The 114,858-nt window shown below is 46.8% G+C and carries 128 protein-coding genes (1 of these 128 only partly in view); 56 read left to right on the plus strand and 72 right to left on the minus strand.

The features are described 5' to 3' along the window. The 14 genes from IEW11_RS19005 to IEW11_RS19070 all read left to right on the plus strand — a co-directional run. Positions 1-759 (plus strand): PKD domain-containing protein (locus IEW11_RS19005; RefSeq protein ID WP_229725467.1); only part of this gene is annotated, 759 nt, incomplete at its 5' end. 263 nt (positions 760-1,022) lie between these two features. Then, positions 1,023-2,087: a hypothetical protein gene (locus tag IEW11_RS19010; RefSeq protein ID WP_188532651.1), complete on the plus strand. Its 1,065-nt coding sequence runs from the start codon at positions 1,023-1,025 to the stop codon at positions 2,085-2,087. A 472-nt stretch (positions 2,088-2,559) separates the two neighbouring features. Continuing rightward, the gene (locus tag IEW11_RS19015) at positions 2,560-2,904 is read left to right on the plus strand and encodes a DUF4257 domain-containing protein (protein ID WP_188532652.1); all 345 of its coding nucleotides are present in this window, start codon (positions 2,560-2,562) and stop codon (positions 2,902-2,904) included. A 29-nt stretch (positions 2,905-2,933) separates the two neighbouring features. Beyond that, on the plus strand, positions 2,934-3,107 hold the full coding sequence (locus tag IEW11_RS19020; protein WP_188532653.1) for a hypothetical protein: 174 nt from the start codon (positions 2,934-2,936) through the stop codon (positions 3,105-3,107). A gap of 158 nt (positions 3,108-3,265) precedes the next feature. Beyond that, entirely contained in the window at positions 3,266-3,454 is a 189-nt protein-coding gene (locus IEW11_RS19025; protein WP_188532654.1) for a hypothetical protein, read from the plus strand. An 18-nt stretch (positions 3,455-3,472) separates the two neighbouring features. Then, on the plus strand, positions 3,473-3,706 hold the full coding sequence (locus IEW11_RS19030) for a hypothetical protein (protein ID WP_188532655.1): 234 nt from the start codon (positions 3,473-3,475) through the stop codon (positions 3,704-3,706). Next, positions 3,687-4,094, plus strand: a complete 408-nt coding sequence (locus tag IEW11_RS19035; protein ID WP_188532656.1) for a hypothetical protein — start codon at positions 3,687-3,689, stop codon at positions 4,092-4,094. The genes IEW11_RS19030 and IEW11_RS19035 overlap by 20 nt, the downstream gene beginning before the upstream one ends. Before the next feature lie 201 nt (positions 4,095-4,295). Further along, the gene (locus tag IEW11_RS19040; RefSeq protein WP_188532657.1) at positions 4,296-4,694 is read left to right on the plus strand and encodes a hypothetical protein; all 399 of its coding nucleotides are present in this window, start codon (positions 4,296-4,298) and stop codon (positions 4,692-4,694) included. 267 nt (positions 4,695-4,961) lie between these two features. Continuing rightward, the gene (locus IEW11_RS19045) at positions 4,962-6,899 is read left to right on the plus strand and encodes an ATP-dependent helicase (RefSeq protein WP_188532658.1); all 1,938 of its coding nucleotides are present in this window, start codon (positions 4,962-4,964) and stop codon (positions 6,897-6,899) included. A gap of 401 nt (positions 6,900-7,300) precedes the next feature. Further along, entirely contained in the window at positions 7,301-7,915 is a 615-nt protein-coding gene (locus IEW11_RS19050) for a PIN domain-containing protein (protein ID WP_188532659.1), read from the plus strand. A gap of 123 nt (positions 7,916-8,038) precedes the next feature. After that, positions 8,039-9,748 (plus strand): stalk domain-containing protein, encoded by a 1,710-nt coding sequence (locus IEW11_RS19055; RefSeq protein ID WP_229725469.1) that lies wholly within the window; start codon positions 8,039-8,041, stop codon positions 9,746-9,748. 22 nt (positions 9,749-9,770) lie between these two features. Then, positions 9,771-10,016, plus strand: a complete 246-nt coding sequence (locus IEW11_RS19060; protein WP_188532660.1) for a hypothetical protein — start codon at positions 9,771-9,773, stop codon at positions 10,014-10,016. Positions 10,017-10,057: 41 nt separating this feature from the next. Further along, positions 10,058-10,387, plus strand: coding sequence for a hypothetical protein (locus IEW11_RS19065; protein ID WP_188532661.1), 330 nt, complete (start codon positions 10,058-10,060; stop codon positions 10,385-10,387). 15 nt (positions 10,388-10,402) lie between these two features. Next, entirely contained in the window at positions 10,403-10,840 is a 438-nt protein-coding gene (locus tag IEW11_RS19070) for a hypothetical protein (RefSeq protein ID WP_188532662.1), read from the plus strand. A 209-nt stretch (positions 10,841-11,049) separates the two neighbouring features. Here the strand turns inward: IEW11_RS19070 and IEW11_RS19075 are convergent, their stop codons facing one another. Both IEW11_RS19075 and IEW11_RS19080 read right to left on the minus strand, forming a co-directional pair. Then, a complete protein-coding gene (locus IEW11_RS19075) occupies positions 11,050-11,910 on the minus strand; it encodes an ATP-dependent DNA ligase (protein WP_229725471.1) in 861 nt (286 codons plus the stop codon). Positions 11,911-12,106: 196 nt separating this feature from the next. Then, positions 12,107-13,600 (minus strand): DNA/RNA helicase domain-containing protein, encoded by a 1,494-nt coding sequence (locus IEW11_RS19080; RefSeq protein ID WP_188532663.1) that lies wholly within the window; start codon positions 13,598-13,600, stop codon positions 12,107-12,109. Positions 13,601-14,044: 444 nt separating this feature from the next. On the opposite strand from IEW11_RS19080, the gene IEW11_RS19085 reads away from it, so the two are divergent. Beyond that, complete coding sequence (locus IEW11_RS19085; RefSeq protein WP_188532664.1) at positions 14,045-15,322, plus strand: Y-family DNA polymerase; 1,278 nt, start codon at positions 14,045-14,047, stop codon at positions 15,320-15,322. Then, on the plus strand, positions 15,319-15,672 hold the full coding sequence (locus IEW11_RS19090) for a YolD-like family protein (RefSeq protein WP_188532665.1): 354 nt from the start codon (positions 15,319-15,321) through the stop codon (positions 15,670-15,672). Before IEW11_RS19085 ends, IEW11_RS19090 begins: the two co-directional genes overlap by 4 nt. 677 nt (positions 15,673-16,349) lie before the next feature. On the opposite strand, the gene IEW11_RS19095 is transcribed toward IEW11_RS19090, so the two are convergent. Then, entirely contained in the window at positions 16,350-16,547 is a 198-nt protein-coding gene (locus IEW11_RS19095; RefSeq protein ID WP_188532666.1) for a hypothetical protein, read from the minus strand. Positions 16,548-17,218: 671 nt separating this feature from the next. On the opposite strand from IEW11_RS19095, the gene IEW11_RS19100 reads away from it, so the two are divergent. Further along, positions 17,219-17,842 (plus strand): stalk domain-containing protein, encoded by a 624-nt coding sequence (locus IEW11_RS19100; RefSeq protein ID WP_188532667.1) that lies wholly within the window; start codon positions 17,219-17,221, stop codon positions 17,840-17,842. A gap of 1,294 nt (positions 17,843-19,136) precedes the next feature. Beyond that, on the plus strand, positions 19,137-19,298 hold the full coding sequence (locus IEW11_RS19105) for a hypothetical protein (protein ID WP_188532668.1): 162 nt from the start codon (positions 19,137-19,139) through the stop codon (positions 19,296-19,298). A gap of 75 nt (positions 19,299-19,373) precedes the next feature. Here IEW11_RS19105 and IEW11_RS19110 read toward each other — a convergent pair whose 3' ends face one another. Beyond that, positions 19,374-19,574, minus strand: coding sequence for a hypothetical protein (locus IEW11_RS19110; RefSeq protein WP_188532669.1), 201 nt, complete (start codon positions 19,572-19,574; stop codon positions 19,374-19,376). Positions 19,575-19,995: 421 nt separating this feature from the next. Between IEW11_RS19110 and IEW11_RS19115 the strand changes: the two genes are divergently transcribed. From IEW11_RS19115 to IEW11_RS19135, 5 genes are all read left to right on the plus strand, one after another. Then, complete coding sequence (locus IEW11_RS19115) at positions 19,996-20,583, plus strand: Holliday junction resolvase RecU (protein ID WP_188532670.1); 588 nt, start codon at positions 19,996-19,998, stop codon at positions 20,581-20,583. Between the two features lie 168 nt (positions 20,584-20,751). Further along, complete coding sequence (locus IEW11_RS19120) at positions 20,752-21,660, plus strand: 3'-5' exonuclease (RefSeq protein ID WP_188532671.1); 909 nt, start codon at positions 20,752-20,754, stop codon at positions 21,658-21,660. A gap of 75 nt (positions 21,661-21,735) precedes the next feature. Next, positions 21,736-22,080: a hypothetical protein gene (locus IEW11_RS19125; RefSeq protein ID WP_188532672.1), complete on the plus strand. Its 345-nt coding sequence runs from the start codon at positions 21,736-21,738 to the stop codon at positions 22,078-22,080. Between the two features lie 62 nt (positions 22,081-22,142). Next, positions 22,143-22,910 carry a helix-turn-helix transcriptional regulator gene (locus IEW11_RS19130; RefSeq protein ID WP_188532673.1) on the plus strand — a complete coding sequence of 256 codons (768 nt, stop codon included), beginning with the start codon at positions 22,143-22,145 and terminating at the stop codon, positions 22,908-22,910. Positions 22,911-23,195: 285 nt separating this feature from the next. Beyond that, positions 23,196-23,501 (plus strand): hypothetical protein, encoded by a 306-nt coding sequence (locus IEW11_RS19135; RefSeq protein ID WP_229725473.1) that lies wholly within the window; start codon positions 23,196-23,198, stop codon positions 23,499-23,501. Between the two features lie 38 nt (positions 23,502-23,539). On the opposite strand, the gene IEW11_RS19140 is transcribed toward IEW11_RS19135, so the two are convergent. Next, entirely contained in the window at positions 23,540-23,791 is a 252-nt protein-coding gene (locus tag IEW11_RS19140; protein ID WP_188532674.1) for a LuxR C-terminal-related transcriptional regulator, read from the minus strand. A gap of 260 nt (positions 23,792-24,051) precedes the next feature. Between IEW11_RS19140 and IEW11_RS19145 the strand changes: the two genes are divergently transcribed. The 3 genes from IEW11_RS19145 to IEW11_RS19155 all read left to right on the plus strand — a co-directional run bounded on the left by IEW11_RS19145 (position 24,052) and on the right by IEW11_RS19155 (position 29,515). Continuing rightward, positions 24,052-27,588 carry a DNA topoisomerase 3 gene (locus IEW11_RS19145; RefSeq protein WP_188532675.1) on the plus strand — a complete coding sequence of 1,179 codons (3,537 nt, stop codon included), beginning with the start codon at positions 24,052-24,054 and terminating at the stop codon, positions 27,586-27,588. 69 nt (positions 27,589-27,657) lie between these two features. Next, positions 27,658-27,993: a hypothetical protein gene (locus tag IEW11_RS19150; RefSeq protein WP_188532676.1), complete on the plus strand. Its 336-nt coding sequence runs from the start codon at positions 27,658-27,660 to the stop codon at positions 27,991-27,993. Positions 27,994-28,117: 124 nt separating this feature from the next. Continuing rightward, positions 28,118-29,515, plus strand: coding sequence for a helix-turn-helix domain-containing protein (locus IEW11_RS19155; RefSeq protein WP_188532677.1), 1,398 nt, complete (start codon positions 28,118-28,120; stop codon positions 29,513-29,515). A gap of 42 nt (positions 29,516-29,557) precedes the next feature. Here IEW11_RS19155 and IEW11_RS19160 read toward each other — a convergent pair whose 3' ends face one another. Next, positions 29,558-30,172, minus strand: a complete 615-nt coding sequence (locus tag IEW11_RS19160) for an HD-GYP domain-containing protein (RefSeq protein WP_188532678.1) — start codon at positions 30,170-30,172, stop codon at positions 29,558-29,560. A 22-nt stretch (positions 30,173-30,194) separates the two neighbouring features. Continuing rightward, positions 30,195-30,479 (minus strand): hypothetical protein, encoded by a 285-nt coding sequence (locus IEW11_RS19165; RefSeq protein WP_188532679.1) that lies wholly within the window; start codon positions 30,477-30,479, stop codon positions 30,195-30,197. 368 nt (positions 30,480-30,847) lie between these two features. Here IEW11_RS19165 and IEW11_RS19170 point away from each other — a divergent pair, with 368 nt between their 5' ends. The 11 genes from IEW11_RS19170 (at position 30,848) to IEW11_RS19220 (ending at position 38,567) form a co-directional block, all read left to right on the plus strand. Next, positions 30,848-31,291, plus strand: coding sequence for a hypothetical protein (locus IEW11_RS19170; protein ID WP_188532680.1), 444 nt, complete (start codon positions 30,848-30,850; stop codon positions 31,289-31,291). 62 nt (positions 31,292-31,353) lie between these two features. Beyond that, positions 31,354-32,076 (plus strand): hypothetical protein, encoded by a 723-nt coding sequence (locus IEW11_RS19175; protein WP_188532681.1) that lies wholly within the window; start codon positions 31,354-31,356, stop codon positions 32,074-32,076. Beyond that, positions 32,057-32,650: a hypothetical protein gene (locus IEW11_RS19180; protein ID WP_188532682.1), complete on the plus strand. Its 594-nt coding sequence runs from the start codon at positions 32,057-32,059 to the stop codon at positions 32,648-32,650. The genes IEW11_RS19175 and IEW11_RS19180 overlap by 20 nt, the downstream gene beginning before the upstream one ends. 92 nt (positions 32,651-32,742) lie before the next feature. Beyond that, entirely contained in the window at positions 32,743-33,327 is a 585-nt protein-coding gene (locus IEW11_RS19185) for a DUF4325 domain-containing protein (RefSeq protein WP_188532683.1), read from the plus strand. Positions 33,328-33,339: 12 nt separating this feature from the next. Further along, a complete protein-coding gene (locus IEW11_RS19190; protein WP_188532684.1) occupies positions 33,340-33,831 on the plus strand; it encodes a hypothetical protein in 492 nt (163 codons plus the stop codon). A 266-nt stretch (positions 33,832-34,097) separates the two neighbouring features. Continuing rightward, positions 34,098-34,316: a hypothetical protein gene (locus tag IEW11_RS19195; protein WP_188532685.1), complete on the plus strand. Its 219-nt coding sequence runs from the start codon at positions 34,098-34,100 to the stop codon at positions 34,314-34,316. Next, complete coding sequence (locus tag IEW11_RS19200) at positions 34,316-35,212, plus strand: DUF6884 domain-containing protein (RefSeq protein ID WP_188532686.1); 897 nt, start codon at positions 34,316-34,318, stop codon at positions 35,210-35,212. The genes IEW11_RS19195 and IEW11_RS19200 overlap by 1 nt, the downstream gene beginning before the upstream one ends. A gap of 26 nt (positions 35,213-35,238) precedes the next feature. Further along, the gene (locus IEW11_RS19205) at positions 35,239-35,442 is read left to right on the plus strand and encodes a hypothetical protein (protein ID WP_188532687.1); all 204 of its coding nucleotides are present in this window, start codon (positions 35,239-35,241) and stop codon (positions 35,440-35,442) included. Between the two features lie 311 nt (positions 35,443-35,753). Beyond that, entirely contained in the window at positions 35,754-36,584 is an 831-nt protein-coding gene (locus IEW11_RS19210; protein WP_188532688.1) for a DNA adenine methylase, read from the plus strand. 145 nt (positions 36,585-36,729) lie between these two features. Continuing rightward, entirely contained in the window at positions 36,730-37,551 is an 822-nt protein-coding gene (locus IEW11_RS19215) for a thermonuclease family protein (protein ID WP_188532689.1), read from the plus strand. 62 nt (positions 37,552-37,613) lie between these two features. Further along, on the plus strand, positions 37,614-38,567 hold the full coding sequence (locus tag IEW11_RS19220) for a hypothetical protein (protein WP_188532690.1): 954 nt from the start codon (positions 37,614-37,616) through the stop codon (positions 38,565-38,567). A gap of 40 nt (positions 38,568-38,607) precedes the next feature. Here IEW11_RS19220 and IEW11_RS19225 read toward each other — a convergent pair whose 3' ends face one another. Next, positions 38,608-39,699 (minus strand): tyrosine-type recombinase/integrase, encoded by a 1,092-nt coding sequence (locus IEW11_RS19225; RefSeq protein ID WP_188532691.1) that lies wholly within the window; start codon positions 39,697-39,699, stop codon positions 38,608-38,610. A gap of 367 nt (positions 39,700-40,066) precedes the next feature. Between IEW11_RS19225 and IEW11_RS19230 the strand changes: the two genes are divergently transcribed. The 7 genes from IEW11_RS19230 to IEW11_RS19255 all read left to right on the plus strand — a co-directional run bounded on the left by IEW11_RS19230 (position 40,067) and on the right by IEW11_RS19255 (position 45,164). Further along, the gene (locus tag IEW11_RS19230; protein ID WP_188532692.1) at positions 40,067-41,071 is read left to right on the plus strand and encodes a helix-turn-helix domain-containing protein; all 1,005 of its coding nucleotides are present in this window, start codon (positions 40,067-40,069) and stop codon (positions 41,069-41,071) included. Between the two features lie 23 nt (positions 41,072-41,094). Further along, on the plus strand, positions 41,095-41,217 hold the full coding sequence (locus IEW11_RS25165) for a hypothetical protein (RefSeq protein WP_268237421.1): 123 nt from the start codon (positions 41,095-41,097) through the stop codon (positions 41,215-41,217). 34 nt (positions 41,218-41,251) lie between these two features. Then, on the plus strand, positions 41,252-41,410 hold the full coding sequence (locus IEW11_RS19235; protein WP_188532693.1) for a hypothetical protein: 159 nt from the start codon (positions 41,252-41,254) through the stop codon (positions 41,408-41,410). Beyond that, a complete protein-coding gene (locus IEW11_RS19240) occupies positions 41,377-41,517 on the plus strand; it encodes a DUF1294 domain-containing protein (protein WP_188532802.1) in 141 nt (46 codons plus the stop codon). The genes IEW11_RS19235 and IEW11_RS19240 overlap by 34 nt, the downstream gene beginning before the upstream one ends. Before the next feature lie 113 nt (positions 41,518-41,630). Continuing rightward, positions 41,631-42,128 carry an AbrB/MazE/SpoVT family DNA-binding domain-containing protein gene (locus IEW11_RS19245; protein WP_188532694.1) on the plus strand — a complete coding sequence of 166 codons (498 nt, stop codon included), beginning with the start codon at positions 41,631-41,633 and terminating at the stop codon, positions 42,126-42,128. Next, the gene (locus IEW11_RS19250) at positions 42,128-43,321 is read left to right on the plus strand and encodes a hypothetical protein (RefSeq protein ID WP_188532695.1); all 1,194 of its coding nucleotides are present in this window, start codon (positions 42,128-42,130) and stop codon (positions 43,319-43,321) included. Before IEW11_RS19245 ends, IEW11_RS19250 begins: the two co-directional genes overlap by 1 nt. A 184-nt stretch (positions 43,322-43,505) precedes the next feature. Then, positions 43,506-45,164, plus strand: coding sequence for a competence protein CoiA (locus IEW11_RS19255; RefSeq protein ID WP_188532696.1), 1,659 nt, complete (start codon positions 43,506-43,508; stop codon positions 45,162-45,164). A 338-nt stretch (positions 45,165-45,502) separates the two neighbouring features. Here IEW11_RS19255 and IEW11_RS19260 read toward each other — a convergent pair whose 3' ends face one another. Continuing rightward, positions 45,503-46,285 (minus strand): hypothetical protein, encoded by a 783-nt coding sequence (locus IEW11_RS19260; protein WP_188532697.1) that lies wholly within the window; start codon positions 46,283-46,285, stop codon positions 45,503-45,505. A gap of 606 nt (positions 46,286-46,891) precedes the next feature. On the opposite strand from IEW11_RS19260, the gene IEW11_RS19265 reads away from it, so the two are divergent. Both IEW11_RS19265 and IEW11_RS19270 read left to right on the plus strand, forming a co-directional pair. After that, positions 46,892-48,523 (plus strand): hypothetical protein, encoded by a 1,632-nt coding sequence (locus IEW11_RS19265; RefSeq protein ID WP_188532698.1) that lies wholly within the window; start codon positions 46,892-46,894, stop codon positions 48,521-48,523. Positions 48,524-48,724: 201 nt separating this feature from the next. Next, a complete protein-coding gene (locus tag IEW11_RS19270; RefSeq protein ID WP_188532699.1) occupies positions 48,725-49,345 on the plus strand; it encodes a stalk domain-containing protein in 621 nt (206 codons plus the stop codon). A 322-nt stretch (positions 49,346-49,667) separates the two neighbouring features. Here the strand turns inward: IEW11_RS19270 and IEW11_RS19275 are convergent, their stop codons facing one another. From IEW11_RS19275 to IEW11_RS19290, 3 genes are all read right to left on the minus strand, one after another. Then, on the minus strand, positions 49,668-51,179 hold the full coding sequence (locus IEW11_RS19275) for a competence protein CoiA (protein WP_229725475.1): 1,512 nt from the start codon (positions 51,177-51,179) through the stop codon (positions 49,668-49,670). 807 nt (positions 51,180-51,986) lie between these two features. Then, entirely contained in the window at positions 51,987-52,424 is a 438-nt protein-coding gene (locus tag IEW11_RS19285; protein ID WP_188532702.1) for a hypothetical protein, read from the minus strand. Positions 52,425-52,436: 12 nt separating this feature from the next. Next, positions 52,437-52,808, minus strand: coding sequence for a hypothetical protein (locus IEW11_RS19290; RefSeq protein WP_188532703.1), 372 nt, complete (start codon positions 52,806-52,808; stop codon positions 52,437-52,439). Positions 52,809-53,048: 240 nt separating this feature from the next. Here IEW11_RS19290 and IEW11_RS19295 point away from each other — a divergent pair, with 240 nt between their 5' ends. After that, positions 53,049-53,702, plus strand: coding sequence for a hypothetical protein (locus tag IEW11_RS19295; protein WP_188532704.1), 654 nt, complete (start codon positions 53,049-53,051; stop codon positions 53,700-53,702). Between the two features lie 267 nt (positions 53,703-53,969). On the opposite strand, the gene IEW11_RS19300 is transcribed toward IEW11_RS19295, so the two are convergent. The 19 genes from IEW11_RS19300 to IEW11_RS19390 all read right to left on the minus strand — a co-directional run bounded on the left by IEW11_RS19300 (position 53,970) and on the right by IEW11_RS19390 (position 71,912). Next, positions 53,970-54,257: a hypothetical protein gene (locus IEW11_RS19300; protein ID WP_188532705.1), complete on the minus strand. Its 288-nt coding sequence runs from the start codon at positions 54,255-54,257 to the stop codon at positions 53,970-53,972. After that, the gene (locus IEW11_RS19305) at positions 54,251-54,820 is read right to left on the minus strand and encodes a hypothetical protein (RefSeq protein ID WP_188532706.1); all 570 of its coding nucleotides are present in this window, start codon (positions 54,818-54,820) and stop codon (positions 54,251-54,253) included. Before IEW11_RS19305 ends, IEW11_RS19300 begins: the two co-directional genes overlap by 7 nt. Continuing rightward, entirely contained in the window at positions 54,807-55,445 is a 639-nt protein-coding gene (locus IEW11_RS19310; RefSeq protein ID WP_188532707.1) for a hypothetical protein, read from the minus strand. The genes IEW11_RS19305 and IEW11_RS19310 overlap by 14 nt, the downstream gene beginning before the upstream one ends. Further along, positions 55,442-55,903, minus strand: coding sequence for a type II toxin-antitoxin system PrlF family antitoxin (locus tag IEW11_RS19315; protein WP_188532708.1), 462 nt, complete (start codon positions 55,901-55,903; stop codon positions 55,442-55,444). The genes IEW11_RS19310 and IEW11_RS19315 overlap by 4 nt, the downstream gene beginning before the upstream one ends. A 95-nt stretch (positions 55,904-55,998) precedes the next feature. Continuing rightward, complete coding sequence (locus IEW11_RS19320) at positions 55,999-56,484, minus strand: hypothetical protein (protein WP_188532709.1); 486 nt, start codon at positions 56,482-56,484, stop codon at positions 55,999-56,001. A 2-nt stretch (positions 56,485-56,486) separates the two neighbouring features. Beyond that, positions 56,487-58,043 carry a M23 family metallopeptidase gene (locus IEW11_RS19325; RefSeq protein WP_188532710.1) on the minus strand — a complete coding sequence of 519 codons (1,557 nt, stop codon included), beginning with the start codon at positions 58,041-58,043 and terminating at the stop codon, positions 56,487-56,489. Between the two features lie 21 nt (positions 58,044-58,064). Next, positions 58,065-60,230, minus strand: a complete 2,166-nt coding sequence (locus tag IEW11_RS19330; protein ID WP_188532711.1) for a hypothetical protein — start codon at positions 60,228-60,230, stop codon at positions 58,065-58,067. Beyond that, the gene (locus IEW11_RS19335; protein WP_188532712.1) at positions 60,227-62,242 is read right to left on the minus strand and encodes a VirB4 family type IV secretion system protein; all 2,016 of its coding nucleotides are present in this window, start codon (positions 62,240-62,242) and stop codon (positions 60,227-60,229) included. The genes IEW11_RS19330 and IEW11_RS19335 overlap by 4 nt, the downstream gene beginning before the upstream one ends. Further along, positions 62,166-63,101 carry a hypothetical protein gene (locus IEW11_RS19340; RefSeq protein WP_188532713.1) on the minus strand — a complete coding sequence of 312 codons (936 nt, stop codon included), beginning with the start codon at positions 63,099-63,101 and terminating at the stop codon, positions 62,166-62,168. Before IEW11_RS19340 ends, IEW11_RS19335 begins: the two co-directional genes overlap by 77 nt. Positions 63,102-63,117: 16 nt before the next feature. After that, complete coding sequence (locus tag IEW11_RS19345; protein WP_188532714.1) at positions 63,118-63,429, minus strand: PrgI family mobile element protein; 312 nt, start codon at positions 63,427-63,429, stop codon at positions 63,118-63,120. 106 nt (positions 63,430-63,535) lie between these two features. Continuing rightward, positions 63,536-63,883: a TrbC/VirB2 family protein gene (locus IEW11_RS19350; protein WP_188532715.1), complete on the minus strand. Its 348-nt coding sequence runs from the start codon at positions 63,881-63,883 to the stop codon at positions 63,536-63,538. Between the two features lie 213 nt (positions 63,884-64,096). Further along, positions 64,097-64,456, minus strand: coding sequence for a hypothetical protein (locus IEW11_RS19355; RefSeq protein ID WP_188532716.1), 360 nt, complete (start codon positions 64,454-64,456; stop codon positions 64,097-64,099). Between the two features lie 152 nt (positions 64,457-64,608). Next, complete coding sequence (locus IEW11_RS19360) at positions 64,609-64,995, minus strand: hypothetical protein (RefSeq protein WP_188532717.1); 387 nt, start codon at positions 64,993-64,995, stop codon at positions 64,609-64,611. Between the two features lie 218 nt (positions 64,996-65,213). After that, on the minus strand, positions 65,214-66,239 hold the full coding sequence (locus tag IEW11_RS19365; protein ID WP_188532718.1) for a hypothetical protein: 1,026 nt from the start codon (positions 66,237-66,239) through the stop codon (positions 65,214-65,216). Between the two features lie 4 nt (positions 66,240-66,243). Beyond that, positions 66,244-66,495, minus strand: coding sequence for a hypothetical protein (locus IEW11_RS19370; RefSeq protein ID WP_188532719.1), 252 nt, complete (start codon positions 66,493-66,495; stop codon positions 66,244-66,246). Between the two features lie 399 nt (positions 66,496-66,894). Next, positions 66,895-68,079 carry a hypothetical protein gene (locus tag IEW11_RS19375; RefSeq protein WP_188532720.1) on the minus strand — a complete coding sequence of 395 codons (1,185 nt, stop codon included), beginning with the start codon at positions 68,077-68,079 and terminating at the stop codon, positions 66,895-66,897. Between the two features lie 3 nt (positions 68,080-68,082). Then, positions 68,083-68,412, minus strand: a complete 330-nt coding sequence (locus IEW11_RS19380) for a hypothetical protein (RefSeq protein ID WP_188532721.1) — start codon at positions 68,410-68,412, stop codon at positions 68,083-68,085. Between the two features lie 19 nt (positions 68,413-68,431). Continuing rightward, the gene (locus IEW11_RS19385) at positions 68,432-70,657 is read right to left on the minus strand and encodes an SNF2-related protein (RefSeq protein ID WP_229725478.1); all 2,226 of its coding nucleotides are present in this window, start codon (positions 70,655-70,657) and stop codon (positions 68,432-68,434) included. Between the two features lie 67 nt (positions 70,658-70,724). Next, positions 70,725-71,912, minus strand: coding sequence for a hypothetical protein (locus IEW11_RS19390; protein WP_188532722.1), 1,188 nt, complete (start codon positions 71,910-71,912; stop codon positions 70,725-70,727). Between the two features lie 419 nt (positions 71,913-72,331). On the opposite strand from IEW11_RS19390, the gene IEW11_RS19395 reads away from it, so the two are divergent. The 7 genes from IEW11_RS19395 (at position 72,332) to IEW11_RS19425 (ending at position 76,834) form a co-directional block, all read left to right on the plus strand. After that, complete coding sequence (locus IEW11_RS19395) at positions 72,332-72,730, plus strand: DUF4262 domain-containing protein (RefSeq protein WP_188532723.1); 399 nt, start codon at positions 72,332-72,334, stop codon at positions 72,728-72,730. Continuing rightward, positions 72,727-73,299, plus strand: a complete 573-nt coding sequence (locus tag IEW11_RS19400) for a hypothetical protein (protein WP_188532724.1) — start codon at positions 72,727-72,729, stop codon at positions 73,297-73,299. Before IEW11_RS19395 ends, IEW11_RS19400 begins: the two co-directional genes overlap by 4 nt. Continuing rightward, positions 73,296-73,679, plus strand: a complete 384-nt coding sequence (locus IEW11_RS19405; RefSeq protein WP_188532725.1) for a L5-gp82 domain-containing phage-derived protein — start codon at positions 73,296-73,298, stop codon at positions 73,677-73,679. Before IEW11_RS19400 ends, IEW11_RS19405 begins: the two co-directional genes overlap by 4 nt. A gap of 96 nt (positions 73,680-73,775) precedes the next feature. Next, positions 73,776-74,528 carry a hypothetical protein gene (locus IEW11_RS19410; RefSeq protein ID WP_188532726.1) on the plus strand — a complete coding sequence of 251 codons (753 nt, stop codon included), beginning with the start codon at positions 73,776-73,778 and terminating at the stop codon, positions 74,526-74,528. Between the two features lie 13 nt (positions 74,529-74,541). After that, positions 74,542-75,906 carry a hypothetical protein gene (locus IEW11_RS19415; RefSeq protein ID WP_188532727.1) on the plus strand — a complete coding sequence of 455 codons (1,365 nt, stop codon included), beginning with the start codon at positions 74,542-74,544 and terminating at the stop codon, positions 75,904-75,906. A gap of 13 nt (positions 75,907-75,919) precedes the next feature. Beyond that, complete coding sequence (locus tag IEW11_RS19420) at positions 75,920-76,099, plus strand: hypothetical protein (protein ID WP_188532728.1); 180 nt, start codon at positions 75,920-75,922, stop codon at positions 76,097-76,099. A 15-nt stretch (positions 76,100-76,114) separates the two neighbouring features. Beyond that, positions 76,115-76,834 carry a stalk domain-containing protein gene (locus IEW11_RS19425; RefSeq protein ID WP_188532729.1) on the plus strand — a complete coding sequence of 240 codons (720 nt, stop codon included), beginning with the start codon at positions 76,115-76,117 and terminating at the stop codon, positions 76,832-76,834. A 34-nt stretch (positions 76,835-76,868) separates the two neighbouring features. Here the strand turns inward: IEW11_RS19425 and IEW11_RS19430 are convergent, their stop codons facing one another. The 5 genes from IEW11_RS19430 to IEW11_RS19450 form a co-directional block, all read right to left on the minus strand. Continuing rightward, a complete protein-coding gene (locus IEW11_RS19430; protein WP_188532730.1) occupies positions 76,869-77,753 on the minus strand; it encodes a coiled-coil domain-containing protein in 885 nt (294 codons plus the stop codon). 316 nt (positions 77,754-78,069) lie between these two features. Next, on the minus strand, positions 78,070-80,046 hold the full coding sequence (locus IEW11_RS19435; RefSeq protein ID WP_188532731.1) for a phosphoadenosine phosphosulfate reductase domain-containing protein: 1,977 nt from the start codon (positions 80,044-80,046) through the stop codon (positions 78,070-78,072). A gap of 144 nt (positions 80,047-80,190) precedes the next feature. Beyond that, positions 80,191-80,385, minus strand: a complete 195-nt coding sequence (locus IEW11_RS19440; protein WP_188532732.1) for a hypothetical protein — start codon at positions 80,383-80,385, stop codon at positions 80,191-80,193. A 45-nt stretch (positions 80,386-80,430) separates the two neighbouring features. Next, the gene (locus IEW11_RS19445; RefSeq protein WP_188532733.1) at positions 80,431-80,727 is read right to left on the minus strand and encodes a hypothetical protein; all 297 of its coding nucleotides are present in this window, start codon (positions 80,725-80,727) and stop codon (positions 80,431-80,433) included. A 334-nt stretch (positions 80,728-81,061) separates the two neighbouring features. Further along, positions 81,062-81,943 (minus strand): ubiquitin-activating E1 family protein, encoded by an 882-nt coding sequence (locus tag IEW11_RS19450; protein WP_188532734.1) that lies wholly within the window; start codon positions 81,941-81,943, stop codon positions 81,062-81,064. Positions 81,944-82,267: 324 nt separating this feature from the next. Here IEW11_RS19450 and IEW11_RS19455 point away from each other — a divergent pair, with 324 nt between their 5' ends. Continuing rightward, positions 82,268-84,133 (plus strand): phosphoadenosine phosphosulfate reductase domain-containing protein, encoded by a 1,866-nt coding sequence (locus IEW11_RS19455; RefSeq protein WP_188532735.1) that lies wholly within the window; start codon positions 82,268-82,270, stop codon positions 84,131-84,133. Positions 84,134-84,200: 67 nt separating this feature from the next. On the opposite strand, the gene IEW11_RS19460 is transcribed toward IEW11_RS19455, so the two are convergent. The 17 genes from IEW11_RS19460 to IEW11_RS19540 form a co-directional block, all read right to left on the minus strand. Further along, positions 84,201-84,494: a hypothetical protein gene (locus tag IEW11_RS19460; RefSeq protein WP_188532736.1), complete on the minus strand. Its 294-nt coding sequence runs from the start codon at positions 84,492-84,494 to the stop codon at positions 84,201-84,203. 80 nt (positions 84,495-84,574) lie between these two features. Further along, positions 84,575-85,447, minus strand: coding sequence for a hypothetical protein (locus IEW11_RS19465; RefSeq protein WP_188532737.1), 873 nt, complete (start codon positions 85,445-85,447; stop codon positions 84,575-84,577). Next, a complete protein-coding gene (locus tag IEW11_RS19470) occupies positions 85,448-85,960 on the minus strand; it encodes a hypothetical protein (protein WP_188532738.1) in 513 nt (170 codons plus the stop codon). It lies immediately after the preceding gene. Positions 85,961-85,993: 33 nt separating this feature from the next. Further along, complete coding sequence (locus IEW11_RS19475) at positions 85,994-87,139, minus strand: hypothetical protein (RefSeq protein ID WP_188532739.1); 1,146 nt, start codon at positions 87,137-87,139, stop codon at positions 85,994-85,996. Further along, complete coding sequence (locus IEW11_RS19480; protein WP_188532740.1) at positions 87,120-87,611, minus strand: hypothetical protein; 492 nt, start codon at positions 87,609-87,611, stop codon at positions 87,120-87,122. The genes IEW11_RS19475 and IEW11_RS19480 overlap by 20 nt, the downstream gene beginning before the upstream one ends. Positions 87,612-87,623: 12 nt before the next feature. Beyond that, on the minus strand, positions 87,624-87,908 hold the full coding sequence (locus IEW11_RS19485) for a hypothetical protein (RefSeq protein WP_188532741.1): 285 nt from the start codon (positions 87,906-87,908) through the stop codon (positions 87,624-87,626). Positions 87,909-87,924: 16 nt separating this feature from the next. After that, positions 87,925-88,242, minus strand: coding sequence for a hypothetical protein (locus tag IEW11_RS19490; RefSeq protein ID WP_188532742.1), 318 nt, complete (start codon positions 88,240-88,242; stop codon positions 87,925-87,927). A gap of 264 nt (positions 88,243-88,506) precedes the next feature. Further along, positions 88,507-88,740: a hypothetical protein gene (locus IEW11_RS19495; RefSeq protein ID WP_188532743.1), complete on the minus strand. Its 234-nt coding sequence runs from the start codon at positions 88,738-88,740 to the stop codon at positions 88,507-88,509. 11 nt (positions 88,741-88,751) lie between these two features. Continuing rightward, on the minus strand, positions 88,752-90,047 hold the full coding sequence (locus IEW11_RS19500; RefSeq protein WP_188532744.1) for a DNA cytosine methyltransferase: 1,296 nt from the start codon (positions 90,045-90,047) through the stop codon (positions 88,752-88,754). 153 nt (positions 90,048-90,200) lie between these two features. Then, on the minus strand, positions 90,201-91,115 hold the full coding sequence (locus IEW11_RS19505) for a hypothetical protein (RefSeq protein WP_229725480.1): 915 nt from the start codon (positions 91,113-91,115) through the stop codon (positions 90,201-90,203). Between the two features lie 79 nt (positions 91,116-91,194). Beyond that, positions 91,195-91,710, minus strand: coding sequence for a hypothetical protein (locus tag IEW11_RS19510; protein WP_188532745.1), 516 nt, complete (start codon positions 91,708-91,710; stop codon positions 91,195-91,197). 35 nt (positions 91,711-91,745) lie between these two features. After that, on the minus strand, positions 91,746-91,958 hold the full coding sequence (locus tag IEW11_RS19515; RefSeq protein WP_188532746.1) for a hypothetical protein: 213 nt from the start codon (positions 91,956-91,958) through the stop codon (positions 91,746-91,748). Positions 91,959-92,004: 46 nt separating this feature from the next. Next, complete coding sequence (locus IEW11_RS19520) at positions 92,005-92,145, minus strand: hypothetical protein (RefSeq protein WP_188532747.1); 141 nt, start codon at positions 92,143-92,145, stop codon at positions 92,005-92,007. A 357-nt stretch (positions 92,146-92,502) separates the two neighbouring features. Next, positions 92,503-93,135: a hypothetical protein gene (locus IEW11_RS19525; RefSeq protein WP_188532748.1), complete on the minus strand. Its 633-nt coding sequence runs from the start codon at positions 93,133-93,135 to the stop codon at positions 92,503-92,505. Positions 93,136-93,161: 26 nt separating this feature from the next. Continuing rightward, positions 93,162-93,575 (minus strand): hypothetical protein, encoded by a 414-nt coding sequence (locus tag IEW11_RS19530; protein WP_188532749.1) that lies wholly within the window; start codon positions 93,573-93,575, stop codon positions 93,162-93,164. A gap of 132 nt (positions 93,576-93,707) precedes the next feature. Next, positions 93,708-93,881, minus strand: coding sequence for a hypothetical protein (locus IEW11_RS19535; protein WP_188532750.1), 174 nt, complete (start codon positions 93,879-93,881; stop codon positions 93,708-93,710). Positions 93,882-94,094: 213 nt separating this feature from the next. Continuing rightward, entirely contained in the window at positions 94,095-94,313 is a 219-nt protein-coding gene (locus tag IEW11_RS19540) for a hypothetical protein (RefSeq protein ID WP_188532751.1), read from the minus strand. Between the two features lie 351 nt (positions 94,314-94,664). Here IEW11_RS19540 and IEW11_RS19545 point away from each other — a divergent pair, with 351 nt between their 5' ends. Beyond that, positions 94,665-95,753 carry a hypothetical protein gene (locus tag IEW11_RS19545; RefSeq protein ID WP_188532752.1) on the plus strand — a complete coding sequence of 363 codons (1,089 nt, stop codon included), beginning with the start codon at positions 94,665-94,667 and terminating at the stop codon, positions 95,751-95,753. 231 nt (positions 95,754-95,984) lie between these two features. On the opposite strand, the gene IEW11_RS19550 is transcribed toward IEW11_RS19545, so the two are convergent. The 19 genes from IEW11_RS19550 to IEW11_RS19640 all read right to left on the minus strand — a co-directional run. Beyond that, the gene (locus tag IEW11_RS19550; RefSeq protein ID WP_188532753.1) at positions 95,985-97,142 is read right to left on the minus strand and encodes a hypothetical protein; all 1,158 of its coding nucleotides are present in this window, start codon (positions 97,140-97,142) and stop codon (positions 95,985-95,987) included. A gap of 143 nt (positions 97,143-97,285) precedes the next feature. Continuing rightward, positions 97,286-97,573 (minus strand): hypothetical protein, encoded by a 288-nt coding sequence (locus IEW11_RS19555; RefSeq protein WP_188532754.1) that lies wholly within the window; start codon positions 97,571-97,573, stop codon positions 97,286-97,288. Positions 97,574-97,603: 30 nt separating this feature from the next. Further along, positions 97,604-98,092 carry an HAD family hydrolase gene (locus IEW11_RS19560; protein WP_188532755.1) on the minus strand — a complete coding sequence of 163 codons (489 nt, stop codon included), beginning with the start codon at positions 98,090-98,092 and terminating at the stop codon, positions 97,604-97,606. Next, positions 98,073-99,200: a RecB family exonuclease gene (locus tag IEW11_RS19565; protein ID WP_188532756.1), complete on the minus strand. Its 1,128-nt coding sequence runs from the start codon at positions 99,198-99,200 to the stop codon at positions 98,073-98,075. The genes IEW11_RS19560 and IEW11_RS19565 overlap by 20 nt, the downstream gene beginning before the upstream one ends. A gap of 86 nt (positions 99,201-99,286) precedes the next feature. Then, positions 99,287-99,580, minus strand: coding sequence for a DUF5983 family protein (locus IEW11_RS19570; RefSeq protein ID WP_188532757.1), 294 nt, complete (start codon positions 99,578-99,580; stop codon positions 99,287-99,289). Positions 99,581-99,688: 108 nt separating this feature from the next. Next, entirely contained in the window at positions 99,689-100,147 is a 459-nt protein-coding gene (gene ssb, locus IEW11_RS19575; protein WP_188532758.1) for a single-stranded DNA-binding protein, read from the minus strand. Between the two features lie 34 nt (positions 100,148-100,181). Next, positions 100,182-101,585: a CHC2 zinc finger domain-containing protein gene (locus IEW11_RS19580; RefSeq protein ID WP_188532759.1), complete on the minus strand. Its 1,404-nt coding sequence runs from the start codon at positions 101,583-101,585 to the stop codon at positions 100,182-100,184. An 847-nt stretch (positions 101,586-102,432) separates the two neighbouring features. Then, positions 102,433-103,842 carry a hypothetical protein gene (locus IEW11_RS19585; protein ID WP_188532760.1) on the minus strand — a complete coding sequence of 470 codons (1,410 nt, stop codon included), beginning with the start codon at positions 103,840-103,842 and terminating at the stop codon, positions 102,433-102,435. A gap of 745 nt (positions 103,843-104,587) precedes the next feature. After that, positions 104,588-105,766, minus strand: a complete 1,179-nt coding sequence (locus IEW11_RS19590) for a replication initiator protein A (RefSeq protein ID WP_188532761.1) — start codon at positions 105,764-105,766, stop codon at positions 104,588-104,590. Positions 105,767-106,028: 262 nt separating this feature from the next. After that, entirely contained in the window at positions 106,029-106,328 is a 300-nt protein-coding gene (locus IEW11_RS19595; RefSeq protein ID WP_188532762.1) for a hypothetical protein, read from the minus strand. Further along, positions 106,297-106,908 carry a DUF3990 domain-containing protein gene (locus tag IEW11_RS19600; RefSeq protein WP_188532763.1) on the minus strand — a complete coding sequence of 204 codons (612 nt, stop codon included), beginning with the start codon at positions 106,906-106,908 and terminating at the stop codon, positions 106,297-106,299. Before IEW11_RS19600 ends, IEW11_RS19595 begins: the two co-directional genes overlap by 32 nt. Positions 106,909-106,993: 85 nt before the next feature. Beyond that, on the minus strand, positions 106,994-107,494 hold the full coding sequence (locus IEW11_RS19605; RefSeq protein ID WP_188532764.1) for a hypothetical protein: 501 nt from the start codon (positions 107,492-107,494) through the stop codon (positions 106,994-106,996). A 60-nt stretch (positions 107,495-107,554) separates the two neighbouring features. Beyond that, complete coding sequence (locus IEW11_RS19610; RefSeq protein WP_188532765.1) at positions 107,555-108,274, minus strand: hypothetical protein; 720 nt, start codon at positions 108,272-108,274, stop codon at positions 107,555-107,557. Between the two features lie 86 nt (positions 108,275-108,360). After that, positions 108,361-110,262 (minus strand): vWA domain-containing protein, encoded by a 1,902-nt coding sequence (locus tag IEW11_RS19615; protein ID WP_188532766.1) that lies wholly within the window; start codon positions 110,260-110,262, stop codon positions 108,361-108,363. Between the two features lie 62 nt (positions 110,263-110,324). Then, positions 110,325-111,785, minus strand: coding sequence for an AAA family ATPase (locus IEW11_RS19620; RefSeq protein WP_188532767.1), 1,461 nt, complete (start codon positions 111,783-111,785; stop codon positions 110,325-110,327). 102 nt (positions 111,786-111,887) lie between these two features. Beyond that, positions 111,888-112,910, minus strand: coding sequence for a Rad52/Rad22 family DNA repair protein (locus IEW11_RS19625; protein WP_188532768.1), 1,023 nt, complete (start codon positions 112,908-112,910; stop codon positions 111,888-111,890). After that, complete coding sequence (locus IEW11_RS19630) at positions 112,867-113,481, minus strand: NYN domain-containing protein (RefSeq protein ID WP_188532769.1); 615 nt, start codon at positions 113,479-113,481, stop codon at positions 112,867-112,869. Before IEW11_RS19630 ends, IEW11_RS19625 begins: the two co-directional genes overlap by 44 nt. Continuing rightward, complete coding sequence (locus IEW11_RS19635; protein WP_188532770.1) at positions 113,478-113,942, minus strand: hypothetical protein; 465 nt, start codon at positions 113,940-113,942, stop codon at positions 113,478-113,480. The genes IEW11_RS19630 and IEW11_RS19635 overlap by 4 nt, the downstream gene beginning before the upstream one ends. 749 nt (positions 113,943-114,691) lie before the next feature. Beyond that, a protein-coding gene (locus IEW11_RS19640; RefSeq protein WP_188532771.1) for a hypothetical protein crosses the window boundary here: on the minus strand, positions 114,692-114,858 show its 3' end. It continues 997 nt past the right edge of the window; only the last 167 of its 1,164 coding nucleotides appear in the window; its start codon lies off the right edge, out of view; it ends in the stop codon at positions 114,692-114,694.

The following is a 114,858-nucleotide window of genomic DNA, read 5'->3' on the forward strand; positions in this document are numbered from 1 at the left end:
GGGTTTGAGTGGGGAGATTGGAGCGCAGCGAAGTTCTTCTATATAGAGACGAATCGACCGCCTGTCTCAGATTTTAGCTGTACGCCTAGTCCTGCCTATGAAGGCGATGTCGTCAATTGCACGAATCAAAGTACAGATCCAGATGGCGACCTAATGACGTATCTCTGGACAGTTAGCGGGCCGGGTGGTTACAGCGCGACATTCACAACCACAAACATCAGCTTACCGCGTACTGTGACAGAAAATCGAGTGGGAACCTATAAAATTAAGCTTCGGGCAACCGATTCTAAGGGGATGGCAAATAATACGGACGCACAGAAAAGTGTTGTAGTCCAAGCCTTGTCAATTTCCGGACAGGTCAAGCACACAGCCCAGTGGGAACAAAATCGCTTGAAATGGAACACCGGCAACCCGACGTTAACGCGAGCGGCAAATACTTTCTGGGCAGGAGAAGGTTTTGATCTGGTCGGTACGCCAACTGCAACTTCGAGCGCAGGTGGCAGCACAACGACGGCTTCGAGTATTGCGGTGGCAGCAGCTGGAATCGGGAATGCGGCACTTGCAAAACAAAACGCTACGACTTGGACCGGTTATATCGGACAAGACACAACGGTAGTAGAATTGGAGAAGCTCGCGGATGGCGCATACGACTTTACGTTCACGGTCACTTACTCCAACGGGGTACAAAAAACAACGACTGTCACCATTTACATCGCCGGCAACTGGAACGAATTCTTCAGGTTCCACCGGGCCTATTAAACGAAAAAGGGAGGAGCTGCATTTAGCTCCTTCCTTTTTCATTGAGCAGGGCTTCCGTGCTTTGCCGAAAGCAGATAGTCAATCGGGATCACCACGAGTACCTGGAAGAAACTCATATTCAACAAGGACGTCCATCCATTGAGTGTCGGATGAGTGCAGGTTATAATTGGTTGAGATAAATAATTGATGTGCAGCTAATCGGAAGCACCGAAAAGCATGGGGAAACCCTGACTTTCGGTGCTTTCTCATTAAGGAGGATCATAATGAAAAACTATTATTCTAATCCGCAGATCGACCGAGAAATGAAGATGGGTCACGTTATTGATTCGCCAGATACGGCGATACGATGGGATTGGATGAACCCGAGCTACGCTACTTTAGCTGTGGTTGGCGATAGTGTGCGATCGTCCAGGAAGGCGATGGTATCCAAGATTGCGCATAATATTCATCAGCATGACAACCAAGCCGTGTTTTGGATTACTGCAGACCAAACAGAGCATAGCAGCTCCGTGGAAATCGACGATTCGATTGCGTGGCTTGAAGATCGGCCGGATATTTCAAAAGACTATGACCCAAACCAGTATTTCAGGGATCGGCGCAGTATTTTTCCTGCGGTTTACTTTGATCTGATGGCTCAGGGTAAAGGCCAATTTAGGCTTCGTGACTATGTGCCCTCCATTACATACCGTTCTCACATGGAAGGCCCGACTCACGGGTACCAACGGCTGTTTGAAGGCATACAGGATCCGCAAATTCGGGAGACGCTGCTTGGCGCCCATAAGAAGGTCCAGAACGGCGTGGAGTGGCATATTACGGATACCGGCAGAAAATTTATTATCCCGTCAGGTGTATCGAAGGAAGAGAAGGCTGCGGCGATGGTGCTTTCGATGTGGAGCTTCTGGTCTTACATTTGCCGCATTGAACGGCCGCAGCAGTTTCTTCTTATTATCGAACCGGATAAGGATGTTATGCTTGGTGAACATGGAACAGAACTCAAAAACTATATCATCCGTACAATGGACGTTATTCAAAAGCTGACGGAAGAGCTGACCTTGGCCGTATTGTTGTCTTCCGATACGATGTTCCCGGTCTCTGAGATGGCGATCCGCACGCGCGTATTTTTGGAAACGCATGAATCAGATATGGACATGTTTACTCCCGAGCATAAGGAGTTTTTTGGGGAACGGTTGTATCGGGAGTGGGAGAAGGGAAATAGTCACGTCGCATATATTCAGGATTTTTATTCCGGGAAAAGCTGTGTTGGAGATCTGAATCCGGCCGCTATTGCATTTACCGAGGCAAATGAAGCCGTGGGAACCGGTGAATGATGCCCAGCGTGTAGTAATGCCGAAGGGAGGACGCGATAACTTAAATGGACAAGAAAAAATCGAAAAAAGACTTTTTTATAGCTTTACTCATTGGCATCATCTTGGGAGCACTGGCGACGTCATTAAATGTACTCAAGTGATGAACTTGTTTATTTAAACAGCCGTAGTTGCTTTACACCTCCATGAATTCCCAATAGAATATAAGTATCTTATTACTTCACCATACAGCGCGATCGTAGCCAAGCGGCATGGGTCGTTTCGTAGGTTCCTTTACTTGGAACAGAAAGTTCAGGCAAAGAATTTGTCTGTTCATTGACTATGAAACGAAACCAACAACGCTTGGCTTTGTTGCGTTTTCGCTGTGTAACAAGAAAATTCCGCATTCCCATGACGGAAGGAAACGTTCTGCTTTAGGACGGATCCCCGTCTTTTTTGTGTTCAAAATTCGATTATGAAAGGTGAGTGATAAACGATGTTAAGCATTTTTGTAGCATCTATCTTAGCAGGTGCGTTTGGAGGAATTCTGAATGCTCTCCATAAAAAATCAGCCATCGAGCTGCCAAGATTTGTAACCTCTAAAGTAGCTGGGAAGGTTTTAAAACCTGGGATTGTCAGAAACATTCTGATTGGAATGGGAGCGGGTATTGTTGCGGTGCAGCTCTTACGCTTCCTGCCAATTGAATTGGACATCTTTCAATTCACGGCTATAGCCGTTCTGGGTGGTTTTAGTGGAACGAAACTTCTTGCTCGAAACGCTGAAAGACTGTCTGAGCAGACGGAGAAGATTGTCGAAGAAATCATTTCTAAGATGAAATAAATACGCTATCTGAAAGCGAGGAGAAGGTCATGAATCACGGTATTGATCCGGAAGAGATGATGGAGGCTCTCCGGGAATGTATTATTGCTTTGCAAGTAGCAGAGACGAATGAGGAGCGGGGTATAATTCGCTCCCAAATACATAGGCTCAAACAGCATATTACGAGCCGTGGTATGACTGTCCCTTTTGGCGAACTGGCATAAGTGAACAGGTCACGAAACAAATTAGCGCTGAGCAAATTGCTCGGCGCTTTTTTGCATTTATACAAAAGGGACGTTTAGTTTTTGCGTAATTAACTGTTATAGGAGTAAACTGGAGGTAAATAGCGTGAGTTCAATTAAATTCGAAATGAGGGATTCTAATGGAAAAAGAAGTCAAAGAATCTGCTCTTGAAACTCTGTTGGAATTACATACAGCGATCCTAGTGACGGAGAACAAAGAAGACCGGCAGAGGATAATGGACCAAGCGGGGCGTTTGCTCGAGGTCCTTGCCGCAGATGAACTGCTGCCCAAAGACGTGCTCCAGCTGTGGAATGACATTAAAGTCTAACTTGAGGAGAGATAAACCATGTTAAAGGATATGGACCAGATGGAAGCGGGTATTATGGTGACGAAAATGAGTGTCGTTTTAACGATGCTTAATCATGGGAACGATGAGCAGAAACGTTTTGCGCGGGCGGAGGTTAAGCAGCTGGCAGCGATCTTGGAAAGGAGCATGGAACCCACGGCATATAAACTGGCAGCATTGAATCTCGGCTTCACCGCGGAGGAGATGGAGATTCTTGAACAAGTCGCTGTTTAATCCTCCTTCGCCTAAATGGAGATGGTTCATTTATCCGCTCATCGGTGTATTTCTGTACCTGAACTTGCGGATGATCCTCAGGATAGGTTCGGGATCCGAGATAACGCTCGGAGATAAACTCGTCTACTCCGTCCAATTTTCCTTTATGCTTGCGTCCTGGTATTTGCTCTTCGGATATCGATATCTACGCTGGGCGGCAAACACAAAGACCGAGTTGTTTTGGACGGCAAAGCAGAACCGGCTCATTTTTATAAAGAAATACGGTAGGCTGTTCATCAATGAAGAGGCGTGTAAAAAGCTTGGGATTGACCCACTGCCCTATAAGCGGTTAAGGCAATCCGATTTACGCGAAGTCGCCGAACGAATTGAGAATCAACGTGTGATCTAAGCAAATAACGTCTATGTGTTACGTGCAAATAAAGTCTTAGACAGTAATTCTTGATTTTACGAGGCTTTTATATTGAATAAATCGTTAGCTTTTGAGCAATATGTTCTTGACTACAATTGAACCAAGAGTCTGAGGGAAACTGAATCGGGAAAATAAAGTGTTAGACTTTTGGACGTTTCTAATCATAGGGAGGCTGCTTATATGTTTGAAGCGATCAGTTCATTAATTTATCAAGAGGATTGGAAAATGCAATGTTGGAGAGAGAGGTACGGGAGTAGGAGGTTTTGGATTGTTCTAGGTCCCCAAGAAGGTGTTGTTGATCAAATTAGAGATATTAGCACTGGACCGGATATTCCTAGCATTGAATTAGCTTCATTCTTTTATGTAGTAGGATCATGGTTGCCAGTAATTAATAAGGACTCATTCGAAGAAGCATTAACAGCACTTAATGAAAAACTGCTTCCGATCTATAAAAATGGTGTTTGGCAAAGTGCAGTACATGATGCTCTCGCCCGCATTATTGAAGTCAGCGATAATTCATACGGTTTAGCACGAGCAGTCCGCGAAAATGACGATGCATTGCTGGCCCCGAATCTCTAGCAACACATGCCGCCGTTCGGAATTACCGAAGCTGCCGTTAATTCTAGTCTACAACTTTTTTTTGAGTCTAATACTTAATTGAGTCTAACACTTTATTTTCTTTGAGCACTATGATAGCACCGACCTTAACTAAAGGCGGTGTTTTGCTTTATTCGAGGGTTGGTAAAGTCGCCGAAAGTCGAAGCATAACTTATTCTTAAAGAAATACGTAACGTTGTGCCGCGTTAACGTCGCGTTACGCAACGTAGAGTGGAAAGGCGGCTTTACATGGCTCGACATCTTCAGTATTATCCCAACCCGGTAGGTGCGAAGCGCAAATGGGCCCCCGCCACAGCACCGCTGCAACCGCAAACGAGTGTTGATTACGTTAAGGAGAACGAAGAAGATACTTACTTCTTCCGGGCACTCGAAATCGAGAAGACGATAATGAATGCTCAACAGGTCGATGCTGTACGTCATGGTAAGGGGCCGGCAAGGGTGACAGCGGGAGCGGGAGCGGGAAAAACGAGAGTTCTCATTGAGCGAGTAGCATACCTTATCAGCCAGCGGGATATCGATCCCTCGCGCATCATGATGCTGACCTTTGCGAATAAGACGGCCGCGGAAATGAAAGAACGGCTTGCATCGGAACCGAGCATTGGAGAGAAAGCAGAGCAAATACTTTGCGGTACATTTCACTCCATCTTCCTCCGCCTTATTCGGGGGAGAGGATTTAACCAGAAGGTGCTCAGCGAACAGGATGCTCATGAAATGATCGCACAAGCCATTCGCAGCTGCAGGAGTTCGCTTAAATTAGAGCCAGCCGAGATAAAGGAACATATAGACGCATGGAAACGTGAAGGGCGAAACCCGGAGGACATGGCTGAAAACAATAAGCAGGAGAAAGAGATCAAAAGGGTAGCGTTAAGTTATGAGAAAGAGAAGCGGGATATCGGCTCGATCGATTTCAACGATATTATGCTGATTTCCCTAAATGAGATTGAAGCCGATGATGCATTATTAGCCACACTTCAAGCTCGCATTGAGTTCGTGTTGGTCGATGAGTTCCAGGACACCAGTACAATTCAGTTTCGGATCCTGCAGCTGATCGTGCAAGGCCAAGAGAATATTTTCGTAGTTGGAGATGAAGACCAATCGATTTATCGGTACGCCGGAGCGGGTCGCTTCATGCAGGACTTTCTAAAGTATTATCCTGGTGCGTCTGAATACAGGCTGACAGCTAACTACAGATCAAGCCCATGGATCGTGGAACTTGGCAATGAAATTATTGCTCAGAACAAAAACCGAACGCCCAAACGAATGATGGCGACTAGGGCGGGTATTCAGAGCCCCATGTTCCTGCGTCCCCTCCATCCGGCTGCCGAAGCCCAGATTATAAGCGATCATATCATGAAGCGGTTAGATCGCGGGGAGGCGCCTGAAACGATCGCTATCTTGTACCGCGCTCAGCCGGCCGCCAACATGCTGCTGGAAAGTCTTATCGCAAAAAACATACCGATCCAGGGCGATTACCTGGAGCCGACACTGTATGACCGGCAGAGCGTAGAGCCAATCATGGCCAATATTGATTTCGCCGTTTGTCCTTCGTGGGAGCGCATAGAGAGCGTTCTGAGCAGCCTATGGGTACCGAAAGCACGCGCGGTGGAATGGCTTCGCACACAACATTCTGGAGCTCCAGTGTTGAAGGAGCTTGTGAATTGTCCATTTCTAACGATCGAGGAGAAACAGCGAATCCTTGAGAGAGACTATCTGCTAAAAGGAGCGTCACCGGGCATACTCGTAGCAAACGTCATACAGGCGATGACACATCCTTGGATGGGACGTCCGCTCCACCGGCTCGCGGAGGACTTCGCCGCTCTGCAGGCCGCGGCTGACAAGCATGAGACGATTGAAGCCTTTGATCATTATGTCCGGGGAATAAACGATAAACGCTATCGAATGTTAAAAGAGGGCGCCGGCGGTGTCTATTTAATGTCCATCCATCGTTCAAAGGGGCTGGAGTTTCCGGTGGTCTATATTGTAGGGGCATCCGAACGAATCATTCCTTATTACCTGGCCAAGTCGGAGGAAGAGATTGCGGAGGAATGCAGACTGCTCCATGTTGCCGTAACCAGAGCGCAGGATGAATTACTCATCAGCTCCCCCTCATCGTTTTGGGGGCAAAATACGGCGATTTCCCGCTTCATACAAGCAGTCTATCAGTAGCATGCAACAATCATGACCAAATAACTTTTCGACATTGACATATTGTGTTGTGAAAAATGCTAGTATGAAATTAGGCTTATTAATCGGATTTGGAGGTTGATCATGTGTCAGATAGACAGGCGATCATTATTATTATTCGAACATGGATTCAGGTTTTTACTGCGTTGGTTCTGATAATTTCGGGCGTACAAGGGAACTGGAACGTCTTTGTTCCTTCTATTGTCTTGCTAGTGATTACAATAGCATGGATAATTTCAGGAAATAAATCTACTATGAAAAATGTGCGACAATAGATGTATGCACATTATTTTGAGGTTTGACATTTGGCGTTCCGTAGACTGGATGATGCTGGGTATATCCAGTAAAATGTAGATAGGAGCTTTACCAAAGGGGCGCGAATCATGGACATGTCACTATTAACGGCTGCCGGCCGGCTGTTTGCTATATTTTTGTTGGTTAAGTTCATCATCTTCTTCCTGGAGATCTCGTTCAACCGGAAACCACGCCAAATGAACAACGAATTACCGAAAACAAGACAAGAGGGTGCTGCAAACTTCAAAGCAAACACGCCTCTTTACGATGTGATGGCCAATTACCTCGAGACAGGTTACTCGCTTGCACTGGATGCTCAATTCTTGTTGAAACATAACGATGCTTTCTTCCGGTACTTGGATCTCATCTTTGAGCACGCTGGCGGGAATGTGTTGATCAGCGACGGTGTACTGAAGGAGATCGAGGAGCTCCGTAAAAGGCCGGAGACAGGGATCTTAGCCAACAACCTTCTGGATAATATATCCGAAGCAATATCCCGTTACCCGAAGCGCTTGGAGGTCATTAGCGTTGATGACGGTCAATCCTCGACTTTTGGAATGAATGATAAGGATAAATTGGATCGTCTGTTGGCGCCTTATGTTCTGGCAGATAAGTACCGGCTTACCAAAGTTCTCTTGATGTCGGGGGAAGTCGATAAACAAAACCGGGCCGTAAAACACGGACTAGCGGTACATTCCGTATAGAAGACGTTCGGTTCTTTTGGTATAATGGATTAAACGAATAGCCGATAAAATTATCGTGACGAAGCACGTACACGTTCCCCAGGGGACAGGTACGTGCTTTCTTGCGCTTTAAGGAGGTCCACAATGAAACGATTGATCGTATTAGGAGCCGCAGCCGCAATTATAGTAACCAGCTTCACCATACGAATGCCATCCCACAAAGACGAAGTAAGCCCCGCATTGTCAATAAAAGCGGCGCCAGTGAATGCCGAGACGAACCACTACCAGCTGGCCTCAGCTAAGGTAAATGGATCAACTGAGGCTGGAGCTGCAATTACAGCTGAGAAGCCGCCTTCTGCTTCAATACAAACGGTCGATATACCAATTTACTTGAACGGCACCCTGGTCGAGATGCAGGAAAAGCCGATGATCAGCGCTGGCTCCACTTTGGTCCCGCTCCGATCGGTATTTACGGCAATGGGGATCGAAGTCACATGGGAAAATTCCACTCGCACGGTTATCGTCCGCAAAGATGGCAGCGAGTTGGAGCTGAAGCCTGGCGAGAAGACCGCCATCCTGCAGGGGAAGCGAATTGAGCTCGCAACCCCCGGTCAAATCATGAATGGCAGTACATATGTCCCGCTTCGTTTTATTGGTGAGAGCTTTGGTTCGCTGGTTGGTTACGACGCGAACAGCCGAACCATCTCGATTAGCACGCTCCCGTATAAGAAAGGAAAAGTGGTTTACATCGTTGATGGAGATACGCTGGACGTTAAGCTCAATTCGGGAGAAACGATAAGAGTGCGCTTGATTGGCGTCAATACGCCAGAGTCCACGAAGAAAGTTGAGGTTGGCGGAAAAGAGGCGGCTGCGTACACGAAGAAACGACTGAGTGGTAAAACGGTCTTTATTACCCAAGACAAGACAAATGATCCCTACGGCCGCACGCTGGCCTATGTTCACCTGGCTAATGGCGAATTCTTTAACGCCACGCTCGTTTCAGAGGGATACGCCCGCGTGATGACAATCGAGCCAAATACTACTTGGGCTGCTTATTACGAAGACCTGCAGGTAAACGCACAGAAGGGACAAAGACAAATATGGAACCCCGCCACATATAAAGGCGTGGATCCGGTAATCGCGAATGATATGATCGCGGAATTAGCTGAAGCGGGAATTACGAAATCGGCTAATCATTTAGGAACTTCGACAACCGAATCTGAATTTGCAAACCTGTTGCTGTTTACGCTGTTCCCGGAAGCCCGGATCCTGATGACCGGCTATAAAGTGTATCAGATCGGTACGGATGAAGCCACGCAGAAGATCATTCAGACTCTCTTTAACAAAGGATCGGCCAACGATGATCAGCTGTTGGACAATCAGCAAATGCGAAAGCTCACCCTGATGGCTTTAGGGGTAGAGGAAGGTTCGTTTGTCACAAACACCCTCGACAACCTTGGGCTAATCCCGCAGCTGGAACGCCCTGTTACGGTCGGTGAAGCTACTGAGATGGTCAGCAAGCTAAAGTCATTCATGCCCGCCATCGATGGCCTTAAAGGGAAGGTCGAAGCCCTCCAACCGGACATTGAGAAATTACACGGTTTGAAAGGATACGTAAGTGATTCGGGACTGCAGGAGAGTATAAAAGGAACATTGGGCGGGCTGGAAAAACTGAACCTCACCGATAAAGCCAAATCTGCCGGCGAATGGTTGAAGGATTCGATTGGCGAATTATTCGGCAAAAAGCCAACGAACGAAGACGCGAAGACAGTCATTGAGAGCACGAAAGAAAAGGTTGAGGACATAAAGGGCCAAATCTCGGATGATGCCTTCCGGATCATCGATCAAGAGTAATCGCAAGGAGTGAAATGATGCAATGAGCTTACCGGTTGGAGTGTACAAGGGATGGTTATGGATTATGTTATTCTTTGGGGTATTCGCGGTGTTTGTTGTTCCGGGAACCGAGGTTTATATGCTGCTGCTGATTGTGGCAAGCGGGGCGGCGCTTGCGCGGCTAAGAGGCACGAAGAGGCTCTCAGAAGCGCAAGACATTCAGGTGTCGGTAGTATGCCTTGTGTTGATGTCGTCTGCGTCATACCTTTACCTGGCGCCCCCAATGTAACAATACGATGGACAAGAGGGGCTGTCCGGAAAGGAAGAGATATGTGGGCAATCATTTTTAACATCATACTGTGGTATCTTGTCATTGGCCATATCCAGTCATGGCGGTGGCTGATCGAAGCCCGCATTAAATGCGTCGACTTACGCGATCCTATGTGGTCGGAATTCTTGAATTCGTTGAAGGGCATTGCGAGCTTCACCTTTTTAGGAACATTGTTTTGGTTGCCGGCTATCCTGCTCAACATGTCGCGGCGGCTGCGTCGAAAAACTAAAGTGCGCCACAAAACGGCAATGACCTGGCTGCAGGCATTCCAAAAGACGGTTCTGTTATATAAAGAGCTACAGGCGTGGAGAAGAAACGATATCCAATGAAGGGATGGGGTAGTGGTGGATAAGAGGGATGACGAGAAGAAGCACGTTGAGGGGCCTTTAAGCAAGGAGGAAGTCGAGGAGATTTTGAACTGGCTGGAACTCGAAATAGGAAAAACCGAGACCAAAGAATCGCCAGGGAATCGGCAACCGCTCAACCAGCCTGAGGCTGAGAATATGTTTGAGATCAGCGAGGAGGAAATGTTTTCTCCACTTCAAAAGGCTTGCGAAAGCCTCAAGTTTGAGGAGCGGGAAACGGTCATGAGTAATTATATGTACATGGGCCTTTCTACGAAGGCTGGAAAGGACAGCGCCCATCACTTCGCGTACAAACATTACTGGACACGGCTTTACGTCCATATCGAATGCCAATCGGGAAAAATCATATCGGGGGATCTGGATGCCGGGTGCTATGAACCGGACGGGATAATTGATCATAACCCGGCGATAAAATAAATGCTCGAGCTGAAAAGCTTAGGAGAAACAAATGAACTTTATTTCGGATGTTGGGCCAATCGGCATTTCGTGGCTAACGTGTTGCAGAAGAATAAGCATAAGAAGAAATGACAAAGAGCAAAAAAGACCCGCGGCTTCCGTTGCCGCGGGTTATCTGTTTTTCTATTCAAAAGGCGGGGCAGAAGGAGCTGGCTCCTGCCATTTTTCGATTAATATATGAAATCGACGAATGCCGGTGTACGTAACATCCGGTTTTTAGTCCAATTCCGGAATTTAACCTTCGCACGAATTAAAGGCTGCAGGTAAACGGCATTCTCGTCTTCGCCGGTGACAAGCTGCTGTGCAATTTTATAGAATGCCTTGCGGTGACCCGGCGGTACCGCCAGCTCGATAATGCCCGCCGGCCGCAGCCGATTGTCTTCTTCGATCTGAGCGAACCAACCAAATTCATTGCGTCTATACCCGGAGATAACGACCTCCGCGGTCTCGTATCGGACGTGTTTTCTCCAGGCTGGAGAGCGGCGGCCTTCGTAACGGCTGTCTGCATCCTTGTATGTGGCACCTTCCATGTTCCGCGCGCACATCTCCTCGTACATCTGAGCGCCACGGCCTTCAGCAAAAGAGATCAAGGAGAAATGCTCATTAGGCTTCACGGTTTGGTGAAGAATCTCTTTCCGTTTCAGCAGCGGCAGCGCACGCAGATCTCGCCCATCTTTATATAAGATGTCCCATATCACGTACACAGCGGGGAAGCGGGTAGCCGTGGCCTTAATTTTATCAGAATTCGAGAGCAGTATTCTGCTCGAGATGGATTCAAAGCAGAAATTGTCAATGGCAGGGTCGTAATAGGCGACCTCTCCATCTAAGACGACATCATGTTCAACCGGTACGTTCATCAGCTCCGGAAATTGTTTCGATACGAGGTTCCGATGCCGTGTCCAAAGGTCTGTCTTACCCGCTTTTACCGAAAGGATTACACGGAACCCGTCGATCTTCGGTTCGGCGATAACGGTGGAGCGTGTATCTGGCTCGTTACATGCGGTCAAAAGCATTGGTTCGATAAAAGTCATAATCATCACCTGAGATTAATGATACATCGTAAGAGTGGGATTGTTGACTGGTGCTTTATGGCTTTCGGCAATGTTAAAGGATAAGAAAGAGATGCATTTGGATGTCAGAATAAACTCGGTGGGGGATGGGACCCTGCGGAAGCTGGTATTGTTGAGGTGTGTTGCACACTAACCCGTCATTTTATAAGTAAGGCAGCTAAACCTTTTCCCCCAGTATCTTAAGACAAGCATCGAGCAAAGGCACATTTTTGTAAATTATGATCGTGATCTCCTGCCGAGCTCTGGTAAGCTTCTGGTAAAGCATTTTATCCAAGCGATAGTCAGGAGCCCCTGACTCCCTTTTTGATACGAGTTTTCCGTCTTGGTCGTAATGAAAATTCTGGTTTATGACAACAGCGACTTTATCAAACTCTTGCCCAATAACCGCATGTGCGTTTTTATCTCCTACCTGATATTTATCATAAGATAACAGATTGTAACTTGACGTAGTATAGTCAATTACTTCGTAATCATTCTTTTTCAACTTCTCTAAGAAGAATCTCAAGGAATCAGGATTATTAAAGTATTGCAGATGAATGTTTTTATATTTCATCGTGGGATGTATTTTATTTCGATCAAACAAATTAATAATAAAGGCTGCAATTTCCTTGTTCGTACGAATTCTCTCAGTGAGTAGATATTTTTTATGATTCAATTTCTCAATTCTCCCTGCAGAATTCCGCCTCGCCTCTTTAGATGTAAACACCTGATCCGGATCATATGAAAAAATACACTTCACATTATTTTCGCTAACGTATTGGATGATTCTTTCTAATTGTTCACTATAAATCCGTTGTGTCTCGTCAATAATGATTAAATCGTATTTGGGGGTACGTGATAAGGCAAACTCAATGTTCTTGATTGAATGTACGTTCCAAGAATAAGATTTAATCAATTCATGGTGTCCTTGTCCGAGATTACCACAATGGAATAAACAGACATTCCAGTTTAGAGAAATTAAATCCTTTGCAATATCATAGGTCAACAGCGTTTTTCCGGTTCCTGGTCTCCCTTCAATTGCCACATAAGGAATAGAGTTTGAAGAAACTATTTTAAGGATATCTCTTTTCGTTGCCAACTGGTTATCATTTAGGAAGTAGCTCCCGGTCATAAACTTCTCCGTGGAGTTTAATGGCGAAACCAGATATACGCTTGGCTTAAATAGTGCGTCAATATCCTGAACGAAAAGATGATCTTGAATCTCAATGTCAGTCTTTAATGCTGAAAGGTTGCTCAATAATAAATTGTCGTCCTCGTCCAATTCAAATACTTCTTCAGTCTGAACAATGTAAGCATAAATTTTAACTGGTTTGCCTAGCGCTCTTAGGTAGTATTTGTTTTGGATTAACTGCTTGGTTATTTTTTCAGGCGTACTGGTGTGTTTTATTTCTATATCTAAAGTAAAATTGTTTCCAAACCGTAATAGATCAAACTCTTTCGATATTTGCGGAATTTCATAGCCAATAAAAAATTCATCTAACTGATCGGAACGCAGTCCATTATTAGCGACAATTTTTTTAACAAACTCAAAAATATCCTGCCCCTCCTGAGGTTTAACCTTAACACCAAAATACTCCAGGTATTTATTGAATCGGGCTTGATCAAGATTATGTAATACATCACCATAAGATTTTAAGTTCATCGAGCGCATCTCGTTTGATCCCCTTTGTTATATATATCTAACTTCCATATTCTACAGCACAATCCAAATACCTTCGAACAAATCATTAAACAATATCCCGTAGGGATTAAAAAAATCATCGAATTTATCCAGTGCTGGTCGGAAACGCCGGTTTGGCGGGCGGTTACAGCAGCTCGTACAGTGCGAGTCGATGCCTGCATCGAGCTCGTGTAACTGCAATTCTGCTCCAGTCTAATACTTTATTTTCTTTTGACAACTGGCACGTCGTTTTATTGCCTGGTGCCGGCTTTTGCTTGCCAGTACATATAAAAGGAAATGTATTAGGATGACGAAACAGAATGTGGAACAAGAAAGCGCTGGAGCGGGCGGCAAGCCGTCAGAAAATTCCATTGTATAAATAAGGTGAGGTGGATATAATATTAAAACGAACATATGTTCTAAAGGGGTGGTGGGATGGCTCTTGACGTAAGTAAGTTTCCGACCTGGACGTGTTTCACTGTCGATATGAAATCCTTTTACAGCAGCGTCGAATGCGTTCTTCGCGGAATAGATCCCTTGGAAGCATATCTTGCAGTAGTAGGCGATTTGAGTAGACCCGGCTCGGTGGTGCTCGCCGCAAGTCCAAAAATGAAGAAAATTCACGGAATCAGAACAGGATCCCGGCATTATGAAATCCCACGGGCCCCGCACATCCACATCGTAGAAGCCCGCATGGGCACATATCTCGAATACTCCATGCATGTACCGCGGATACTTAACCGTTTCGTGCCGCTGGAGAATATCTTCGTTTACAGTGTAGACGAGGCCATATGTGTTTTGGACCACAGTTTGTTTGGAGACAAATGGGCGACAGTTCGTGCGATTCAAACGGCTATAAAAATGGAACTGGGCTTACCAAGTGCGATAGGGCTGGGCGATAATTATCTCCAGTCAAAGCTCGCATTGGACCTGTTAAGCAAGAAAGATGAGGCAGCCGGTTACATCGCAGGTGTGAGTTACGCTGATTTCGGTGAGAAATTGTGGGGCTTTCCGGTAAAGGAAATTTGGGGCATTGGAAGGCGAATTGAAAAAAGGCTGAACCGTATGGGAATTTACACGTTAGGTGATTTGGCCAATACTTCGATTGAACGTCTAAAACGACAATTCGGAAATGCGATCGGTTCCCAGCTGTATTATCATGCCTGGGGCGTGGATCTTACGAACCCGTATCACAAACCTGAATTGAACCGCGAAGCGCTCGCGCAGAAAGGTTATTCCAGTGGAATAACGCTCTACTCCAATTATGAGACCGAGGATGTCTTCACTGTCATGCTCGAGCAGGCGGAAGAGGCGGCACGAAGGATGCGTGCGGTGAAGATGGCCGCATCGACTATTTCGCTTTCAATCGGCTATTCGGATGATGATGGAGGCGGCGGATTCAGCCGGTCCCGCACGATCGCCACGCCAACCAATATCACGCTCAAGATTTATGAGGTGCTCAAGCAGCTCTTCAAGGAAAATCACACAGGACGTTTGGTAAGACACGTCCATGTAGGGCTAACAAAACTGTCTGATGATGAAACCTATCAACTTGATCTGTTCGAGGATAATACGAAGGAGCGGGAGCTTGGGTATGTGATGGATAAAATTCGAAATAAATATGGGACAACCGCCGTCGTTCGCGCAAGAAGTCTGACAGCAGGCGGGACAGTATTACCACGACGCGGGTTCATCGGAGGCCACAAGGCATGATCCAAGATCGAGGCAGACTGAAATGGAGCAGCTTCACATTACCTGAACATAAAAAGATGATCGCAAAAATGTACGAAGCGGAACACGATGTAAAGCAACCGGTTATCGACGAACAGCGGTTAGAGGAGCTGCAGGCAGCGACGGTACACGCAATGAGTAAAAACCGGACGGTCCGAATAACATATCACGAAAACAAGCGATTCAAAGAAGCGGTAGGAACGATCGCAAAGGTCGATCAACTCACCGGCATGATTCATCTGGACGCCGCTGGCCGCCCGCTCCGGATCCCGCTTTTGGCAATAACCGATTTGCAGACGATCGAGGACTCAATGCTTTTTATAATCGATTAACATACCCGAAAATACCCGCCGTCCCGTTCTCGGGTGCCGGGTATTTTTATATGGAAAAGGGCGCAGCCCTCTTAGTCATTGTATTCCCACTACCATCCTTCGTCCTTCGTTATGCTGGCCTACGGACGGTCAACCCTATCATCCGGTCCTCGTACCAGAGAGGCGGCGAGAGAGCCTCCAGGTGTCCCGTGAAAATAAAGTGTTAGACTCAGAGGCGCGATTTAACGTGGTTTATGAGATTAAAAATCGCCAGACTTCCAAAAATAAGTATTAGACAGACTGACAATAAAAATGAAACAGCGGCGGACCAAGACTTAAAAAATAAAGTCTTAGACTGCCACTGTCTTTATTCAACTAACGTTTCCCGTTTAACTTAAATGAGCTGCATGTTGCGTTCTCCGAAAGTCATGGATTTTGTTGTTTAGAGTTCTTTTTAATACTCAGAAGGAGAATTCCTCTACACCCCGAATATATTTAGAAAATAGATATTTTATGATCCTCATCGATACAGCAAAGTTATGTCTCGTTTTGCAGGAAATTTCAGGTGTTTGTTCGGAAGATGATGCAACCTTACACCGTCTGAGGGTATACTAGAGAGAGAAAGCCCCTGCCGACTGCGAATCGGCGGGAGCTCGGAATTAAGTCAGCCGCTGCGAAAGGCTGACGGGAGCCGTGCGTTACGCGCTTTTCGGCTCGTCATCGTGATTTTTTCCCTCGGGAGAAACTACCTGCTCAGTGGCGGTGGTTTCTTCTTTTTCGTCTTTCCTCGGCGCTGTGGCGATGGCTATGACAATCATAACCCACCAGTATACGCCTTCCCCGTTGGCAAGACACCATTGAATTGCTTGAATAATAAATAAAATAAACTCTATCATTTTAGTTTAACCCCTTTATCATAGTTTAGTTTGACTTGTCCGACATCGAGCCCGTGCTTTAAACTTTCAACTTGCATCACCCCTTTCGTAGTGTAGACCATCGGCTCGGAACGCTCACATTTAAGCAATTCCGATCTTGCGTCTTAGGTATAAGCTTTAGGCAGCGCCGCGTCAATAGAATTGTGTATGGACTTCGGAAGTTCTGCCTGCCCCAGCACGATCACCGCCGCGCATACCATCTAAATAGATCGGGCAGGCTGATTTATAACCCTCCATAAGGTGCTTCCCAATGATGCGCTGCTATATAAATAAAGCAGGCAAGGTTGAATTTCACTCCCGTATGTTCTATTAAGCTTCGGCAATACTGCCGAATAATGCGCTCGCCTCCTTGTGGCACAAAGACAGCAAAGAGCCCGAACTATAACGTTCAGGCTTTGACTTCCAGCTGGTTTCCCCCATAATATAAAGTCACAACCGCTACAAATTTTTCAGCAATTCTACTGAGCTAAGTACCCAAGCATTTCCCCTAGTTCCTCCGAATGTCCCATTAACTCATACAGGATATTTCCATAGCCATGCCGAATTGCGAGAAACCTCCTAATCTATATTTGTGATAAGGAAAAAAATGGTATAATGTTCAAAGCACCTACTACATACGAGGGAGTTGTATCATGAAAAAGAAAATATTGATATCGATTTTAGCGACTGCCGTGATCCTGGCTTCGATGGCGGTGGGGGCCCTGGCCGCACCGGCCATACGGATCTTGGTTGATGGACAGAACAGCAATGTAAAGTTCAAAATCATTAACGGATCCACCTATTTATCACTGGTCGACGTCGCAAAAATATTCGATGCCAAAGTCGGATATTCCGCAAAGGAACGGATCGTTTGGATAAACACTAACCGACCAGAGCAGACGAGCAATGCGAAAGCTGATCAAAGCGGTGACGCCGAATGGATGCTCTCGCCAAGAGATGTCGATGCGATCAATAAGGTATATGCTTACGCGATGGGACTGGAAGATCAAATGAACCTGTACTACAGAAGCAAGATCAATGCTTACGAGCTGGAAGAAGTAAGAGACAACGCGAAAATCGAAATTCGAAAGTCGCTTGCTGGCATCAAGGATTCGCCGATCCCGCTTGTCCAGGAGTTCGTAGGATACGCAAACGATGTGCTCGAAACAATGGATGCCGCGCTGCCGCGTGGCTCATTGACAGAAGTAAGCCTGCTAAAATCAGCACTGCAAGATCTCTCGCGGACATATCGCAAACTAGGGAATATGGCCGGTTAACTACCACCGTTAGAAGCTCCTTCGTGGGAAAATCTATTTTTAGAATTCGGAAATTTGATTTCAGAAGATTATCGCGGCTCTTACGAGGCTATGATAAAGACAGGAAATTATTTTAGTGGAATCCGTTTTAACGCTATCGCCAGTCTAGCACTTTATTTTCCCAGTCCACATATTTCCTTGTCTAATACTTTTTTTTCAGTCTAGTACTTTATTTTCTTTGGACACCAGGAGGGGCAGATTGGCCGAGCGAAGCCAGTTTTCCTTAGCTCAAACCCATAGCAAACCATGACGGACCGACACGATCGGGACCGTCTTTTTTTCTCTACAAAAAAAGTTATGGCGGCAAAAGAGGACTTTTTGATTTCCCTGTAAATCTAGTGATGCAACAAAATTAACCTACGGGGGTCATTTACATGAAAAAATTAAAAATCCTGTTTTACCGCATCAACCAATTTCTATCCGAGAATCCATCGGTCATCGACATCATCGCTTTCATCCTTTCCCGGCTCTTTTGAGCCGGTTTTTTTACACATTTACCCGCTTCCGCATCGATAAGACGTAAGCCCTTCGATGCTCCCGGCTGGTGCGGCAAAATAGGGACAGCGACGAGGCTATTATTCTACACAACCAACAACGTGTTAAGTGGAATAAAGCAAAGGGCTTTAGGGTTTATCCTGCCCCTGACTACCTCTTTGCCACACTTTCGCCTGGACTTCTACTTATTGCCTGTGTGTTTGTTGGTTCTTCCCTTAATGCCGGGTTTAGATCAGTTGCAGGAACCTGTTACTTTTATTCCGAGCCTCACAGCCCCGCCTCGCGCCCCGCGTGCCCACCCCCACCAACCAAGACCGGAACTAGACACGTATCTAGCTGCAGATCAGCAGAGAAGTAACTAGATCCGAATCTAGCGCAACCGGGACCAAAACCGGGTAAAAAGGGGAAGGAAAAGGCGGCCGGCCGGAGAGTGACAGAGGAGCGGCTACGCTATTCCACTTAACACGTTGTCTGTTAGGTGGATTTAAGTAAAGGGGCGGATTACTTCGTCCGTTAGCCAATCCGGATTGGCGCAGCTCCTCTCCCCTGCCGGCGCTGGAATGGCGCTGACGATTGAGGCTGTGTTATGATCGAATCGTACCAATTGAATACGATAAAAGGCGGAAGCACCCCTTACACGATCCCATCCGGGACTGTTTGTGGTGCTTCCTTATTTTGTTCCAGGAGGTGTCTACTCGAAAGACCGGTTCCCCTATTTAGAGTTTGAAGAAGTGCCACAATGACACAAGGAGAGATCATCATGCCGACATTTACCGTAATGCTGTTTTTCGCATTCTTTATCCTGACTTGCCTCACCGCCGCTTGCTGGAAGAAGGAGCGGGTGTATTGTGTGCCGCTCGGGATCGGCAGTTTGTCAACCGGCGCCCTGGCGATCGCGCTGTTTTTGGTACCGCTGTATTGATCGGCGGCGGCCGCTGGCTAGAAGCAATTTATGTATGAGGGATCGCCCCCCGCGTCACCGGAGGGCGTCCTTCAATTAAGCGGATTTACTGCTGCCTGTGGCGGGCGGCGGTAGCGGGGGAGCCTCCTTGAGCGGGGCTTCCCTTTCCTCGTTTTCAGGCTTGTCCTTCCGTAAGGCAGCCCTGATCCGCAAACCGGCCTCGATCATACGGAGCAGCTCGTTGATACTTGGGCCATAGTCGGATAGAAACTGTGTAACGATACCAATCCAGTCCATAGTGAAATTCCTCCTTTTCATCTCTTTTGTAGGGTAGAACGATCGCCTCATTCGCTAACGCCTTCATACAAGAAGTTGCATCGAGCCTTCCGATCACCCGTGGTTTGTGTACGGTACAGCCTTCTTTCAATATCGAGAATGACACTGGTTTGTGGCGCCGTATGGCTGATGATCTTCTTTTATATGGGACTAGCATTCCGTTCACGCCGTCGAAGGCGCCTGATGCGGTCTGAGGTCGTTCAAAGCACAAAGAGATGAAGCGGGATTTCTGCAACCAGAGGCAGAATTAACCCGCCCTGCAGGTGGGCTGCCGGACGAACAGACTTCGGGTTCTAAAATTAGGGGGTTCTAAATTTGCCGTGCCTTGGCTGCTCATGGAGAATGGAATCATCCATTGGCCCATATAGGGTGGTGGCGATTGATGAAAGGTGTGATTCGACTGAGAGTACAAAAGACACGGAAACCTGTCGTGAATTACGGCGGCCGGGGTATGGCATTTGAGGAACTCCTGGAATGGGTTAACCAAGCATACGAGGGAAAGCAGATCGCAACGATCGAGAAAATACCAACACCAATCAGTATCATTCGGTCTGAGGGATCGCGCATAAAGGACGCCGTATTCTCCAAGAAGAGCTCGGTGGATTATACGGGGACATATAGAAGTCGGCCGATCTGGTATGATGCCAAAAGCACTCAGATCGATACCTCATTCCCGCTCGACTTCGTGGAGGAACATCAGGTCGATCGGCTGATCCGACATCAAAGCAACGGGGCCATTTGTTTTTTCTTGTTCTGGTTTACCAAGCTCGATCGATACTATTTAATGCTTCTTCCAATCTTTCTCACGTATTGGCAGCGCCGCAATGACGGTGTTAGGGGCTGCAAAAGCATTCCAGTGGCAGAGTTTGAAAAGAACGCATTCTTGATCGGTAAAACGAGCAGAGGCTTGCTCGATTACCTGGCTGCCGTCGACCATATTATCGATGCGGGGGCGGATAATAAACACTAGGTTAACTATGTTTACGAGTTTACTTAGTTAACCAAATAACAAATGTGTACAATTTAAAGTCTCCACTGGTACAATAAGAGGAGAGAATTATGCCCGTTTTAGAGCATTTTTGTCGTTTATAACGCTGTGATTGGCGTGTGAGTATAAAGCATAGGGGAGGGCGCGGGAGTGAACGTTGAGCATACTGCAATCCCGTATTTCAAAGCCTGGGATGATGTGCCAAGTGGATTATTCAGCAAGAGCGCCCTTCGTGAAAAAGGCTTAAATCCCGGACCGCTTCGAGCTACGGTTTATCAGCGGGCAAACAATCGCCGCATTGAGCTCTATAGCATAGAAGAGGCTACGGCTCGCAAACCGGCAACCGAAAAACAGAAGCAAGCAATCGAGCGGGCAAGAGCGGCGAAAGCCGCGGCAAGAACATGTAGCCGTTGCCAATGTGTTTGGAACAAGCCTAAGGATCTCATCAATGGGCTATGCTCCGGCTGCAGGCATGATGTTTGGCTTGAAAATGCGCGAATAATCGCGATCGAAGATTTCAGAGGTTGGGCTGAAGCGAAAGATTCGTATGTTGTGGTCGACGTCGAGACGAATCAGCTGGGTGATGGGGCAGAGATCATCGAACTTTCCATCGTGGATCTGGATGAGAACGTCCTTTTCGAATCCCTCATTAAACCGAATGCACCTGTAACGGAAGAGGCCACCGCTATCCACGGCATAACAAATGAAATGCTGCTGAACGCTCCAGGCTGGGTGGAAGTTTGGGATAATGCTCATAAAGCTCTGGAGGGAAGAACGCTCCTTATTTATAACGCCGCATTTGATATCGGACAAATTGATTCCAGCTGCCGTCGGCATCAAGTGCCGTTTCCTCACTTACAATACCGGTGTGTTATGGAAACATTCTCGCGTGTGATGATGAGTTATAGTGCTTATCATAATAATTTTACCTGGATCAGTTTGGCTGATGCGATGCAGACATACTGCATAATAGGTGACAGGAGCCATCGGTCAACCAATGACTGCAGAAATCTGGTGAAGCTCATTCGGGAGATTGCCCGAAACCCGGCTGGAAAATAGCTGTTTAATAGAATACAAGAACCAATTTGAGCAAAAGAATCAAACTATTCATCTTAAACCTTGGAGGTCAGTATTATGAGAACTTTTGATCATGAAGACAAAATACAATTAATCGGTCAAGTTATCTGCTCGGCGCTCGCCTTAATTCTCTTTACTGCTTTCTACCCATTTATAAAAGAACATCTTCCGGCATCAATGTTAAAAGTGTTGCTGCCAGTAGGGATCTTCATTTTTATTTTCAATATCCTGATAATGGGGCTGCAAGTTTATCGTTACAGAACAAGCGCGCTTTTCCGCTTGGAGCGTACTATCCGGCATTGTAAAAGGAACAACATTTTGTTCGATGAGTTTCAACAGGCCACAGATGGAACGATCACTATTCTTCATTCCGGCAAAAACATTACCGAGGTCAAATTCTAATCACCGATGCCATGTTGATCTCCAATAGTAAGAACCAATATGAATAGAGAGGAAGTGTGACAATGCCAATCAACAAAAACCCCGCTAACGCCCCAGAGAGGCTCGGAATCAGTAAAGTCGATCTGTTGTACATCATCGTCATTCACCAGCTCTCCGGACGCAATATGGGAAGTAAAGACCTGGTTGAAGCGATGAAAGCAGAGCTCGCTTCATTCGATCAGAAGCGGGCGTTGTCACACTTGTACGACGTGCTGCAGTCAATGGAATCCTTCGGCTGGATAACGAATATAGATGGCCGCGGCCGTAATAAAACGCTGGGATTAACGGCGTCCGGACGGAACAAACTCAAGTGGTTTGAAGATACATACCTGGAGACCGTGAGCAAGCTGCATGAGATGACGATTCATTTCAATCGTTATCTGCAGGGCGATCCGACGCACCCCGCTCCAGAATTAACAGATGATGAAATCAAACTGCTGAATCGCATGATTAGCGTCAAGCATACGGTACGGTACTTATTCATGCACATGCTGGACAAGCAAGGCGCTGCTACCGGAAAACAATTCCTTGAAACGATGGAGAAGGTGCATCGTTGGAAAGTTAATGATTCCTACCTGTATCAACTTATTCGAGCTATCGAGGGGCCGGAGGGGAGTTGGGTCGTCGGTCAATGGGACGATAACCGACGCAGGAATAAATTTGTTTACGAGCTCACACCTGAAGGGAAGCGGGTAATGCCAATCGAAGGCGAAAACACCGCAACCATCATGAAAGATGTTCTGCGTTACACCGGAAATATCCGCCGGCTGCTTGGCGAGAACGCGGTTTAGAAGGTGAACTATGATTGATATTGAAGGAATGTTAGCACAGAACGGATACACCATTGAGGATCTTTTAAAATACATCAACGAAAAGGGCGGCCGGCAGACGCATAAACCGATCATCGTGAAAGAAATCTGCCAAAAATGTACTACACTATTTTTCTCAAATGTTCAGGATCACCAGATGAGACTAAGAGGAGGATGGGCCACACGCTGTCCATCCTGCAGAGATGAGGAACGTAAGGAAATCAGAAGGCACAATAGTAGGGAATATCGGAAAGGACGGCGCTAATAATGACTCAGTTTATTATGTCGGTCACGCACCAGATGTATTACCGAGAACAAGACCGGTTGTACCGAATTTACGAGGGGGCTCATTGGGTCGAAATTACTCAGGAACAGCTTACTAAAGACCTCCTTATATGCAAAGAGACCGGCGAGAAGTATATGATCGTCTATGATTACGTCATTATGAACAAGCGGGATCATTGGGACGCAGCTCCGCAAAAAATTGATCGGAACGAACTCGATTTCTGGCATTTATATGGACTTCTCAACGAGTCTGATTACCTGCATTTCATAAACCTTATCGCCTCATAACAAACAAAGGACCGCTGCATTGCACAGCGGTCCTTTGCTTAGAACGCGATGGCCTGAAAACCGATGGCCATCATTTTTCGGGTAGAATCGGATGATGTTTTTTCGATCATATTGGAAATGTAATTCTTGACGGTTTTCTCACTGATTACAAGTGCATCGGCGATCTCACGATTTGATAATCCCCGCAGTATCAATAACTCGTATATTTGTGATTCCCGATTTGTAAAGACGAAACGCCTAGAGACGTACAGCGTTACCGATGACAGCTCGTGGTCCAGAGTATTACTCATCATTAACTCCTCCTTTAGATTAATGGCAATAAAAAAAGCCACAGGTATCCTGTGACTTCGGGTGCTTCCGCGAAGGATAAAGTGATCTTCAATTACTGAAAGTATAACAGATTTACTACGGAGCGTCCAACACGCATCGCCCAATACTAGGCTCTTGTGCTATAATATTGCCAGATGAATAATCCAGCAGGGATGAAGAAGCACTTCCTCCGTTTCCACGGGAGGAGTGTTTCTTTTTTTGCTGTTAAGGAGGAATTAGAATGCGTTTAGTCATCGCAGAGAAAAGAGATCAAGCTAAAAAATTAGCCGCTCCATTCCCGCATCAAGAAAAAGACGACTGCATCGAGATTAGCCCATGTCCGAACTTTCCAAAAGGCGGGTTTATCACATGGGCAGCTGGGCATCTAATTGAGCTTATAGATCCCGAGAAATATGACCCAAAATATGAAACCTGGCGGTTTGAGGATCTGCCGATCATCCCGGACCCATTTAGGCATACAGTCACCAGAGAAAAGTCCAAACTTTACAACAATATCAAAACGCTCGTACATGATCCTCGTGTGACTGAGATTACGAATGCATGTGACCCCGCGCGCGAAGGGTCTCTGATTTGTCATCTCATCCTGAAAGTAGCTGGAAATCAGAAACCAGTAAACCGCCTATGGACCAAATCTCTGACCCCACAGGCCATTAAAAAGGCTTTTGACGCACTCATCCCGGAAGAAGAGAAGATTGGCCTTTACTACGAGGCAGAAGCCCGCCAGCGGGCCGACTGGCTTGTAGGGATGAATTTATCGCGGGCTTACACCCTCAAACTGAAGGAGAAGAAATACAACGGGCATGTATTCTCCGTCGGCCGTGTTCAAACAGCTCTTTTAAGCCTAATCGTGAAGCGCGAACTGGAACGAGAATCATTTGTATCAACCCCGTTTTGGGAAGTCTATGCAAACTTTGATATGGATGGAGCTACTTACCTCGGTAAATGGTACACCGGCGGTAAAGACCGCATCGAATCATACGAGAAAGCCAATGCCCTCGCTACTCACTGTTCTGGCAAACCAGCAACCGTTGAAAAGGTGGACGTGGAGCAAATTGAGGAGCTCCCGCCGCAATTATTTAGTATGTCATCGATTCAAACAGCGGCAAATAAACGGTATAAATTCTCACCAAAACAAACGGATGCTGTGCTTCAATCGTTGTATTTGGCGGAATACATCTCCTATCCCAGAACGGATAATCCGTACATAACGGAAGATGATGCACAGCCACTCCCGCTCATCCTCGAGCAGATCGGTAAGCTTCCGCCTTATAGCGGCCTCCTACCGGCACCAATGGCAACCCTCATCGGAAATCAGCGTTATGTAAATGCCGATAAGGTTTCAGATCACTATGCGCTATTGCCAACCGAAAAGGTACCGGATCTGAAATCCCTTAGTGATGATGAACAGAAGATTTATGACATGATCGTAAAAAGACTTATTGCTGCTCATTATGAATCAGCACTTGTGGAGAAAACTACGATTCATACCTACGTGGATAATCGCTTTTCGTTTAAGACCAGCGGAAAAAGACCGCTTCGCGAGGGATGGCGCACGGTTTATGCGGAAGAGCAGAAAGAAGATGCTCCAGGTGATGAAGAACTTACGGCAATACCACCAATTCAGGCCCATCAAACGGGCAGGACTCTTGCTGTCGAAACGAAAGAAGGCAAAACAACCGCTCCGCAGCGGTTCACGGAGGGTGACTTAATTCCCTTAATGATTAGTGCCGGCCGCACGATCGAAGATAAAGAGCTTGTGAGCGCCTTAAAGGAAGCCAAGGGGCTTGGTACAGAGTCGACCCGCTCCGGGATGATTCAAACTTTGAAGGCGCGAAAGTACATTGAGGTCAAGTCCAATCTGGTATATCCCACCCGCCTCGGACGGCTCATCATTGAAGCTGTGGGTGAATCTGTCCTGACCAGCGCCGAAATGACTGCTCAGTGGGAAATGCGACTCGCACAAATCGGGAAAGGCAAAGCAGCTGCAGATGACTTCATAGCAGAGATAAAGAAGTTAACTGCCCAGCTTGTCAGCGAATGTGGTCCCAACGTGTCAAAAATGCCCGATAACCGGTGGGAAGACAACGAACTCACCAAAGGCAAAGGCGAACCAAACAAGGGTGAACAGGCAAAGGGCGGCGGCACATCGTCGCCAACCGGAGGCAGCCCAGGCAGAAAATCAGGACCTGTCAATCTCAATGCGAGCCATGCGGCCGATAACCCAACAAGGGCACCATACGCCGGTCCCGCTTCCGGATCTCCTCCAACGGCTGGTACCGGAACGCCTGTTGTAAATCCATCAGCTCCAAATGTGTACCTCGGAACATGCCCGGAATGTGCCGCAGGACAAATCGTTGATCGGGGAACCTTCTATGGTTGCCTTCATTATACGGAAGGCTGTCGCTTTACCTTCAATAAGGTAATCTCCGGTGTGACGATCACACCTGATCTAATCGTCGAGCTGCTGGAAACTGGGCAAACTCCGCTGATATCCGGGTTCAAAAAACGCGGAAAAGAAAATGAGACGTTTGAGGCCGTCCTTACTATCAAGTCGGGTAAGTTGAGCTGGAGATTCCCCAACTGGAACGCCATCAAATTGCCCACGAGACTGCTCTTGCCCGATGATGCAGATAAAGAGCTCAGCCAAGAACAGCACAAGCAGATTCGATCACTGGAGACAGCCTGCTCGACCCTGAAGCTCCCGGCAAAGGTAGTGAACGTCGTAAACGGTCCAATCATTACCCGGTACGAACTTACTCCGGACGCGATGGACATCAACGTGAAACGCTTTGACACGTACAAGGCGAACTTCCAAATGGCTTTACAGGCGGAACGGATTGCAATGCAAATACCGATTCCCGGTACGAAGCACATCGGTATAGAGGTTCCAAGTCCCACCCCTTATGTGGTGAACCTGCGAAGCCTTCTGGAGAACAAGGAGTTTCTCGCAAAGAAGGAAAGCCTTTCGTTTCCGGTTGGCACGGATCTGCACGGCAAACCAGTGTTTGCAAACCTCGCCGAAATGCCGCATCTCTTGATTGCGGGAACCACCGGAAGCGGCAAATCCGTGTGTTTGGGCTCGATCATCGTGAGCCTTCTCTTTGGCAATACACCTGATGAGCTTAAATTCGTGTTCATTGATCCGAAGCGGGTAGAACTCATCGCGTATCAATCCCTGCCGCATCTTATGCTTCCTGTGGTGACCGATATGAACAGGGCGGAGGACGCGCTTATGAAAGTTATCGAGGAAATGGAAAGCCGGTATGAGCTTTTCAAGGATATGCGCGTCAACAACATCCAGAGCTACAACGAAAAGATCATGCTGGATAATCCGGACAATCCGAAGATGCCTTACCTGGTCGTGGTTATCGACGAGTTCGCTTCCCTGATGCTGACGGCAAAAGACAAAGGCATGGAGAATATCGTCATCCGCTTGTCTCAAGAGGCGAGGGCGGCAGGTATTCATATGGTGCTTGCCACCCAGCGTCCTGTGGCCAAAGTCTTCTCACCTACGATCAAAGCAAATTTGCCCACGAGAATATCCTTCATGGTCACCAGCACGAATGAATCAATGGTTATCCTGGACGAGCCAGGTGCGGAAGGGTTGCTTGGGAAAGGCGATATGTATTTCAAATATCGCAATCTCAAGAAGCGTCTCGTTTCACCTTTCGTGAGTGGTCCGGAGATCAACCGAGTGGTTTCGTACATTCTCATGAAGCAATCCAATCAAAGCGGGCAGCCAATTGCCCCTCATTGAAAGTTGCAGCTTGCCGGGCGCCTGCCTGATAATGAAGGCACTTAACCCCCAATCTGAGGAGGATGAAAGATGAATAATGGAATTGATTTTTCAAAATACCCTGTCGCGCAGCAGATCATAGAAGAGACGGAATTACAGGACGAGATTCACGAATACCCGATGATTATGATGGGGAAGGACGAGACTGCTGTGAATATGGCCGAAATGCTGTTGCTCTGTAAGGCGGCAATGGCCATCTCCATACCACTACGCCAGAGGTCAAAGGTAAGCTCGAACTACTATCTCAATCAAATCAGAAATAAAGCGCACGTTCTCGCCCAGTCGGAGGCATTACGCGAGTATGGTTTATCTTTTGAGGATCTGGACCACATGGTTCCCCATCAAAATAGCTTGTTCGGAACTTAGTAGATACGGAGAGAAGGGAGCGTACCAGACGTTCCTTTTTCTTATATTTTAAGGAATTTGAAGAATTTGTTTGATATAATATAGTTCACAAGTCCTTGTTTCAACTATTGGGGGGCAAAAGAACATGAAGAGACGGGTTATGACCGGTGAAGGGCCCCAATACGATCCAGAGAAGGTAGGAGAAGCGATTAGGCAGATGCGAAATCTAGCAAATCTGACCTTATCCGCGTTGTCGGGCAAGATAGGCATTCCCCAATCGAAACTGAGCTATATTGAGACCGGTAAGTATAAAAAGGTCCACAACAAAGATATTGAACGAATAGCAGCTGGTTTAAAATGTAAAGTGGATAGCCTATTAAACCAATCCACACTCAAAGACAACCCGCAAGACGAAAAAATCGCGATGGATATTGACACCATCCGTAGTTATTTGTTGCTTGCCCGCAATAAAGAAGTGGCTGCAATGATACAGAAGCTTGAGGCTGAGGTTAACACTGAAAGCATTTATTACCCACTGCTCCTAAAAGTTAAAGGGGATTACTTTCGTAACATAGGGGATCAGAAAAATGCACTTCGATATTATGATCGCTTGGAATCAATGGCACAAACCACAGAAGAAAAAATAACGAAGAAGCCAATATTAGAAGCGATCATTGCATCGATCAGCACCATTTATGAAGCGGGAGATTACATTAAAGCAATTCGTAAAAGCCTTAACCTCATAGACGCTTTTAATAAATCGGCTGTTGATGAATGGGACTTGGCTCGCGAGAAATACGCCACATACGCAAATCTCGCTCTTTTTTATCTGGCCACTTCGGAAATTGGAAGTGCTAAAGCCGCAGCGCAAAAAGCATTCGATATCGCTAAGAGCCACGACACGGGTCTGCTTGCCCACATCCAGTATCTTTATGCACTCATTTTATTTCTCAACGAAGAATACAAAGAATCCGAGCGTAACTTAATGGAAGCCATCCGAGAGTTCAGGTTCCGTAAAAATACGCGCCTACTCACAAAAGCATTACTGGCCCAACACGCTTTTTTCTACACCCAGCCCGATAAGTACAGTAACATCCTCACCGTACTGGAACAGATCGTTCTCGATGGAGCAGATCCTTGTGGAGAAACCTGCAAACGGAATCCCCTCTATCATGATATTTGGAATACTGCTATTGAACGGCATATATCTGCAGGTAGCATAGAGAAGGCGAAAACACTCCTGGACCGAATGTATGCGCTTGAACATAACAATATCAAAACCAGTTACCTTATGGCTAAATGGTACGAAGCCCAAAACGATCATGACCAATACATCCAGTACCTTCGGAGAGCGATAGAAGAAGCGGAAGCTGGCCGATCCGGTGTCACTCCGCATGAACAAGGTCACTACATGCTCGAATACTTAGCCAATCTCGTCCCGACGGAGAAACAACTTATCACAAAAGCTAAAAATAGTTTTCAATCGAACCCACCGTTTGTAGCTACCGTCATAAAGGATCTCCTAACTGCACCCATATCCTAAAAACAAAGACCTCCCGGCTATGGCTAGGAGGTTTTTTGGTATTCAATACGAATGCGATAAGGCGGCATGAATCACAGGCTTACTGTTTAATATGTAATCGGCGAAAACCTGGGCGATTACGGGATCATATTGTGTCCCGGCGTTATGCAACAGCTCTCTGGCTGCCTCACATTTATCTCGAGCATAACGATACGAACGGTTAGTTGTCATGGCGTCAAAGCCATCAGCTACGGCGACGATGCGAGCAGCTAATAATAGCTGATCACCCTTCAGCCCGTGAGGATATCCCTTTCCATCAAAGCGCTCATGATGATGCAGTACAACGTCGGTTATTCCCCGTTCATTAAACTGCACCTCATCCCGCAACAAGCTGTATCCGATCGTTGTATGCTCTTTCATAACTACCCATTCGTCTGCAGATAGGCGGCCGTTCTTGTTCAGAATTGATTCCGGCACGCCAGCCTTGCCGATATCATGCAGCAGAGCACCCAGGTAAAGGTTGAATTTTTCTTCCTCATTCAGTCCGAGCAGCTCGCCGATCATATAGGAGTAGGCGGCCACATTCTTTGAGTGAGACCATGTGTAAGGATCTCGGACATTAATGATCTTGGCGAAGGCCAAGACGTAATCGAAAAATAGGTCCTGAAGATTACACATCATTTGCCTCCTCCGCAATGAGTTAAGATTTTTCCCGCTTCCGCCTCCATGATTGTGTGATCCATACAATCACGCCGATAATGACCATTGGCCACACGATAAACACTTGACTGAGCATGAAGAAAATTCCGTTTAAAGCAAAACCCTTAGTTTCTTGCGGCGTATCCCACAGAAACATCACCCATGTAATGATCGTTCCGATCAAAAGCAATATATATGGAAGTCGGTAATTACGTTGTTTGGCGGCATAGGTGCCATATGTGTAAGCCAGGGCAAAAATCAGAAATACTATCGTTGTTGGGTCCATGAACTTTTGTTCACCGCTTTTCCGATCATTTCTTATCTCCTTTTAGCAAAAAAAGCACGCGAAACCCAGACCATAACGGTCCGAGCATCGGTGCTTCCGCTGCCCAAAAGTATTATTTATCATGTTAAATCTGCAGTACGATTTTATCATGACTGCTTTGTTTGAACCAAACAAAATTATTGACACAATTCCCCATTGACCGGATAATAAAGGTAACTAAATGAATCGTAATCGACCAGAGAAGCACTCAGGTTGGGGGATTTCCCCTGCCTGAGTGCTTTTTTTCGTTAAAATACGGTTCCTCAAAAATGAGACCCACAATGAAAGATGCTACGATAAAACTTAATTGGACTAAGGGAGGATTAATCATGATCAATCTTCGACCACTTGAAGCTGAAATTATCGAGGCCATAAAAGCCGGCCAGGAGTTAGTTAATATCCGTAAGCAAGTTCAAAAGGCGCCGCGTTATTTTAGAAACACGATTACACGCATGGTTGAGCTCGGTGTGCTTGAGAAAATCGAAAAAGGCATGTACGCTGTAAAAGTGGAGAAATACTCGGTCCGGCCTGACGGTGAGGTTATTGAAGAACGCAAACGGAAGACCAGAAGCACAATGATGCCAATCATTCCGGATGTTGCCCCTACCGCAATCGAGCTGATCCGCGCAAATTATCACAAGATGCTTCGTACCCCTCTCCTCAAGTTACTTCGGAATAACGGGTTTCCGATGAACAAATTTGAGCTGAACCTTCTCATCATGAAAGAAGGCATCTCCGGCAGCGCTCTCGAAGCAGATCAGGAGACAGCCTAAAGGCTGAGGAGGGTTTAGTGAGCGGGCCGTTCCGGTGAAAGTGAATTCCTGGGGGGAAAAAGATGCAAGAACCGATAGACCGCAGCGGGGGTAAGCGAATAGATATTTTAGATTTCAAGAAAATCGATGCTGTTCTTCCGGACGGTGACCTATCAGACGTTGAAATATATCTTCGCTCCCTGACCCTTGATGCCGATAGGAACTTACGCATCTTCGAAAGAGCGGGCATAAAGAAGATTCATCTTACCAAACACGCGAAGGACCGGTGGGATAGCCGCGTCGGGCCGGCAAACATAGAAGAAGCAGATCTGACCGAGCGAATCACCACAATGAGTTTAGATCTCGGGCGGATTGAGCTGCTCTCCAAGGAATGCGGGCTAATCGACAACGACATCGTGTTTATCTATGAAAAGCATAACGATCAAATGAACATCGTGACTTTCTACGGAAGAATTAGTCATAGGCCGGCACTCCATGATGTGAAGCAACTCAAAATATTCAATTACAAGGAGCTCGACGACGCTAATTTTGAACTCACCCGAAATGAACTGAACGAACAGATACTTCCACCGGTTCCGCAAAAGCGGTTGAAATACAAAGGTTCATTCGTGCTTTATACGCTGGATGCTTATGCTAATCAAACGGATGCCATTTTCCATCTTACTGAAGTGTCCCCCCAAGGCAGCGGACAATCTTACTTTAGGTTGCGTGACACCGACATACGTTTGAGCAAAAGTACCGTAAAGGCTTTACGGTATTTGGGATATGGAAGAACGCAGAAATAGCTGGCACCCACTTAAGGTTGCCGCTATTTTTTTTCAAAGGTCAAATCTTGAGAAATGCGGTGAAGACGTGCAAATGATAAAAGGCAAAACGGAGACTGTTCAGAAGGAATTGGAAGAATATTATACGAGCATTAAAGGAATAGTCCTTTTCCGCACGGGGCGAAGCGAATCAATAACCTATCCGAAATACAATATGCTGCACACGGCTCAGTCCATCAATATCTGCTTCACCGGTGAAAGCATGCACCAGATGACCCTTTTCCATAACAAACAAACAGGAGAGGCATGCGCCTTTATCCTCGGAGGTGAAATTGATATACCGCGAATTATGAATGCAGCTGGCGAAGCCGTACTAACCATCTATGGCGAATATGGATTTAGAGCCTGCAGAGCAGTCCTTATGTCTTTCGGTAAGCACCTGGAAGATGCTTTGGGCGAATTCGCAATGAAGTCAGAGCAACAGCAAAGTACAGACGACTTGGCGGTAAATATCCGAATTGACGAGCTTGAGGCGCTCCAGAACGTTGACTGGATCGAAGACATTCTCTTGAAGGGCACCGATACGGAGGAATGACTATAGAAAAATAGCCCCTTTCATTTTGTTCGAGACCCCTCTGCTGGTGATATACTGACTTCACATTCAACCCGGTAGGAGGAGTCAGATACATGTTCCTGGACAATATCACAGTTAAGCCCTCTCAGCCCTGTTTCACTCGATTTCAAGGTGATCTGCTTTTCCAAGAGGCGGCAGCCCATGTTCAACAGAAACGGAAGGTCTTTATCGATTTTTCCGGCATCCACACATTAAGTCCTTCCTTCTTCATCGGTCTATTTGGCGAAATGTCCATTGAACAAATGAAGGCCATTATGGTAATTAATTTGGAGGACGCTGGCTGGGCAATCATGCGGCGAGTGGTAAAAGAGGCCATCGAAGGTACTCGCAACTTTCAGAGGGGCTTTTTTCAAGCGGTGAAGGCCAACGGCCATCTGAACCCGCTTCTCCACGATAACGGTGTACTGCGTGTCTATACCAGGAATGGAACGTCCGAATGGTCCAAATCAACCTTATCGGCACAAGAGGTGTCTCCTGAAGAATACGATCGGCTCATCATGGAGTACCACGCCATCAAACAAGCTGCAGTTGAGAAGAGTCAACAGCGATCCACTCAAGGCATGCGGTGCGATCGGTGCGGGCATCCATTCAGCACAATTATCGGAAAGCGGAAGCACAAATGCATGGCGTCTGCGTAGGGGAGGCATATTATGAAGTCATTTTCAAATGAGGATATTCAGCGGTTAGGCTATTTCCATTGTTATGACGACGATCGTAAAGGCGAAGTTGAGCTCCTCTCATACACAGATGATTTTGATATTACGTTTCACTGTAAATGTTGTGGGGAAGAGGAAAACTTACGACTTATTGATATGTTTGACAGGATCGGGTATTCCTCAATTCCCTTTATGTTCGAATACGCCAGAAACCTCAACGATCCGGATCCATCGAAGCTGAACACACTGGATAAGAAACTATCCCTCAACACAGAGGATGCTCAAAAAAGCTTCATATTATGGTTTGATGGCAGCATTAAGCGAATCCAGCAAGATAGCTGGAGGCTATGGAGTCTGGAAAACCACTTCACAAAGGAGTTAAATGAGAGCAGCTGCGCCATGTTCATGTGTGTGTCCCCCTTTGGCTGTCTGATCTTCCGTTATCGTAAAGATATATCAGAATGGGTGGAAGTAACCATAATATGAAGGCGCTATTCGGCCTAAGGAGAAGCGGCGGCGTACCGGCGCGTGAACTCAAAGGATTCAAATTTAGAGGCACCTATGCTATAATGACGGCATATATTATTTTCTCTATTTTTGGATGGGTAGCCAGGCGGCATGCCATCTATCGTGGATTTAAAAAACGCTTTGCTAAGAGCGATAATTCCTGTATTTTTTGCGGGTAAATTGTCCCTTTTACCAAGGCGTTTTTTTATTTTGCCTTGAAAACTAAGCAGGGGAAGGTGTAACGGATGAGATTTTATTCCAAAGAAAAACTGAACGCGCTTCAAGCATATTTGAAGCTTGAGAGCGACAGGGAGATGCGCGTGTGGTCCGACAACTCCATCACACTAAGCGATGACGAGAAGATGGAATACTACGTGACAAAGGGCACTCGAAAGTACGAAGAAAGGGTTGGCCGGAAAAACGGGTTCAATATCTCTCGAACGCGCGGCTTGGTCGCAGGATAATGACGACAGATCGCATTGCCCTAATCACCGAGTCGAGCAATCGCTCCGGAAGCCCCGCTCCAGCCTGCCAGTTCTACTACAGCACGCGGAGCCGTTGGGTTTCGGCCATCATCGACTATATGCGCTCAAGAGAGTTTCCTGAGGAGCGTATATACTTTTTGAGTACCCAGCATGACCGGTTAATCGGTTTTCGCGAAACGTTGGCGCCATACCCGGTTCTGGAGGCGCTGCCGGGGAAAGCGGTATTCACCGCATATGCGGAGCGGGTCGTATTGGACATCATGCTGCAGTTCCCCGACAAACCACTTGTTGAGATTCATGCCGGCCGAGCCTTCTCCGATCCACTGCGCGACATCCTGGAGCGGGAAGGCATACCGTATCGGATCTATGGCGATGGAATTTCGCTTGGACAGAAGGATCGCTATTATCATGACCTGATGGATGAAGAGCGCAATTTCCGGCGTCTCAAAGAAGTTCAGAGGGAGAAGTGGAGTCTGCTGTCTCTCATTGAGTACAGGAGCGTACACGAAGCCAAGCGCGTTGTGGAATCGTTTGAGAAGCAGGCGGAACTGTACGGGGTAGAAATCATCTTAGGAGAGCTGAAGGACATGCTGCAGAAGCATTATCAGCGGGAGAAAGATGCCAGGCAAGCAAGAGACGAGTATGAGGAGATGTTGACAGAGGATGTGAGCGACGAGCTCGAACGCTTTCTACGCAATAAGACAAAGCTCGCCGATATGTTCTCCAACATCGACCTTTACGAATCCCTCAAGAGCCAGTACGGGAAGCTGTTTGCAAAATTCACCCGCTTCCTTCTAAAGAAGAGCTATGCTGAGCAGATTGAAAACCGCATCAGCGAGACGCTGCTTCGGCTGCAGGTGTCATTGCTAAAATGAAGTGTTCGAGAGGAGTAGTGGAAACAATGAATATTACGGATTATCCGCGGTTGGAGGTTGGGGACAAAGTAATGTGTCCGATCGAACGTCTACCAGGAGTGGTTGAAAGTGCTCGAGATGTTAATCCGGAACGGTTTAATGCTGTTCAATGGGTGAGAGTTCGGTTTTTACCGAATCATAAGCTAATCATCTCAGCTGAAGGTGCATCGCACGGATTCGTCCCGGCGTAAGCCGCAGAAGCCAATGCAATAAAAAACGCAACGATGAATGTGGGTGTAGAGCATGAAGAACTATTTTTGCTTGAGGTATAGGAAACCGCTCTGATTCAGGTGCGAATGAAGGAGCAGGGGCCCCGTATAGGTAGAGGGCTGGCGGGAATTAAATCCCCTGTTTGGAGTCCATTGTGGCCGCCTTCGCGCTTACATCTCTAACCGGAGAAGAGTAGCAGCTGCGCTTCCTCAATATAAGCGCAGCGTGGGAAACGAAGATCCCAGCCTTCCGAATTCAACGAATGATGGAATTCGGAAACGAGGGGTTTCCTATGGCAACAAAAGCAAATAGAAGTGGCGTGACATCCGTACTAAGGTGGTTTGGCGGTAAGGGACATTTGGCAGATGCCATCATCAATTTAATACCGGAACACCATACTTATATTGAGCCATTTTCCGGGGGCGCTCACGTTTTGGCACAAAAGTCCCCCAATATGAGTAAGGTTGAGGTCTATAATGATATTGATGAAGGCGTGGTAAATTTCCTTCTCCAGCTCACGGATCCGGATAAAAAGAATAGATTGATTGAGAGACTTGAGCAGTTGCCGACGTCTCGCGTGTTATTTGATCGTTGGAGGAATGAGCCGGCACCCGACGATAAGTTCGAGGCTGCCGTCCGATACTTTTATATCCTGCGGCAAAGCGTCGTTCCAGCAAACAATGAAAAGAGCGGGTGGCGTTTTGGGAAGGTAAAATCGGGGGCAGCAGACTATATATCAGCTGTGGCCAAGCTCGATGCTTTTGCAAAACGGATGCTCAGGGTCAATTACGAGTGCAAAGACTTCCGTTATATTATCGATAAGTATGACGCACCTAACAGTTTTCTGTTTTGCGATCCCCCTTATCAATTTCGGGAAAACAGATACTTAGGCAACAACACTGAGCAGATGCACATTGACCTCCACGAGAAGCTCTCAAAAATCAAAGGCAAGTGCCTGGTCAGCTACTATCATAGCGACTTGATCGATTCGCTCTACAAGGACTGGAACCGAGTAGAGATTCAAGCTGTGGTGGGAAATTATATCACGACAGGCACGAGACGCCGAGAGACTGAAGTGTTGTTCTTAAATTATGAACCGACACGAGAGTTAAGTTTCTTTTAATTCTCATCAGCGTGTCATCAGGGAAGATCCAATGTGGGTCTTCCCTCTTTTTATGGGAGGTGGATTCAGTAAGCCAAGTTGGTCAGATGGTATAATGAGGATAATCAAAACGATGATAAAATAGCCAACCAGAGGGGAAATCCAAATGAACAAAGTATCGAAACGATTGCTCGCATGCTTAATAATGATGGCTCTAACGATAACGGGAACAGCTTGTACTTCAGGGAAAAATCCGCTCCAAGCCGCTTCCGTTCACCTCCCTACCCAACAGTCACAGAATGTGGTGGCAGCAACTCCACAACCTTCTGCAGAGAAATCCGGGGGTACAGAACGCAAGCTCATTGACGCTAAGGTACTGAAAGTCTCCGACGGCGATACAATGACCATTTTGATCAATGGGAAGAAGGAAACCATTCGTTTATTGCTTGTCGACACCCCAGAGAGTGTTCACCCTAAAATTCCGGATCCGCAGCCATACGCCATCGAAGCCTCGAATTACGCCAAGAAGATGTTGAACAACAAAAAGGTGAAAATTGAGATCGATGTATCGGAGCGGGACAGATACGGGCGCCTGCTATGTTACCTGTATATTGGTGAAAAAATGTTTAATGAACTATTACTTGAGAAGGGATACGCGCGTGTGGCGTATGTGATCCCGCCGAATGTTAAATATGTCGACCGGTTCAGGGCCATTCAGAAGAAAGCACAGCAACAAGCGATTGGAATCTGGAGCATCGAAAACTATGCTCAAGAGGACGGTTTCGACACGAATGCGGTTAAAAAAGAATCATCTCCGAGCAAATCCAAAACTACTGCGCAACCAGTCAAACCGAAAACGGAAGAGCAGGTATATTATAAGAACTGCTCAGAAGCGAAGAAAGCGGGGGCCGCACCGGTACGAAAAGGTGATCCTGGGTACGGGAAGCATTTGGATAGGGACGGCGACGGAATTGCTTGTGAGAGATAATCCACACATATAGAACAGCCGGTCCTTAAAGAGGAAGCGGTGTAGAAGGGAAGGGTAAGCCGTTGACCACACTATACAAATCCATTCGCACATATGAACTGGAGAGCTGGATTCAAGCGAATCTTAAAAAGCAGCAATTGGACATCAAAGAATCTATAGCGGCTATGCATTACATTAACGACTTAACCGGCCACCATTATAAAATCATCGAAGAGTTAGACCTGATACGAACCGGTGGAGACACAGGAAAGCAACCCGAAGCGAGATTTATAGATGTCGTGACAAACGAGACAGCCGTTATCGAAATCAAAAATTTTCCGTTCGAATCAAATGAAGAAAAAGCCGGCTTGCTGTACACGCGGCCGAAGCTATTGCAATGGATTCAAGAGTTCCACCAGGCGCACGCAAACGCAGATACCCGAATCGTATTTGAAATACTCATTAAAAAGCCGAGCATCAATCCCATTTTAGCGCTCCAAGATCTAAAGCAAGGAGATCTATTTGCTGGAATCTCCAACAAGTTTCTAGATCTTAAGGCAAGTAAATGGCATCGTTCCAAACCCTATTTCCAAATTAGCGATTTTAGAATGCACTTCGACGAGCATCCTGGGAGCTTTGTCGTTGTTGAGGAAGCTTTAGATCCTATAGACATCAACGCGGCCATTACGGAGACCATTAATTACGAGCGCTATGTCGATCTTCTCCATAAAGAATGGACAGTAAAAAAATGGGACGATAAATTTAAACACGCCCGCTATAAGGATGATTCGAAATATCTCTACCTTAAGATTGGCATGGGCTACCCGCACGATTTCGCTATAGCAAATGGTCAATTTACCATTCAAAAATTTGGCGATACACTGCTGCGTAAATATGGATCGACGCAAAGCCTCAGACAGCTGAGAGGTATTCTATTTTTCGCAGAACGCCACTACCAGCTGCTCGAGCAAGTGGAAGGAGAATTCCGCTGGAAGCCCCTGCTGAAGTTGGATAATTCGTTTACGCTCCAAGAATAGATATCAGCCGGTCCCTAAAGATGGACCGGCTGTATTTGTGCTAGATTCCAACATCGAGGTCAACAAACTCAGAAACATCGCGGTCTTTCTTCATCTGGCGACTGAGGTAATTGTTTTTGGTAATACTGGTGCTGCTGTGATCCAGCGTCTCGCTGATCCAGTCGAGCGGAGCTCCCTTTGCATAAGCACTTTGACTGAAGAAATGACGAAGGTGGTGCGGGGTCACACGATTCCCATGAATGCTGGTTAGGCCGGCTGCCGCCATTTGTTTCGAAAGAAAGGTCGATATGCTTGAAAGAGTGTACCGCTTTCCGAGACGGGATGGATAGAAGGGGGATTTGTCGTTAAGGTTCAGCTCCGTTCCCAATCCAACCCGCCTGCGATATTCCTTTAACGCCTCGAGCGCGTAGTCTTTAATGTGAGCATGCCGAATCTTGTCCCGTTTTGTGATCGTCCGGAGATAATGCTTGCCGGTTCTCCGATCATAATAAAGGTCTGACCAGGCAGGCTGAATTACCTCGTTTAAGCGAAGCCCACTCGTACCTAAAATTAGCAGCAGCGACATCACCTTTGGATTATCTTTATAGTGCAAAATGGCTTCTTTCAAATCCGACTCCTCGATATCCCGCTCCGGTACTTCTTCCTTCTTCTTTTTCACCGGCCGCAGACCCCTGCTTACTTTTTTCGCCAAGTATCCTTCTTCATGGCACCAGGTTAGAAATGAATCAATGATAACGATCTTCTTCGAGCGGGTGTTGGATTTCGGATAATTCTGTTCCATGACAGCCTGATACATTTCCATATCGCGGCGGGACAGCTGCCGGATATCATCCTTCCCGATCGAGCCGACGTAACCCAGAAACGCGAGCAGCTCCCGCAAATAATCCCGCTTCGTTTTTTCCTTCCGGGAGCGGCCAGGCGTATGTACATACAGATACACCATTCCAACATTAGAGATCGAGGAATAGTTGTAATTTCCCTCCTCATCCTCCCCAGATGATACGGCATCCAGTAACATATTCAAATGAGTGGTATTCATTAATTCATTACTAATGTAATCCCGCCTATCAAGAATAGAGGAAAGCGAGACATCAACCAAGGCACTTTCATTTCCATCGATATATATTGTCATATATTACTCCTAATCGGCTTTTTATGATTATCTTTCACTCTTATCGAGTATAACGCATATACGCATATATTGGTGACTTAAATCATTTACTTTCCGTTTCGTAAAACATATATTTCAATTTTTAACATGATGCAGAATTATAATGGTACTTGATATAAAGACAAAATAACAGTGTATTCTTTTACTTTCAATATAAAAGTAGAATTTAATATTTTGTCCACTATAAAATTCTATTTTTTTGTTCTGTTATATTATACTTTTAATACATGTTGAACACTCATATCTTTTATAAGATTGGTTAATCGTTTATAGTTAAATTTAGAAAGTTGCATGCAATTTCCTAATGCGACTATAAAGACGAAGGGTAGTGAAAAATTTGTCAATGAACGAGCAGACTCCTTCGAGCGAGCCGATCAAGTATTTGGATGTTGCAGCAGCCGCAGGAGAGCTTGGCATCACCCCGACGTCATTCTATAAGATAGTGAATCACGTCGATCCTGCTAAACGCCTTGAACCGGTCAACCGCAATACTCATCGAGGGGATGGAGGATTCAGGTTCAGGCTTGAAGACATTAACCGGATTAAGCCGCAATATGTCAAAAATGACCTGACCTCCGCTGAAGCGGCAAATCGCCTCGGCCGATCCACAACCTTTATTCATAAATTAATTCGCGATGGTGTGCTGGACTATTACGAAACCGAATTCAGGGGAAAACGTACGTTTTTCATTAAGGAATCGGAGCTTGCTCGCTACATGAGTGAGAATCCGGATTCGGGGAAATCGGAAGCCATTTATGATAAAAGAAGCGGGCTTTTCCTATACCAGCCGTTCTCGAAAGATGACCAGTTAGCCCGCGTTGTGAAGATCAAGCGTGTAAGCAACCGTAAGATTGAGACTACGCTGCGTACAGAGAGTGAACAACTCCTATCATACGATGAGGCTATTGCGCTGAATTGGGCGCCGGCAATGAAAATCCAAGACCGTAAGCCAACCACAAGCTACGGATATGCGGTATTCCACTTCCCGCTGCCACGCTCACTCGACTCCATGATTTTCACCATAATTGAGGAATTCTTCAAACAAGTCGGACCGGCCAACATGAAGATTTCCGCAGGGGAGCAGCTCGTCGTCGAAGTGAAAAAATCCGTGCTTGTCGGTATCCTGCCAACAACCCACCCGGATATGATCGACAAATTGAAGCTGTTTCTCCTTAAAGGTGAAATCATCCCGAAGTACGATGGCACACTGATTGATACGGGTTTGTCCCCGATAACCTTCTATCTGCCGGAGGAGAAGAAAGCGGAACTGGTTAGGCTTGCTGCTGCAGATGGAATCTCATTGCAGGAATGGATTGAGAAGCGATTGGACTGAACAGCAGGGAGTGAGCTGAAATAATGAGAACAAAGGAAGCTTCAGCAATGCATGCCCTTAGCAGGCAGCGAAAAGAAGCGGGAGTGTGTCTATATTGCGGCGGTGAACCGTTGGCAACGCAAAACATCAGCGTTCAGTTGTTCTAAAAGAGATTCGTTCTAAAGAGGTGCAAACTGGTTAATGATACTCATTGTTTATCTGCTGCTGGTTAACCTGATCGCTTTTGCAACGATGGCTTGCGATAAGTCACATGCGCGAAACAGGGCAACGGATCCCCGAGAAACGGCTTTTTTGCATTTGCCGCGCTGGGTGGTGCGCTCGGCTCGTGGATCGGTATGAAAATGTACCGACACAAGACAAAGAATATGACGTTTGTAGTCGGCGTTCCGGCATTGTTTTTCTTCAACGTAGTAAGCGTCTACTATGTAGCAAAGTTTTTGCTATAGTAGAATATCGAGCTTGACACCAATCTGGGGGTGGGTAAGAAAGCACAAACTCCAAGGGCAAAACGGGAGTGTTCCAAGCCGACTATTACCTAACCTGAAATGGGGAATTCTTAATGAATGTTGGCATAATTAGGAACATCGACGATTTGGGCAGGATCGTTTTGCCAATAGAGTTGCGCAGAAGTCTGAGTATAGATGACGGCGATTCATTGGAGATGTTCTCTGACGAAAAATCAATCTGTCTGCTAAAACATTACGGAAAAGGCTGCATATTCTGCAATTCGGCAGATGAGGTTTCACCATTTAAAGAGAAAATGATCTGTCGAAACTGTCTAACCTCGGTACGCAACTCTTACAGGGTTAAATTTAAACCCGCCGAAGCGGCTGCAGAGAAGAATAAAACTGTGATGCCTGGCCAGGGAATTGCAAAGCCACGGAAAAAGAGAGCTCCTCGTCGGTCGGCCATCGTATTGATTAAAGAAGTGTACGATCTTTTGACTGAATTCCCTGATCTGACCCAGAAGGAGCTGGCAGCACGACTTGACGTTTCACCGGGGAGAATCAGCCAAATAATGAATATGAAGAACCCGGTGAAGGGGGATAAAAAGTAATGAAATTCCGTGATCACGCGAAAGCCTACCATTTCAAAACCTTAAACGAAATGAGCGAAAAAGAAAAAGCTAAATTTGCAGAAGTCCTGCTGCATTGGCACAAGGAAGGCATTCACCCCGAATGCGCCTGTAAGGAACAAAGACCTTATCCAAAGCTCCATGTGAGAAAAAGCAAAGCAGGAAATCTCACGCTCGCCAATAACCCTAACAGTAACCGAGGAGAACGGACGCATGATTTTCAGTGTTGGTTCAATCTCCCCGCTGAGGGATATAAGGGTTACCTTAAGCAGCAGGGAATCCTTATCGATGAAGAAGGGCAGATCGCGTGTTCCCTCAAGAAGCCGAATATTCCAACGGCGACAGGCTCGCAACAAAGCGTGAAAGCAGGTGGGGAAGGGGGGCATGTCTCCGGATCCGTGCCGGCGGCCGGCCTCAATGCTCTCCGCTATTTGTTCCTAACCTGGCTGCAGGAATCACACGTACATGAATATCGTCCTGGCGGTCCACGAAATGTCCAGGGAAGACTGTTCAGAATCGCCATGAAAACCAAGATTAATGGGATACAGCTTACGTCCTCAAATTTCTGCATAGCAGGCGATCAATTCAGATACAACTTCGCCAAACACCGTGTCGTTATCTTCTGGGGCGATAAGTTTGCTCATCCCGCTACCGAATCCAAGACCAGCAGTTACCTCGTAAACCTTCCGGCCTTTTCGATTGCCGATCGAACCCTACATATTCAAAACGTAAGCCTATTAAAGTCAGTGTATGAGGCAGCTACTCTTACGAGCCGTGCTGTGGGCACAGGCTATTGGGTACTGTACCGGCAAGAGGACAAGAGCGGTAAGCTCGTAGATACGGAACTCATCTTTGAGCCGGCCGATCCAGATACCCTTATTCCAGTCGAATCATCCTATGAGGCGGAAATGATCAAATATCTCGTGAAAAACACGAGACATTTCAAGAAGCCCCTTGTCGGCAACGTGACAGACATGTTTTTAGATCATCGCCCAGATATGGTGTTGATGGATACGACGCCGAAGACAATCATAGAGGTTGCTGGATACCAGGATGCTGAGTATCGGCAAAAACTCGCAGAGAAGCGTGAGAAGTACCTGGAACGCGGCTATCAATACGTGGAGTGGGACGGTAACAGCTCAATAGAAAAACTCACGTTACCCCCCAAGCAATGATGCTTCAATGTTTCTCGCGGGCACAAGGGACACCACGTAGGAAAAATTGCTTTTCCGCCGGTCCGCTGCAGTTGTCGGTTATATTATTGTGAACTTTCAAGATCATGATATATAATTTCGATAATACCGGCCTCCTTAAAGCGTTATAAACTAGAGGACATTTAGACAAAAGGGTGAAAAACGTATGTTTATAGTCCATGACCAGAACGGCAACCGAATATCAGCCCTTGAATCAGACATTTCATTAATCAAGCGCATGTCAAAAGGGGGCTCATTGTTCTGCCCCGATTGTCACGGACAAATGGTTTTTCGTGCTGGAGATGTAAAGATCACTCACTTTGCCCACAAGAAAGCCTGTAGTTACCCCTATGGAGAGCCAGAGACCGAAGAGCATCAGCACGGTAAACTTATACTGCGGGATTACTTTCGCACTCTGTATCCTGAAGCTTATGTCGATCTGGAGTTTCGGATCGATGAAACAAATCAAAGATCTGACGTCATCGTCATTCATCCAAATGGGGATCGATGGGCCATTGAGTTTCAATGCTCGAAAATATCCGGGGAAAAATGGGCCGAAAGGAGAGCATTGTATGAAAAAGCAGGAGTGGCCGACTTTTGGGTTTTCGGAGATTCCGTTCACAGTTTTGGAAAGACTGATGGAAAGCCAGACACCGAAAAACATCGTTTCAGTGGTATGGAACTAAGAAAGATTAATAATAGTGACGGAAACAGGTACCTAAACACCGACACACAATTGATTCGATTTGTCATTAATCGCTTGGGTAATTATTGGACTTCTGATAGTGTCGTCATAAGTAAGGAGGTAATCGCTCCCCTTTCAGAGGTCTTTGCTTCCGACAGGGAATTGCTGACGAACGATATTCTTGATATATATGATCAGGATCAGATTAAGAAAAAACAACGAGAAAAAGAGCGGGAAAGCTCGGCCGAGAAAGTCGGTGCGACTAACAACGATGAGGACGAAGAAAATGACTGGGAATATCTGCCCGGCAGATTCAAAATCGACATGGTTGAAATGAAGGCAGCGGCCAAGAAGGATGTGCTTGAACTAATCCGCGAAACTCGCTCGGTAACAGAGCGGATGTCCGCTAGAGAAAGAACCGAATTCTATCAATTATGCGACAAGTACGGATACAAGGCAGACAATTTCCCTTCAATTTTCAATTTGTGTTTGGAAGATATTGAATTAATCAATACACCAAGACAGCTTTGGCAACTCTGGATATATGATAAATACATACATAATAGGGTCGGACGTACCTTCATTTCAGAAGACGTTTTCAAGACCTATTCGGACCGGATAGGAAGGGGCGAGTTCAGGCGCGGTATTAAAAAGGAATATCGGCATTACTCATATGTGATCTACGCTTATCTCGATATTTTAGAAAGTATCGGGTTGGTTGACCGAAAATGGTGGCGTGGGAGCAAAAAATGCTTATATACGGTGCTAGGAGACTGCTTCCCGTTATACAACAACCCTGTCGATAATGCAATGCTAGCAATCGCCTTGGAAACGCAACGTCTTGTGATCCCCGAGTTCAAAGAAAAAGTAACGGAGTTTATACATGAATCCAAGCAATTAAACCGGGAACGACAAGAGGAAATGCAACAGCAAAAGGAAAAAACTCAGTCAATGAAACAGGTGATTGAGGGGATTTTTGGGGTAATCGAACCGGATATTAATCTCGTTAGCAAGTGGGAATATGATTTTATCGTCGAGATGAATACAAGAATTCATAAAAATTGGATACTGACGGATAAACAGATCGAAACGATCAGCAAAATAAACTTAAAAGTAAACCGGTCAGGTGCTAAGCGTTGAACTCAATTCACACTTGGAGCTAGATAGATACATGGCCTTTCAGCGGCGGCGGAACGGCATTCGCAGCTATATTCATCTTCACGATTTCAATCCTGCATGACCAGTATCTACAAAGGTTAAACCAACATGGCTTAGCAAAAGTTGAGTTTATCTGGTATTTATACTGGGAATTTTAGAACTTATTATTTGATGATTCTGACTGACCGCTGAAGCTGAAGGGCATAATAGAGGCTTATTTATTTGATTTATTTTACTTCACAAAATACAGGTTTGTTGCAGTATAATAAAAAAAGGCCATATCGGCCGTTATGTCTGAAGATTTGTGTCACTAGACAGTTTCACGCATGTTTTGCAAGAACCGGGATATATTCCGGAGGTACTTCAAATATTTGATTTCCAATTGCAAACTTATTCCCTTTAAAAATGACGCCATGAGACTTTATTTCTTCAAGGCGTATTTTATGAGCCAATCCGGAAAAGCTCTCTTCATCAGCTGCTGGTGCGAAGGTGTTAAAAAGTTGCGTGAGACAAATCAATGGAGTATTTATCACACTTCGTAATTTCTCTTGATCATCGAAGCGAAATGAAGTGAATTCACGGTCCGCCTGTGATCGAAGATCTTTGTACACTAGACGAGAAATAGTACTCATTTTAGGATAATCATCTGATAAGCCCATGAATAGAAATTCAAGCCAGGTTCGCGGAAGTGTAGCAAGCAAGCACTTTTGGGTTAGATCTAGCTGAGGCATGTTCTGATATAGGTCCGCAAATCTACCGATGAGTTGCGCCCCGACAATCTGTTGTAACAAATCATTATCTAATTCAGTGTTAAAGGCGAAGTACAGGGTTGAGAGAAGTGAGAGCAACGCCCCCTCTCCTCTTGATTTGATAAACTGATTGGGACTCTTAAATATCGGTTGAAATGCTTTTTCGTAAATTTGCTCAATTGGCCGGTAACTAGTTTCTTTTTGTTGATTTGCAACATTAAAAACACCCAGGATTGATGTATCTAAATTGGTTAAGTGGTTACCTAACTCTTTCATTGAGTAATTTCTTGTTTGCAAATGATTAATAGCAGTCTTTAATGCCATGTTAAAATCCAAACTTTTCACTCCCCACATATAATCTACACATCCTCATTATTTCCACTGAATTAGAAGCTAATACCACCACTATTCAAATCATTTAGATAACTCCCAAAAACCAAAACACGCTTTACCGTGTATGCAAAGCAAGACTGATTATTCACAAATTCAACTCTACCCAAAAACACACTACCAACCGTTGCTGGACGTGAAAGGATCGAAGACAGGATGGAGGAGATAGGGGCGTAGGCATACCGTCGTACCTGTAATCATATTGCAACGGTAAAGCCATGAAGCGATAACATTGGAGGGCTATAATAAACAGTGACCCCCTTTTGAATATAAATACTTAGCCCGCGGCCACGTGAAACCGCGGGCAATTTTTTTACTTCATTCTTCGTTTCGTTTTTTTGCATAAGTAAATGCCTCAAAGGGCAGGAAGTGGGGGCCGATGAGCTTATGGGTATCTACAGATTCGAATGTCTCATCTATCCCATCAGAATACCCGCATGATGGTTGTAGAACTCTCCCGTGTGTTGGCTACGATCGCATCGAAAGTACACTTATCTATCGACATCATCTTGTATGTTTATAGAGTTGTAAATATGGAGATAATAGTAAAAAGAACTAGGATGTGATACTGTGGAGTTTGTACATATTGAGGAAACAATTAATGTTCGAAAGTCTTTTGAGGACTTCGGTTATTTTCGTTTATATGTAACTGATCGGAATTGGGTGGGAGAGAAATTCGTAACCAAGGAAGACACACGTTCATTTTTAAACCGGCTTCGTGGTATGAATGAGTTTTTCTTCGACATATATAAGCATAAACTTAATGGTATACGTATCGATATTTTAATAGATTGTTCATATTTTTCAACGCAGCTGGAAGAGGACAGACCAGTAAAGCGCTTCCTAAGAGAAATAGAACAGAATCTCCATCTACTTGAAGATCCGCGAGTGTTAATTGAGTGGAAGAGGAAACTAAGGTTCTATGCTGGCTCCCCCGAAAACTATGCATTATTATACCACTTTTGCAAATCAAATTCTCACCTGCAAATATCAAGTGAAATCGCTCAATACATCGAGATGCAAGTTTATGAGAACGGAGAAAAAGCGGTTAAGAGTGTTATAAAAAAAGACTATAAGAGGCTAGCCAAGGAACTTTTTGAAGAAGAATTAGAGTTTGATTACATTATAGACCGACTCTCCGCTTCCACAGACAGACGTTTGAAAGACGATTCACTTTTCATAAGTCGCCTCTTTAAATTCGCCATGCAGGATCCGAGGATTTTCCTCTATAACATCCTCTTTATCAAACAATTCTACAAGCCGACCTATAAAGAAGAACTATTCCAACAACTGTTTATTCGGATACAAAACGAGAAAAGGGATAACTGCTCGGTAACGGTTGAGGTCATTGACCAAGAACAAGAATCCGAAAATAAAATTAATACTGACTATTGCCAAGATGTAAGGGACAACGGTGAACCAATGCTGATGTTTTTCAAGAATGATCCTCCAAGCCAAGTATATAGCGAAAAGAAGGATATTCTAACTACAATTGGAAAATGGGTCAAACAACGTTTGAAAGCGGAAGATCTTAAAAATCTACCAATTAAGTCATGGATTCATTTTATTAAAGACCAGCACCAGATTAGGCAAGATGTTGGCTTACTTATAATTAGGAACGTATCCAGAATAGCTGGAAGACTTGGAGACGAATATTTGTTTATAGCAGAAGGACTTATAAGAGGTCCCGAGTCGATAACACCATTTCCAGTTATAGATCCTGACTCCTGGGTACATCTTAATCAGAGACAATGTGCCGTACTCTGCTATCTAATTTGCTTAATTCATGATATTTGCAAGGAAAAAAATTACACCATCTACGAAGTGTCTGATGATAAACTTGGTGCAATTAATATCTTGGAAATTGGGAGAGATGGTACTGAGGAAAAGAATGGAACTCGCAAGATAAGTAATCCCCAAACAAAACAGCGTATAACCACGGAGGGCAAAGAAAGACATAAAAAGCAGAATCATTGGGTTAGTTTCCACTTTAGACGACTTAGAAAAAGCGAAAACCCCTCTACTGCAGCAATTGAGAAGGCAAAGGCTTACGGCATACACAACATCCCAAGGGGTTTTACATTTGTAGAATCATTCACTCGAGGATCAGTTATCGGTGAAAGAAAGATATCAGCGATCGATGTCTATAGGAGGACGATGCAACGGTTTGAGCACGTTGGTCAGGAGGCGCAACCTAGCTGACTCATCGAAACACTAACTTGACTAGAATAACCGTACGGACAAGAGAGAGCAGCAGGAGCGGGCTAACGGTTGTCGGTCTATCATTGGCATCTACGTCCCTGGACTCATCGCTGCTGCACCTGTCCCGGTTGTACATACCTTAGATGAGGGGAAAAATGGTACAATGTTCAAATCACCTACTACATACGAGGGAGTTGTATCATGAAAAAGAAAATATTGATATCGATTTTAGCGACTGCCGTGATCCTGGCTTCGATGGCGGTGGGCGCCCTGGCCGCACCGGCCATACGGATCTTGGTTGATGGACAGAACAGCAATGTAAAGTTCAAAATCATTAACGGATCCACCTATTTATCGCTGGTCGACGTCGCAAAAATATTCGATGCCAAAGTCGGATATTCCGCAAAGGAACGGATCGTTTGGATAAACACTAACCGGCCAGAGCAGACGAGCAATGCGAAAGCTGATCAAGGCGACGCCGAATGGATGCTCTCGCCAAGAGATGTCGATGCGATCAATTCGGTATATGCTTACGCGATGGGACTGGAAGATCAAATGAACCTGTACTACAGAAGCAAGATCAATGCTTACGAGCTGGAAGAAGTAAGAGACAGCGCGAAAATTGATATTCGCAAGTCGCTTGCCGGCATCAAGGACTCGCCGATCCCGCTTGTCCAGGAGTTCGTAGGATACGCAAACGACGTGCTCGAAACAATGGATGCCGCGCTGCCGCGTGGTTCATTGACAGAAGTAAGCCTGCTGAAATCAGCACTGCAAGATCTCTCACGGACATATCGCAAACTAGGGAGTATGGCCGGTTAAATACCGGCTTTTTTGTTTCAAATAATAATGAATAACTATAAGAAGTTATTATAACGCTTTAACACTTTAACGCTTTACACTATTACATAAAATTCGTATTTTATACAGATGTCTAGATGTGATGATGAGCCCTTATACAATAAGCATTCTTTCATGATGTACAACATTATGGATCAATAATTCTTCGTTTTAAAAATATAAGTTGAAAATAGCTAAATTTAAAACCGTTACTCATGTTAGAGAAACGGTTTTATTTAAATGATTTTTATGAGTTGTCTTCTGGAACTTGATTGTCACAATATCATGTGAAAATTATCTTGCCTCAATCATCAAAATCAATATCGTCTAACTCAAACTTATAATTAATAATTTGATCTTTTATTTGTTGGATGACAACTTCTACCTCTTCAATTCCATTTAACTCTTTAAACATTATTGCGTAATCGGTTGGCGTTGGTTTTTGATTGTACATCCTCAATGATAGTTTACTATGCCGCAGTCTTTCATTGATCCAGTCATTACTTCTTGTAATCAGCCAATCCAGGACATCTTTGTGATTTTCGTATACGTACTGTGCCATTTCGATTTTTTTCTTATATTTCGAAGTTAAATAATCCTTCAATGACAGGCTTCCTTGTTCTTTAAGAAAACCTACGCGCTTAAAATCTGAGGGATAAGCAAAATAGGTTAGGATCTTTAAATTTAATATTTCGTTTTCTTTTAATTGAGAATAATCTGCAATATTTCTTATAGAGGTATCAATAAGTATCTTATATTTGTCAAAAAACTCGATGACTTCTAAGTTAATAATGTCTTCCTTCAGTTCTGCCAATTCTTTATCGTAACCAGCGTCTTCCTCATCTTCATAAGGATCTTTATATGTCAATGATCCATTATGGTCTTTTAGTATTAATTTGAAACACTCAGCGAACTCTACTCCGTACGTTGTACGGGAGAATATACCTTTTTCACGCAATCTCTCACGGTAAAGAGCACTCTTTTGCTCCTGTTCTTTTCTCTCCAGCATATAATAAATGTGATTTAACCTGTTCTTCATTTTTTCTTCGAGAGATTCGGAAATCAAAACGACGTACCCATACTTCTTATTCTTTCGAGTTTTTATCGCACTCATTGTTACAGAATGCTCCATTGGACTATGATAGGTGAAGGTTTGGGTACGCCTGATCCCTCTTATTATTTTGGTCTCTGGTGATTCAATAAAATTAAAGTCGATTGTTAGTTCGGATGTATCCAAGTCTAAAAAATACACAAGACCAGTGGTTCTAAACACTGTTTTCTCTAAATCAGACCTCTTTCGTGCATCAGTATTATCCCGCGCTGCAGAGAATTTCATAAATTTTCTCTTATCAAAAAACCAGAAGTCCTGGATATCTGCGGATTCGTATAAATTATGCCTCTCCTCCCATGCGGAAGTCGAGATTAAACTATGCTGGAATTCAAATGCCCAAGTACGATCAGCGAATTCTCCATCTCTATGTTTTACATACACATCAACGATTTGGCCGGTTTCAGGTATATGAACTTCATATTCAATATATGCAGTCGGAAATTTGGACTTTAGCCAATCATATAACAATTGCTTCCCCTGTATATGTGAAGGTGTTTCCGGTTCAGAACCTATATACTCGCACTCCAAATTTACGTGGGAAAAATACGGATTCTTTACGTTACCCTTATTGTACCGAACAACACCCTCACAATTTGGGCAGAACAACTTGTGTGACCGCGAAAGTGTCCTTGTGGATGCTTCATCACAATTAGATGCTATTAATGGCTTCTTTTCCTCAGTAAGACATCTTAACAATGTTTGCACCGTCCCATTCAACTAAAAATCTCGACGCGCTCTTGTTGTTTTCTCTGTCTTAAGGACTGCGTCACTTTAGAAACAACAAAATAAATAAACGAAGAAGGCCGGGGATTCTTCCCTTCGGCCCTCACTTTGTGCGGTGCTTCCGCTACAAAAATATAATAACCCTGGTTGCTATCGATGTCAACTTTTACCATATGAAATTAAGAAAAATTTGGACAAGATAGCTTATTCTCTTCCCCTATAGCTCAGTCGACAAAACGGTAGCTTGCGAGTGCCTATCAGTTAGCCAAAGGCAAGGATGTCAGTCGCGAGATGGGATCGTAAATCCGTTCAAGTTAATTATTCACTAGCAGGTGCAACCTGGTTCCTTGTGCTTCTAACCAAAGAATACTCCTCAAGTTGTTGAATATGACTTTATTAGAGAGAGCCGCCTTCGTTTTACTATCTACGAGCTTCACACCTGCTGTATTGGTTCAACAGCTCATCGAGTTGCTGTGATTTATACAAAATAACGTCCCAGAGTACGTTCCGCGTGATAAGTATGCTTGATGGAGATCCGATCGCATTTTTCAATTTCCCCCCGGATCTGGTTTTTACTCATACCAATAATACCTGTGTCCATGCCATCATTAGCCCCCCATCTCATCAAGCTTTCTTTCGTGATAGGCGACCTTCCCTCTCAGTTTATCTCGATATGATTCGTCCAAGCAGCCGTCAATGAGCAAGAGATTATAGCCGTATCTATGTGAGTGCCAGCTGTACTTCAGTTTGTCATATAAACAGATAAAAACTTTCCTTTTAATCATCTTCCTAAGTATGAATGCCACCGGCGCTCCTCTTTTCCGAAATTTTGATATTCACTCGAAACGTGCCTGGGACCAGCTGAACGATTTGTGAGATAAGTTCAATCTCCCGCTCCGCATAAACCTGTGAACACGTCCCTGTCATTCCGTAGAAGCGCTTACCGGCATTTCTCCCCTCTTCACCGGGCGCAACCTTAACCGGGCTCTGGTGAACCTTCAAACCGAGCTGGTGCAGCAGTATGCGCCTCTTTTCCGCTACCGACTCAATTGGTACCTTCAGCTCACCAAACATGCCGTAAAGCGTCTTGATGTCGATCCCCCACTCTTTAGCCAGCATGATGAAGTCTGATGCTTCCCGCTCCACCATCCAAGTTGCCAGCCAATCGATCTTCTCGTTCATTCCTAGTTGCCGGAATTCGTGTATGTGAAAGACGTCGTTTCTCACGGCCACGCCCCCTTATATCTTCTCAATTTCAATTTCCAATCTGTAAGTGCCATTCGACATTTGAATACGCTCCTTAATACTTTGGAGGAGCTGACTCAATTGATCCGAATTAAGTACCTCTTCAAAATGGAGCATTAAGCGTTCAATATCCTCCGTTCCAGATGGAACAGATTGATCTTGCGAGGCGGTATGCAATTGTCGCTTCCGCCTTCGAACATCTGAAAGAGAAATCTCCCACTTTTTTACGAAATTATAGTACGTGCCCGTACTGACACCCCAAGTCTTGCATATCTCCCCTATGTCATGTTCCGACAATGCTAGGGCAAGCAATTCATGTTTTGCCTCTTGCGATGCCTGTTCAACCCGCTCCAGACTCGGAATCATCGAATCTTTCCTCCCTTAACGCGAAAAGCACGCAGAGTCCCATAGGGCCCGTGCGTGCTTCACACTACCGATACATTTATATACTATTATTATAGCACGAAAATCCAACGCGTGAGAAGACATCCATATCTTCAAATTTAAAGACAATCTCTGTATAATAGATGCATATCTGCACCAAGCGAACGGAAGCACCGAGTCGTCGACTTGGTGCTTTTTATTTTTGAGATAGGAGGGTTCGATGTGACATTTAAAAGAGCAATAATCGGTTTCGCCATCATCTATGCTGTAATCGGAATAGTCATGTTTTGGCCAAATACTAAGCAGAAGGCACAAGATCCAGTCGAGGAAGAAGTTAAAATCGAGATGACCTGGGATTTGGCCAATGAATCAGCAGGCAATTACAAGCCTCCCGTTTGGCTGAAAAACCCTGAATTCTCCTCAGAGGTAGATGAAATTGAGCACACAGATGATCAGGTTCATTATGGTCCGGATTTCACGTCATCATTCCAGATCATATCCATGTATGCTCAAGCACAGCTAGGCGAATCCACGATTCTTTCCAGTTTCGTTAGCCCTTATCTAGCACACACGGATTATGAGAGCAGGAAGGTGGCAGCTGTTACCGATCGCGCAAATGGGCTTGCCAACCGGCTCACTAGGGGAAAGTCATTGAGCAAGATTCAGGTAACCTCTCCTACTCAAATAAAAGAGAATGAGGTGACACATACGATTCTTTTGGAGTATAAAGACGGAAAGAAAATTCAGCTCAAAGGTATTCCTATGATTAAACTTGTTCCGCTGGCCGATCATGAAAAGCATGATCCCGGCATGTGGTATCTCAATATTAACTTACAAGAGCTTGTTCAGCTAATAGAAAGAACGGCACAAAGTTAATCGGGTCATTCGGTCCACCTACACATATCTCCATCTTTACTTCCTCAAAGCCCTCCTGGTTTAAGACAGGGGGGTTTTCCAATAATACACTCACTACGACAAACTCTTTCGTTATTTCAGCGTGCCTGAGAATGGTCATCTATGTAGTATTCCCCTCCGATAAATTTCGTCCTTATCATTTATTATAAATTGACCCTCTTGTTTGAGCTAAACAACTTTTTTCCTTCTAAAATGACAAAAGCAGCCTCATGTATAAGGCTGCTTGTACTAATCGAGCAGTCCAAGTCGAATCAGAATTGATCGCGGGAAGTGGGATGCCCTAGTGAAGCGTTCTCCTAAGTGGACATCGAGGTAAGCAAAACCCTTAACCGAAATAGAATCTATTGCCCCTTCCACCGATAAGCCGCTTTCCGGAGTAAATTTTAACGTGAGTTTCTCCACTCGCTCCTCCCGCTGTAAGCTGTCGGCTGACAGGCGTTTGAATGCTTCCAGCAGATCCTCGATCATTGCGGTGCGGTCGGCATTGATTCGGTGCTGTTCGCTCTCCATTACCAATCCCAGCCCTTCTTGGAGCGATTCCGGACGTTTTCTCGAATGCGCTCTTCTTCCATAAAGTCATTGATCGCTTCTGGCCGGCCCTCAGACCCCTCCTCATCTGGATGCACGACTAACTCCACGCCTTCACGCTCTGCTACCCGTTTGGCCAAATGAACGCCCAAGCGAAATATGAGTTCCCTCTGCCCTTGATAGGTGTAAATGGACGGTACTTCACCGAATACAGGGTCCACCCTGAGTGCTAGACCTTCATACGCTGGCACAGCCCGCTCGAGGCCGCGGTTGGTCTTTACGATTAGCGGGCGGCCGCCGGCATCAACCGGTATGCGGGATAAATCAGGCAAGAAATTGGGGATCTCTTCATTCGGTCCATAAAAGTTAAAACTGTTTGGGACCGCATTGATGTCACGGATGAACCGGCCTTCTCTCTGGCAGACCAGGGCCGTTTCCGTATCAAACACTTCCCGCTTCTCGCCGGTTATGCCGCATATACCTCTCAGTGAATCAAATCGCGAGCAAAGTGAACACGATGGTAGAACCATACGTTTATCAGGACTGGCCATTTTCCTTACCCTCCAGACTCTTCAGATATTTTCGTTTTACATGATCCGGGATATGCTCCTCACACTGAGCGTTTTTCCATCCGTACAGTTTAAGCAACCCCTCATCGACATGATTCCCGCAACCGGGGAAGATGCACTTCCTTCGATTCTCCCCCGTACCAGAGCCGCCAGAGATGTCCTTACGCGCTGGTACCCCGGTACCGGGATTAGACGACCATTTCCGTTCGAGGTCGATCCAGCCCATCTCAAATTTGTCACAGGCGTCAACGAATGCTAGGCTCGCCGCAGCCTTGCACCTTTCAGGAAAATACTTAATCCGTTTCGTTGCCGGATCCCGCTCGAAGTCAACAAACCCCATTCCCTCATAGCTCGTGTCGACGATCTTCAGCACGCCTCTTACCTCCAGCTGCTTTTCCGTTTCATGTATGATAGGCTGCTGTGTGGTAAGTTTCCAATCCGCAAAGTTACCTGCCGCAGAGTTCACTCTATGGTTGTAGGCTTGGACTGGAATATGAGCGCTTGCCTTGCTACTATTCTTCATCTCCACCGTTCCAGGGGGAAAAGGAGCAATTAACCTGGTATGTATTTCGTGAAACAGTTTACGGCGTTCTTCAAGTTCACTCATCGCTGATCACGAATCCTTTTCCGTTCATGGTAAAAGACGAACTCTTCATCATTGAGCAAACCGAGTGTGTGGTAAAACTTAACGGATTCATTGTTCACCAAAAATAGAGAATGCTCTTGGTTCATGGCAGCGCGAAGATACTCAATCTGCTGCTCATGGATTAACATGCCTTTGAAATCATTCTTTCGATTGTTTTCCAGTTGTGAAAGTACCCACTCGCGTTCAACCTGTCTACGGGTCTTATCTTGGAAAATTTCGTAATAACTGCCGTTTTCGTCTGCGTAAAAAATACGGAGCCCTTTATCGGTCAACGTCATCAAAGCATCTTTCTCCATGACGACTTCACCCGCGTCACCGATTGAATACTTGATATATGAGCCTTCTTCGAGACCTAAACGTTTGCGGATCTCCATTGGCACAGTGGTTTGTCCCTTGCTTGTTATCTTTGAGTAAAACAACTCACCATCTCCTTACTTTGCCTTACTTCGAATGGTAAGGCAAAGTAAGGGGATTTGTCAAGGTCTCATCATAAAAAAAGTCGCCCGTGGGCAACTCATAGAAAATGGAGAATATTTGGTACGAGATAAACAACGAACAATATGATCGGAGAAACGATAATCATCCCTAAGCCTCTGCGCTTAGTCTGAGGATTATTTGTTCCTAGACCCCGGACAAGCAGACCAAGAAGCATGATGGTTCCCGCGATCGGAGCGCCTATTATCATGAGTACCCGAAATAATTGCGTGAACCAGGTTGTTGTACTGGAAAAGACCGTTTCAACTTCAGTTGTCGCCGGAGCATGGCCGCCAATGGAATAGTAATAATAGATGATAGGCACATAAGCGAACACAAATATCCCGACACCAAAAATGATCCCCATCATCAGTCCGATCCGTTTGATAATAAGGTTCTTGCCGGAGATAAGGAACAGAAGCAACCCTAATAGCGCCAAAAGTGCCATGAAGATTATTCCTGTCTCCTGCATGAAGCCTACGAGCTTCTGGAAGAATTCATTTACACGGGAGCCGAACTGCTCCATTCTTATTTCCCTCCCTTGATTTTCTCAAGCACCGGTCCGAGGAAAATCATCGGATCGAATGGTTTCACGCCTTTATCTCTCATGGGCGCCATTGGATTGTTGGGATTCGGGATCGCAACTTCGAAGTGAAGATGCGGTCCGGTCGATCGGCCAGTTGTGCCTTGTTTCCCCAACTGTTGCCCGGCTGCTACCTGCTGCCCATTTTGAACCGTAATCTTGCTCATATGTGCATATCGAGTCTGCAGGCCGTCCTCATGTGAGAGAACAACCAAATTGCCATAAGCGCCCCTTTCACCCGCCCAAATTACGAGTCCAGCCTTGGCAGCAAGAATAGGGGCGTTCGGCCAACCGCGGCCTCCCAAGTCTATTCCGTAGTGAAATTTTCCCCAACGGGGTCCGAAACCAGAATTGACCCCATAATAGTTTATCGCAATAGGCCATACCCAGCCCTCTTCATCAACATTACCGGTAAAGACATAATCGGGATTCTGATACACGTCGGAACCTGGGCCAACTACCGTATCCTCGCCCGAATAAAGATCAATTGGGAAATTTGGATCCGTTGCAGCGATGTATTCGAAAATCTCATCAATATCGCCTGGTTTCACCCCTCTTGCGATGAGAAACTCCTTAAACTTCTCTGAATCTAAATTCATTTCTGGAACGCCGCGATCGTCCACGAGCGTCTTTTCCCAGCGCTTGTACGTAGAGGTGGTACATTTGCCGCTTGATGAAGCGCCGGCTGACTCCCAATTTCCATTAGGTTCAAAAGTCCCTCCGGGAAAGTATCGCTTTGCAGAAGGGAGGTCCGTTGCACCAAAAGGAATTTCAACCCTTGACATGATCTTATGTGAAGGCATTTTGGATGAGGAAGTCGATTCGGTAGGAGGCTCATCAATCCGCTTCATCTTCGGTTTCCCATTAGCGTCTTTCACCACTTTACCGTTAGCGTCTTTCTCTTCTTCCTCCCGATAGCATGCCGTCACAGTTTTGATGTATTCCATATCATCGTTAACGGTCGTAAATGAAAAAGTCGGTTCAAGATTCAGATACATCTGCTTCGGATCAGGGAGAACGATTTTGCCGTCAGAACGAACTGCCTGGTATCGGACAAGGGAAGCGGGAATGGCCCAACTGGGCGTCACCGCACCTTTGAGCATCTGCTTCCACTCCGCGCTCGCCTCCTCCTGGTCAACCGCAATAACGCTGTTGCTCGCTAAGTCCTTAAATTTCTGTTCATACTCCCGATCGATCGTTTCCTCAGCAGATGTCCTCTCTCCACCTTTGAAAAACCAGTCGGCAGAGGGGATAGAATCCAGCATCGCATAGAACAAGATGACGGCTAGAAGTATGGCCGCTCCGTAGGGTCCTATTGTGGCAAGAACCGCTTTGACAGCGGCGAGAATGACTTTTTTAAGGAGGTTCACAAGGAGCTTCTTTAAATGTTTGGCGACCTTTTGGGCCGCCTTTTTCACCAGCTTTCCGCCGGTCTTCTTGGCAAAATCACCGGCTTGCCCCGCTGCCTCTTGCCCCATTTCTTGAGCGGATATGGAAATCACCCCCCTTCGCTAATCAGTAGCTTATGGAGCTGCTTTACGGCGTCCCGAGCCACTTCCTGCGTTTTGATATTCATCAGCGATATTTCTTAATTTCGTCGTGTATTGAGCATTTTTTCTAGTTTCCTCAACGGATTTTGTTCCCTGAATTGAATCCAGCACCCGGCCCGCTGCCGTGCCAGTCTTCATCCCTGGAGCACTATGACTGAAATATGAATCCACATTAACGGAGGAAGCATCCAATCCAGAATACGAATATTTCTGCCCATTGTTGTCCATCGTGTACGCTTCGCCTGTCCGAAGGAATCCTTCCGTCGATCCGCTCATTCCAGCGTTATTCGTCGTGATCGTGGCCGGACCACCACCGGCGCCCACGTTCGGATTAGGTGTAGTCATCGAATACGATCCCTTTGGTCCTTGTTTCAATTCCGCACCGCGCGGCGGGGTTCTATATGGTACATATACTGGATTCTTTAAATCCGGCACACCACCACCAATAGCTGAGATCAGCTGCTCTTGCCCGCCCCTATTCATATAGAAACCAGACTTTTGCGAGTCAGCCTTCCAATAAACATCCGCATCGGGGAACTTTGCTGCATAATCCGCCGGGGTATTGCCTCCGAATTGCTCCGTCTGAATTCTGCGACGTGTGGCCATCGACAGAGCGTTACCGGCAGCCCGTCCAACAGAGCCGCCTTTTTCTCCGAGAACAGACCCCATAGATTCACCCATGTTCCCAAGCAATTGTCGACGCTGGGCAAGGTCTGTGCCCCAATTATCACTCTTTGCGAACGATGCGAGCGCAGCGCCACTTTTAGCGGTGTTTACTACGGAAGATGCCATATTAGAGCCGAGACTTACGGTACCCGAGCCAAGTTTTGCTCCAACCACTCCACCGACCATCGCCCCACCGGGTCCAGCTACCATACCTGCCAGGGCGCCTACCGTACCGCCGACGACAGCAGCCGAGGTCTTGGCGAAGGACGTAGCTTTTCCGAGGCCAGTACGCTTATTTGAAGCTGCATCGGATAGAGAGGTATTACCGTAATCACTGCCGGATGGAGCATCGCCTGGAGATGAACCAGCCTTGCCTCCAGAGGCATTCCCTTTCCCACGCCCAGCCATTTGCATTGCGCCCCGTCCGAGCATCATTGCGCCCGCTACGCCGCCCATACCGGACATGGTAAGAGCGGATCCTAGCTTTGAACTGCTATCGCCCAGCTGCAGCCACTTTGAAATCATGCCGGAAGCGGGAATGAACATAATCAACATCCCGAGCTTGAAGAAAGTACCAGCGCCAAGCGATGACATGGATGCGAATGTATATAGGATTAAACCGTGAATACAAGGCAGGAAGACGTTGCCGAGCAACTCTTTTAACCATGTGCCAAAAAAGGCTCTTGTTCTTGCAAACAGAAGCGCATAGGCGGCAAACGGCGCCAGCAATACCAGGAATACGAGCACAATCTTTCGTGAAATGTAAATGAAATTGAGCATTACGGTTAAAATCCATTCGCCCAAGAAGATAACAATGTCCCCGAGACCAAACAACTCTCCCGTGCCGGCTGCCGCTATTACTGAAACATTGTTCGCCTGCAGACCGGCTCCCGCCATCGTATCTGCGATCGATGAGGAGATAGCAGTGTTCATATTCATGATGATTTGAAAGAACAACCAAAATGATCCCATGAACAACGCGGAGTAAATATACATCTGAATGTCTTTCCAGAAGTCGGCTCGAGCCTGGGGACTGTGAGGAGTTATCCCTATTTTCAAGCTCGCAATCATGATCGCAAGGGCAATGAACGATACATAAGCCGAGGAAAAGACCGCAATCATGGGGTTAATGACTTGTTTCATCTCGTTGTCATAGAACGTGTTGTAATGCAGCTTGCCTTCCCCAAAGCCCCAATTTTTGTAGGGATTTCCGAAAACCATATCCGGAATCGTGGCAAGACCAGCCAGCTTGAACAGCCCGTTCACCATTTTCATGACAGCTTTCTCTACAAAGCCCGCTTCATCAATGGACTTTTCCATTTGAGTCTGGAAGTTGGAATCCGTAAACGTACTGCCCGACTGCTGCGTACTGCTGGCATCTGTGCCGGCGGCGAATGCGGAGGATACGCCTACGGTAAACATCAAGACCATGCTTAGTAAGAGAACCAAAGCTAGGTTTCTTGGCTTCCTCATGAAGCAGCACCCTCTTTTTCTTGGGGCCGTACACGCCCCATCTGAACGTTCTGATTGGTATTGAGGTAAACCCACTCTTCAGGAGTCGGCTCCGAATGGAAGTGTACAATTTGCTTATTAGCTTTCATTAACACTTCGCCGGTGGAAAAAGTACGTATCATCTCCCCGACATCTCTGGAAAGGCGGAATGTCTTTAGAATGGGGTCAATGTCCTGATCCGCCTGCCTCAAAAAGCAGATCGTATCGAACTGAGATACGACATCTCGCGCTGTTTCATCCCGATCGAACATCTCGTATCGCTGGGAAACGAGGGTGAGCGAAGTATTCCATTTACGTCCCCGCAAGGAAAGAACTTTAAGCCAAGACATCATCGACTTATACGGAATCTGCTGCCACGCTTCGTCGATCAAAACCCGCTTCTTTGCCTTCGGATTCGATGTGATGAACCGACTCCAAACCCATGTTGTAATGACGTGCATGGCAAGCGGCCGCTCAATGCCGTTCTGAGACAATCGGCTGATGTCAAACGTAACGACCGGTGCATCATCAAGGGAGACGTTATTGCCTTCCGAAATGATATTGGTCTGTCCATCAAACATCCCGAAGGCTCGCCCCGCTGTGAAAAGCTCGATAATCGTCATGAGCTCCTTCAGCTCTTCGTAACCGTTTTGCCAATACTCTTTTACTTTCCCGTGGATCTCCGAAATCGTGGGCATAAGGATATACTTTCGTTCATACGTGATGCTACCGAAATCATCAATAGACTGTACCTGCTCAAAGATCGTGTCAGGATCCTCGGTAATCCCCCGGCTTCGGTAGGCGGCGGTCATGATATCGTTAAGCACGCCCAGCTCGATGGCTCCGAGATTCGCGTCAAAGCCTTTTACCGACTGCTTCATAATTTTGAAGAATTCGATAGCTTCCTTTACCTTCTCGTTTAGGTTCACTTTCTCGACAACGTACTCATCCGGTTTTCCTTTATTCATCAATTCCTTCTCTGGATAGATATCAAGGGGATTGATGCGACTTGCAAAATCCGAATTGGTAGGGTAGATCGGGATAACGACACCACCGAGGGCCTTCGTCAATTCCACGTATTCCGGCTCGACATCAATGATTACATTTTTCGTGATGCCATCGCTAAAACCGCGTCCGATAAACTGCTTTACCAAAACCGACTTACCTGAGCCAGATGCGCCAAAAATGCCAACCGAGTAGTTGTTTAAGCTGTTGTCAAAATTATTGTAGTAGACGTAATCTCTCCCTGATCGCCCAATTGGAAATCCGGCCTGATGGTTCAGTTTAGAGGAAGCGTGCGGGAAAATAGCTGTCAAACTCCGCTGATCGAGGTTTCGATCCGACTTGGCCAAATGATTCTTACCGAGCGGCAGACAGGACAAGAATCCATCCCGCTGCCGGCCATAGGCGTTCAATATCTCGATGGATTCTCCGCCTACAATATTCTCAATTTCAACGCATTTCCCATTCAATTCGTCCAGGCTGTTCGCATACACAGTCGCTTGAATCGAGACATAGAACAAGCCATTTTGGTTATTCTTTATTTCTCGCTGGATAATCTTTGTATCATCCTGCTTTTGAAAGGCATCGTCGTATTTAGCTTGGTCTCCCCGCTTCTGGGCTGAGTACATAACGACAGCCAATTCGTCGATCTTGTCCTGTAGTTTCTTTATGGCAGCATTACGGTCAAGCGGATCAATATGCACCGAAACGTCAACGTCATCGCCGGAAAACAGATTCTCCAGCCACCCAATACGCACCGTTCTTGGATATCCGGAGGGCTTCACAAAAAATGAACGAGCATACTTCAAATTGCCAAGCCCGGTCTGAATGATGAAGTGATCGCGATTGAAGGTAACCCCATCGTTGATCATATTATCCACCAGCTCTGGATACTCGAAATCACGATCCTCGCTCTTACTCCCCTGCTGCAAGAGGTCGCTCTGGGGTATCTCCTGGTTCTTCTTGTTCTTCTTCGAGAAAATCTTCAACAACGGACCGCACCTCCTCTACGTTGTACACCAGATCCTCGTAGCCCGGAACCGAAGTAAAATCCCATGTGACATAAGAAGCCAGCTTTTCTTTGTCTTCCACTTCATCTATAGGATGAGCAAGCATCCGGTCGCGGTTCAAGGCCCGCTTCATGACTTCCATCGCCTTAAGGCTGCCAAGAACACGAGCCTCAACGTCGCATTGGCGGAGCATGCTGATGATTGTCCAAGCTCGCTGTTGGAGGTTTGTGCGAATCAATTCATCCCGTTTTTCAGGAGTAAGAATACCCATTTTACTTGGCTGCGGGACAAATGGAATGACGTAATACACTTTTCGCGTCACCCTAAATTCCAACTCCGACCGGTTCTTGATGTGGCGAACAACGCGGTTATTATAATCACGAACCTGTTCGTTGCTCTTCTTCAAATTTTCAATGAAGCGGGTCTCTTCTTTCCGAAGGTCCTGGGTCACCGCTTGCCCGAGAATCTGAATCGGAAACCGGATTACCCGGAACAAAGCGTTGTAACCCATGATAATGCCCTGACGAGCTCCTTCACTTAGGAGATCATAATTCACGGAATCGGCTTCGACGATCACACAATATTCATTGTGCTTCTTTCGATAAATGCCGTATTCGATCTTCTCAATACCGATCAGTTCCTTGAGGGATTCCATACCCTTTTGCTGTGTATCCTTGCCGCCTTTCTTCTTTAGTTGAGCGGCCTGGCCCGTTTCCTCAAGATGTTGTTTTCGCTGCCAACCAAAGACTGGTTCATTGCGATCCTTGCGCTGCTTGGCAAAGAATATAAAAATACTGAAGAACAGCATGAAGCCGCCCAGAATAAACATATAAACCGTCATGCCGGCACAGCCTCCCTTAGTAGTACATTTTCTGCGATTTCTTATATTTGATCTGCGTTATTAGGAACTCGCTAAAGTATTGCTCATAACGTTCAAACTTCAAAAACGCACAAGCCACTACAAATAGATCCAGAAGAAGAACGATAATTCCGCGGATGATGAAACTCACGGTCCCATCCAAGAACGGGGTTAATTTCCCGCCCCACAAAAGAAATACAAATGTGAATACCGCAGCGGGGGCGACAAGAAAAAATTGCCTCATGGAGAATATCGCCAAGACCGCCTTTTCCTCGCCCGTTATATCTATGGGTACAACCAACTCACCCATCACGCATCCCCTTTCTTTTGCACCCACTCAACCGGTTGATCGGCCGAACTGGTATTTATTAAAAAGAAGGGTGGGAGTCCACCCTTCTCACGTCCCCCTGCGGGAATTATTGAGCCATGCCTTTAATCATCGCCGGCAGCGCGTATGCCATAAAGAATACGAATGCTGCGCCGCCGCAACAGAAGAATGCCTTCCATAAAACGCTCGTCTTTTGCGGGTTCAGGGAACCAAATGCCAGGAATAGACCGATTACCATGAATGCAAGCGCGAATACGGATGCACCTATACCGCCGACGATCTTGAGAATCGTGTCCATAGCGGTATTGATCGTGCTGGCACTCGTGGTACCGTCATAGATATCCGTACCCACTTCCGCAAAGGCTCCTTGGGCTGTGTAAAGCATGACTGCCATCGAAGAACCGATGGTGGTGAAATACTTTTTGCTTCGTTTCACTTTTGTTTTTCCTCCTTATAATGTCGATCAGTATAGCTGCAGAGATCCATTAGAACACCGAATACCGCCTCTACCCCCTTATCGAACAAAAAAAGCACCGTTGGTATCAGGCCATAAAAGGCCCAACCCAACGGTGCTTCCGCGGATTTAGTTCGATATGTTCTTAAAAATATTATCTTATCATCCATTGAGATTGTCAACGGGAGACGGTCATTATACACCCATTTTTTCGTGGTGATTGACCACAAGCGTAAAGTAAATGATCTTACCTTGTTTGGTGATCGAATGAATCTTCAAATCGCCTACGTTGATAACCCGATGACGATTCAATCCACGATGAAGAAGCTCTAAAAAATTATCGAGTTGAGCTGCATCCATGCCGGCAGCAGCAGCCCGTTTTTCAATGCCTCCAACAAGAACTTCAGTGTCGTTCTCGTATGCTATTGAAAGATGGCCATTACGAGTTCGGAACTCCATAACGCACTCCGGCCGTTTGGATAGCATTTTTTCAAAGTATGTATTTCGAACGATCTGCTCGATCTCCTGAAAAAGAGATTCATTGTTAAGCGACATGCACGCGCCACTCCTTGTTAGTCCAGTTGTTTGACGTTAAGCCTGATGTTTATGTATTCGGCAAGCAGATAAAGTGTTTGACTCTGATACAGGTTACTCATTTAACGGGCTATGTATAGTGGCGTATGGTGCAGTAGATTTGCCCGGTACAATCAGCTTGCATAATGAATCTGATTACGAATATTTAATTCCAGATAAGCAAGGCTACCATCTTCGTCAGCCTCATAGAGAAGAATGACATCTGCATATAGGATCGTCTTCCGTTTTTTCAGAGCGGTCTCAAGCGCTGCCAACAGATCAATCAAACCCTTACGGGTTAAACCTCCCGGCTCATCATCAAGCAGATTGATCATTTCCACACATTCCGGACGAAAGAATGTCCGAAGAGCGCCATCTTTCACGAAGAAGGATAGCTGCCCGTTCCGGTTCACGCCCAAATATTCAGGCAAAACGGCAATAATGTTCCCTCTCATCTGGGAAAACAGCTTATTGTTGGTTTCCGGTACCGGTACATTTGGTCTATACCCAACGTAAGTCATTTGGCCCTCTCCTGACAGTTAAATTCATATTTCGACAATTTGAATTCTATCAAAAAATTCAAGATTTTGGAACATGAACAAATTACCAGTTTAGTTTCTACCCCCAATAAACCAAGGTAGAGCACGTATACCTCCCGTCCTCCTTTCAAAAAACGTGGACTAAAGTACCAGTCAACGTGTCCTGAAAGGAAAACGGGAACGCTAGTCCCGAATTCCTGCTAAACCGCTTCTTGAGCCTTGGCCGCTTCCTGTGCGAGCTGTATCTTACAGACAAAGAACTTATGTTCGGATACAAAATACCCAGATACAAATACCATTTCGCCAAGAAACGACTTTGCATTTCCGGAGATTGGAATTCTTGAACCTCGGAACTCCAAGTAGGTCACACTCGCTTCGATCGCGATCTTACCAACAAGCACATCTTCTGCCATCTTTGGTCCCAGCGCCGGCGTCGTAGTCACGCGATCGGCAAGGGTACCATAAAGCTTACGAATGTACTGATAGTCGCTGAACGGAATATGATAAGGCGCTTGCTCCGGAAAAATATGCTCGTCCATTTCTAAACCTGGGAATGGAATCACATTTCCTTTGGTTTGCTTTTCTGAATACGGCGCAACTGCTCCCGATAATGACGGAATCAGATCCATCTCGGCAGACACGAAAGCATAATCCTCTGGAATGGAGTAATCCGGCATATCCGGAGGTTCAAGACCAACCAGATCGAACGGGATAACGGCCGGCGCGGTTTCAATGGATGGGATCTGAAGCAGTACAGGATCCTCGACCACAATTCCTGTGAGCGAAGGCTGTTCTTCATCCATTGCCGCTAATTCGGCTTGCATAACCCATTCAGGTACCTCATCTGCTTCCGCCGGCTCCTGCATTACTGAATCCATCGGTTTAGAAATAGGATCTGCAGAACCGCTCAAGGCGGTAAATAACTCCGAGATCGAGCCTTCCATCTCAGCCGGAATGTCTGAAACAGAAAATTCATTCTTTATTTCTTGGGGAGCAATAGCAGTTATGGCTTCCAACATCTCTTCATGCCGCTTCTCCTCTTGTTCAACAAGGATGTGCTGCGGTATGGCGGGAATAAACAGTGTAGGCCGGGCCTCCAAGAACTCCTCGTATGACAGAAATTTGCCGAACTTGGCGTCACTTCGCGGAGTGAAAATGACATTTACCAGTGCAAGAACTGCGCCAACCGACATTACACCAATGAACCAGTACACAAAGCTGGCCATCAGATCAAACCGCCGAGATGAGGATAATTCCGACGATACCGAAAACAACGATAGCCAAACCAACAACGAGCATCGTATCCTGCATCTTCCACTTCACCTGCTGGACAATAGCTCTGCGCTTCGCCACTCGACGCAAAACTGAACTGCGACGGGAAGAATCTTTCTGCAGCTCTTCACTCAAAAAGTCGGATTCTAACTCCGACAAGCCTTCACGGATAGATACGTACTCACCCAACGAATATTTGCTGTTCTTCATTTCAACATCTTCTCCCTTACGCGCGCGATTTTATATATAAAAAACGCCCTTGCAGAAAAGGAGAATTTGTCCGAAGACAGATCACTCGCTTCCCTACAAGGGCGTTTTGGATTTGGTATTATAGCAACTAATGGACATAAAAAAGCCATTAATATGCTGAATAAATCTCTCAAGCACCTAATGGCGGCGTTTTTGCGTTATAAGCGCAGACATAACCCAATAAAAATAAAAAACGGGCACATTCAGAAAACCACATAACTCCTTGGGCCGCTTGGCAGGAGCAGTACAAAATACGACATTTAATGATTCTATTTTACCATCGCGATTTCAAAATGTAAACCATCGATAATGATAAGAAAAAGACCAAGACACCAAAAAACAGTGTATTGGTCTTCTTTTTTAGAAAAATGACAACTGCCCTGCAACGGCACTATGCTTCCGATTGCTGCAGTCCACCATGCTGAGCACAATCTCGTCCTGCTCCTCAAGCGTCGAAGCGCAATTGGTGGCCGTTTCCGGCTCCGCTGCTTCCTCTGCAGATGATGCAGGCTCCTCGGCAACCTCAGCGGTGGTCGGCGCGAATGATCCGTCTCCTTCAATGACATACACCGATTCCGATTCAACCGCTAAGTGCTCCTCTTCTGCACCAGCCTCTAATTGAGGTTCCTCGGTAACAACGACGGACGCCACTACTGCTTCTGCGCTCTGGATATCGTCACCGTCCTCTATCACCGTTTCAGAATCGGTGGATGTTCCTGCTTCATCTTCGAAATCAAGCGCTATTCCCAGCAGCGGGTCATCGCCGGATTCTTCAAAGTGAAGTTCGAACTCCTCGCCTTCATCCTCGAATGTTAAGGTGCCAACACCTTCAATTGCGAAGTCCTCCCCTTCCTCGAAAGAAAGTTCAAACTCTTCATCCTCCTCTGCGGCAGGCATATCTGAGTCATCCTCTTCTCCCGTGAGCGTTGGCAGGGGCGTCGTCAATTCAAAAATCAGACGATCCAATTGACCATAAGACCGAATACGGCCTTCAAAATCGTCGTCTGATTCGTCCGCCATCCGGTTCGGAAGCAGCTCCGGATCGATCAACATCGAACCTCCGTCACCAGTGATTTCCTCTGCCCGATAGTACAATCCAAATGGCCGATAAAAGTCCGGTTCGATCGCAAGATTTGACTCAATGACATCAAATCCCTCACGTACTCGCTCCCGGTAATCCTCAACCACAGCTGGAATCAGATCGATGAAGGCATTGATACTGCCTCGAATAGTAGGCGAACTAAGAGGCTTCATACCCGTTTCGTATGTTCTCCAGTTCGCTATCCACCAACCTACCTGCCCCGCTTGGAAGAGCTCCTTGCATTCAAAGGGATGCTCCTTCTCTTTGATATACCGATTCATCCAGCCTGGCATCTTGCCGTCAAAATAGATACGGACAACCTTAGACGGGTCTTTCGGATGAAGCTGGAGCTTAATCGGTTTAGCCTCAAAATGATGTTTTGTGGGGGAGGACGAAGTTTCCTTCGCCTCATACCACTCAATCACGACGATTCCGCTGGTCTTCTCAAAAAATGGAACTGCCATCGCTTATGCCGCCCCCTTCACGGATCCATGGTATATCTTCCATGACCGGCGGGCATTACGTCTAGCAGAGCCTTTTAAATTAAATGAACGCTCGTAGCGGCCAAGATCACCGAAATACAACAAGCATTCGGGGATATCGACATAAGCAATTTTTTCATGGGGCGCTCTTCTTGCCTCACGAATGGTCCGGTACCAGCAGTTAACGTAAAATCGTTTCGTGGTACGGGATAACCGGCTGTTGATTGGACGATACAACCGGACATTACCCTGTCTCGACATCAGCATCATCACAAACATGAGCATAAGTTGCGATTCCAAATAAGAACGTAACATATCTATCTCCCCTTCATCATTAGGCAATTTGTGCGCGGGACGTCCCGCTTTTAAGCATATCTCGAGCAAACTGCTCCATATCAACCGACTTAGCTGCCGCGAGTGCATCGCCTTCAAACTCATCGGCGATCTCTTCAAAGTTCAGAGCCTCACGGTCAATTGCCAAGTTCACTCCGCTGATCTTTGACAAGCAAAGACCGTGCATATTTACGTCGATGGTACCGACATTCATGAGCCAATGGACGTCTACCACATCCTTTTGGCCGAGACGGACAGCGCGAGAATAGCATTGCTCGATACGCTTACCATTAAAGTCGAGGTCAAACAAAAACACCGACTTCGCCTCGGTCAAGGTATAGGATTCAGCGCCGGTACGGTGAGAAAGAATCAGAATGGATAATGGATCGTTAGGGTCCTGGAAGGACTCGATCATTTTCCAGCGATCCTCTTTCTTCACGCCACCATGAATGAATTCTGCGCGTTTGCCGAATACGACGTTATCAAGCGCAAGTTTTAGGTATTCAACCGTCTCCTTATGTCCGGAGAAGATAATCATCTTCTTGTTCCGGCGGAGCAGGTCGATTGCCTGCGACTCCAAATATTGAATCTTGGCCGTCTTTACACCTTTTGTCGCATCATAGTCCGGGAATACCCATGGACAAGAGGCAGCCTGCTGGAGTTTCCGCATCCACGTACAAATCTCAATCGTGTTAATCCGATAAACGTCCCCGCGTGCGTCGGCAGCTTCCTTCTTCATCAGCTCCATCTCGTACCAATCGCCAAAGTCCTTCACCATTTTGTTGTAGAGTTCTTCTTCGGCCTGGAACATGTTCACGTGGTAGCGGTGCATCTCCGGCTTGGGTACTGAGATTTTGGCTTGGACATCCGAATCGAGTTTCTTCTTCCGGTACATAATGCTGTCGAGCACCTTCCACAATTTCTCGTGGTTAGATACGCGAGCCTGTACGGAGTCGATATCAAGAACGGCTCTTTTCTTACCCCCGCCGTAAAACTCGCGGAAGTGCTCATATCCTGCCTTTCCATACCCTTGAAACGGCTGTCCTTTACCGGCCGCTTCTTGAATTGGATCCTCGTAACGGTAGGAAAAGCCAGTAAGCCAACCCAGCAACCAAAATAAATCCTCCGTTCCGTTCTCCGCCGGCGTGCCGGATAGCGCTACCTTCGTTCTTGTCTTCACGCGACGGACCGCCAACGCGCGACGTGTATCGCCCGATTTTATGTAATGCGCCTCATCGACGATACAGGCGTCATATCCGTTATGATAGAACTGATATAGCGCCGGCTTTTTGGAATCGATGATGGAATATCCGCAGATCCGAGATTCACGCCGACCGAGCCGTTGTTCGATCAGGTTCGAGCAGATATGTTGTCCGGATTTCCAATCGCTTTTACAGCCTGGGCATTCCTTGGGCATGTCTTTATCGCTCCAACGCTCTTCGAGCGGCGTAGCCCGCATTTTGCAGACCGTGCAATACCGAAGATGGCGTTTGAATACTCCGCCATAGGAAACCCGGCAATGCGGGCATTCCGTATGTTCCTTGCGTCGATACACGACACGTCCCGCTTCATTGGCCCACTTTTCGTAGGATACGAGGTGGATACGCTTTGTGCTATGAAGGTCACTCGGGTTAGAGAGAAGTATGTAATCCTCGCCAAACCCCAAATTCTTGAGCTCCCGGATCCAGTCATTCAAATTGCGGGACATCGTGATAATCATGATGCGTTTGTTCGCATCATCTGCAGCTACGCCCACAATCGATGTTCTAGTTTTGCCAAGACCCATTTCCATTGCGTTTAGCAAACGCTTCTTCGCCATGATAAAAGCGGCACATTCCTTCTGAAAATCGAACAGCTCTGTTCCGTCTGGAAGTACGCCCCCAAATTTTGCCTCAACCTTCTCAAAGGCTTCAGCAAACCGGCTCGTCGTCTTCAATTCCTCCAGGGAGATCATATCCAGCTCATACGCTTTACGTTTCCGCGAGAGAACCGATTGAAGCCGTTCCAACTCCTGAGAGTCGGCAGACAGGCCCCAATTATCCAGCTGGTGAACCGCCGGATGATCGGTCATCTTCACGCCAGTTTTTGTTACAAGGTGATGCCAGGATAATTCCTTATCCTTCACACCCTCTGACGCGAAGCATTCGGAAACTGCAAGCGAGTCAAAAAGTGTTTTACCCCTGAATAAAAGCGCCTTATTATCGTAATTCGCTCGAATCATACTCATCAAAAAGCCTCCGCGAATTGTTGTCTTCGCGGAGGCACTCACCTCACTTTTTATTGTGATTTTTTTGTTACACACTGGCTGCAGCTGCCGCAGGAGTAGCCGCCCTCGTCGTTGGAGCGGGAGACCCATCATTGAGCCTCTCCACTTCAGTAATGACCACGGGCAGAACTGTCATGTTGACACGATCCTGACCATCAATCCCGACGGTAATCGGTGATCTATGGCTCGAGATGTGCAACACGATTTCGTCCGACCCTCGATAGTTTGGCGATTGGAAGAACATTGCTGCTACCTCCATATGATTTGCATGGATAGCAATTGCAGCAACGCCTCCTTCCTCAACTGTCCCGCTCAAATCTTGAACAAGATTACCGCCTGGTGTCTGAGCTGTAACGCGACCATTCTTAACGACTAACATCGTGTATGGCTTGTTGTTCGCAGAAACGGCACGGACGCGGCGCATCAGCTCAATCAGCTCAAGGCGATCAAGTCGAACCTTGGTCGTGGCGTTGTAGTTAAACGCCTTGTCCATAAACTCAACTGGCAAAACCCCGCGAAGCGGTGTGGTAATACACGTAACGAGGCCGGTTTTAAAGACGACAAGACCGAATTTGGTCCGACCGACGGTGACATCCGCATCGGGAGGAAGCACTTCTGCAATTGCCTGAAGCGTCCGGGCATCCAACGAGAGATCAACGTCAAACCAATCGAGCTTTGTCGCAAGGCAACGAACGTACTTGAAGCTATCGGTAGCCCTCAAATACACTTCGTCCGTTTCATCCTTGCTGAACTGAATGCCAAGGATGGCGGGAGTCGTCGACGCCTTTTCGTTACCCGGCAAGGCGCAGAACGGAATCATCATCCGAACTATACCGTGTAAAGCACCAGGCATCCACATAACCGTTTCGTTCGGCAGCGGAGGTTCCAACATCATTGCTGTTTCTGGCAATATATCGACTGCGATGTGAGAGTCACGATTACCCCATCTCAATTTCAAACGGCCATCCTCGACTTGCATAAGGATTTCCTCATTCGACGGGAGAGCGGCGACCTTCTGATCTAATTCAAAGATCGAGGTTGCTACGGACACATCAGCTTCGATAACCGCGTTAACTTTTCGTTCGACACTCAAGGCGGTATCTGCGTAATAGAACGAGACCATTCCTTCTTCCGTGGTGGAGACATAAATCGACTTGTCACCCAGACCGGATTTGCGTGCCGACTTTGCAATTGGACCTACGACGCCTTTTAACATTTCGCTAGGGATTCTGATCATAAAAATTGGGACCCAAAAAACAGGTCCCTTCACCTCCTCAAAAAGTTTTGGATTTTCAAATCAAAAAGCCTTGTGCCCGCTAATTGATTCCACAACCTCCTTTCTTTTTCGGGCACAAAAAAAGCCCTCAAAGGAGACATCTGCTCTAGAAAAAACCTAAAGCTCACAGTCACCATTGAAGGCGTTTTTGGGCATATTTATCCCTATCATAGCTTAATGAAACTACGGTACTCCTTGGGCCGCTTGGCAGGAGCGTAAAATAAAATGATAGGTATACATCCATTGTAATGAAGAATCTGGAATAAAGCAAGATACCCCTGTCTAAAAATGCAGGTTTCCTTCTCTAAATTTATGATTGAACTATCAACTGCTACTTCAATCTTGAGAGGAGAATCACAATGAGGGATATGGGTAAGTGGAAAAATGAAATGATGGAAAAGCACGGTTTTTTCATCCACTTTGTATTGGATGATCAGGTCGGCGCAGGGGCCAATTATCATACTCATGGGTTGGAGCAATCATTCGGTCATCCGGATCTTCAATGCACTCTCCCAATCACGCCGGAAATCATTCAGTCCGTATTTCATACGATTGTCGATCGCATCAAAGCCGGTGAACGTTTTGTAGCGGAACAACTCTACGAAAAAGTAATCACAAATTACCCTGTCGAATTCAAAGAAGCAAATGAATTCGGGAGAAAAGTGCTGCGCCTTCTTCTTCCAGATGAAAAAGGGCTATTCCCTAATGATCCGATGTGCAACCCGGTCTATAAAGAACAAGCCAAAGGTGTGTTATGAATGAAGTCTATGAAGTTGGGTGCGAACTGATTTACGGATATGTTTACGAGGGGAAGCCGATCCGTTACGAGGAACTTGATCCAGAAGTCAAAGATTACATGGAAGGGTGGAGACCTCGCCTGCCTGCAGATGAGTTTCCGGAAGACTTTCCGGACGAGGGTGGCTACACAGGAGACTACTTCACCCTATACCGTGGCATTTGCTTTACCACCGAGGAGGCTTATACCGCGTTTCTGAAGATGATCGAGCGCGGGGAGATCCAAATCGATGGTGTTTCTTCTTGGACGGTTAACCCTGGGATCGCTGAAAGATTTGCAAAAGGAGCGGGTCTGCCTCCGAATACATCTACCTATATGGGGCTAGTTCTGGAACTGTCCCCTGTAAAGCGGGAAGAGACGTTCTTTGCCTCCTACGAAGCGCACAACGAGCTTGAGAGCCTCTACGCCGATCGTCTCGAGGGTCGCGACAATCGTAAGCTCCACAGCCTTCACGAAGAGGAAATTGTAATGCCTCCCGGCACCTATCAGGTGAGCATTTATAAACGGATTCAAACAGGAAGGGTATTATGAATTGTATTAAGGGCCGCAGCCTGCATCCGGGTGATCGGGTGCAGGTATACCTGAATCTAAACAAGGGCTCCTGCTTCTCCATCCGGAGAAAAAAGACTGGATTGGTTCTTGCTTATGCGGATTCCGTAACAATTCAGAATGCCGAATTCAAGGTTTCGAGCAAAGGAAGAGCCCGCGTTATAGCTTCCGGGGTAAGAGCCGTTCACGCCTATGTTGAGGGTGAGTTTTTGGCAGCCGACGGGCCCGCTCCACCCCATGTCGTTAATGTCGGGTACTATAACCCTTTTAAAACTGAATATTTCATTGACGAGTGTACGAAGGAACGTGTTGAGCGAAGCCAAACCGCGCATTGTCAAAACCGAAGGGTCTATTTTCACTGAAGCTGGTGAAAATAGACCCTTTGCAAATTCGAAGCAGGACGCCCCCTCCCCTACAATTGAAGTATAGGACATCAAAAACGCCGGAGGATACAAACCATGACCCAACTCTGCTTTAACCTTTATCCAAAATACGGACCCTGGATTATTACGAACAAGGGCGATCAAGACTGCAGAGAATTGGCTGACCGGCATTACAGTCGGCAGACGATCGGCGCAAAACAGTTTACCCGTCCAGGCCGGAATCTGGTATTGAGAACCACGGATGCAAAGGCAGTCTGGGTGACTTGGAGCGGGATCCGCGATGACGGCATGCAGGCGTATGAATGCACGATTTTCCGTAATGAGTCCACGCATCTCAGCTCTGAACTAATCAGGTGGGCAATCTTCGCTACGATCTGTGAATGGGGCGGGAGTATCCCTGCCGATGGCTTTATTACTTACGTCGATGATCGAAAGGTAAACAATGAATTGCCGGGATATTGCTTCATACGAGCCGGCTGGAAGAAGACCGGCAGAAGCAAAAGCCGGGGACTATCGCTATTCAAAATTTCGATGGAAAAGAACTTCCTGGCCATGCAAAAGCTGAATGCAGTCAAAGAATTAAAGCTGGCTCAATCGAGCATGCAGCTCGCACTTGAATCAGGCGAATGGATTGACTCTCATTGGTTCCATCAAGAGGCAATCCGGCTTCAGGGATATGTAAGTCACGTTGATGAAGCCATGAAGAATTTTGGTTTAGGCCAGCTGCATGATCCGACGATAGACGAATGGGAATTACAAGAGATTATTTCACCTTATGAATGGTTCGATGGATCGGAACATTTAGAAGGATTTCAACATTCATACTGAGGGGGCTTACCACATGCTATTGTACAAACAGATTATCGATATTGTTGAGAATGATGTACCGGAGGACGTCGCCCTTGATGTCGTAAAGGGCGGCCGCAAGAAAGCGAAATCGGAAGGGGAAGAAGCAATCACCCGTTTCCTACGCACATACAAGCCGGAAGAGCGTTTGGCGAAGCAAGCACTCCTTGCACAGATTGAAAGCTCCCCCCTCTACACTGAGCCGGCCAACGACGTAGCTGATAGTCATAAATTCGGCTGGAACCGGGGCATGGCCTTAAAGCTGGAGACGATCATTCGGGGCCGCTGGAGCGCTTGGTTTACGATTTTGGATAAACAGCGTTTCGATGAGGATCTGGATGACATTCCGGAATGCGAATTCAGCATGTTCGACGGTTCGGCACAGGTGAAGAAAATGCTGGACCGCTGTATGAGCCATGCGTACAGCAGCGGGTACCGCGGCCATGATTTCATGGAATGGCTTGGATACTCTCTTGGGATCGCCTGGTTTGAGAAACCGGATGTCGATGAACGGACGCTGCAGCATTGGTATGATACCTTCGATATTTCCCTAATGATGCTGTATCCCTCTGATTACCTTTCCACGTTTTTGATCGACTATCAGGGACAATCCGGTGTAGGCGGCTACTATCCAACGCCTCTCAATGCTACGATGATGATCAATCAAATGCTCGGTTTTGGGAATCCGAAGATCGATCGTACCGTCAGTGTATATGAGCCGTGTCTTGGAGCGGGTGCCATGCTCCTTCCATCGGAATCACTGAATCTGATTGGCGCAGACTTCAACATATCGATGGTTAAGGCGGCCTGCATACAAGCTTTTCTATATCAGCCTTGGCTGCTGTACATCCCCCATCCGATTACCGGCATCCATTTTTCTGAGTCAGAAATGCGTATCAATCGGTACTTTGAATTCTCCTGCGACAGCAATATCTTCCACGGCGATTCTCTCTTGGGTGAGTACAGATGTCCGAAGGAAATATTCAAAGAAAGTGAGGAACTTGTCGATATACACATTAACCCGCTTGATCTGCGAAAAAATAGCGCTCTCAAGTGGGAGAAGGAATTCATGACAATCCCTTGGGATGAAATGGCCTATGAGATGAAATGGGAGATCGTCAAAGCACAAGCCCGATCCCTGGGCTTTGATTGTGTAGCTTCAAATCCCCCGTTTGGCGCAATGAATAAGTTCACGATGGAGCAGATCCGGGAATACGAGAAATCGAATGTTGCGTTCCTTGCCGAAAGAAAAGCCTGGCTGGACCAGCTGGAGAAAACACCGTCCCCTCATACCGAGGAAATTATTGATTTCACGATGAGCTTAATTGAGGAGAAAACCGGTCAACTGTCATTCTTCTAAGGAGGACAACAAGATGCACAGATATGAAGAGCTGACGCCGGAGCAGCGCCGTGAATATGGGTTCGTAAAAGTAAATGAACTTACGGCGGCGAGGCTCAAATCAAAAAAGAAAGGCAAGTATAAGCCCGAAAAGTTGTTTAACTCAAACAATCATCAGGTGCTAGAATTAAAGCCATTAGACCAATCTGATTGATAAGGAGCTGCAATAATGAGTAAATCTAAGAACATTCGTTTAATCGCAACGGGCTTTGTCGTAGGTGCACTATTCTTCGGCGGGGTGTCCTATGCGGCGACAAAAACAGCAACGTTAAATGCTGTATTCGGCGTAAAACTTGTTCAAAACGGTATCGATAAGACCCCGAAAGGTAAAGAACCATTCATTGTTGACGGGACCACTTACGTACCTTTGCGCACGGCGGCCGACATTCTTGATGTGCCTGTTACCTGGGACGGTAAAAACAGTGCCGTAATTATAGGCAAAAAAATAGTCGGAACGCCTCTCGGAACCCCGGATAGTGTATCGACAGACACGCTTACCGGCCCAAGCATGACGAGCAATCAGGTAATGACCACAAATTCAAAAAGCTATGGCAATACAGGATTCACGATCATCAGTGAGCATCACGGCGTATGGAAAGAGAGAAAAAATGTTTTGAAGTATAATTTGAGTAATCGATATGCAAGTCTTCGCTTGGCAGTTGGAATTGATGACAAGAGCAGAGACTTTACAGACCAGGTACTTCGCAATATTGTCTTCAAGGATCAGGACGGCAATGTGTTGCAAGAGGTATCCTTAGGCAAAGGCGCTGTGCGAGAGAACATTAATATTGATGTAAAAGGTGTTCTCACATTGTTCATTGAGGTTTCTGGAGAAAATTATAGTGGCCATACATCAATGGTGAATTTCATCAGTCCAGTATTAAATTAGTCCCCTAAAAATTTAAGAAGGCGCCTGCGGGCGCCTATTCTTTTTGCTGTTCATTTTGGGTTTTGTTAGCTTGTAGGGCATTATTCAATTGCTGGCGCATCCGATCCAATTCATCATACAGCTTCCTTAGTGATTCATTATAACTTGTTCGCTCCTTGTCTTGTCTATCCTGCAGTTCAGTCCGGACAGCGAGCACAGCCCTTTCCTGAGCCAATTCCGCCCGCTCCTGCTCACGCTGCAGTTCCCGCTCATGGTCTTCCCTCAGTTTTCGGAGCAATTCATCTTTGATCTCCTGAAGCGACTGGAAATCACCTTTCAGATTAGCAAGCTCGCGATCCGTAGCATCCTTCTCTTTTATCAATTCCGACACCTGCTGCCGTAACTGTTTCGCCGCATTTACCTCTTCCGTATTTTCCGTGATCAATTTCGACAAACGTTCGTTACGCTCTTTGTACTCGGATAACAGCTCCTCATCCCGTTTGTTGATTTGTTCCAGGTTGCCAATGTCCTTTCGCAATTCCCCATTCTCTTCGGCAATCTTGTTCTTTTGTTCGGCCAATGCTTCCATCTGAGATTTAAGGGAGAGAATCTCTTCTTGTAGAGTAAATATTTCGTTGCCGCGGTCATATAACTTCCGCTCAAACCCCTCGACCATCTCCCGACGCTCAGCAGATTCGGTTTGAAGCATTCCCATAAACAGATCAACCGTGGACCGAGTATGGTACTCCAACGCGGCAATATGCTTTTGATAGCCGGCATCACCGTTTTTAAGTTGCTGCATTTCATAGACCGCAGCCACATGTTCAATAAATCCTCCTTCGGTTTCAAAACCGGAGTCCTGGAATAGCTCCTCGAGCTTCTCGCGGGTATCCGTTGAGACCTTATATGCTTTGGTGGTCTTCTCGATCTTATCGCTCATTTTTTCGGCTCCTTTATAAACTTGATAATAATAGTATAGGCAAGCCTCTAGGATAAGTAAACTGGTTAACTTCAGTTAACTCAATGATTATTTACAAATAAAAGTTAACCCAGTAAAAAACAAAAATAAAAAAGGGCCAATCGGATTTCTCCGGATCGCCCTGTTTTTATGATTTAACCTTCCTTTGTGTGAGCAGCACCCGGCTGTTTCACTGGTAAGGTGTTGCTCTCCTCAGCCTTCTTCATGCTGACCAATTTTCTGTACCACTCATAGCGCATTAGCGTCATAGGAACGCTCACTTCCCTTCCGTTTACCCTCATATCACTTCGGGCAGAATAGTAGTCATGATCTCTGGCTCCGCAACCGCTGCTCGCGCGGCCGCTTCCTGAGCCTTAATTCGTTCGATAGCCTTCACGTCCTCCTCAGTGAAAGCGTCCACTCCACTGCCCCACGGATCCCAGATGGGAGAGTACGAGGTCTCAAAATGCCCTGGGTGAACCGGCAGAAAAGCAAATAGGGCATCTTTGAATCGGCGGGTAAGCGCGATACCTTCCGGAAATTCTCGTTCCCGCACGATGCTGTAGATTTTGAAGACTTCATTCTGAGGAATCGTTAAGCCCAGATCGAACATCTTTTCAAGCAGCAGCACACGGATATCCAGCGTAAGATCCCCGAGCCCGCTGGTCAGCTGGCCCAGCATTTGGCCTTCCTCGCCCGCCTTGGTGCCGCGCACTCGTTTGTATCCGGTCAGAGATCCGTACCTGATGTCTTGGGCAGCCTTGAATACCTTCCTCATGGCTACAAACGGCCCTAGCTCATCGGGGAAGTCCTTTGCCATATTGATCAATGACGTGTCTTCCTTGACGACAGAACAAAAAGTGCAGCCCATACGCGCTCCCGAAGAGCTCGTACAAGACGATACCCCTTCGTTAATGTCAGTCATGGCAGCTCCTATCGGACACTCTTCCCATCCGCCAGCTGCTGAACCGTACAAATTAATCAGGTTATAGTTTCCGTAATCTTCCCAGGGAGCTTCGGTCCGAACAAGATAGGTAATGACATCACGTGCCGTCCATCGCTTGATCGGAGCGCAGGTTCTTCCCGTGATCTGATGTTCACCGAAAAACTCATCCCCGAAGAATTTGGTCATACTCCGTGCCCGGTTGGAAGATTCCGCGCTGCGGGTTCCAAGAAGAAGCACAATATGGTCGCCGGTCTGGTTCGCATAATAGCCCGCGTATTCCTCTAGCACTTCATCAGCTGGTCGCTTCTTGAGTCTATCAACGCACCAGCGGTTCATAGACGAGGGAGGGGCATACCCTTTACCGAAGACACACACATGAAACGTCTCATCCAGTTCCGGCGTCACGATGCGAAAATCTATGCCTAGTCCTAGAGATTCTACCCGCTCCTTAACCTTGTAAATATGATTAACAAGCAGCACGTTCTCTATCAGCGTATCGGCACTAATAACCGTAATTTTCGTCGTGCATTCCGGGTGCTCCAGCTTATAACGCAAAACTAGCTGAAGGCAACTATGACTGTCCTTTCCTCCGGAGTAGGCTATCAGCACATGACTATACATAACCATGCAATGTTCAATAACGGCATAAGTTTCGGCTAATAGATCCGGGTTTACCCCATCTGCGATTTCAAATGCTTCCCCTTCGGCAGCCGGCTTGGAAATCGATCGATCCGGTTTTGGTAGATTTACGCCCATTAACTCGAACAGATCCAATTTGGTCACCTCGGATTGCTCCTGAAGCGGCGGCCAATCTAGCGGCTCTCCAACTCCATAGGGCGGAAGCGGGTAATCGAAGAAAAACTCCACGTTAAAATAATCTTTTCCGTCCGTGATCCAGCATTGCAGCTTATGTTTTGGCGAAAAGGTATGCCAGTTCCGCTCCACGCTTGAGAGTACGGAGGATAGAATCGCATTACTCCAATCATCGATCCAGGCTTGGTGCGGGAGCTTAACATGATACCCGCTGCCTTCCATGAACGAAAGAAATCCGGCGGCCGGTTGGTCCGCATCAATAGCTTCATGCCACTCAATGTCTGTGGCATATCCCATAAGAGCCTCAACAGGGGTCTCATTCAAAAAGTGGTGCAGGGTTAGAAAATCTTTGCCATTGGAGAACACAGCGCTTTGTTCCCTCACCACACCTAAAAAACTCCAACCTGTATCCTTCAAGTATGCCCATATCCGGCGGGAAACGTTGTTCGGCTTCCGTAAGTTAGGGTCAATGGCAATTCGATGGTTAGCAGGAGAAAACTCAAATTGAATATCCATCATCATTGTTCGCCATGAGCTTGAGCAGAAGAGTAGCGGGCATCGCCGCTCCAGCTTCTAATTCAAAGCCAGAGGGCGATGCCTCCTCTCTTTTCGGTTTTTTTTGAATTACCGTAGTATGCCGCGGTAATCGAATTCACTCGCTCATGCACCGCGCACAGCACTTCCAGAGTTAATATGAGCTTGCTTCTCGTCATCCAGCTGATCTGTTGATTCAAGTAATTCGAGATTTTGTTCCAGGCCGTCAATATCGCCCTTCAACTCGTTCCGCAGCTCGACAACCTGAACAAACACTTTTTCTTTCCGCGCCTGCTCAAAAACTGCTCGATCATCAGCCACAAAATTTTATCCTCCCTTTTCCATTTGACCATTTAATCCGCACCGTCAAATTTTGTCACTGTACTCATGGGCTTTGTCAATGTGAGCCTTGAAATACTCTAAGCAAGCATCAAAACCTTTATTGACAAGGGCGGCATACTGCTCTCTATGGTCACCTGCTAGAATAAGGAACTTTTCCATGTTGCCAAAGACAAGTGCGGTTGTTACGCAACCATAGTCCCTGGTATCCATGTTGTAACTGAGGTAAAAGCCTTCACCGTGTAAGGTCGAATTAAATACGGGGATTCCTAGCGACCGAAGAACGGGGTGGCTCTCCTGCTTAAAGAATTCTTTACCTGTCATTGTAATGGTCACTCCTTAGCGTTTGGGCTGCATGTATGCATCATCAACAAAATGACGACGACAGCTGAGCATATACGGTGAATTCATTTTTGAGTTGAAGACCCTTGACGATGTTTTCTATCGCCAGAGGGCTTCGCCTCCTTCGTTTTATGAAGTTGAAACTTATGGCTTTATACTAAGCTTCACAAAATCTTTTATGCCGTGTATGAATGACGGTATCGGCTTACCCGACAGTAAATGCATCCGAACGCAGTCATCATATGCCCTGTGTGGATCATTACCGTTGGTGAGCAGATACATATTCACCATGATAGACATACTCTCCAGTTCTTGCTTATTCCTTCTCGCCACCGGCAGTCACCAATCCTCTTGCCTTCTCGAACTCCCCTACCTGGTCTGCGCTTAAAAAAGTCGCTTTCATCTGGCCAAACTGTGCATTGAAATTAATGACATTGGCGTAGATACTTTTGGTGTGAAACAGGTTGTTCATCACCATTGAAGCGACCTGAGCGGCAAACTGATTTGTCATGATGCGTTGCGGATTTTCAGGCAGCAGCTCCCCGCACGATTGTCCAGGGAAGGAAGTGCGATCGTTATCCAAAATGTTCGGGTACACCCGTGTCACGGGCGGCAGAATCACACTTCCCTTCCACTTTAGACCAATAACACACTGGCCTCCAAAACCGCTCTCGTTCATGATCTTCAGCTGCTCTTGATTCGGATCATCGAACGTGGTCATCCCTTCGATGCCTAAATCAATCCAAACCAAATCAGTTACTTCCTCCGAGAAAAAAAATTCATCAAAAAGTTGACGGGTGCGGTCATTATCGATCATGCCAACAAGTACAGGAATCACCTGCCTGCCATTCGTAACCGTAGGAAACAGCCGGCGGAGCATATCAGTCGTGGTGATGTACTCCGTAACCCGCTTCGTCTCGACATCGTAATGGCCTCCATACCGATCAGACAGAGCAATAACTTTTTTGTCCGAAATGTCTTCTTCTGAGAACAATTGATTCTTCAAATTTTTCTTCTCAACGAGATCCCCGTCGGCTATCAAGACATCAAAACGATCTTTGGTTTTGCTATCGTTCGCTTGATACGAGGAAATTAGCTGGAGCAGATTGCGAAAGAAATAACCGCCATTTCCTCCCGCTCCGATTTGCCGGATCTGGAATTGAATGTGACTGCTTTCCTGCAAACAGATCGTTTTCATCCGATCATCCCCGATTTTTTTGCTTGTGACATACGCACAGCTCCTTCCAATGGTTTTTATAAAGGCAAAAAAACCGCCTTTCCAAAAAACCCATTTTCAACCCATTACGGGTGCAAACGGACGCTTTGGAAAAGCGGTTTAACAGCTACATAATCTCCTGGGCCGCCTGGCGGAGACAGTAAAATAATAAAAATAAGATGTGTTCATTATAGCAGAAACCAACAGCCTGTACCATAGCCGAAAGGTAACTTATCCCCTCTCAAAATCGCTGAAAACCTGTAGCGATGAGACAATAAAGATAGCACAGGGAGCGGGGGCAGGGATATGGACGAATATCGCTTTGAAATTGCAGAGAATAAGGTTATCGCGCAGGAAAACATAAAGCGACACACACCGATTAGCAAACAATTGTGGTGTGCCTTTAAGGATGCTGGTTATTCATTTTATGGTGCAACGCGCGACTGGTCTATCGTTATCGGCCTTCATAATCATTTTTGGGGGATTCATCATTTTATTGATGACACGCCGGAGACGATGATGATTGACGAGGACTCCGGGCTCGATTGGTCTAATATGTTCCCTGAACATGCGCCAATACACCGCGTTCTGACCCATCTTAAACACAGCGGGTTTGAGATCACCATTCCAGAGCAATGCTTCGTCGACGCCGCGCTGCAGGAAGTGCTCTATGGTGCAGCCAGCTGGCATCTGCAGTCGCCCAAGCATAAGCTTTGTATCTGGGCTCGGTCTCAAGCGCAGTCATTCTTGATAGAATCATTCCCTGATAAGCAATTCCCTCCCTATGGATTAAAAGAAGAAATGGCTTGGCCATACCTGGAAATGGTGGACTACGAGCAATTGTCGTTCTTTGGCGACTTACCTCTATCGAAGGAGAGACGGCGAAAACGGCCGGCACCGCCCACGAACCTTGATGAGCAGTTTATCATCGATGACTTTGTACCGGCTGATATAGAAGAATGGACTGATCGGGCAATCGAAAAAGTGTTTCTGGAGCAAGAGGTCGTCGTCGTGGCTTTTTCGGGCGGAAAGGACTCCTATGTTCTGCTGTTAAAATGCATTATGTACAAACTGAATCATCCTGAATGTAAGACAGAACTTCATATCGTTTCCGCCGATACAGGGGTAGAGAACCCGCTTCTAAAGGAGCATATCCGAAAGGTGCAGCAGGCGGTATGGTCGCTCCCAATCCATATCCCCTTTACGATCGCCGAGCCAGCGATTGAGGACCGATATTTCGTCTGCCTATTTGGTAAGAATTACGCTCCCCCCTCGCAAAATTTTAAGTGGTGCGTTGAAAGAGTCAAAGTCCGGCCAGGACGGGAAGTGCTGGCTGAGTATACGGGCGCCGGCCGGAAAGTGTGCCAATTGCTCGGGCTCAGAGAATCAGAAAGTCAGACGCGATCCTCCAGTATTGATTCGCATTATGGAGAGAATTTTTACGGTAACCACGTTGTATCGGGAATCAAAACCTGTGCCCCGATCAGACATTGGAGTGCTCGCCACGTTGTAACTTTTCTAGTACGCAACTCCCCTCCCTGGGAGAATTACGGCAATTACAATCTGCTCAATCTTTATGGATCTGCGATGGGCGGCGTGGCCGAATGCCCGATTGGTGCTGCAATCGGCGCAGAAAACGACGCGATTAAAGCCTGCTCCGGGTCCGGATCCCGCTTCGGCTGCTTTGTTTGCAGCGTGGTGGGGGATGATATCTCTCTTCGGAACATGATTGGGGATTACCCTGAGCTCGAGCCTTACTACAGGCTCAGAGGGCTGCTGAAAAAGGCACAGGACATCCGGTATGGGTTTTATACTGCATTCCAGCGAAAAGGCCGTAATCGCTTTGAGCCGGGGTTTGGAAACATGAATGGGGACGGGCTAACGATACTGGCCAAGCGAATGATTGAACTCGGGATACGAATTGAAGAAGCAGAGGTTCAAGAGATTATACGTCAAATCGTCTTGAGGGAATACCGGGAAGGAAATGCGATCTCCCCGAGGTTTCGGGAAGCGATATTTGCACATCTCCCCCTACACCCCCTGTTCACGGCACAAATGTATGATTCCATCTTGGATCCAGAGGGAGTCATTGATCGCCGTACATCTGAGGATAGGGAAGCGATTGAACGAATTTTGCAAATGGAGAAAGACGGGCTTCTTACAATTGAGTAAATCATATGAACAAAAAAGGAAGGGCAGCCGGAGATCGTCACTGATCCCCTGGCACCCTTCCTTATGGTTATTGTTCTTGCTGAACGGCCTGCAATAAAGAGAATGCGTAATTCAGACTCACTTGGCCATCAAAGGAATAAGACCATACATGCTCTTCCGATTCGGGGACGCCAGGAGTGACACGAACGACCTTTGCGTAGCCATCGTCCGTTTTCAGCTCCTCGTCATCGTCGTCTCCAAAGCCATGCTCAGCCAAATGACTTTCAATTGCTGAACGCCCAAATGAGGCGATCCGTCCAAGATCCGAATCCGCAATAAGGCTCTTGCATTGCCCTTCATCCATCAGAAGAAACATGAACATTTGTAAATTCCTCCCGAGACGACCCACTCCCGCGGGATCGTCATTTCCGACCCCGCGGTTGGGCGCGTACCGGCTACTACCTACTCTTCCGACATGTCATTCACATACGATTCCCAAGCCTCTCCGCAGTCTCTTATGAAGCCATCAAGGTCTGTGCCTTTTATTTGCTCCACCAGATGTTTTGCGTGCGGCTTAGGGAAAGAGTGATTGATTACAGCATCTTCGTAAATTTCCTGCTCGCCGGATTCAGCGATCCAATATTTATACATGAGCGGGATCATGGTTTCCATGTCATACTCATATCCAGCAGAATTGTCCTTGTGAACCCGTTGGTGCCATCCATCCGGATAGGCGTTCTCGGCCTGCAGGTCCGGCTGATCAAAGATGTAACCGATCGGAAGCTCGAGAAATTGTCCTCTCGCCCCGACTCGAAGCTTCACCTCTGGCATTTCATTCAGTAACCCGCCCACTACAGCATAGAGCATATAAGCCTTCTCGTCTGCATTGTCCTTCGTAGAAAAGAACGCGGGCATCGCATTATGTGAATGAATATGGAGAACCTGCACGTAACGGGCATCATTAAACCGCTGCGTACAATCTGCTATGATTGAATCCCATCGTACCGTCTGCACCGGGCAGTCCAATTCGTATTGATTGGTGCGGCAGTCATAGAAAATCTGGATCATCACTTCGTTCTGCTCGCTTTCGCTGCAGTACGCTTTGAAAAACGAAATGGCGGTGGTAAGCAGCTCTCCGGGTATCTTTGGGAGGCGGTATTCAAACCCTTCATGGATATCATCCAGGGAAGGGAGAAGCGGCCTGTGAAGCACAAGCCGCCCTACCAGACTGTCTCGGATTTCGTATAGCTTCCCATCACGGCCGGCGATGATGTTGTTCGGCTGCCGATCAGGAGCTTTTAGGAAATCACGCATTCTCCAGAAAAAGCCGGGCATTCAGCTCGCCCCCTTTTCCGTGCCGAAGCAGTCGACAAAAAGGAGCTTGTTGGGCTCGTCAGCATCGTACTTCGTCCTGGCATGGGTTAATTCCACATGCCCTTCCACCGTTGCGAGCTTCTCGCGAATCTCCTCCAGCGTGGCCTTGATCTTGCCGTCGGCGATCTCTTCTTCAAAAAGAACATTGATGATGTACGTCTGTCCGTACAGACGAACCTTCCAAGAATCAGGCTCGTTCAGCGGGACTTTCTCAATCTTCGGCTTAGCCGGTGTAACTGGAGTCGATGTTTTAGGCGCTTTGCCGATTCTCCCTGCTGCTTTGGTAGCGGAAGCGGGTTTGCCTTTCCCCTTTTCTTCCTCTGAAGCAGCGGGTGCTTCTGGCTCCGTACCAAACAAAGAAAGCTGCCCATCCTTACCAATGGTCATTTCAAAGTGATCTGGCTGAACAGCCTCAACGACAACCGCATTTTCCGAAAATAGACCCTGCTCTTTTTGCTCCATATTGTTTTCCATATTCCTTTTCTCCTCTCAAATGTACAAGATTTTTTAAACCGCGGCTGCCTGTTGAGGGGCTTCGACACGGTTATCAACACTGGCTTCAGCAGCACTTTTGAACATCTCGAAACAGTCCATTACGCTCATCTTCAATGATGACAGCTGCTTATCCTCGAAATCCTTACCTTGCAGCTTCATCAGCCATTCCCGAAGGTTTTCCCCTTGGAACAAGTGATTGTTTGCCGGCGAATTAAAAAACAGCTCCGGCAAATTCTGCAGCTCGAATAAATTGTTGATCTCGATGCCAGATAGCTCTGGCCAACAGGCTCGCTGATCTTCTTTGTAGACATTGGCAAAGGGATAGCGGTACAGCTCGGTTGCAGGCTTAATCACAGCGTCTTTCACCGCGAATATCCTGCAGCCCCGAATATGCTTGCCTCTGACTGCAAAGGCAAACAACAACTTCGGATGGCCGACCTGCTCGTACACGGAATCGTGAAATTGAACGTTCCGCTGCGCTTTATCCCGCTCCAAGATAATGATCTTGGTGCCATTGGACTCTTCTTGATATAACACCGTTCCCTTAGGCAATATGGGAGTGCAAGCCGTCTTAACAACCGGCGAGAACTCTGAGATTGCTTCCCGGAAGAACTGTTTCACTTCAGCGTCCTGAATATTCGACATGACGCCGATTACACTCCGAATCATCTCGCTGTTTCTAGTGGAAGCGATTTTCACTTTGGAGAGCAGAACAAGGAAGAGATCGGCCAGCGCCTTATCATCCTCGAGCTCCGTCACCCGCTGCAGCACATAATTCAGAAATCCAGCGAAGCTGGTTGGATCGAGTTTGCTAAGATCGAACTTGCTTGCCACTGACTTATAGAGACTGACAATCAAGGGCATCGAATCTGTCCCCTCTGCCTGTCCAACGATCGTGCTGAGCACTTTCGCCAGATTCTCTCCATTCAGATTCTCAAGCGCCGGCTTAACCACCTCGGAAACAACATCGCTGCTTTGCATCAGAACCCGCTTCAAGTCTGAGGGCTCCATCATTCCAGTGAACGCCAGAAATAATTCGTCCACTCTTATCGCTTGTTCCCGGACCGTGAAGCCATCCTCGCGCCTAACGACGCGTGCGAGCTTCGTTTGTTCATCGGGCAAGTAAATAAATCGTCCATTATCCGGCATGCGCTCCATTCTCGGCACACACTCCTTTCATCATCTCGTCCAGCTTCTTCTTGAAGCGGACAATACATTTCATCACGGAGGAGCTATATCCCCAGACTCCATTGATTGTTACCTGCAGCTGGTCGTCGCCAACTTCTGCTTCGCCCCATAGCTCTCCAAGTGGATCTTCAAAGGACGAAACAATATCAGCTAAGACAGCCTTCTGTTCTTCCCGTAAGGTCATAAGCTCGGAAACCGGAATCGTGATACACCGGGTTTCCTCCATGTCATCATCCTCAAACTCAACCGATGCACTAAATAAAAGCTCAAGCGCAGGCTGGAAGAGTGATTCGACGGCCTCATATTGACTTTCGGGCGTAAAAAAACACGATCCTGGCAACGGTTTGCCATAATCGTGCATCATTTTCGCGATAAGGATATTATCCAATCGATCGCGCATTCTCTCCAGTTCTTCCATTCCGTAATAACAGGATTTCCCCATTGGCTACCTCCGCTACAGACTCAGGCGAACCGGCAGATTATACTTCCGAGAAAGACTTTCGGCGTGTTGAAGCGCCTTATACATGTCTTTGCCTGGAAATGTCATCTTTGCCGTGCCTTTATCGTCCGTTGGTGGTAGTTCGGAGTTGGAATAACTTCCTCGCCCATTTTCCGGCGCCCACTCTAAACCGACATGATACAAAATCCGGTCTATCGTATTGCGCGTTTTGTAAATTTCATGCCTGCTGAAATATACCCTTTGTTCGAAAAGGGTATCGCTGACGACAACGCTCTTCATCGAGCATTCTCCTCTCTCAAAAAAAAGATTTTTTGGGCGGCTTGAGCTCATCAAACGTATTGCGCAGATGGGCCAACCGGTTCCACTCCGTAAGGAGATTGTCCCGGTTTGCTTCCGCCTCCTCCGAAGATTCGGCGCAATCCATCATACACAAGTGATCGACGGCTAATTCGGCCTGGCTTAACGTGAAGGAGTCAAAATCGATCTCCTCCAGTTTTTCGCAGCACTCCATGTAGTGAAGCACTCGCAAGGCGCCTTCCTCTTGTTCTGCATCTGCGGGGGAAAGACTACGTTCGCTGAGTTGCTCATCAAATCGTTCCAACATCATCCCCAAAACAGAAACCTCCTTTTGTCGTTGAAATATGAGCGGATGCAGAAAAACCACTCATTCAGCGACTAATAGAACGTCAAAAGACGATTCCCCATCCAAAATGGACAGATTTAGTCACTCAATGAGTGGTTCATAATGCACAAGATCCTCTAAGCCGCTTGGCGAGGACAGATAAAATAAAAATTATAAGATGAAGCTAGTATAGCACACCCTTAGTCCAGCTGAAAAGAAAAAAGCCTCCTGGAACGGAGGCTTGTCATACAGTAGTTAAACACTCGTAGGTATCGCTGTGATCTCTTTGATCAGGTCCCACGTCTTCCCTGCAAACACACCGGGAAAGTTATACTCTTCTTTTACAACATAGTCATGCTCAACCTGTTTAGCCCATACGTACAAAGGATGGTCCATTTCTTCCACTTCACACGGATGACAGATAATCTCTGTGTTGAAGTAAGACATTCTATGGCTGCTTGCTTCCCTATTACAACGATCGCATTTCATATCGTCTCCCCCTAACCGATCAGCAGACTGAGCTGGCCGTCTTCCTGTAGGCTGAGTGGCACTTCAGGCTTCGCTGCAGCAGAGCGCGGCCGCATCAACAGTAGTTCGGCGATAGCATTTGCAAAAACTTTAAAAATGCGTCCGTCTACCGCCTGGCCCAGCATTTCATACTGGCGGAGTAAGGGTGTAAAATCGGGGAACGAGAACCATTCGGGTACCGAGAAAATTTTCCGAAGCTCCGATATGGTGAGGAATCGAAAGGATTCCCCGTCATCCGATAAAACGTAAGAGTTAGAGCAGCTTTGGGATCGGTAACGCTTTGGGATAGTCTGAAGCTCTGTCGCATCTTTGGTTACAAAGGTCTTGGAAATGCTCCTATCTGCCCAAGAGTTCCCCTTCTCTGCCTTGGATCGAAAACTCTCCATCCAGCGGGCTACCGGCTTCCACTCGAAATCCTTGCTCGCTGCGTGATCCAAGACTTCACGAAGCTTCTTCCGTAGGAAGCGGGGCTTCTTCGGTACCTGGAACGCGAACATATCCTCCTCCGTTTTAAAGGCTAAGGAGTACGCTCGGGGCCGATGAGCAATGGATCCCCAATCAAAGCTATCGATCTCGATCGGATTCATCCAGTACGGATACACATCTCTCAGCGCGATTTGCAGCTTTTTGTACGCCGCGCTTTTGTAGTAGCCTGGAACATTTTCAAAGAAACAAACGCGGCTATCAGCTGCGCGGAGTATTCGGGCTGCTCCAATCACCAGATTATTAAATACGCCCTCTCCTCCATCACCGATTTTGCTGAAATCATTGCAGGGCAGCGTCACGAGCGAAACGTCGGATTTTACAACGTTCTGGACATCGCGCAAATCGCCGACAAATAAATACGAGTTCGGATAATTATGCTTCAGAACTTCCGCCGAATCATCCTCGAACTCGATCTCTTGGACACTTACAAAATGCTCAGTGTCCAAAAATGAAGCTGTGCCCAAGCCACCCCCCGCGGCCAACGAGAGCAGGGATAAGCGCTGATCCTTTTGGGTGCTCACCGTTGTTGCGGCATGGATGTCAAATCGAAGCGGGCGAACCACGATGTTAGAGCGATTGCCTTCTCGAAAAACGGTAATCTCTACTTTGTCATCAATACTGATGATGGAGGCAAATTTCATTCCCGAGGCGTCTACCAGCGGCCGATAGGTCCCGGTCTTTTTATTCAGTCTGCCTGACACATGAACGGTCGCGACGGCATCTTCCGCCGGCTGGTTCGATATATGGATCTCCTGTTCAGCTTCAAGCGCCCGGACAAACAATTCCTGCCCTTCTCTAGCCCGGCGGCTTCACAAATCAAATTTTGCAGGAAAATCCGGGGCGATTTCTCCTTCTGGCTAATCCGGTATACCTTTGTTAACGTCATTTTCTTCATCATTACTTCCTCCTGTCCATGTTTGCCGGCGTTAGGCCGGTTAAACCAAAAGTTCGCAAGAAACTTCATCTTCTTTGGGGCGATATCCCAATATTCTCTTTGCTGCAGCCCAGAAAGTCGCGGCCTTCGTTTTCTCATCAGCCTGAATCCCGGCGATGCGCATAGCCTCAAATCTCGGTTCCAGATCCTTCAGATAGGTATCTTTCAGGATACTGTAGCCAATAATAGCTTCTGCGGCCTTTGCCTTCTCCCATACATCACGGCGCCTGCAATAGACCACATACCAGTGTTGCCGACCAGCTCTCAAACAACCGGTGCAATTGGCATGCTTCCAGATGTCATAAGTCTCCGGAGGATTTACGCCGAATTCTCGTGTTGAGCTAATGGTGTTACTCCATTCCGCCAGAGGATATGCACTTTGATAGCCTTTAGCCTGGAGAATTCTACGACGCCGCTCGATCCGCTCGGTCTCTCCCGCTTCAAAACCGTAATAGATAATAATTTCATCATTACGGCCAGTTTCCGGATCCAGCGGGTAAGTCGTCTCGAGCCATTTATGAAAAGGCGCTGTCTTCAAGCGGTTCGTACATAAAGGATGCACGCCGGCCTTAAATGCTTTCGCCTCCACGGACACGTCGAACTGATCCTTTTCGTCCCAGCCTGGCATATTGGCGTATGTGATAGGAACACCGATCGACTCAGCCAGCTCGGTCTTGTATCTCTTGATATCCCAATGTTCAACCCACGGGTTGATATCATGGTTAATCAGTATCATGTTCTCGGGACCGTAATGCCGAGCTACCTCATAAGCCACGATGCCGGATGTTTCTCCGCCGCTGTAGCAAACCACATGCTTTACAGAAGGGTTTACCACGGGAGCTTCAAGCACTTTTTCCGTGTCGCTCGTTTCGGTATTTATGATTTCGCCCAGCAGATCAAACTGCAACTGCGTCATAAGCTTCTCTCCTCCAACAAAAAAGGCAGACGAAAATAAATCTCGTCTGCCCTCATGTGAATATTGTTTTGAAATAATACTAGGACTGCCCGAGCACAACTCGATGTCCACGAAATCCGGTGACAAATCGCGTGTTGCACATTTCGGACAATTCTCGTACTTCCTCCTCACTCAACTCTTCCATCTCCTTTGTCAGCAGTAAGCCGTCGGGAGTAGGGTAAGAGCGATCAAAGCCTTTTTCGGAATACTCATCGATTGCGCCCTGCTCTACCTTTCCCGGCAGAATAAGTGCTTGTACCACTATCGGCTGCTCAAGAAGATATTCATCAATGGTACGGTCGATTTGGTCTCTCTGCGTATTGTTCAGCTCGTCGTTATTGGCAAGCCGCTGCGCGATAACCTCTGATTCTTCCTGAGTTAAGGTCATGTTGCGCTGCTCGCAAAACCAGCTAATCTCGGCCTTCAAAGCTGAAATATAGCAACCGAATCCGCCATTACGCTTCTCTACAATCTCAATACCAGCTTGTTGAAGGATAAGGGCAACCGTTTCCGGATCACCCTTCACAACAAAAGCTGAAAGATTCGCTTCATTCACTTTTCAGCACTCTCCTCAAAAATGGACTAGCCCGCTTATTTTTTCAGGTTAAGAGAACCGATAACGGTATACTCTTTCATCCTTTTAAGCGCCTCATATTTCCGTTGTGCCGCCATCATCGCTACTTTACTCATTGTTTTCGCCCCGAAAAAATGAAGGAGGAAAAATCCCCCTTCACCCATAAAAGGGGGCTTCCCTCCTTCACCATCGTTAGATTTTTTTGTTTGTCCGATCAGACCAAACTTCACTCCAAAAAGGAACCATTATGAACTCATGCAGAACAATTGCGGCTTTTTACTTTGCCCAAAGTTCTGAATTTTCGTCCCAACGGTATCCAAGTGCTTCTGCTTTAGCCATAAGGTCTAAAGAGTCGCTGATTTCAAAGCCCTTAAATTCGAGATGATCCAACATTGCCTCTTCGGTCATCGACGACAACAAGAGCTCCCTCCCTTCAATCAGTGTGTGGGCGTAAAAAAAAAGACGGCCCTCACACGATCGTTTTGATAAGCAGGCATAATACTCCCTACAAATCTAAAAACGGTCGTCTGAGTGACGTCCTTTTCTGCACAGAAATGCTTCGGAATTCCCTAGGCCGCGTGGCGGGAACAATTAAAAGAAACAGATTGATAGCCATATTATAACACATGGAGTAGAGAGAGAAAACAAGAAAAACCGCCCCCAATTAAGCGTGGAGGCGGCACAGAGGAGCCGTATTATTTCAGCTCATCTCTGTAAGTGGCCGGATAAATGGATGTCCGGGATCAAGTATATCGGTCTCTTCATCAATCAAAGTCACTTCGCCACTCCCTCATTTTGGTAAGCGTCAATATGCTCCAGCTTATCGCTGCCGCATTTCTCACAGTTGTTTCCGCCGATCTGTTCGTGCTCGCAATTGCAACAAATATATGTGGCTTCTTCAGGATCCTCGTTACTTTCCTCAAGCAAGGCAAGGCCGTCCGTGCCATCTATGATCTCAGAGATGATATCCCATCCCTCAGATATACTTTGTTCTCTCAATGTGCGGCTGAACCGGTTATCCAGCAACCGTTTAATATTCTCAGGCGTATCTTTAAACCCGGCCTGTACCAACGCTACTTTCACATCTGAAATTCGCCAATTTATCTGCTCGACAATATTATCTTCAGGCAGATCTGGAGCGGGATTTCCCGAGGAAGTGCATCCTTTTCTGCTTATACCGTGAGCCTGGTTGTCCAGCCGATCAAACAGCGTGGCAACGATCAGTCCTGCAGCATCCAGAACGGAGAGCCCTGACTGCTTTGCAAGCTCAATCGCCCCGTCCTCCACTTGATCCAGCAGCGGTCCACCAAAAGAACCCCAGATGCTATCTTGCTTTGCCGGATTCACATTCTCCCAAGCCCTTGCGGCCCCCGTTATTGTTTTAGCGTATTTCCATTCATTCGCCATGATAATTTCCTCCATCATTTGGATTTTTAAAATAACTCGCTCAGTCCTTGATTAAAAAAGGTATCACTTATACCTTGAAGCATGTGGTGAACATAAGTTTCTACCATTTCTGGGTGGCCGAGCATCTTCTCAAGAAAGTGATCATCATCCGTCGCAAATGCAATAATCGTATTGATAAACATATGGATCGTGGTGAAATCTTTGACGATTGTGCCGACCATGCCTTCATCATCGATCAAGCCGCGGTAGATGATCCGAAGATCGCCATCGGTAAGGAAATACTCCTTGGCATCCAGAAAAATGCGAATCGGCACATAGATCAGAGAGCTGTATTCCAGAGGAAATGACATGATCTCGCCAACCGGCTGATCAAGTACGTTCCCCAGCTCCCAATCTTCTGTACCCATTGCCAAGCATGCTTTGAAGTGCTGGACGTTCATAAGACACTCTCACTCCTGACGTTTTTCGTCGTGTTTTTCTTCTCGTTACTAGAAGCTTACCTGGAGAATCAAAAAAGAGGCTTGTCCCGTAAGGTAACAAGCCTCTCAGCCGCACGAAGCGTATTTTGCAGATCAGTCCTCAGAGTAGTGAACATGACCGCAATCGGTTGTCGTGCATACGAAAGCCGTTACATTGCCTTCATGCTCAAACTTTCTGCCGTCAAATTCCCCTCTCTCGATAAAACCGCTGCCATTCTCTTCTGCTGATTTTTTGCCGCATTTCGGACAAAACCTCGGTTCAGACATTCATTTACCTCCTCGAAGAAATTGTGAGCGAAAAAAAATCACTCTCAAAACGTCGAAGGCATCCGGAAGGATGTTTTTCTGCTTTTAGGCAGACTTCGGCACTTTGAGAGTGACTTTAATAACACGTAACCTTCTGAGCCGCATGGCGAAGGCATAAAAAAGAAAAAGACTGATGTGGTAATCTTACCACTAATCAGTCCTTATTGAAAAGCGTTACTTTACCTCAAAAACTGTCGGTTTAGGCAAATTCTCTAAATTTGGACCCAAATATAAATCTTGAGCATATTTGGATAACGCGTTGAAAATCATGAGTTTAACTTCTTCCTCGGTTGTTTCAGTATCGAAAACAAAATCTATTGTAACGGATTGAGAGGATTTCTCTACTGTGTTGAGTAAGTTTCTCCAAGTCAATTGCGTTTCGAATTTCTCCATTTCACTATCACCCTATTTTCAGATCTATGTATTAGATATAATTACCATTATACGCATATAATCATAACATGATATTACAGAAATATCCATTTAAATTAACGACAATGAAAAGTTCTTGACATTTTAAATCGAATTATTTATATCGACCCATTGTAATATCGCGTTACGTTATTCTTCATAATTCGTCACAGTTCGACATCTTTTAAGAAGTATTATATAGCATTACCCATCTGATTCCTAGCGTAAACACTAATATTTTTCATGGTAAATAATGAGTCTGTTGATATTTGTTCAATATATGCCCACGTTGTATGCTTAATATATAAACTCTTAACGGTGGTGAAATGTTGCATGAAGGATACATTCAAACAATTAGCCGGGCTCTTTTCGAAATCTATGACAATAGCCTTGATTGCATACCCTTTGCTTGCCGCAATTGACCATTTCACTGAAGATTCCTTCGGGCCATTTGTTCAATATAAAAAACTGATTAGTACGATATGGACATTCAGCAGCCATCATTGGGAATGGATTGCTGTTGCCGTGATTACAATGATACTCAGCCGAGGTTCATTATCGCTATATGCGCCGCTGGCGCAGGAAATCCGGCATAACCTTCTTGAAAGAGAAATGACCCGGTGGCTAAACACACCCTATATTTCTCCTCTTCATCATCTTTATATGATTCATCCCCCGCGCTGGATTAAATGGAGCGATAAGAATCCATTCCGGGATACCTTCTACCAATTTATCGTCCAGGCGTTCAGGGACGTTGTGTACCGCAGATATGATTACACGGAATTTGCTCCGGCCGGCAAACGGCCTACAATGGGGGAGGTCGTCCCCAAGAAGGCATGGGTAAACATAGCCATATATACGCTCCTGGGTGCTGTTTTACTTAGCGTATCGTTCATGGGAAACGGACTGAATTTCTTCGCCGGCTATTATAAGTTTATGATTCCTGTGGTAATTGCCCTTTTTGTTCGGGCGGCTGTTATCGGACTCGCCATCCATGACCATGCGAATTGGAGTAAGATTGATCAGCAGCTTATGGACACATTTGGGCAGAAGGAGCTTAAAACTCGATGGATGGAATTATTCCCTAACCAGCCCCGCGGTAAAGCGATTTTGGAGACATGGAAGAATGAATGCACCATGCGACAAGACCGGGATTACCAATTCAGATTAACCCGTCGTGCAGACGTAAGCTCGCCGAATCATTATAGGCAGACACCATTGAATCATGCCTATGATAATCCCGCATTACCCCTATGTCCTTTCCCTGCTGAGCAGCTGCCGGAATGGGCTGAAAATTATCAAGATATGTACGTGGACCGTATAGGGGAACATCAGCAAAAACAGCAAAATGAAATTAAAGAGCTCGCTAAGGCTTCGGGAGGAAAAGTTGTGGCCTTCGGTCAACGGAAGCGCAAAGGCTGATCAGGCAGCCAACAAAGAAGCACCCCCCATCGTTATGTTGGAGGGTGCTTCTTTTTAGTGAATCAGATTTAGGTAATGAATCATTCTTGCTATGAACAAAGCAGTAAAGAAAAAACCAAGTAATTTCCGGTAAGCTCGATGCACCTTACGTAGCAAGTAATAAGCCACTACAATACAGCCAATAAGGAACAGAGGGTGACTATACAACATCTCCATACGTCACACCGTCCTTCAAAACATCGCCAGCTGGCGATGTATCTTGGCGTATTTGGGTAGAAGCGGGACCTGTATCTCCAGCCCATCGTATGACTCCTCTAACCGACTGAGGAAATCAAAATTGTAGGCCATGCAGTCCTCACCATCCCAGCTTGGATTAACTTTATCTGCGGAGGTCTGCCCTTCTTCCGTCAAAACCAAACGTTTACGGCGGCTCCAGATCGGAAAAGTTGAATCAAGTGAGAAGACTTTATCCCAATAGCGGAAGACGACATTGATACTCGTTACGCCCAACAAGTGAAAATTGGAGTTCGGGTATAAAGCGAATACCTGGTCCAAAATTTTAATCCGCTCATCATCGGGCATCTTGGCCAGCCCGCCGATACAAATGAAATCGACTTCGGCCTCATACCTATCCATGATCCGCTGCAGCTCCTCCATCGGGCTTTGCGCGTGCCATACTGGAATCGGCGTGACTCCGGCCCTTTCCATAACCGTTTGGTGTATGCGGGTGAGCAAGGGATTATTGATCGAGTCCAGGTTGATCCAGCCGTAGAGATAATCACGATGCCTTTTCACAAACCGGATCAGGTCACGAACACGAATTGGATCGACACGTTTGCCTTGATCCTGGGCGCTGTGTAGAGACCATGCCCCAGAATCCAGTAAGATTTTTACACCGTACTTTCTGCAATAGGATCGAAAGTTCTCATACAGATCATCACGAAGATGAAAATATGAAGCCAAAATGACGTGAATACCCTGCTCTTTGCTCATGGCTATCGCGCGTGGATCCCTGTCCATCCCCGCGGGGATAAACCGGCAGCCACGCAAGCTGAGCCGTAAACCTTTGGCAGTCCGCCGGATTTTCGAAATCTGACTGAATACCATACGGAGCAATCCCATTAGGAATGAGTTGAACCGGTGGAATTTCTCGAGCTGCTTGCGCATGGTCGTCCTGCGATAAAGCATGAAAGCTATGGCAGCCCTTAATTTGTCACGGCCCATACGATGCGTCGTAGAGTTTTTCGATGATCGGAAATAGACGAACTTCGCTGTAACCTTTTCGATCATGTTCATCTTTCCTGTACCTGTATTGCATACGACCTCTGACGAAATCCGCTTAAAAAAGTGCTTCTCCCACTCTCTCGCCTTCACATCAAAATAATTCATCAGGCTGCCTCCTCAAAAATTATCTTCTACTGCTCCCGAAGCGGGACAAACAGTAAATTAAACTCCGGCCCCTCCTTGAAAAGAACGCCCGCGTAGGACGGCTGTATGCCACCTGCAGGCGTTCTTTGATTGAAAGGAATCTCTTAAGACGCTTCCGTTTGCACGGCCTCAACCAGCTCTTTAAGTGTGGCTAAGTATTCCCTGACCATTTGCGTCATGCCGTTTTTCTGGGCAAGGTAAAATACGACTACTGGATCGCCTTGCGGAATCCATTCCGGATCCACACCGCCTTGCCGCAAGGTATTGCTTATGGCGGTCAATTTGTCATCCAGAGCCCGTATCCGGGAAATCCCAGACGGAACCTTCCCGCTCCCTCCGCAAACGTTACAATTGGCATCCGTGCCGTAACAATCGCAGGTCTGTATTTTCAAAGTGAAAACCTCCCTCTTTTCTTCCTCCTTTTATTGAGCGGCTTTCTGCAGAAGCGGAAAGCTCGACCAATCCTCAAAACGGTTCATGTAGCCTTCGTTGTACGGCTTTGCCGGCACAAGGCAAGGAACCAGGTCTTTTACGCGATCGATTTCGTGCGGGGCATCATCCACCATGTACACCGGTCGATATTGCTCTACGATCGTGCGCTTATTTGCTGTACAGATCACGGGCGCCTCCGGGAAACCATTAAGGCGCAACCAATGACGTGTTAACGAATCGAACCAGGGGGCCCGCGCCGTCACATACAGTATTTTTGAACCGGTCTGCACAATGCTGTGGAGTTGTTCCGCCGCGCCAGCAAAAGCGGTCGCGGAAAGGAACACATCCGGGTTCAACTCGAAAAAATCAGGGGGAAGCGGAAAAGGGTAAATGCTGTCACTAAAATTGGCTACCCGCTTCTTGATTTCACCACTTGTATCTGCGAGCGTATTATCTACATCAAACAAATACACTGACATCGCTTTTCTCCTCCTTGCGGTCGGTAAAGGAGAATGTCGAACGCGGACTTGTATAGGTCGCCTGAGACTTCAGGAAGCCCGTCACATCCGATTCAATCCATTCCTTTACTTTTTTGTTGTCTGCCGTAATCACATCGTCCACGTTCAATTCGTGGTCTTCCGCAAATTGCCGCAGCACTTCAACCGGGATTTTCGGGCTTGGTTCGCTCTGTTTGAAATCCCATTGGCCCATCGGCAAATCAATTGGCTTCTGGGTGTTTTTCACATGCGCTTTAAGCCCTTCTTTCATCCGTTTCAACGCTAACTCTTGGAAAAGGATAAACTGGCCAATAAGGACGGCCTCAGCGTCATCCTTAGGTACACCGTCGCCGGGGAGCCCTTGGACATATCCTGATGCACAAAGAGTGGTAAACGGACAATTCTCACACTTTCTCCTGTCCTCGGTCATCGGGAAGTTATTTATATCCGTACCGGCCGCCTCAATCCGCCCTACCAGCTCCACAACCCATTGCCGTGTTTCCTCCAGCAGCTCTTCGGTAAATTCGATCTCCGAATCGGCGTTTGAATGCCGACTGAAGATCAACATGCCTCTGAAGGATGAAGGCACAAAGCCGCCGCGCATCTCTTTAAAGAGAAGCCCGTATAAGGGAAGCTGCTTGGTAGTATGGGCTTCGAAAGGTGCCCAGCTGGTTTTGAGGTCAGAAATAAGAACTTCATCATTTGCAGGATCTTCAATAATTAGGTCGAGATAGGCCTGAACGATAATGCCAGGAGCGACTTCCAGCTGCAGATGCACTTCCGATGTAATGTCGGCAAATTCTCCCTGTATAGCTGAAACCCGGCGGAATGTGAACTCGGTCATTCTGATCAGATCAGAAGCCCGCACCCCTTCCGGCAAGCCGCCCTGTTCATAAATGCTGGCAAATACCGCATCATCCGGACTATGGCCATCACTGATTACCTTATTAAAAGCAGCGTGGAAGATTTTCCCCACGATCGCTGGTAAACCGGATGGATCCGGGCGCCCCTCGACGTACTTATGGAAACCCATTCTCATACAGGCTTCATACGTCGTGAGACGTGAGTGACTGTATACTTTCGTGCTCATAAGAACCCTCCTTGGGAATCAAAAAGGAGCCTCTTCCCACAAGGGAAAAAGACTCCTTACTCTCATCCATTATTGGTTTTTAGCAGTCACCAGTCATACTGCGGTAATTCAGGAATGCAATTTGCATCGCAATCCAGCATCACCCAGCTGCAATCATGGCGTACTGCGTACTCAATCACCGCTTGAAGACTTTCGGGAACGTCCTTTAACAATTCAGCATCCCTATCATCCTGCGGCACCAAAATCATCCAACCGTAGATCGACTTTTCATATATCGTTAAGGGGACTGGCTCCTCATCCGATTTATCGATCCACTCTTTCGTCTCTTTCGAGATGTGGCCCGTCGACAGAACAAGTGTTTTGACGATGGTATCACTCATATCGATTCCTCCTCACACATCCCTTTCAACAGGAGGATGTGTTTCAAGCCCCCCCCTGTAAGGGATCGTAAGTCGGTCTCAAGTGTTTAATGCTTCGGGGCCGCTCCCTCAGAACGGGAGATCATCGCCCGGATTTCCGCCGCCTGGATGTTCTCCGTAGGGTTCGCCGCCGCCGTAGCTGCCGGCATCACGGTTGCCCGACGCATTTCCAGAATTTCCGTTGCCACTACCGCTTCCGCTGTTTGCCGACTCCAGGAACCTCACGTTGTCTGCAATGACCTCTGTGACATAGACGCGCTTTCCCTCGTTATTCTCGTAATTTCGGACCTGAATGCGGCCCTCGACGGCGCACAGCCGGCCTTTACGAAGATAATTCGCACATGTCTCAGCGAGCTGTCTCCAGGTGACGACAGGAATGAAATCAGCTTCCCTTTCGCCACCCGCTCCACTATTAATAAACGGACGATCCACAGCAAGCGTAAATTGGGTAACTGCTACTCCAGCTGGTGTATATCTCATCTCAGGATCTCTCGTGAGACGCCCGATCAGGATGGTACGATTCAGCATTGAAAAACACTCCTTCTAAGTGTGATTAGATATTTTAAAGCGTCACTGGTTGACGAACTTGAGTGCGGGGATCTACCTCAAAAGGTAGTTTCCCGAGCATCAAAACGTCGTCAAGGCCCTTCCCGTCATTGATGTTCCAAATCCAGAACACCAACTGAATCCCATCGGAATCAAGGATCTCCTTGGCGAAATTAATGAGGTTACGGAACACGTCCTCATTCTTTGCCTTTTTACCGTCTTTTTCTTTCACCACGAATGCATCAGCATCGTAAGCGATTGCTACCTTCTTCACACCCCACTTTTTCAATGCGGGGAGCACATCACGATAGTTGCCTACTCCGGGGACGCCGACGACCGGCCGATTAAGAATGTTCGCTGAAATGAAGGATTTATGTTCTCCTTCGGTAATTACAACGGAATCAAACTTAAAAATGTCGGTGATCTCGTCTCCTGGTTCCCATGATGATAGGAACTTATGGGGAAGGACTACATTGATGTGGTGACTGGAGGAAGCACCGCCGCGTCGCATCTCACTTGGATTGGTCTTAATGTCCAATGTGGGGTCAAGCACTTTCAGCTCCGTTATTTGTCCGGATTGATCACGTACAGGCAGCACGTTCGGGCTAGAAGAATACCATGTGTACTTCTTTTTTGCTTGACCCGTGGCCATACGCAGCCGGACGATACGGCCGGCGTCATCTCGAACCGGTAGCAAATACTTGCCATATGCATTGATTGTCCAATACCAATCTTTGTCGTTCAGGGGATTACCGTCTTTGCGAAGTTTCTGCGTGAATCCAGGAACCCGCTCCAGCGAAAAACCCTCTTTCTGCATCGTATCCACGATGAGTTTGTTTTCCTGCCATGTTGCCGGAATGGAACGCAGTCCAAAGGCAAGAATCTGTTCCTTCGTGTACTTACGTTTTGTGGCCCATTCTTCGGCATGTTCGCGGTAAATCGGGCAGAGTTGTAAAAATCTCCGATAAACCCGATCGCACGTTTCCGCGTTTTGTGCAGGGATTTCCTCAAAAACAGCTTTTTGAGCGGCTGCGGTATGATGCTGCAGCGCCGGCTGCGTCCTTCTTGGCGTTGAGTCGTTAACCGGGCCATCGTACTCCACGGGAATCCCCATGATCTCGCATACGCCAATGACGGCTTCTACGAAATGCGTTCTAGAATCCCAACAACCCCACGTTGCCCACGCATAATACTGAAGGGAACCTCCTTGTGCTCCACAACCGCCGCCGCCGTAGCATTTGAAAATTCCCCTTGTGCTGTAAATGCAGGTATCGGGAGTGTTCTCATGATGGTTCGGGTTCGGGCAACGGACAGTGATGTTACTGCCGGAGCGTTTCGTCCAATGTCCCATGCGTGTCGCCAGATCATACGGATGTACAAGCTGAACTTGATCGATGGTGTGTTGGGAAATCTTTGGCATTGTGCCAACCTCCTCGTTCGTCGTTATTAGGTCTTAAAAAACCAAAAAGACCTCTTCAGACATCGACGTTTCTGCACACGTAAAAAGAGAGTGTGCTAGTCAATACCTGAAGAGGTCATTCTGGGTAGAAAGCTATAATACCCTACATTACACCACGAGCCGCCTGGCAGGTGCACGAAAAACAAAATAAAAGTTATGCTTCCATTTTAGCATAATTAGGACTGCTGCACAAAGGGATTTTGTCTTCATTTTTTTAGATTTTAAGAATTAAGAAATGAATGAGAGACAGCCATATATGTATATATCTCTTTAAAGAATAGTAAATACTAAAGAAAGTACCTTTTAGGCCGCCAAAGAAAGTCGATAAATGCAGGCGGGGCTTAGCTTATCTAACTGAACAAGATTATTTATTTAGACAGAACCTCGATTAGCGATATGAATTTAGACAAAATGATAAACCGGTCTAAAAATTAGAAAATCACCTCTCATGGGCTGCTGGGAGCCGGATCAAGGCTAAACACTATCCACATATCCAAAGTAATAATGCACAATCCACAGATTAAGTCTAAATTATTGACCACAGCCTTTGTGGATGTTGTGTTCAATGGGAAGTATTATTTCTAAAAATATAACAAGTGGCAGGTAAAAATAGGGCATTCGGTTATGTTCCAACCCAACCTATGCCCTTTTTGGGGTAGACATCGCGTATTTGGCGATCGACGCCAGGTGATTAAGACGAAAATACGTGTGGAGATAAAACCTGTAGGAACGCCAAAGAGCCCTCGTCTTTTGGAGGGCTAAGCGGTCTAAGTTTAGATATGAGGCGTATTATTCCTGCTGATCCATTCTAGATGTAAAATACCCCCCCCATATGGGGCATTGTATTGCCATGAGATTTCTCGCCTATACTGGTTTTGAGATCGAGCAAGAAGTCTTCCAGATAGAAGGTATCGTACTCGATCGCGCTGCCGGGTAAGGCCGGGGTGTATGTAGATAGCACATCTTTATTTAATGCCTCACCGAAGCGGGTCCGCAGTATCGGTACGGCCGCGGTACAGAGCCGGCGGAACTCAGCGAGGGAGAAACGGTCCTTAACGGCCCGGTAGAATTGAAGAGGTCTAACGTCGTCATACGCCCCTCCCTCACCCATTCCCAGGTACCGGTAGGCGCCCGTCTCTTTCGCCACTTCCATAAACGCCAGGTACGCGCGGTCTTGAATTTCGGATTGGATGATATGAACCAAATCCAATGGCGGCATAAAGCCGTGCCTTTCGATCGTCTCACGGATCCGCACCGCTACGAAGCGCAGCGTCCGGAGGCTGGCATTATGTAAGAGGCTGGCCAACCGCAAAAAAACCGTCCCATTCTCCAACTGCTCAACTTCGCCGATCTTATGATAGTTGAAAAGCATCCGAAGCCGTGCAACCGTTTTTGTGTATGGAATCTTCGCCGGGGGTATCATCCGGTAACGATCACCTTGTTCATGGCGAACCATATATGCCGGATTCAGTAAACTGCGAACGGCCCAGCGACCTAGCGAATCCTTCTCTACGGAATATTCAAGAAGCAACTTTTGTCCAGGTATCGGCTCGAGGGCGGCGAGTGATTGGAGCAGCTCCCGCATTTGAGCCGGCCGAGACTTGTGAGTAAGGGTATAGAGCCAAGCATCACGGCCAATGAATTCCTTGAATTCGGTCCCTACCTTATCGCCGTTCCTGGAGACCAGGTAAAGATAAAGCTTTTGCGCAGCGACCGGAAGATTCGTGAACGCAGCCGTAAAGACTACCGGACTGAATAATACGAAGCGTCCGGTGTTGCGCTTGAAGGATTCAAGCCTCCACTCATTTACGATGCCACTTCGGGAAACCGATAGGATCCCGAGCTCGATAAATTTATGTATCTCCGCATAGAACTGTTCTTTGGTGCAGCTGTCCTCATATTCCTCTTTCATCAACTCATATAGCCGGTTCGTACTGCATCCAACCAGCGTCCCCTCGGTATTGAAGCGACGGGAGATCACGATCATTAAGCGGATTGTTGTCCCCGTCACATGAAATTTACGCAGCGGGTGACTGTTTTTCCGGAACATAACAACCGAATCACTGTCATACGATTTTTCAAGATTGAATAGGTCTGTTAGGAAGGTATGGTCTACCGAGACCGGCCATGTGCTTCCCGCTACATTGTTATTCAGCTGAAGGTATCTATTGCTGTTCGGTAGTAGCTGTTTATCATGTTTGCGCTTGCTTGCACCCATCGGTCTCGGCGCCCCCTTTCCGACTAACATTTATTTGGGAAAATTGCTGTAAACCGCTTTACGGCGGTATATTATTTTCTGTATAATGAGTTGCACATAGAAGAAGGCAAAATTAAAGCAGACCTTCAATTTCATGATTTTTCACGAAATTGAGGTTTCGAATTGGTAGCCCTGATTGACGGCAGGTGCTCGCCAGGATATACCGTTTGCGTTCAAAACCGAATAACCGATGATCCAGTTGACGCTGGAGAATCACGCGAGTAAAGTTTGACGACTTTACTGCCCGAAGCCTCCGTTGACGCGGAGGTTTTTAGTTTTGGGGGATAATCCCAAAATCTTACCTGTTTCGACATTATCAGAACGGTTGCAGTTTTGGCAATCGGAAATCAGAGGTGGTTTGTTTAGGGTTTCAGAGGTGGTTCATTTAGGGTTTCAGAGGTGGTTAGGGTTTCAGAGGTGGTTCATTTAGGGTTTCAGAGGTGGTTCATTTAGGGTTTCAGAGGTGGTTAGGGTTTCAGAGGTGGTTCATTTAGGGTTTCAGAGGTTGTTTGCTTAGGGTTTCAGAGGTGGTTAGGGTTTCAGAGGTGGTTTGTTTAGGGTTTCAGAGGTGGTTTGTTTGCGACGAAAATCTATTAAATATTTTTAAAATAACGCAATTTTATAGAATCCATTCCATACACAGCGAATTTTAGGCGAAAGCGACATAAAAAGAACCTCTCTACCTTTTGCGTAGGGAGGTTCATTTTTATCCCAAAAAGAGTTCACCTTGCAAATCGGCGCTTCTTTGTAGCACCCAATCGCTCGGTTCAAATATTACTTTGTCGGGGATGCGGCGTTTCTTAACGATCTCGTATCTTTTAATAACATCATAGTTCTGAAGCTCATCAAACGAGTTCTTGAGCATAGTATAGGATTTGTAATTCTCACTTGCGTGAATCCCAAGATGATTGATCAGCTGCTCAACATCCAGTACAAACTCCCGATCCTTTGCTTTATTCACAACAATGAGATACAGGTTTTTGGATGTCGGGGTCGCGAGATCATTGAATAGAGATATGCTGAACTCAATGACGTTTCCTGCAAGCAGATTCTTATGCAAGTTTTCATTTAATCTGATGCTCACCGAGTTTGTGACTCGATCAATTGCCATCTCTTGTATGGGATTATGAATCTTTGTTCTTTTACGTTTTTTGGCTTCGGCATCAAAATACTCTTCCATCACGATTGACGTCTTGCCTAAGTTGTCCAGGCTTGTATGCAGGGCTTCATATTCTCCCCCACTCATCTCACCATGAACGGAATGAATAAGCTCTCTGAATTCAAAATCAAAGGCGATATTCTTCCCCTTGAGCTCCCACAATTTAATGATGCCGAACAGATTCCGAGCATCATACGGCAGCAGTAGATTGCCGTTGCTGTTTTGGTAATAGAGGTTTCGAAAGCCCTTTTTCTCTAGTTCCAAAACGCCGTTTGGTTGCCGCTTCTTAACAAGCGTTGATTCATTGGGCGTTGTGGAGGAGATAAACGGATGGTCAATAAAATTTCGTTCGACACTATGACTAAATTGGCGATTTTGTTCCTGCTTTTTCTGGATGGCTTTCTCCAAGAGTAGGATCTGCACTTCCAGGTATTCGTGCTGATCATTCAGCTCATCTTTTTGAGTTTGATCTTGAAGGCTCATCAGCATTTTTTGATATATTTCATTTCGCGTCTCAACCAATTTTCCGGAGATACGCTTCAATTCATAGATCTTCTTATTTATCAAAGGCGTACAATAGGAATCTATCTCGACGTCCAATTGTCCGGCAATCATCATATCGTTGGAAGAAACGGATTTCAGGTGCTTTCGCAGGTCCAGTAGCTTAGGTGCATATTTTTCAAGCACATTCATTATAGCCTTGCTCATGTGTTCACCTGCTTTCATATAACGTATTCTCCTTTCATTTTATCATATATCGGGGATTAAAACATAAAAAAGCACCGCTGGACATGGGATTCCCATGACTCTAGCGGTGCTTCCGAAGAGGACGTAATTATATGTGTTGTAAGTAAAATTTACACTGTTCGAGCGATTTTGACAAGACAAATCAATAAAACTCAACTACGTTGCGTAACGCATCGTAACGCTGGAGCCAGTTTCAGTCATGAAAAAGGGCCCACCCGATTAAGGTGAGCCGTGAAATGCTTCAATGAACATGAGCGTAAGCCGGGCCTCTCTCGAGGTGTGCGATGCCTTTGTCTTGGGCAGCTCCTCGGTCAAGGGCTTCGATCCGCTCCAGCCACGCTTCCGCTGGGTACTTTTTCTTATGCGCTTGGTTAAGGCGTTCTGCATGGTCATAGCAGGTATCATAGCCGCCCAATTTTCGGACAACACCGATATATTCTGTCACGAGCATGCGCGCTGCTGCAGCCGTGTAACCAAAACTGGCCACAAGTGCATCGACAATGCCACGCTCATACAGATTCAGTCGCACTTGAGTTCTCATGATAGATCCACCTTCCTCCCACATAAATATTATACCCGACTAATCGAAGGTATGACTCCCATTTTTCGGACGAAAAGACAACCTGATTTCCCAGCTTCAGCGAATCCATCCGTCTGCCGGACAAGGACCGCGTGATTTGCTGATAAAACCACTCTTCATCTTTATTTAATTGTACCGCTTCTTGAACGATTTTTCCAGTATCGGAGTCGGCCATCGGGCCGATTATGACATCCGGATGCTTTTTACAGGGGTCCTTTCCCTTTATCGTTACCTTTCGGTGATCCATGATAAAGGATGCCCAAGCCAGGGAATCGCTCAAAAAGACTCGTGGATCCACTCTAGGCGGCATGGAAACCATTTCGATCTCAAGCACGCAAGCACTCACGCTTCCAGTGATGTCGCTTCTGGCAGCCTTGTGTGCCCATTTACGCGCTTGAGCTGCGGAAATGGTCGTGTAGAATCCCTCTCCAAAATCGCGCCCAGGACGCCAATACTGGCTGTCCAACAGCTTCTTGCGGAAAGACGGCACCAAGTTGTCCGTCGTACCATGATACAATCGCTGTGGTGTAGTAATATCCATATTTTTTCCTCCTGATACTCCGAACCTATATGTAAGTTCTGATTTGGGAGAGATCCCCCATTACCGCCAGGAAAAGAGGGAGCAGTTACAGCTCCCTGCTTTGCTTACCCCGTGACCGGCTTTTGACCGGCTTCTGATCCAATTTACCACGAAGCTCATCGAGCTCCTTTTGATAAAGGGAGGCAAGCAGTTGAACTGATGCCTCTGGTGTTTTACAAAAGCGGTTTGACTCTGCAGCTGCGGCCATATATCTGCCGCCGGCTGCCGGACAAATAAACCAGGTGAGGTCATTATGAACCCGAAGACGAACGACCCTCATAACCCCGCTTGTCGATACCAGGAAACTCTTTCGTCCCAGCCGGTATGCAATTTTTAGGGACAGCTCCTTCATCCGGATCCGCCATAAGGCAGGAATTTTCTCCATGATCAAGCTCGGCTGAAATTGTACGATGGCAAGCGCAAGCGTTACCCCGGCAAAGATATATTGCTTTGACAGGACGAACGCAATAAACATCAAAGCATTTACCCAGAAACTTACCTCTTGGCGCTTTTCAAAGTAGTTGCCGAATTTTGCAATCATTTTCATTTTACTTCCTCCCCATCGTTTATGAAAGATAATGTCAAATGGTAGTTTTGCTCGAAATGGTTATTCTTTCGTTTCCAATCCTAGCTCTCTCTCGTGTTCCTGTAGGGCTTTCACAATAGTAGGGATGATCTCGTCATCCTCCATATTCCGAACGTCCACATCGAACACGAGGTCCTTTTCCTGATCATGGACCATGACAAGCGTTGCACCAGTTATCTCCTCGATACTGTCCCAATCGATGCTCTCACAATCGTCATCGATAGTGAACTTCTGAGTGGCCACCACCTGAGCGGTTAGGTCATAACGCTCCCAATCTACAGGCTGAACGGCTGGTGCTTCGAGAGATGGTTCAGAAGAGGCTGGTTGTGCATCTTCCTGATCGATGCTAAACCCAATCAATTCGTCGCCATAGCTACTTACAAGACCGCCTTCCTCCGTAAGCACCCATAAACCGTCGGCCTCATCACCGTTTAACCTGGCGGAGAAAACGATTGAGCCATCCTCGTCTGGTACGAAACGGTGTTGCTTCCAGACATCCCTTACGTCCTCTAGCGCATGCCCCTCGGTTAAGTGAAGACTGATGTTATTATCCTCGCCAAAGCAATATAGGTGAGCAAACACAGGCAGCTCGCCGGAGAGAAGCGCAATCGCGCGTGTAATCTCGTCGTGCTGGATTTTTTCGTCCTCGGCCAGATCCGCAAAGTTTTGCTGCAGGCGGAGAAATTCTGCCTTCAAAACAGCAATGGCACCAGCGAAAGAGTTTTTCTCATTGTTTTTCATAATTCTTCGTCTCCTTTGAATGGATTAGATCTCTCGATGGCCAAAGGAAAGGAGAGGGCAAATTATCCCTCTCCAAGTCCAATGACTTATCTTCTTCTGCGGATAACCCGCTTCACGTGCTTCGCAAGATCGCGAGACAGATTCTTGCCCACATTAATCGCGCCGCCTGGATACATGTGCTGAACCAGCTTGATGATGTCATCTCGCTCCGGACCGCAGTAGAGGCAAAGGACATCAATGCCCTTCTTCTCTGCCTGCTGCACCATAAGACGCATGGTGTTTTCGTCCTCGTGTCCTTCAAAACACGGCATGCCATCCGAAATCATCACAATCAAGCGGATGCCTTCGTTGTACTTGGACATCTCGTTAATCATGAACTGCAACGCGAGCGTATCGCGATTGCCGCTTTCGGCTTCGATGGCGCCCAAGAATCCCTTCTCGATCGCACCAAAGCGGCCAAACGGTTTTAAAGGAAAGATGGCTGTATCATCAAACTCGGTAAATGCGTAAGCAGCGCTTGGAATGTTGGCTTTCTCACACGCAGCCGTCATAAGAATGAGCGACTTGCGAATTTCGTCGATAACCCTGCGGCTGGTACCGCGGAAGGTGTCACCGGTGGAGCCGGAAATATCGCCCATCATACCGATGCGTACTTCCGCTCCTGGCGTACCTACGAGCTTACGGGCGAAGAAGTTGTTTTCGCCGAGGGCTTCATTACGCCACATCCGGCCTACCAACACTTTCCCGCTTCGCTGATTCATCAGCAGCTCATCCGGAGTTGGTTCACATAATTCCTTGAGAACCTTTGCCGTCATATCGATATCTCTCTTAATCGCCTGCTCCGTGGCTTGGTATCTGCCAAGATTCTGCATGCGATACGCTGCAGAAGATGCGGAAGCAGAGAAAGCCGGCCGCTTCATACCGGGATCGATCTCGATCTTCATCTCTACAGATGAATAGGGACCGATTTCCGCTTCTGCTTCCTTCTCGTCTGCTTCCGCTTCCTTCGAGGCAGACTTTAGGGCGCCGGAGAAGTCGGGAGCTGCAGGAGCTTCTTGTTCTTCGTCCTGCTCGCCGGCACAGCCCGCTCCGCCGGAGCTATCCTCACCATCACCGTTTTCTGGATTGGCGTCTTTTTCTTCTTCCCCTTGCTCAGCCATCTGGATCCGCACCTGGATGCGGAGGACGTTTTGTTCAACCTCGTCCTTGTCGCCCCATGAGACGTTTGGATCGTCGGCGTCACCAGAGAAGCTAAACATCGGCTCACTTGGCGATTGGCCGTCTGCTTCCATCCATTCCATCAATGTTGGCCATGTCGATTGCATAATTTCATGCGCACGATCCAAGCATTGCTGGGTTGTCGACTCTATACGGGCCTTTTCTATCAATGGCTGAACCGAATCGATTAACTCGATGGAAGCCCGATTAAGATCTACCGGGTCGATCATCCCGAGGGAGCGGGTCATGTAGAGCAGACGAAAATCCTGGACGTGATTATTTGGGGTCATCGGGGCGCACTTCCAGTTGTAATTCTTGAACTGGATGAATTCGTCCACTTCCGGGTGATCAATGATCGTAAAGTTTTCCATGCGACCATCCAGAAGAACGTTTCCGAAAAACCGTGTCCAGTCCCTCGGATACTTCACGTTAGATTCCCAATCTGCACGCGTCGGACTAGACCACTCTTCTACCCATTTGATGAAGTCCTCAATGATGTCGTACTCGATATGGCCGCGTTCATGAACCGAAGTTGCTTTCCGTATGACGCGCTTCTCTTCCTCGGTAAAATCCGGGCCGCCGCCGGGACGGACAATATCGTACTTGGCAAAAACATCCTTGCCGTCGGTGTACGAAGTTTGAGCGTTGGTCCATTGGAATCCGAACTTCCGTCCGCCAAAGAGAATGTGAAGCCAGCGCTTTACACGGGCGCCTTCACGGTCCTTAATCATCTGAGTTTTCGTTTTTAACACGGTTGCCACAGCCGGCATACCGATCACTCTCCTCTCAAAAATGGGAAAGAGGGTCCCCGTTTGGAGTCCCTCTTTCAATCTCAGGCTGCGCCGTTTTCGTAATCCTCCTCCTCTTTCGTCTTCGGAAGGGACTTCCACACCGACATGCGGAGTTGGTTACGAACAGCGAAACGTTCTTCTCGATCTTCGCACTTGTTTATCACAAAGTCCTCGATCGCTTCAATTTTGGTCTGGTCATTCACGCCGAATTCCTTTAAGTAGATGGCAGCGTCAATGTAACCACGGACAGTCCGGGACTCATCGCCGGCGCCTTCAGTAGCGTAGAGGAGATCAATTTGATTCTTGATGTCCTCGAGCCACTGGAGCACATGACGATCAGTGAGTCCGGATTTCTTTTCGACCAGGAGTTTAAAGTCGCTGGTGTACGGCAGATGAAGAACGGCAAGCCGGTCTTTTAAAGCCGCATTCAACGCTTTAACACCGCCGTAGTGGTCCCCGACGTTGATCGAACCGATAAACAGGTGCTCTGCATGCCTCGGAACGGTTCCGATTGGTGTAGACAGCTGTTCATTATCGTCATAGACGGAGTGAAAAACGGATGTGACGTCCGGCAACAGCATGTTGAGCTCGGCGAAATGTGCTAACCCGCCATTCATAACGCTCGTTGCATAAGCCGTATGTTTGAACGCCACCTCAAGCCCATTGCCGGTCGGCATATTTTCGCCTACAACCGTCTCAGCGGTATATCCCTTATGCCCGGTTTGCAGGTACAGGGGATAGCCCAACACCCAAGAGATCGTATTGACCAGCGTATCCTTCCCCACGCCCTTGTCGCCTACGAGAAGCAGGGACTTACCCATGATGATGTGGCGCAGCGACCGCTCAAGGACTTTACCTTGATACGGCGTTTTAGGAGCCACAGGATCAATGGACATTTGGGTTGAAGAGACAAGATCACAAACGGACTTGCGTTTTTCGGAAATGCGAACCAGTAAGCGCCGATCGATGCCTTGACCAAGCAGAAAACTTTCGATTTCCCCCCATCCATCTTTCCAGCTGCGCTTCGCTTTCGCGGGCATAACTGGAGCGGGAGACGGTTTGGATACGGCAGGAGCGGGAGCGGCTGCAGCTGCAGGTGCTTCTTCCTCCTCGGCTACCACTGGAATTCCGAAAACGTCTGAGACATCTTCGAATTCCGAAGCGGGAACCGCGGCGATCACAGCGTTGAGCTCATCCGGATCTTTCGGAAGAGCAAATAGCTCGATCTTGGACGAGGCCTTATCTGCAATTGCAACGGCGCATCCGAGGTGCGGGCACGGGCGTTTTTGTGCGAATGATTCGCAGTAATGCACGTAATCCGACTGTCCCTCTTTGCTGATCCAGATGCTCTTGCTTCCATCCAGGTAATCGATTCTCATGTAGGAGGCAACTTTACCATCCTCAGATATTTCAGCGCGTTTGATCCGGCCAACGAAGTCGATCATTTTTTCCTTGTATTGCGATACAACGATAGCCGGCAGGTTGTTTCTCGAGAATTTCATGGATAATTTCTCCTTCCGATTTTGGGGGAATAATCAAAAAGCCAAAGAACCCAGCTATGCTAGGCACTTTGGCAATCCTACACGGGGGCGATGAGCCCGAATTTAAGCTGCTTCCACTTCAATCTTCCCGCCTCTTACAGCGAGAGTGACCTTTTGATCTTTAATCCAGCCGCTCGTATTGATGACGGCATCTGGACTGATCCTTTTCACTTGTTCGCCAAGCTCCTTGCCTGCGAACACAATAACAACCGAATTGTTTTCCAGCTTAGCCTTAAACGTCGAAGTGCCGTCCTGATTGAACTTGGGTGCATCAAGCACTTTCATACGAATCGGTTCAGGCTTATTCGAGCCGTTGTTGCTGCGGCCGCGGGAGCTGTTACCGGAGCGATTAGAGCCTGAGCGAGCAGCTCCACTTTCACCAGCGCCCTCTCCGGCAGTTTCCTGCGGTAAGATGGACGGCTGAGAAGACGATTTGCCAGCTGGAGCGGTACCGCCTGACGAGCCGCTGCTACGCGAAAACAATGCCTGGATATCCGACTGAAAAATACCCTGCCAGTTTTTCTCCTTGTAGTGACTCCGGTAGGATTCAGGGAGAATTGTTATACCGTGCTTGTGAGTTCCGAAGCGATTAACAACCGCATGAGCATCCACAAGTTTTTGGTACAGCGGGTTATCGGATCCATCCGATTTCTTCGGTTTGATGGTATCGATGACGCCGGTTTTAAAGACGTCGGATGCAACACCAAACCATGCAGCGCATTTCTTCAGTGAATCGGAGACTGCAGACTTCTTACAGTCCATTCGATCTTGTGCGGTCGGTGCCGTCTCGCCTTTCAAAATCGTCATCGTATCGTTGCCGTAGTTGGTCCGTTCCATCCAGGTTTGTTTGATTTCATCCCAGATGGAGAGCCGGCCGAGAACCTCCACTGAATTATCGTCCAAATTCTCCGTTACATCGAAGAAATCGTGCTTCCAATTCAGGGGCCCGACTACTTCGTTGAGACGATCGACGACCCATTGGATTCCGACATACGCTTGGCCTTCGAAATTAACACCGTAGGCTTCATACGGGAACGGCTTGTTAAGCAATACGCTCAGGTTGGTTTCTGTGGTTGTGCTGGACATGGTTTACTCTCTCCTTTAAAGGATTATTCTGTTTGCGCGGTATGAGATGCTCCTTACCGATCAAACCAATTACATCTTCCAAAAACAGAATTCCGTCCGCCATTTCTTTGAAGAGCCGCGCCGGTTGCAATCGACTTACGACCGCAACTACTTTCGAACGCAGCTTGGCTCGTTGAATGGCGGGGACGAGATCCGTGTCCCCAGAAAAAACAAAAAGGAGATCAAATTCGTTCAGACTGAACTCAAACAAGTCCAATCCGATCGACATGTCGACCCCCTTCTCCATCAGGTTCCCCGTGCGATCGGATATGCAGATCCCTTGATGGACCTGGATGCCGTCACGCTCGAGCGCCTGAAAAAACCTTTTCCGGTCAAAATACTTTGAACCGGCAACATCTTTCGGCGGCAGGCTGCCGTAGAAGTGATAACCTACATCTGCCTGACCGAAATCCTTTCGGAGTACCGTGTGAATCGCACGGTAAAACTGAACCCACGGGCGAATGCCTTGAATACCAATCTCATGAAGCTGCTTTACGGCATTGATTTCATCGACGAGAATCGCGGCCTTCATGACGCAAGCCCATCCGAAAATAGCTTGAGCTGAATGACATGATTTGCGCTCCCGTTTAAGAAATCGAGCCGGGCTGCATCGCTGAGAATACCACGACCAGACCGCTTCATGACTTCGATAATCCACGCATTTGTCGACTCGACGGAAATGGCCGAAATCCGGTATTCCGGGTGCGAGAGGTTCCATATACGGCTTTCCCCTGCGCGCGGCGCAAATCCGAGAGCTTTCAAATCTGTTCTTGGACAAGGGCCATCAAAAACGAGTTGAAAGTCTACGCAGCGGCCTTCCAGCAAAGTTTGCAGTCTTGCAAAGATAGCCGGTACCTCCTGCAGATTAAAGACCTTAATCTCCTGGTGAACCATAGTTGAGTTATACCGATTGACCCGAAATTCAGGATCCTTTGGCGGAGTAACCTCAACATCGTCCCACATTGTCTGGATACGCTTCAGATTCCAATCCACACACACTCTCTCCCTCCAGCTTATGATTAGTCGGAAAACAAAAAAAACCGACTCTTCAAGCGCAGATAGAATTCTTGAAACCAAAAAGGTTTCATAATCTGCGTCTTCAAGAGACGGTTCTTTGATTGTGGGCAGAAAGCTCCCGTATCAATTACATAACATGAGGTAAATCTTCGACATTTCCCTGGGCCGCCTGGCGGGAAACAAATAAAAGAGTAGGAAAGGTATGCCTGTATTGTACCATATGAGGAGAGAACTTGAAAAGGATTAATAGTCTTTTTCGAGCGATAAGCCCCCTCCCTACTGAGCGAAGTTACATAAAAAAACAGCTCCCGCCAATGGAGCTGTGGTGAAGTCGTTTTCGATAATGTATAAGGAGATCACTGTTCGTCTAAAAAAGGAATACGTTCTCCGATGAGTGATTTGTAATGATTATAAATGGTTTTTTTATTATCATTCGAGAGCTCAACCAACTTCGGGGTTAATGTGTAGGGATCCTTGATTTTTAGGATGTGGATTTCTTGGCTAGGATCCTCAAAAGCAACGTATAAGGTCTCCCCGTATTCGAACAACTTCTTGAACGAGCATGTGATTGACTCGCTGTGCTCATTCAGGATGATGAAATCCAATTGAGCCTTTGATTCCTTTCTGCCCTTAGGTAGAGTCACCATTAGACCACCTTTTCATAAAAAATAACCAAAAGAGGCTTGCCCGTTTATTGCGGTATCAAGCCTCTTCCATGAGCAGTCTCAATCTTCAAATTCGTCATCGTCATGTCTGCGAGCCTCTGAGAAATACTCGGATGCTTTCATGCCGGCGGCGTTTTCTTGAAGGAACTTCATGGTGCTGGCAGTCATTTTTTTCTCAATGTTGTTGTATTCGAGGAAAGTATCCCGTCCAAGCTGTGCAATCAGCC

The organism is Paenibacillus abyssi, from assembly GCF_014640295.1.
GTDB lineage: Bacteria > Bacillota > Bacilli > Paenibacillales > Paenibacillaceae > Paenibacillus_D > Paenibacillus_D abyssi.

What these genes read in the sequence shown, in the direction of transcription:
- IEW11_RS19010 (WP_188532651.1), top strand. Translation starts at nt 1,023, where the DNA reads ATGAAAAACTATTATTCTAATCCGCAGATCGACCGAGAAATGAAGATG.
- IEW11_RS19015 (WP_188532652.1), top strand. Translation starts at nt 2,560, where the DNA reads ATGTTAAGCATTTTTGTAGCATCTATCTTAGCAGGTGCGTTTGGAGGA.
- IEW11_RS19020 (WP_188532653.1), top strand. Translation starts at nt 2,934, where the DNA reads ATGAATCACGGTATTGATCCGGAAGAGATGATGGAGGCTCTCCGGGAA.
- IEW11_RS19025 (WP_188532654.1), top strand. Translation starts at nt 3,266, where the DNA reads ATGGAAAAAGAAGTCAAAGAATCTGCTCTTGAAACTCTGTTGGAATTA.
- IEW11_RS19030 (WP_188532655.1), top strand. Translation starts at nt 3,473, where the DNA reads ATGTTAAAGGATATGGACCAGATGGAAGCGGGTATTATGGTGACGAAA.
- IEW11_RS19040 (WP_188532657.1), top strand. Translation starts at nt 4,296, where the DNA reads ATGTTTGAAGCGATCAGTTCATTAATTTATCAAGAGGATTGGAAAATG.
- IEW11_RS19045 (WP_188532658.1), top strand. Translation starts at nt 4,962, where the DNA reads ATGGCTCGACATCTTCAGTATTATCCCAACCCGGTAGGTGCGAAGCGC.
- IEW11_RS19050 (WP_188532659.1), top strand. Translation starts at nt 7,301, where the DNA reads ATGGACATGTCACTATTAACGGCTGCCGGCCGGCTGTTTGCTATATTT.
- IEW11_RS19055 (WP_229725469.1), top strand. Translation starts at nt 8,039, where the DNA reads ATGAAACGATTGATCGTATTAGGAGCCGCAGCCGCAATTATAGTAACC.
- IEW11_RS19060 (WP_188532660.1), top strand. Translation starts at nt 9,771, where the DNA reads ATGAGCTTACCGGTTGGAGTGTACAAGGGATGGTTATGGATTATGTTA.
- IEW11_RS19065 (WP_188532661.1), top strand. Translation starts at nt 10,058, where the DNA reads ATGTGGGCAATCATTTTTAACATCATACTGTGGTATCTTGTCATTGGC.
- IEW11_RS19075 (WP_229725471.1), bottom strand. Translation starts at nt 11,910, where the DNA reads ATGACTTTTATCGAACCAATGCTTTTGACCGCATGTAACGAGCCAGAT.
- IEW11_RS19080 (WP_188532663.1), bottom strand. Translation starts at nt 13,600, where the DNA reads ATGCGCTCGATGAACTTAAAATCTTATGGTGATGTATTACATAATCTT.
- IEW11_RS19085 (WP_188532664.1), top strand. Translation starts at nt 14,045, where the DNA reads ATGGCTCTTGACGTAAGTAAGTTTCCGACCTGGACGTGTTTCACTGTC.
- IEW11_RS19090 (WP_188532665.1), top strand. Translation starts at nt 15,319, where the DNA reads ATGATCCAAGATCGAGGCAGACTGAAATGGAGCAGCTTCACATTACCT.
- IEW11_RS19095 (WP_188532666.1), bottom strand. Translation starts at nt 16,547, where the DNA reads ATGATAGAGTTTATTTTATTTATTATTCAAGCAATTCAATGGTGTCTT.
- IEW11_RS19100 (WP_188532667.1), top strand. Translation starts at nt 17,219, where the DNA reads ATGAAAAAGAAAATATTGATATCGATTTTAGCGACTGCCGTGATCCTG.
- IEW11_RS19105 (WP_188532668.1), top strand. Translation starts at nt 19,137, where the DNA reads ATGCCGACATTTACCGTAATGCTGTTTTTCGCATTCTTTATCCTGACT.
- IEW11_RS19110 (WP_188532669.1), bottom strand. Translation starts at nt 19,574, where the DNA reads ATGGACTGGATTGGTATCGTTACACAGTTTCTATCCGACTATGGCCCA.
- IEW11_RS19115 (WP_188532670.1), top strand. Translation starts at nt 19,996, where the DNA reads ATGAAAGGTGTGATTCGACTGAGAGTACAAAAGACACGGAAACCTGTC.
- IEW11_RS19125 (WP_188532672.1), top strand. Translation starts at nt 21,736, where the DNA reads ATGAGAACTTTTGATCATGAAGACAAAATACAATTAATCGGTCAAGTT.
- IEW11_RS19130 (WP_188532673.1), top strand. Translation starts at nt 22,143, where the DNA reads ATGCCAATCAACAAAAACCCCGCTAACGCCCCAGAGAGGCTCGGAATC.
- IEW11_RS19135 (WP_229725473.1), top strand. Translation starts at nt 23,196, where the DNA reads ATGACTCAGTTTATTATGTCGGTCACGCACCAGATGTATTACCGAGAA.
- IEW11_RS19140 (WP_188532674.1), bottom strand. Translation starts at nt 23,791, where the DNA reads ATGAGTAATACTCTGGACCACGAGCTGTCATCGGTAACGCTGTACGTC.
- IEW11_RS19145 (WP_188532675.1), top strand. Translation starts at nt 24,052, where the DNA reads ATGCGTTTAGTCATCGCAGAGAAAAGAGATCAAGCTAAAAAATTAGCC.
- IEW11_RS19150 (WP_188532676.1), top strand. Translation starts at nt 27,658, where the DNA reads ATGAATAATGGAATTGATTTTTCAAAATACCCTGTCGCGCAGCAGATC.
- IEW11_RS19155 (WP_188532677.1), top strand. Translation starts at nt 28,118, where the DNA reads ATGAAGAGACGGGTTATGACCGGTGAAGGGCCCCAATACGATCCAGAG.
- IEW11_RS19160 (WP_188532678.1), bottom strand. Translation starts at nt 30,172, where the DNA reads ATGTGTAATCTTCAGGACCTATTTTTCGATTACGTCTTGGCCTTCGCC.
- IEW11_RS19165 (WP_188532679.1), bottom strand. Translation starts at nt 30,479, where the DNA reads ATGGACCCAACAACGATAGTATTTCTGATTTTTGCCCTGGCTTACACA.
- IEW11_RS19170 (WP_188532680.1), top strand. Translation starts at nt 30,848, where the DNA reads ATGATCAATCTTCGACCACTTGAAGCTGAAATTATCGAGGCCATAAAA.
- IEW11_RS19175 (WP_188532681.1), top strand. Translation starts at nt 31,354, where the DNA reads ATGCAAGAACCGATAGACCGCAGCGGGGGTAAGCGAATAGATATTTTA.
- IEW11_RS19180 (WP_188532682.1), top strand. Translation starts at nt 32,057, where the DNA reads ATGGAAGAACGCAGAAATAGCTGGCACCCACTTAAGGTTGCCGCTATT.
- IEW11_RS19185 (WP_188532683.1), top strand. Translation starts at nt 32,743, where the DNA reads ATGTTCCTGGACAATATCACAGTTAAGCCCTCTCAGCCCTGTTTCACT.
- IEW11_RS19190 (WP_188532684.1), top strand. Translation starts at nt 33,340, where the DNA reads ATGAAGTCATTTTCAAATGAGGATATTCAGCGGTTAGGCTATTTCCAT.
- IEW11_RS19195 (WP_188532685.1), top strand. Translation starts at nt 34,098, where the DNA reads ATGAGATTTTATTCCAAAGAAAAACTGAACGCGCTTCAAGCATATTTG.
- IEW11_RS19200 (WP_188532686.1), top strand. Translation starts at nt 34,316, where the DNA reads ATGACGACAGATCGCATTGCCCTAATCACCGAGTCGAGCAATCGCTCC.
- IEW11_RS19205 (WP_188532687.1), top strand. Translation starts at nt 35,239, where the DNA reads ATGAATATTACGGATTATCCGCGGTTGGAGGTTGGGGACAAAGTAATG.
- IEW11_RS19210 (WP_188532688.1), top strand. Translation starts at nt 35,754, where the DNA reads ATGGCAACAAAAGCAAATAGAAGTGGCGTGACATCCGTACTAAGGTGG.
- IEW11_RS19215 (WP_188532689.1), top strand. Translation starts at nt 36,730, where the DNA reads ATGAACAAAGTATCGAAACGATTGCTCGCATGCTTAATAATGATGGCT.
- IEW11_RS19225 (WP_188532691.1), bottom strand. Translation starts at nt 39,699, where the DNA reads ATGACAATATATATCGATGGAAATGAAAGTGCCTTGGTTGATGTCTCG.
- IEW11_RS25165 (WP_268237421.1), top strand. Translation starts at nt 41,095, where the DNA reads ATGAGAACAAAGGAAGCTTCAGCAATGCATGCCCTTAGCAGGCAGCGA.
- IEW11_RS19235 (WP_188532693.1), top strand. Translation starts at nt 41,252, where the DNA reads ATGATACTCATTGTTTATCTGCTGCTGGTTAACCTGATCGCTTTTGCA.
- IEW11_RS19245 (WP_188532694.1), top strand. Translation starts at nt 41,631, where the DNA reads ATGAATGTTGGCATAATTAGGAACATCGACGATTTGGGCAGGATCGTT.
- IEW11_RS19250 (WP_188532695.1), top strand. Translation starts at nt 42,128, where the DNA reads ATGAAATTCCGTGATCACGCGAAAGCCTACCATTTCAAAACCTTAAAC.
- IEW11_RS19255 (WP_188532696.1), top strand. Translation starts at nt 43,506, where the DNA reads ATGTTTATAGTCCATGACCAGAACGGCAACCGAATATCAGCCCTTGAA.
- IEW11_RS19260 (WP_188532697.1), bottom strand. Translation starts at nt 46,285, where the DNA reads ATGTGGGGAGTGAAAAGTTTGGATTTTAACATGGCATTAAAGACTGCT.
- IEW11_RS19270 (WP_188532699.1), top strand. Translation starts at nt 48,725, where the DNA reads ATGAAAAAGAAAATATTGATATCGATTTTAGCGACTGCCGTGATCCTG.
- IEW11_RS19290 (WP_188532703.1), bottom strand. Translation starts at nt 52,808, where the DNA reads ATGATTCCGAGTCTGGAGCGGGTTGAACAGGCATCGCAAGAGGCAAAA.
- IEW11_RS19305 (WP_188532706.1), bottom strand. Translation starts at nt 54,820, where the DNA reads ATGGCCAGTCCTGATAAACGTATGGTTCTACCATCGTGTTCACTTTGC.
- IEW11_RS19310 (WP_188532707.1), bottom strand. Translation starts at nt 55,445, where the DNA reads ATGAGTGAACTTGAAGAACGCCGTAAACTGTTTCACGAAATACATACC.
- IEW11_RS19320 (WP_188532709.1), bottom strand. Translation starts at nt 56,484, where the DNA reads ATGGAGCAGTTCGGCTCCCGTGTAAATGAATTCTTCCAGAAGCTCGTA.
- IEW11_RS19330 (WP_188532711.1), bottom strand. Translation starts at nt 60,230, where the DNA reads ATGAGGAAGCCAAGAAACCTAGCTTTGGTTCTCTTACTAAGCATGGTC.
- IEW11_RS19340 (WP_188532713.1), bottom strand. Translation starts at nt 63,101, where the DNA reads ATGACGGTTTATATGTTTATTCTGGGCGGCTTCATGCTGTTCTTCAGT.
- IEW11_RS19345 (WP_188532714.1), bottom strand. Translation starts at nt 63,429, where the DNA reads ATGGGTGAGTTGGTTGTACCCATAGATATAACGGGCGAGGAAAAGGCG.
- IEW11_RS19355 (WP_188532716.1), bottom strand. Translation starts at nt 64,456, where the DNA reads ATGTCGCTTAACAATGAATCTCTTTTTCAGGAGATCGAGCAGATCGTT.
- IEW11_RS19360 (WP_188532717.1), bottom strand. Translation starts at nt 64,995, where the DNA reads ATGACTTACGTTGGGTATAGACCAAATGTACCGGTACCGGAAACCAAC.
- IEW11_RS19365 (WP_188532718.1), bottom strand. Translation starts at nt 66,239, where the DNA reads ATGGCCAGCTTTGTGTACTGGTTCATTGGTGTAATGTCGGTTGGCGCA.
- IEW11_RS19370 (WP_188532719.1), bottom strand. Translation starts at nt 66,495, where the DNA reads ATGAAGAACAGCAAATATTCGTTGGGTGAGTACGTATCTATCCGTGAA.
- IEW11_RS19375 (WP_188532720.1), bottom strand. Translation starts at nt 68,079, where the DNA reads ATGGCAGTTCCATTTTTTGAGAAGACCAGCGGAATCGTCGTGATTGAG.
- IEW11_RS19380 (WP_188532721.1), bottom strand. Translation starts at nt 68,412, where the DNA reads ATGTTACGTTCTTATTTGGAATCGCAACTTATGCTCATGTTTGTGATG.
- IEW11_RS19385 (WP_229725478.1), bottom strand. Translation starts at nt 70,657, where the DNA reads ATGAGTATGATTCGAGCGAATTACGATAATAAGGCGCTTTTATTCAGG.
- IEW11_RS19390 (WP_188532722.1), bottom strand. Translation starts at nt 71,912, where the DNA reads ATGTTAAAAGGCGTCGTAGGTCCAATTGCAAAGTCGGCACGCAAATCC.
- IEW11_RS19395 (WP_188532723.1), top strand. Translation starts at nt 72,332, where the DNA reads ATGAGGGATATGGGTAAGTGGAAAAATGAAATGATGGAAAAGCACGGT.
- IEW11_RS19400 (WP_188532724.1), top strand. Translation starts at nt 72,727, where the DNA reads ATGAATGAAGTCTATGAAGTTGGGTGCGAACTGATTTACGGATATGTT.
- IEW11_RS19405 (WP_188532725.1), top strand. Translation starts at nt 73,296, where the DNA reads ATGAATTGTATTAAGGGCCGCAGCCTGCATCCGGGTGATCGGGTGCAG.
- IEW11_RS19410 (WP_188532726.1), top strand. Translation starts at nt 73,776, where the DNA reads ATGACCCAACTCTGCTTTAACCTTTATCCAAAATACGGACCCTGGATT.
- IEW11_RS19415 (WP_188532727.1), top strand. Translation starts at nt 74,542, where the DNA reads ATGCTATTGTACAAACAGATTATCGATATTGTTGAGAATGATGTACCG.
- IEW11_RS19420 (WP_188532728.1), top strand. Translation starts at nt 75,920, where the DNA reads ATGCACAGATATGAAGAGCTGACGCCGGAGCAGCGCCGTGAATATGGG.
- IEW11_RS19425 (WP_188532729.1), top strand. Translation starts at nt 76,115, where the DNA reads ATGAGTAAATCTAAGAACATTCGTTTAATCGCAACGGGCTTTGTCGTA.
- IEW11_RS19430 (WP_188532730.1), bottom strand. Translation starts at nt 77,753, where the DNA reads ATGAGCGATAAGATCGAGAAGACCACCAAAGCATATAAGGTCTCAACG.
- IEW11_RS19435 (WP_188532731.1), bottom strand. Translation starts at nt 80,046, where the DNA reads ATGGATATTCAATTTGAGTTTTCTCCTGCTAACCATCGAATTGCCATT.
- IEW11_RS19445 (WP_188532733.1), bottom strand. Translation starts at nt 80,727, where the DNA reads ATGACAGGTAAAGAATTCTTTAAGCAGGAGAGCCACCCCGTTCTTCGG.
- IEW11_RS19450 (WP_188532734.1), bottom strand. Translation starts at nt 81,943, where the DNA reads ATGAAAACGATCTGTTTGCAGGAAAGCAGTCACATTCAATTCCAGATC.
- IEW11_RS19455 (WP_188532735.1), top strand. Translation starts at nt 82,268, where the DNA reads ATGGACGAATATCGCTTTGAAATTGCAGAGAATAAGGTTATCGCGCAG.
- IEW11_RS19460 (WP_188532736.1), bottom strand. Translation starts at nt 84,494, where the DNA reads ATGTTCATGTTTCTTCTGATGGATGAAGGGCAATGCAAGAGCCTTATT.
- IEW11_RS19465 (WP_188532737.1), bottom strand. Translation starts at nt 85,447, where the DNA reads ATGCCCGGCTTTTTCTGGAGAATGCGTGATTTCCTAAAAGCTCCTGAT.
- IEW11_RS19470 (WP_188532738.1), bottom strand. Translation starts at nt 85,960, where the DNA reads ATGGAAAACAATATGGAGCAAAAAGAGCAGGGTCTATTTTCGGAAAAT.
- IEW11_RS19475 (WP_188532739.1), bottom strand. Translation starts at nt 87,139, where the DNA reads ATGGAGCGCATGCCGGATAATGGACGATTTATTTACTTGCCCGATGAA.
- IEW11_RS19480 (WP_188532740.1), bottom strand. Translation starts at nt 87,611, where the DNA reads ATGGGGAAATCCTGTTATTACGGAATGGAAGAACTGGAGAGAATGCGC.
- IEW11_RS19485 (WP_188532741.1), bottom strand. Translation starts at nt 87,908, where the DNA reads ATGAAGAGCGTTGTCGTCAGCGATACCCTTTTCGAACAAAGGGTATAT.
- IEW11_RS19495 (WP_188532743.1), bottom strand. Translation starts at nt 88,740, where the DNA reads ATGAAATGCGATCGTTGTAATAGGGAAGCAAGCAGCCATAGAATGTCT.
- IEW11_RS19505 (WP_229725480.1), bottom strand. Translation starts at nt 91,115, where the DNA reads ATGACGCAGTTGCAGTTTGATCTGCTGGGCGAAATCATAAATACCGAA.
- IEW11_RS19525 (WP_188532748.1), bottom strand. Translation starts at nt 93,135, where the DNA reads ATGGCGAATGAATGGAAATACGCTAAAACAATAACGGGGGCCGCAAGG.
- IEW11_RS19530 (WP_188532749.1), bottom strand. Translation starts at nt 93,575, where the DNA reads ATGAACGTCCAGCACTTCAAAGCATGCTTGGCAATGGGTACAGAAGAT.
- IEW11_RS19535 (WP_188532750.1), bottom strand. Translation starts at nt 93,881, where the DNA reads ATGTCTGAACCGAGGTTTTGTCCGAAATGCGGCAAAAAATCAGCAGAA.
- IEW11_RS19540 (WP_188532751.1), bottom strand. Translation starts at nt 94,313, where the DNA reads ATGGAGAAATTCGAAACGCAATTGACTTGGAGAAACTTACTCAACACA.
- IEW11_RS19545 (WP_188532752.1), top strand. Translation starts at nt 94,665, where the DNA reads ATGAAGGATACATTCAAACAATTAGCCGGGCTCTTTTCGAAATCTATG.
- IEW11_RS19550 (WP_188532753.1), bottom strand. Translation starts at nt 97,142, where the DNA reads ATGAATTATTTTGATGTGAAGGCGAGAGAGTGGGAGAAGCACTTTTTT.
- IEW11_RS19560 (WP_188532755.1), bottom strand. Translation starts at nt 98,092, where the DNA reads ATGTCAGTGTATTTGTTTGATGTAGATAATACGCTCGCAGATACAAGT.
- IEW11_RS19565 (WP_188532756.1), bottom strand. Translation starts at nt 99,200, where the DNA reads ATGAGCACGAAAGTATACAGTCACTCACGTCTCACGACGTATGAAGCC.
- IEW11_RS19570 (WP_188532757.1), bottom strand. Translation starts at nt 99,580, where the DNA reads ATGAGTGATACCATCGTCAAAACACTTGTTCTGTCGACGGGCCACATC.
- ssb (WP_188532758.1), bottom strand. Translation starts at nt 100,147, where the DNA reads ATGCTGAATCGTACCATCCTGATCGGGCGTCTCACGAGAGATCCTGAG.
- IEW11_RS19580 (WP_188532759.1), bottom strand. Translation starts at nt 101,585, where the DNA reads ATGCCAAAGATTTCCCAACACACCATCGATCAAGTTCAGCTTGTACAT.
- IEW11_RS19585 (WP_188532760.1), bottom strand. Translation starts at nt 103,842, where the DNA reads ATGGGTGCAAGCAAGCGCAAACATGATAAACAGCTACTACCGAACAGC.
- IEW11_RS19590 (WP_188532761.1), bottom strand. Translation starts at nt 105,766, where the DNA reads ATGAAAGCAGGTGAACACATGAGCAAGGCTATAATGAATGTGCTTGAA.
- IEW11_RS19595 (WP_188532762.1), bottom strand. Translation starts at nt 106,328, where the DNA reads ATGAGAACTCAAGTGCGACTGAATCTGTATGAGCGTGGCATTGTCGAT.
- IEW11_RS19600 (WP_188532763.1), bottom strand. Translation starts at nt 106,908, where the DNA reads ATGGATATTACTACACCACAGCGATTGTATCATGGTACGACGGACAAC.
- IEW11_RS19605 (WP_188532764.1), bottom strand. Translation starts at nt 107,494, where the DNA reads ATGAAAATGATTGCAAAATTCGGCAACTACTTTGAAAAGCGCCAAGAG.
- IEW11_RS19610 (WP_188532765.1), bottom strand. Translation starts at nt 108,274, where the DNA reads ATGAAAAACAATGAGAAAAACTCTTTCGCTGGTGCCATTGCTGTTTTG.
- IEW11_RS19615 (WP_188532766.1), bottom strand. Translation starts at nt 110,262, where the DNA reads ATGCCGGCTGTGGCAACCGTGTTAAAAACGAAAACTCAGATGATTAAG.
- IEW11_RS19620 (WP_188532767.1), bottom strand. Translation starts at nt 111,785, where the DNA reads ATGAAATTCTCGAGAAACAACCTGCCGGCTATCGTTGTATCGCAATAC.
- IEW11_RS19625 (WP_188532768.1), bottom strand. Translation starts at nt 112,910, where the DNA reads ATGTCCAGCACAACCACAGAAACCAACCTGAGCGTATTGCTTAACAAG.
- IEW11_RS19630 (WP_188532769.1), bottom strand. Translation starts at nt 113,481, where the DNA reads ATGAAGGCCGCGATTCTCGTCGATGAAATCAATGCCGTAAAGCAGCTT.